70 protein-coding genes, 2 tRNA genes, 2 pseudogenes, 2 riboswitches and 1 other annotated feature are annotated in these 91,633 nt (G+C 32.7%); of the genes and pseudogenes, 24 read left to right on the top strand and 50 right to left on the bottom strand.

What is annotated here, in order from left to right; genetic code table 11:
* The 4 genes from HMPREF2586_RS06105 to HMPREF2586_RS06090 form a co-directional block, all read right to left on the bottom strand.
* The coding region (locus HMPREF2586_RS06105; protein ID WP_141756816.1) for a MucBP domain-containing protein at positions 1-3,125 on the bottom strand (3,125 nt) is incomplete at its 3' end.
* 612 nt (positions 3,126-3,737) lie between these two features.
* The gene (locus tag HMPREF2586_RS06100; RefSeq protein WP_070812687.1) at positions 3,738-4,376 is read right to left on the bottom strand and encodes an NAD(P)-dependent oxidoreductase; all 639 of its coding nucleotides are present in this window, start codon (positions 4,374-4,376) and stop codon (positions 3,738-3,740) included.
* Positions 4,377-4,791: 415 nt separating this feature from the next.
* Complete coding sequence (locus HMPREF2586_RS06095; RefSeq protein ID WP_046207206.1) at positions 4,792-5,220, bottom strand: Rrf2 family transcriptional regulator; 429 nt, start codon at positions 5,218-5,220, stop codon at positions 4,792-4,794.
* Between the two features lie 405 nt (positions 5,221-5,625).
* A complete protein-coding gene (locus HMPREF2586_RS06090; RefSeq protein ID WP_070657060.1) occupies positions 5,626-6,222 on the bottom strand; it encodes an immunodominant staphylococcal antigen IsaB family protein in 597 nt (198 codons plus the stop codon).
* 554 nt (positions 6,223-6,776) lie between these two features.
* Between HMPREF2586_RS06090 and HMPREF2586_RS06085 the strand changes: the two genes are divergently transcribed.
* Positions 6,777-7,709, top strand: a complete 933-nt coding sequence (locus tag HMPREF2586_RS06085; protein ID WP_070812686.1) for a ketopantoate reductase family protein — start codon at positions 6,777-6,779, stop codon at positions 7,707-7,709.
* A gap of 430 nt (positions 7,710-8,139) precedes the next feature.
* On the opposite strand, the gene HMPREF2586_RS06080 is transcribed toward HMPREF2586_RS06085, so the two are convergent.
* From HMPREF2586_RS06080 to HMPREF2586_RS06035, 10 genes and pseudogenes are all read right to left on the bottom strand, one after another.
* Positions 8,140-8,529 carry a tautomerase family protein gene (locus HMPREF2586_RS06080; RefSeq protein ID WP_070657063.1) on the bottom strand — a complete coding sequence of 130 codons (390 nt, stop codon included), beginning with the start codon at positions 8,527-8,529 and terminating at the stop codon, positions 8,140-8,142.
* 31 nt (positions 8,530-8,560) lie between these two features.
* Positions 8,561-9,400 carry a ketose-bisphosphate aldolase gene (locus HMPREF2586_RS06075; RefSeq protein ID WP_070657064.1) on the bottom strand — a complete coding sequence of 280 codons (840 nt, stop codon included), beginning with the start codon at positions 9,398-9,400 and terminating at the stop codon, positions 8,561-8,563.
* A 21-nt stretch (positions 9,401-9,421) separates the two neighbouring features.
* On the bottom strand, positions 9,422-10,420 hold the full coding sequence (gene iolG, locus HMPREF2586_RS06070) for an inositol 2-dehydrogenase (protein WP_176747374.1): 999 nt from the start codon (positions 10,418-10,420) through the stop codon (positions 9,422-9,424).
* A 7-nt stretch (positions 10,421-10,427) separates the two neighbouring features.
* Entirely contained in the window at positions 10,428-12,020 is a 1,593-nt protein-coding gene (locus tag HMPREF2586_RS06065) for a solute:sodium symporter family transporter (protein WP_070657068.1), read from the bottom strand.
* Between the two features lie 57 nt (positions 12,021-12,077).
* Entirely contained in the window at positions 12,078-12,962 is an 885-nt protein-coding gene (gene iolE, locus HMPREF2586_RS06060) for a myo-inosose-2 dehydratase (protein ID WP_070657070.1), read from the bottom strand.
* 10 nt (positions 12,963-12,972) lie between these two features.
* On the bottom strand, positions 12,973-13,992 hold the full coding sequence (locus HMPREF2586_RS06055; RefSeq protein WP_070812684.1) for a Gfo/Idh/MocA family protein: 1,020 nt from the start codon (positions 13,990-13,992) through the stop codon (positions 12,973-12,975).
* 16 nt (positions 13,993-14,008) lie between these two features.
* Positions 14,009-15,922: a 3D-(3,5/4)-trihydroxycyclohexane-1,2-dione acylhydrolase (decyclizing) gene (iolD, locus tag HMPREF2586_RS06050; RefSeq protein ID WP_070657077.1), complete on the bottom strand. Its 1,914-nt coding sequence runs from the start codon at positions 15,920-15,922 to the stop codon at positions 14,009-14,011.
* A gap of 13 nt (positions 15,923-15,935) precedes the next feature.
* Positions 15,936-16,895, bottom strand: coding sequence for a 5-dehydro-2-deoxygluconokinase (iolC, locus tag HMPREF2586_RS06045; protein WP_070657080.1), 960 nt, complete (start codon positions 16,893-16,895; stop codon positions 15,936-15,938).
* 15 nt (positions 16,896-16,910) lie between these two features.
* A complete protein-coding gene (gene iolB, locus HMPREF2586_RS06040; protein WP_070657083.1) occupies positions 16,911-17,729 on the bottom strand; it encodes a 5-deoxy-glucuronate isomerase in 819 nt (272 codons plus the stop codon).
* A 15-nt stretch (positions 17,730-17,744) separates the two neighbouring features.
* Positions 17,745-19,198 (bottom strand): annotated as a pseudogene (locus tag HMPREF2586_RS06035) (CoA-acylating methylmalonate-semialdehyde dehydrogenase).
* A gap of 191 nt (positions 19,199-19,389) precedes the next feature.
* Here HMPREF2586_RS06035 and HMPREF2586_RS06030 point away from each other — a divergent pair.
* The 7 genes from HMPREF2586_RS06030 (at position 19,390) to alsE (ending at position 24,867) form a co-directional block, all read left to right on the top strand.
* Entirely contained in the window at positions 19,390-20,145 is a 756-nt protein-coding gene (locus HMPREF2586_RS06030; RefSeq protein WP_070657086.1) for a DeoR/GlpR family DNA-binding transcription regulator, read from the top strand.
* 270 nt (positions 20,146-20,415) lie between these two features.
* Positions 20,416-21,888 carry a BglG family transcription antiterminator gene (locus HMPREF2586_RS06025; protein ID WP_070657089.1) on the top strand — a complete coding sequence of 491 codons (1,473 nt, stop codon included), beginning with the start codon at positions 20,416-20,418 and terminating at the stop codon, positions 21,886-21,888.
* Complete coding sequence (locus HMPREF2586_RS06020; RefSeq protein WP_070812683.1) at positions 21,881-22,270, top strand: PTS sugar transporter subunit IIA; 390 nt, start codon at positions 21,881-21,883, stop codon at positions 22,268-22,270. The genes HMPREF2586_RS06025 and HMPREF2586_RS06020 overlap by 8 nt, the downstream gene beginning before the upstream one ends.
* A gap of 5 nt (positions 22,271-22,275) precedes the next feature.
* The gene (locus HMPREF2586_RS06015; protein ID WP_070657095.1) at positions 22,276-22,593 is read left to right on the top strand and encodes a PTS fructose transporter subunit IIB; all 318 of its coding nucleotides are present in this window, start codon (positions 22,276-22,278) and stop codon (positions 22,591-22,593) included.
* Between the two features lie 14 nt (positions 22,594-22,607).
* Positions 22,608-23,054, top strand: a complete 447-nt coding sequence (locus HMPREF2586_RS06010) for a PTS sugar transporter subunit IIA (RefSeq protein ID WP_070657098.1) — start codon at positions 22,608-22,610, stop codon at positions 23,052-23,054.
* A 13-nt stretch (positions 23,055-23,067) separates the two neighbouring features.
* Positions 23,068-24,168: a PTS fructose transporter subunit IIC gene (locus HMPREF2586_RS06005; protein ID WP_070657101.1), complete on the top strand. Its 1,101-nt coding sequence runs from the start codon at positions 23,068-23,070 to the stop codon at positions 24,166-24,168.
* Positions 24,169-24,180: 12 nt separating this feature from the next.
* Positions 24,181-24,867, top strand: a complete 687-nt coding sequence (gene alsE / locus HMPREF2586_RS06000) for a D-allulose 6-phosphate 3-epimerase (protein ID WP_070657103.1) — start codon at positions 24,181-24,183, stop codon at positions 24,865-24,867.
* A gap of 444 nt (positions 24,868-25,311) precedes the next feature.
* Here alsE and HMPREF2586_RS05995 read toward each other — a convergent pair whose 3' ends face one another.
* The 9 genes from HMPREF2586_RS05995 to HMPREF2586_RS05955 form a co-directional block, all read right to left on the bottom strand.
* Positions 25,312-27,261, bottom strand: a complete 1,950-nt coding sequence (locus tag HMPREF2586_RS05995; RefSeq protein WP_070657106.1) for a purple acid phosphatase family protein — start codon at positions 27,259-27,261, stop codon at positions 25,312-25,314.
* Positions 27,262-27,516: 255 nt separating this feature from the next.
* Positions 27,517-27,732, bottom strand: a complete 216-nt coding sequence (locus HMPREF2586_RS05990; RefSeq protein WP_070657109.1) for a zinc ribbon domain-containing protein — start codon at positions 27,730-27,732, stop codon at positions 27,517-27,519.
* A 257-nt stretch (positions 27,733-27,989) separates the two neighbouring features.
* Positions 27,990-29,228 (bottom strand): DNA (cytosine-5-)-methyltransferase, encoded by a 1,239-nt coding sequence (gene dcm / locus HMPREF2586_RS05985; RefSeq protein ID WP_070657110.1) that lies wholly within the window; start codon positions 29,226-29,228, stop codon positions 27,990-27,992.
* 103 nt (positions 29,229-29,331) lie between these two features.
* On the bottom strand, positions 29,332-30,801 hold the full coding sequence (locus HMPREF2586_RS05980) for a Sau3AI family type II restriction endonuclease (RefSeq protein ID WP_070657334.1): 1,470 nt from the start codon (positions 30,799-30,801) through the stop codon (positions 29,332-29,334).
* A 78-nt stretch (positions 30,802-30,879) separates the two neighbouring features.
* Entirely contained in the window at positions 30,880-32,595 is a 1,716-nt protein-coding gene (locus HMPREF2586_RS05975; RefSeq protein WP_141756814.1) for a nuclease-related domain-containing DEAD/DEAH box helicase, read from the bottom strand.
* Entirely contained in the window at positions 32,596-34,575 is a 1,980-nt protein-coding gene (locus tag HMPREF2586_RS05970; RefSeq protein ID WP_070812682.1) for a Zn-binding domain-containing protein, read from the bottom strand.
* A gap of 2 nt (positions 34,576-34,577) precedes the next feature.
* The gene (locus HMPREF2586_RS05965; protein ID WP_070657119.1) at positions 34,578-38,051 is read right to left on the bottom strand and encodes a helicase-related protein; all 3,474 of its coding nucleotides are present in this window, start codon (positions 38,049-38,051) and stop codon (positions 34,578-34,580) included.
* An 11-nt stretch (positions 38,052-38,062) separates the two neighbouring features.
* Positions 38,063-39,598 (bottom strand): DISARM anti-phage system protein DrmE domain-containing protein, encoded by a 1,536-nt coding sequence (locus HMPREF2586_RS05960; RefSeq protein ID WP_070657122.1) that lies wholly within the window; start codon positions 39,596-39,598, stop codon positions 38,063-38,065.
* Positions 39,588-40,595: a hypothetical protein gene (locus HMPREF2586_RS05955; protein ID WP_070812681.1), complete on the bottom strand. Its 1,008-nt coding sequence runs from the start codon at positions 40,593-40,595 to the stop codon at positions 39,588-39,590. The genes HMPREF2586_RS05960 and HMPREF2586_RS05955 overlap by 11 nt, the downstream gene beginning before the upstream one ends.
* A 962-nt stretch (positions 40,596-41,557) precedes the next feature.
* Here HMPREF2586_RS05955 and HMPREF2586_RS05950 point away from each other — a divergent pair.
* The 3 genes from HMPREF2586_RS05950 to HMPREF2586_RS05940 all read left to right on the top strand — a co-directional run bounded on the left by HMPREF2586_RS05950 (position 41,558) and on the right by HMPREF2586_RS05940 (position 44,505).
* A complete protein-coding gene (locus HMPREF2586_RS05950) occupies positions 41,558-42,811 on the top strand; it encodes an ATP-grasp domain-containing protein (RefSeq protein ID WP_070657132.1) in 1,254 nt (417 codons plus the stop codon).
* Complete coding sequence (locus tag HMPREF2586_RS05945; protein WP_070657336.1) at positions 42,804-43,925, top strand: MFS transporter; 1,122 nt, start codon at positions 42,804-42,806, stop codon at positions 43,923-43,925. The genes HMPREF2586_RS05950 and HMPREF2586_RS05945 overlap by 8 nt, the downstream gene beginning before the upstream one ends.
* Before the next feature lie 226 nt (positions 43,926-44,151).
* Positions 44,152-44,255: riboswitch (SAM riboswitch) on the top strand.
* A gap of 67 nt (positions 44,256-44,322) precedes the next feature.
* A complete protein-coding gene (locus HMPREF2586_RS05940) occupies positions 44,323-44,505 on the top strand; it encodes a hypothetical protein (RefSeq protein ID WP_070657135.1) in 183 nt (60 codons plus the stop codon).
* 358 nt (positions 44,506-44,863) lie between these two features.
* Here HMPREF2586_RS05940 and HMPREF2586_RS13040 read toward each other — a convergent pair whose 3' ends face one another.
* The 10 genes from HMPREF2586_RS13040 to HMPREF2586_RS05885 form a co-directional block, all read right to left on the bottom strand.
* On the bottom strand, positions 44,864-45,133 hold the full coding sequence (locus HMPREF2586_RS13040; RefSeq protein WP_305954880.1) for a DUF488 domain-containing protein: 270 nt from the start codon (positions 45,131-45,133) through the stop codon (positions 44,864-44,866).
* Positions 45,121-45,276 carry a hypothetical protein gene (locus HMPREF2586_RS13035; protein ID WP_326498241.1) on the bottom strand — a complete coding sequence of 52 codons (156 nt, stop codon included), beginning with the start codon at positions 45,274-45,276 and terminating at the stop codon, positions 45,121-45,123. The genes HMPREF2586_RS13040 and HMPREF2586_RS13035 overlap by 13 nt, the downstream gene beginning before the upstream one ends.
* 510 nt (positions 45,277-45,786) lie before the next feature.
* Positions 45,787-46,266, bottom strand: a complete 480-nt coding sequence (gene rlmH / locus HMPREF2586_RS05920) for a 23S rRNA (pseudouridine(1915)-N(3))-methyltransferase RlmH (RefSeq protein ID WP_019468536.1) — start codon at positions 46,264-46,266, stop codon at positions 45,787-45,789.
* Between the two features lie 741 nt (positions 46,267-47,007).
* Complete coding sequence (locus HMPREF2586_RS05915; RefSeq protein ID WP_128088366.1) at positions 47,008-47,808, bottom strand: MBL fold metallo-hydrolase; 801 nt, start codon at positions 47,806-47,808, stop codon at positions 47,008-47,010.
* A gap of 439 nt (positions 47,809-48,247) precedes the next feature.
* Positions 48,248-49,030, bottom strand: coding sequence for a two-component system regulatory protein YycI (locus tag HMPREF2586_RS05910; protein ID WP_046207191.1), 783 nt, complete (start codon positions 49,028-49,030; stop codon positions 48,248-48,250).
* Positions 49,031-50,371, bottom strand: coding sequence for a YycH family regulatory protein (locus tag HMPREF2586_RS05905; RefSeq protein WP_070657169.1), 1,341 nt, complete (start codon positions 50,369-50,371; stop codon positions 49,031-49,033).
* Entirely contained in the window at positions 50,361-52,193 is a 1,833-nt protein-coding gene (walK, locus tag HMPREF2586_RS05900; protein ID WP_046207189.1) for a cell wall metabolism sensor histidine kinase WalK, read from the bottom strand. Before walK ends, HMPREF2586_RS05905 begins: the two co-directional genes overlap by 11 nt.
* Before the next feature lie 13 nt (positions 52,194-52,206).
* The gene (gene yycF, locus HMPREF2586_RS05895) at positions 52,207-52,908 is read right to left on the bottom strand and encodes a response regulator YycF (protein ID WP_019468531.1); all 702 of its coding nucleotides are present in this window, start codon (positions 52,906-52,908) and stop codon (positions 52,207-52,209) included.
* A gap of 561 nt (positions 52,909-53,469) precedes the next feature.
* Positions 53,470-53,542 (bottom strand) — tRNA-Asp (locus HMPREF2586_RS05890).
* Positions 53,543-53,548: 6 nt separating this feature from the next.
* A tRNA-Glu gene (locus HMPREF2586_RS05885) sits at positions 53,549-53,623 on the bottom strand.
* 300 nt (positions 53,624-53,923) lie between these two features.
* Between HMPREF2586_RS05885 and HMPREF2586_RS05880 the strand changes: the two genes are divergently transcribed.
* Complete coding sequence (locus tag HMPREF2586_RS05880; RefSeq protein ID WP_070657172.1) at positions 53,924-55,144, top strand: macrolide family glycosyltransferase; 1,221 nt, start codon at positions 53,924-53,926, stop codon at positions 55,142-55,144.
* A gap of 111 nt (positions 55,145-55,255) precedes the next feature.
* Here the strand turns inward: HMPREF2586_RS05880 and HMPREF2586_RS05875 are convergent, their stop codons facing one another.
* The 10 genes from HMPREF2586_RS05875 to hutH form a co-directional block, all read right to left on the bottom strand.
* Positions 55,256-56,539: an adenylosuccinate synthase gene (locus tag HMPREF2586_RS05875; RefSeq protein ID WP_046207187.1), complete on the bottom strand. Its 1,284-nt coding sequence runs from the start codon at positions 56,537-56,539 to the stop codon at positions 55,256-55,258.
* Between the two features lie 291 nt (positions 56,540-56,830).
* Complete coding sequence (dnaB, locus tag HMPREF2586_RS05870) at positions 56,831-58,234, bottom strand: replicative DNA helicase (protein WP_046207186.1); 1,404 nt, start codon at positions 58,232-58,234, stop codon at positions 56,831-56,833.
* 30 nt (positions 58,235-58,264) lie between these two features.
* The gene (gene rplI, locus HMPREF2586_RS05865; RefSeq protein ID WP_046207185.1) at positions 58,265-58,711 is read right to left on the bottom strand and encodes a 50S ribosomal protein L9; all 447 of its coding nucleotides are present in this window, start codon (positions 58,709-58,711) and stop codon (positions 58,265-58,267) included.
* Positions 58,708-60,675 carry a DHH family phosphoesterase gene (locus HMPREF2586_RS05860; protein ID WP_046207184.1) on the bottom strand — a complete coding sequence of 656 codons (1,968 nt, stop codon included), beginning with the start codon at positions 60,673-60,675 and terminating at the stop codon, positions 58,708-58,710. The genes rplI and HMPREF2586_RS05860 overlap by 4 nt, the downstream gene beginning before the upstream one ends.
* Positions 60,676-60,689: 14 nt before the next feature.
* A complete protein-coding gene (locus tag HMPREF2586_RS05855) occupies positions 60,690-61,616 on the bottom strand; it encodes a DUF2232 domain-containing protein (protein ID WP_176745305.1) in 927 nt (308 codons plus the stop codon).
* Between the two features lie 277 nt (positions 61,617-61,893).
* Positions 61,894-62,862: a homoserine O-acetyltransferase MetX gene (locus HMPREF2586_RS05850; RefSeq protein WP_046207182.1), complete on the bottom strand. Its 969-nt coding sequence runs from the start codon at positions 62,860-62,862 to the stop codon at positions 61,894-61,896.
* Positions 62,863-62,923: 61 nt separating this feature from the next.
* A riboswitch (SAM riboswitch) is annotated at positions 62,924-63,024 on the bottom strand.
* Between the two features lie 127 nt (positions 63,025-63,151).
* Positions 63,152-63,481 (bottom strand): AzlD domain-containing protein, encoded by a 330-nt coding sequence (locus HMPREF2586_RS05845; RefSeq protein ID WP_064209808.1) that lies wholly within the window; start codon positions 63,479-63,481, stop codon positions 63,152-63,154.
* Positions 63,478-64,173, bottom strand: a complete 696-nt coding sequence (locus tag HMPREF2586_RS05840; RefSeq protein WP_070657180.1) for an AzlC family ABC transporter permease — start codon at positions 64,171-64,173, stop codon at positions 63,478-63,480. The genes HMPREF2586_RS05845 and HMPREF2586_RS05840 overlap by 4 nt, the downstream gene beginning before the upstream one ends.
* Positions 64,174-64,623: 450 nt before the next feature.
* Complete coding sequence (gene serS, locus HMPREF2586_RS05835; protein ID WP_070657188.1) at positions 64,624-65,913, bottom strand: serine--tRNA ligase; 1,290 nt, start codon at positions 65,911-65,913, stop codon at positions 64,624-64,626.
* 66 nt (positions 65,914-65,979) lie between these two features.
* Positions 65,980-66,170: a binding site (T-box leader), on the bottom strand.
* Between the two features lie 96 nt (positions 66,171-66,266).
* A complete protein-coding gene (gene hutH, locus HMPREF2586_RS05830) occupies positions 66,267-67,769 on the bottom strand; it encodes a histidine ammonia-lyase (RefSeq protein WP_070657192.1) in 1,503 nt (500 codons plus the stop codon).
* Between the two features lie 374 nt (positions 67,770-68,143).
* On the opposite strand from hutH, the gene HMPREF2586_RS05825 reads away from it, so the two are divergent.
* On the top strand, positions 68,144-68,959 hold the full coding sequence (locus HMPREF2586_RS05825; RefSeq protein WP_371090911.1) for an NAD(P)H-hydrate dehydratase: 816 nt from the start codon (positions 68,144-68,146) through the stop codon (positions 68,957-68,959).
* A 119-nt stretch (positions 68,960-69,078) separates the two neighbouring features.
* Here the strand turns inward: HMPREF2586_RS05825 and HMPREF2586_RS12975 are convergent.
* From HMPREF2586_RS12975 to dnaA, 7 genes and pseudogenes are all read right to left on the bottom strand, one after another.
* Positions 69,079-69,242, bottom strand: a pseudogene (locus HMPREF2586_RS12975) (IS5/IS1182 family transposase); the annotation flags it as partial.
* 315 nt (positions 69,243-69,557) lie between these two features.
* Positions 69,558-72,245, bottom strand: a complete 2,688-nt coding sequence (gene gyrA / locus HMPREF2586_RS05820) for a DNA gyrase subunit A (RefSeq protein WP_070812680.1) — start codon at positions 72,243-72,245, stop codon at positions 69,558-69,560.
* Between the two features lie 35 nt (positions 72,246-72,280).
* Positions 72,281-74,221, bottom strand: a complete 1,941-nt coding sequence (gene gyrB, locus HMPREF2586_RS05815; RefSeq protein WP_176745302.1) for a DNA topoisomerase (ATP-hydrolyzing) subunit B — start codon at positions 74,219-74,221, stop codon at positions 72,281-72,283.
* 12 nt (positions 74,222-74,233) lie between these two features.
* Positions 74,234-75,349, bottom strand: a complete 1,116-nt coding sequence (recF, locus tag HMPREF2586_RS05810) for a DNA replication/repair protein RecF (RefSeq protein ID WP_046207175.1) — start codon at positions 75,347-75,349, stop codon at positions 74,234-74,236.
* Positions 75,346-75,579 carry a S4 domain-containing protein YaaA gene (yaaA, locus tag HMPREF2586_RS05805; protein ID WP_174894798.1) on the bottom strand — a complete coding sequence of 78 codons (234 nt, stop codon included), beginning with the start codon at positions 75,577-75,579 and terminating at the stop codon, positions 75,346-75,348. Before yaaA ends, recF begins: the two co-directional genes overlap by 4 nt.
* A 611-nt stretch (positions 75,580-76,190) precedes the next feature.
* On the bottom strand, positions 76,191-77,321 hold the full coding sequence (gene dnaN / locus HMPREF2586_RS05800; protein WP_046207173.1) for a DNA polymerase III subunit beta: 1,131 nt from the start codon (positions 77,319-77,321) through the stop codon (positions 76,191-76,193).
* A 240-nt stretch (positions 77,322-77,561) separates the two neighbouring features.
* On the bottom strand, positions 77,562-78,929 hold the full coding sequence (dnaA, locus tag HMPREF2586_RS05795; protein WP_070812679.1) for a chromosomal replication initiator protein DnaA: 1,368 nt from the start codon (positions 78,927-78,929) through the stop codon (positions 77,562-77,564).
* Between the two features lie 721 nt (positions 78,930-79,650).
* Between dnaA and rpmH the strand changes: the two genes are divergently transcribed.
* The 11 genes from rpmH to HMPREF2586_RS05740 all read left to right on the top strand — a co-directional run.
* Entirely contained in the window at positions 79,651-79,788 is a 138-nt protein-coding gene (gene rpmH, locus HMPREF2586_RS05790; protein ID WP_000240855.1) for a 50S ribosomal protein L34, read from the top strand.
* Positions 79,789-79,933: 145 nt separating this feature from the next.
* Positions 79,934-80,281 (top strand): ribonuclease P protein component, encoded by a 348-nt coding sequence (rnpA, locus tag HMPREF2586_RS05785; protein ID WP_046207171.1) that lies wholly within the window; start codon positions 79,934-79,936, stop codon positions 80,279-80,281.
* Positions 80,282-80,441: 160 nt separating this feature from the next.
* A complete protein-coding gene (gene mnmE, locus HMPREF2586_RS05780) occupies positions 80,442-81,821 on the top strand; it encodes a tRNA uridine-5-carboxymethylaminomethyl(34) synthesis GTPase MnmE (RefSeq protein ID WP_103161350.1) in 1,380 nt (459 codons plus the stop codon).
* 16 nt (positions 81,822-81,837) lie between these two features.
* Positions 81,838-83,715: a tRNA uridine-5-carboxymethylaminomethyl(34) synthesis enzyme MnmG gene (gene mnmG / locus HMPREF2586_RS05775; RefSeq protein ID WP_046207169.1), complete on the top strand. Its 1,878-nt coding sequence runs from the start codon at positions 81,838-81,840 to the stop codon at positions 83,713-83,715.
* A gap of 1 nt (position 83,716) precedes the next feature.
* On the top strand, positions 83,717-84,442 hold the full coding sequence (gene rsmG / locus HMPREF2586_RS05770; RefSeq protein ID WP_046207168.1) for a 16S rRNA (guanine(527)-N(7))-methyltransferase RsmG: 726 nt from the start codon (positions 83,717-83,719) through the stop codon (positions 84,440-84,442).
* A 35-nt stretch (positions 84,443-84,477) separates the two neighbouring features.
* Entirely contained in the window at positions 84,478-85,314 is an 837-nt protein-coding gene (locus HMPREF2586_RS05765) for a ParB/RepB/Spo0J family partition protein (RefSeq protein ID WP_046207167.1), read from the top strand.
* A 261-nt stretch (positions 85,315-85,575) separates the two neighbouring features.
* Complete coding sequence (locus HMPREF2586_RS05760) at positions 85,576-87,036, top strand: carbon starvation CstA family protein (protein ID WP_046207166.1); 1,461 nt, start codon at positions 85,576-85,578, stop codon at positions 87,034-87,036.
* 268 nt (positions 87,037-87,304) lie between these two features.
* Positions 87,305-87,871 (top strand): helix-turn-helix transcriptional regulator, encoded by a 567-nt coding sequence (locus tag HMPREF2586_RS05755; protein ID WP_070657195.1) that lies wholly within the window; start codon positions 87,305-87,307, stop codon positions 87,869-87,871.
* Between the two features lie 239 nt (positions 87,872-88,110).
* Positions 88,111-89,469 (top strand): glycerol-3-phosphate transporter, encoded by a 1,359-nt coding sequence (gene glpT / locus HMPREF2586_RS05750; protein WP_046207164.1) that lies wholly within the window; start codon positions 88,111-88,113, stop codon positions 89,467-89,469.
* A 410-nt stretch (positions 89,470-89,879) separates the two neighbouring features.
* Positions 89,880-90,311 (top strand): universal stress protein, encoded by a 432-nt coding sequence (locus tag HMPREF2586_RS05745; protein WP_064209818.1) that lies wholly within the window; start codon positions 89,880-89,882, stop codon positions 90,309-90,311.
* 334 nt (positions 90,312-90,645) lie between these two features.
* A partial coding sequence (locus tag HMPREF2586_RS05740; RefSeq protein WP_176747373.1) for a BCCT family transporter occupies positions 90,646-91,633 on the top strand: 988 nt, incomplete at its 3' end.

Here is a 91,633-nt window from a genome sequence, read left to right as displayed (position 1 = left end):
TCCGGTGTGCTTGGTGTACCCGGTGTACTTGGTGGTGTTGAGTCTTTCTCGTACGGCACTGGCGTATCCTTTGATGGGTCCTTTGGATCTGTTATAGATGGTGGAATGTATCCTTTTTCTGGATGGTCTGGATCTACTGGAATCAATGGATTACCACTCGGATCCTTCGGTGTATAACCTGGAATGTATGGTAATGGTGGATTATCTGTCGGTTCTTCTGGCGTCTCATCATACAATACTGGTGGCCTATTTGTACCTGGTTTACTTGGGTCATACGCATCTCCTGGATTTTCTGGAATAAACGGAATATATCTGCCTAATACTTTATAGATGTATGTCACTGACGTTGTTCCTTCTACAACTTTTCCTGTTTCATGGTCTCCTTCTTTTACTTTTGAGAATAAATATAATTTCCCATCTTTTCCAATGATTTTCGGTTTGTGATCCGTCGTATCATACGCCGTATCTACGTTTGATTCCGGTGTATCCTCTATAGATTTTTTAATCGGATTTCCTGTTTCATCGACATAATTTACCACGACATTACCTTGTTTCACTTCTGGTGTCGGATCTTTCTCATACGGCACCGGTGTATCCTTTGATGGGTCCTTTGGATCTGTTATAGATGGTGGAATGTATCCTTTTTCTGGATGGTCTGGATCTACTGGAATCAATGGATTACCACTCGGATCCTTCGGTGTATAACCTGGAATGTATGGTAATGGTGGATTATCTGACGGTTCTTCTGGCGTTTCATCATACATTACTGGTGGCCTATTTGTACCTGGTTTACTTGGATCATACGCATCTCCTGGATTTTCTGGTATAAACGGAATATATCTGCCTAATACTTTATAGATGTATGTCACTGACGTTGTTCCTTCTACAACTTTTCCTGTTTCATGGTCTCCTTCTTTTACTTTTGAGAATAAATATAATTTCCCATCTTTTCCAATGATTTTCGGTTTGTGATCCGTCGTATCATACGCCGTATCTACGTTTGATTCCGGTGTATCCTCTACAGATTTTTTAATCGGATTTCCTGCTTCATCAACATAATTTACCACGACATTACCTTGTTTCAGTTCTTCGTAAACATAAGTAACCGTCTTCTTCCCTACCGCTATTTTACCTATCGGTGCATCCGATGTAGTTAAATGACCCTGGTCATCAACTTTACCTATCGTATAATTACCTGCCGAAACGAGTTTATAAGTTTTTCCATCTTTTTCAATTGTCACTGGACGATGGTCTACTACAGTATCATAATCTGTGCCTGCAAACCCACCTTTCACATCTTCAACAAGGCCTTTTAATTCATTGCCTTCCGTATCAACATAACTAACAACTACATCCCCTTTTTGGCTAATATAATAGTACTCAACAGTATCTGGATACTCAAAGTTATTCGAAATATCAAATGTTCTTCCATTATCATATCGGGAATTAGTCACTTCACCTTTTTTTAGTCTCACAACTGAGCTAGACGTTGCATCGCCCCCATCATAATCTGAAACAGATATTGCTACATTTGAAGGTAATCCATTTTTATGGAAACGGAATTTTTGAAATATCACTTTCCCCTCCAAACCGAGTTGTTGATATTTCCCTTCAGATGCGCCATCTACAATTTTTTCTCTAAATTCATAACCATTAGTATTTTTTTCAAAATCATAATTTATATCTGGCAGATTATTCGATGCTATTCTTCCTCTATCTGCACTACTGCCATTCACTGGATCAAATGTATCCGGTGCTTTAGCATAAGTAAACCATACTTCACTTTCTACAGTGCTTTTATCGTCAAGAATTTTATCTTTACGATACATTGTGCCACGACTCGTTGTCGCTTTACTATATCGAACATTACCAATTATTTTAGAAGATTGTTTGTTAATTTTTCCATTTTGATTAAGTGGCGCTCTTGTACTATCAAATGCGTATCCAGCAATTTCTGGAGGTTCTGTTGTATAAGTACTCTTAGTCCATCCATATTGAGTGAATGGTGGTACAATTTCTCTACCTTGTTCATCATAGTAATATGTTGTCTGACCTTTCCAATGTGGTAACACAATTGAATAACTCACAACCTCACCCGTTACCAATTGTGCAGAATTTCCATAGATGGGAAGGAAATTTGATGGTTCATTTACATCGATTTTATTTAACCTGAATGAAAACCCATTCTTTTTTGCAACTATATTTAAAAAAGTCATTTCATCGAGCTGAATATCACTAGGTGTAATGGTCTTGATATCAATCTCTTTTACTAATGTATTTTTATCTTTATTAAATACCGTAACGAAAAATTTTGTGGGTGCCCCTACATGATCAACATCCTCTTTTCTAACAGAAAAGACATATTGTCTGTCTCCACTTTCACCTCTTCTAGCTACTTCGAATGTATATTGTTTCGGATCAGCCGCTTTATGAATTTTATATGTCACCTTATTATTAGTTGGGAGTTCAGAGTTAACACTATAACCATCCGCAGGGGGTTGAGTTAAACTTGCATTCGCTCTTCTAAGCATGCTGTTTGAATCATATGCATCTGGAATGTCACGTTTTTTTATAGATTTAGGTGTTTCACTTGCTGTTACGTTCTCTGATTTTGAAGTATTTATTTTGTTTTCTAGTGTTGCTGATACTTCTTTTGCAGCATCTGCTTGGTTTTCTGTAGCTTCTGATGTTTCTTTTACAGCTGTGTTCTCAAATTTCGATGTATCTGTTTGATTTTCTGGTGTTGCCGCTACTTCTTTCGAGCATACATTTTCTGTTTTAGAAGCGTCTGTTTGATTTTCTGTAGCTTCTGGTGTTTCTTTTACAACTGTACTCTCATATTTCGATGCATCTGCTTGATTCTCTGATGTCATCGCCACTTCTTTCGAGAGTACGTTTTCAGCTTTTGAAGCGTCTGTTGAGTTTTTTGATATTTCTGGTGCTACTTTTGAATCTATGGTTCCACTATCTACAGTCAAAGAAGGTTTTTCATCCAATTCAGCAGCAGACGCATCATTTGTTGTACCAACAAATAATATAGCGCCTATTAAAACACTAGCCGCACCAAAATGGTATTTTTTGATTGAAAAACGCTGTTTTTGTTCGTGTTGTTTGAAAATCTTCATTTTCTTTTCTCCTTCCTTATATAAAACTTACTTATATCTTAATATCACCTAACTAAATTGTCCACAATGAGTTTGTTTTATTTTTTAAAAAAATATAAAACTTATTATTTATTTAAAATAAAATTTATAAAACAGATTTTCATGGCGTGATATACCTAAATGAATTAATTTTAATGACTGCTCTACTTTCGAATAGTAATTAAATGTATAAAATCGCGGATTTAAAATTTCATGAATTCGTCAAAATTAGGAATGACTTTGATGATGGTTATCAATCCATTTATACTGGTAATTGTATATAAAAATCTCCCTTCAGAGTTTACATTTTTAAGTGTCTACTTTGAAGGGAGCATATCATTATGGATTCGTTCTTTTTAAAATACATATTTATTTTTCGCTTTAAATTCTAATAAGTGCAGTAGTTTACTGAAATGAAAATGTACACTACTTATACATACGTATCAATTCATCTGAATTTTTTCATTATTATCCTAGAGTAGGTACAAGATATTTTTCAATAAATCTAATGATTACCCATCCCTATTGTGTAAGTTTTCTAAGATACTAAGTTTCTACCTCTTCCCCAATAAAATTAAATTATCTACTATATACTTACGCTTCTTCTCCAACAACTGTAAAGCGTTCATTTATATGTTGTGGATTTTCAATTTCATCTAAAATGGCAATGGCAAAGTCAGCATAACTAATATAGCTATTACCATTTGAATTCACTAATAAATTATCTTTTCCTGATTGATAACTTCCTGTTCTGACACCTTCTGCATTAAAATCTGCGGATGGGCTAAGGAAGGTCCAAGTTATACCTTGTGTAGCTTCTAAATCTTGTAAATTTCTACCTTGACCTTTTGCAGTAGGTACAAATATTTCTGGGAATTCTGGCGTATCTATTAACTTAGTCGTTTGTGCTTTATCAACATATAAACTACCAGCACCGCCTACAATAATCGCTCTTGTATCTGTTCCTTTTAATGCTTCAATTAATGCGCGCCCAGCAGTTACATGTACTTCTTCCTCACCAAGTGGTGCACCAAAAGCATTCACAACTACATCTAAATCTTTTAAGTCTTCCGCTGTAATGTCGTATATTTCTTTTTCTAGTACATTTATATTACTATTAGATAATTTTGAAGCATTTCTAACGATGGCTGTGACGTCATGTCCTCTATCTATTGCCTCTTCTAATACCAAATTTCCAACTTTTCCAGTTGCTCCAATAATTCCAATTCTCATAATAAATTCCTCCAATTTTTAATCAATAAAATATGTTTAAAATGACTACTAATAAAAGGGTAAACTGCTTACATTGTTACAATGACAATTGTTGACAAAATGCTATTTTTGACAAGTCACTAACAGATCTAATTGTGCTAACGGTTACGGTTTTGGTCTTAACTCAAACGTTTGCCCTTCTATAGATACATCTGCGCCAGTTTCTTAAATTACTTTTTTATGATGATCTTTACCTATAAAACAAAATAGAAACACACAGAATAAATACTTATTTTCAGTGAACAACCAGCCCTCCTTTCAATTTAATAAGGTTTGTGATAATCGTTTAGGTTGCTTTAAAATAATTTATTAAATGCTTTTCAATTACGGTTGTAATTGTAATAGTTACAGTTACAAGTCGGTCATACGGATAGATTTATCCGTTATTTACGAGTATTTTATTGACGATACTGTCTAATGTGACACCTTTTAATACCGCTTCCATTGCGTCTTGCGCACTTTCCAAAATAACTTCCAACACACTTTGAATATTGGCACCAACTGTACAATTGATATTCGTATCTTCATGTATTTGGAATAAATGTCCTTTTTCAACCACTTCCACAGCTTTATAGACGTCAAATAATGTAATTTCATCCAAAGGTTTCAAAAGCTTAGCACCTGAATTGCCTCGAGATACATCAATAAAACCAGCTTCTTTAAGTCTTCCCATCAATCTTCGAATAACCACAGGGTTCGTATTCACACTATCTGCGATTTGAGTCGATGTTAAAGTATATTCTCTTTCAATCTTAATTAAAGCTAATATATGAACAGCTACCGTAAAACGACTGCTTATTTTCATAACAACCACCTCATGTAACCATTATAGTTACACCTATTGTTAATGTCAATGTAATCGTATTATTCAATCTTGGTAAGTGTTAGAAAGGTGGCATCTTTATATATTAAATTATATTTATGAAGAAACTGGATAAACAGTGCTACGTTTATTGAAATAGCCAAAAAACTTAAATATTATATTAGCAATGCTTAACACACATTTTCTAAAAAAATGTAAAAGCAGAAGAGAATCAGGTTTAAATCTGATTGTCTCCTGCTCTTGAGGGGTTGAAATATCAGGCTTCCATACGCTTTGTGTTAACTACACGCGCATGATACATAGCCAACTTCATATTTTCTGAATTTTTATCAATAATCAATGCGTTCTATAACTGACAACAATGATTTTGTAAAATACGACGTTGAATTATTGCCCAATAATTATTTTAGTTAAATAACCATCTTCATCAAAGAATCCCTTATATGAACCGCCATTATTTGTATAAAACGGAATCATTGTCTCATCTTTTAATTCTGAAGCATCATCGTCTTTATCCATGTTAGATTCATGTGCTTTTATAAATTCTGATTTAGTTACAGATTTGGGTTTCGTTTTAAAGCTCATTTGGATAACTTCGTCTTTATCGTTAAAATCTATCGTTGTATCATAAATTGTTTTACTATAAGCATGATCTTTATACGCTTTAGGATCTACTTTATATCCATTGATAGTTACATTGTCATATTTCATAGCTCTAACGAAATTATAATCTAACGTAAATGTTGGATCGTATGTCGTATAGCCTTCATACTTATACCATGGTGTTTGTGATTGTAATTTTGAAACGTTTTGACTATTCATACTTTCTCCACCACTTGAACCACCTTCACCACTACCCCATTTTTGAACTTGTTCCGCTGCTTGTACGTCATTCGTTATCGTCGAAAAATACGTTGCTGAGGATCCTACTACAAGTGTTGATACAACGGCCGTCGTTGATAATAATTTAGTTACTTTACGCATAATCAATCACTCCTTTAGTATTGAATACCGCTTGGCTTTAGTTATTTAAACTTCATTCAAGTGGAACAATCCCTAAATTAGTAACGATTTCTCAAATTCCCATCAAATGATTGTGATTGACAACCACGCTCATACTTCTATTTACGATGTTTGAACCAAATAATAATGAAAAGTCGCTATATCATGACAATCATTTAACAGTCGTTTGAAGTTATCACTCCTACGATTTGGCATACGTTAAATGCATGGTGTAATTATTCACTTTCATCATACATCATATTTTTTTAAATGCAAGTATATATAGGATTTTGATTGAAGATGCTTAACAATGAATAGCCACTGTTTGGGGGTTTTTATCTTCTCTTAATTTTCACGTAATCATTCATATATTTAAGTTTTAAAAATTATTAGCGATTCAATTACCTCTTTACACCCCTCACATAAATATTCAAAAATTATAAATTGCACAATATTGTTGTCGATATATGTAAATGATATAGTTAAATTGTATTTTAATATTTTTCAAACTGAAAATAACGAAGGAGCGTGTTTCGATGTATAGGATAGGCATAGCAGGAGCTGGCGCAATGGGTGGACGAATTGGTGTGTCCATAAAAGAAGCTGGCTATGATGTTACACTTATTGATAATTGGGAATTACACGTCAAACGTATTAATACAGATGGTATGGACATTAAAACAGAGACGGATAACTATTCAGTCAACATCCCAGCAGTTTTAACCAAAGATGTTTCAACTGAGTTTGACCTTATCATTATCTTGACTAAGGCTATGCACTCGGAAGCAATGTTACAGCAATTACAAGAAGCTGGTTGCATCCATCAAAATACAGCTATAATGAGTATGATGAATGGCTTAGGTCATGAAGAACGATTATCACAAATCGTCCCTTTATCTCAAATTTATCTAGCAGTAACGATGTGGACTGCAGGTCTACGTGGACCAGGACAACTATTATTAGAGGGTGAAGGATCTATATATTTACAAAGCGCAGATGGTGAGACCGATGACCATACGCATGCTATACTTCAAATTCTTAATGATGCAAATTTGAATGCTCAAATTAGTAATAATGTATTCGAAGCAATATGGTCTAAAGCTACATTAAATAGTGTTTTAAATCCTTTATGTACGATATTAAACAAAACGATTTATGAATTTGATAATCATCCGGATTCAGCTGAAATGGTTATGCCTATCATTGAAGAAATTGTCGCAGTTGCCAAAGCAAAAGGTATTCATTTAGATAGTCATGCACTATTAAAAAAAGTTGAAGCAGCTTATCCAAAAGAAGCTCAAGGCCTTCATTATCCATCAATGCATCAAGATTATACAAACGGACGTTTAACAGAAATAGATTACCTTAATGGGCAAATAGCTGCTTATGGAAAAACATTCAACATACCTACGCCTATTAATGCTATGCTCACCCATCTTGTACATCAATTAGAGTCAAAATTACAATAACTACAAAAGGTCAATGTAATTATTATGATATCGACGGAGTGTCTCTCAACACTTCGTCTTTATTTTGTGTTTGATACTCTATTTTCGAATCTAATATCTTTCTTTTAATATTTAATAGCACTCACATAAATGGCATTTTAAAAGTAATCTCATTTTAATAAGTAATAGTAGATACTGATATTTTAATATTTTATATTCCTATTGTTATAATTTTTACTCTAGTATTACCCCAACTCATTTTTAAAACTATTTTAACTCTAGTAAAGTAAATGTATAAAAAGTCGTTACTCTGAAAATTCCAGTAAAGTTTATAATCAATAAAAAAACTAGGCTACTGATTCCCTTAAAAGATTAAAGAAATTAGCACCCTAGAAAATAATTATTTCATCTAACCTATTTTAACTTTGAAGAATATTCAATACTTAATCTTTTATAGTTCACCATTTAAAAATTGGGCTTCTCCATTAAAAAAGCTCCAATCTTCATCCGTATTCTCAACTACACTAAACATGATGTCTTCTTTACGTATACCTATGTCATCATGAAGTTTATTTACCACTTCTCTATAAAATCGTTGCTTTTGTTGTTGGGTTCTTGGCCTTGTAATAATTGTAAACACGATTATATCCTTTGTCCGCTCTACACCTAAACCTGTATCCAAAATTTTCATTTCATAATCTTCATGTTGGTTAACAATTTGGTATCTGTCACCTTTAGGCGCATTAAAAGTTTCTAACATGACTTCATAAGAGATATCTAATATTTGCTTAATCTCTTCTTTTTCTCTTCCTTTTATCAAATCAATTTTTATTAATGGCATTATTTTACCCTCCTTATCTATATATGATTTTCTATACACGATTATGAGACGTACATTTATAAATAATAGATTGAATTGTTTCTACCATAGCTTCTTTACTAGGGTTTAAAATTTGTTGTGGATTAAACAATGACTTATCTTGATTAAGTGTTTGTCTTAATTGATTGCTCCAGGCAATATTAATTTCTGTATTGAAATTAATTTTTGCATGGCCCAAATGTATTGCCTTTAATAAGTCTTCATCTGAAATACCTGAAGCACCATGCAATACTAACGGAATATCAATAGCTTCTTGTATGGCTTTCATTTCTGTAAAGCCTAAATCGGGTTCTCCTTGATACTTTCCGTGAACTGACCCTAGTGCAGGCGCTAATGTATCTAGATGTGTTTCTTGAGCTAATCTTAAACAATCATCTAAATTAGCATACTTTACGTTACCAATTATACCGTCTTCATTACCTCCTATAGCACCTACTTCTCCTTCTACGATGACATTATTTTTATGAGCGTAATCTACGACTGCTTTAGTTTGTTTAATATTTTCTTCAATGGGTAATTTTGATCCATCAAACATTACAGAATCGTATCCAGCATCTACTGCTTGTTTACAATTTTCAACAGTTAAACCGTGATCCAAGTGAACAATAACTGGTATCGTTACATCCATCGCTTTAATTTTATTTTTGATCGTTGAACAAATAAATTGATAGCCACCAAGAAATTCAATTACTTTATCCGTTGTTCCTATGATAATGGGAGAACGTGTTACTTCAGCTGCTTTCAAAATACATTCTATCCAAATTAACCCATTGGCATTTATTTGAGGTATGGCGTAATGTTCTTCCTTAGCTTTTTGTATAATTCTATTCATCGATTCACATCACACCCTTCTTCATATTTTTTTTGGCTGATTTGATATCAGTGATTCTTTACATTTCAAAGCAATTTGTTGTGCTTTATATCCATCTTCAATAGAACAGATGACATCTGTATCATTTTGAATAGCTGCTATAAACGCATCCATTTCTACTTTATAAGCGTCACTATATCTTTCTAAGAAGAAATAAGGTGGATTATCCCTTCTGATACCATCTGTACGATAATAATTTAATGTTGAAGACTGTTCATTACCTACATCTATTGCGCCATAATCTCCTAAAATTTCTATACGCTGGTCATACCCATAAACACTTCTTCTACTATTTTCAATGATTGCCATAGAGCCATTTTTAAATTTCAACGTGATTAATGCAGTGTCGATGTCATCATAATCTGCTATTTCTGGGTTGATCAATGCTTCTCCTGTCGCATAAACTTCTACAATTTCAGATTGTATTAAATACCTTGCCATATCAAAGTCATGAATACTCATATCCATAAATAGACCACCAGACCGCTTTATATATTCAATTGGAGGTGGTTCAGGATCTCTTGAAGTAATTCGCAATGTTTGAACATTCCCTAACTCTTTTTTGTTTAAAATACCTTGAAGTTGCTTAAAATTTTTATCAAATCTTCTATTAAAGCCCATCTGAAGTTTTACATCAGATTTTTGTATCGATTCAACAGCTTCTTCCGCTTCTTCCAAAGAGAGGCTAATTGGCTTTTCACAAAATATATGTTTACCATTTGCTGCCGCTGCTTTGATAATATCAACGTGTGTGTCAGTTGGTGAACAAATAATAATTGCATCTACTTCAGGATCCCTAATAATATCCATATGATCTTTAGTTTTATTTTCAACACCAGCTTTTTCAATCCATTCTGACATTTTGTCACAATACAAATCTGAAACCCATTTAATTTTCACATTTTTATTATTTTGTAAATTATTGATGTGCAATTGACCAATTCGGCCAGCACCAATCACTCCAAATGTAAGTGTCATAATTACCCTCCTATTGAGCTAAACCAAGTGGTGAGAATAAGATATAAGTTGCGATTACAACAACAATAATAATACCGCCTACAATATATCTATATTTCCACGGTGTTATATCTACTTTTGCGTAATTTACACTAAAATCAAATTCGTCTGATGGTTTTAATTTGTTGAATAATAGTACTATAAATAAATCTATAAAAAATAATACGCTTAATACGTATAAATAGTGTATATCTGATAGCAAAACTTTTGAAAGCGCATACAAAATTATGTGTGAAATAAACATTATTTTAGCACCTTGATGCGACGTACGTTTAACAAAAAATCCTACAAGTATAAGTACTAATAACGGCATGTTATAAATACCGTTGAATTCCTGTACCACAGCATATAAACCTTGTGGAAATAGTGAAATCATTGGAGCGATAATTACTACAATAATACCTACAAGGACTGTCACTAATCTGCCCATTCTGGAAATTTGTTTATTTGTTGCTTCTTTATTAATTATTGATTTATAAAAGTCAAGTGAGAACAAGGTTGCCGTACTATTAAGTGACCCCACAAATGAACTTAGAATTGCTCCAAAAATAACTGCTCCAAACAAACCATACGCCCAACCTGGTAGAACCTCATTAATTAACATAGGGTACGCATTATCAGGTTTTGTAATTTTATCTCCTAACATATTGAAAGCAAGTACACCTGGAAAAACTAAGAATAATGCTCCAAATATTTTAAATATACCAACATACATTGCTCCTTTTTGTGCTTCTTTTAAGTTTTTACCTGCCAGTGCTTTTTGTACAATCATTTGATTGGTACACCAAAAGAATAAGTTATTAAAAAACATTCCAAAGAATAGTGTTGGCCAAGGTACAATATCTGAGTCGACTGCACCAATTGAATTTAATTTTTCAGGTGTGTTTTGTATAATTTTATCGAAACCTTTTAATAAACTACCATCACCAAACATGACCAATCCTAAAAAAGGTATAGCAAGTCCGCCTATTATGAGTCCAATACCATATATAGAGTCACTGTGAGCACTTAAAGAAAGGCCGCCGATAAATAAATATATAATTCCGAAAATACCTATAAATGTAGAAATTAATACAACAGCAGTCATATCGCTAACATTTAAAATTTCACCAATATTAAAAATTTTATTAAATACTAGAGCGCCTGAGTATAGTACAACTGGTAAAAATGACACAACATATGTAAATATGAATAGTAACGATACCAGTCTCTTAGTAAACGTATCAAATCTCATTTCAATAAAATCTGATATTGTGTCTACACCATATTTAAAATACCTTGGTAAAAACAAAAGTGCTAATATAACAATAGCTACTGCAGCAGTTACTTCCCACGCCATTACTTCCATACCTGCCATAAAACTTTGACCGTTTTGTCCTACTATTTGTTCAGTAGATAAGTTCGTCATGATAATTGTAGAAGCAATGGTAAAACCTGTTAGACTTCTACCACCCATGAAGTAGCCATCAGAATTTTTAGTATTGATTTTTCTACTTCTTAAAAACGCATATAAACCTATTAGTAGAACTACTGTAATAAATGAAATTATTGCAAACATACTCATGATAACTCTCTCCCCTTTGGAGCTTAAATTACTCCCACCCTTATATATTGTTTGATTTTATTGAAATTGAGACATATATTCTTTTGCTTTTTTAGCGTAGATAAATGGATTTGCTATAGCTGGATCCTGTTCAGCTTCAACAACAATCCAACCACTATAACTTGACTGATATATAAGATTTAGAATAGGTTCAAAATCAATCACACCGTCACCAGGTACAGTGAACATACCTTTTCTAACGCCGTCTAAAAAACATTGATTACCTGTATCTACTGCCTCTTTAACTTCTTGTCTCACGTCTTTAAAGTGGATATGTTTAATCCTATCTTCATATTTATTAAAAATCTCTATAGGATTTTCTCCGGAAACTACAAGATGACCGGTATCAAATAAGAGAGAGACGTTATCTTTATTTGTTTGTTCCATTAATTTGTCTATTTCTTCTGTAGTTTGTATACCTGTTCCCATATGATGGTGATATACAATTTCCATACCTTTTTCTTGAGCAAGTTTTCCTAACTTTTCCAAACCATCTATTAACAAACCCCATTCTTTATCGTTGAAAATAGGCTTATCTTTAAACAATGCTTTATCTAACCTTCCTTGAATACTATTGCCTTGCTCAGATACTACAATTACTTTAGCTCCCATTTCACAAAGAAAGTCTCTATGTTTTATAAATGCTGTTTCTGTCACTTCATATGGTTTAGAAGTTAAATATAAACTAATCCATGCGCTTGCTACCGATAAACCACGTGGCTCAAGATAAGACTTTAGAACTTTAGGATCTCTTGGATATTTATTACCTATTTCTGTACCTTCGTATCCAGCTAACGCCATTTCACTAATACATTGTTCGAATGAATTGCTACTGCCTAATTCGGGCATATCATCATTCGTCCATGCGATTGGAGCACATGCGTAACGAATATTTCTAGTCATTCTTTTCACCTCATAACGTAATAACCTTCTTAGATTCGAAGGATGATTGCATAGCAATGGCTACCTCTGTACTTTTCAAACCGTCCACACCTGTAACAGAAGCTTTTTCTTTATTTCTTATTGATTGTACAAATGTATTTAATTCATTAATAAAAGCAAATCTAAATCTTTCAGGAAAATGACCTGATGTAGGCCTTACAACACCATTTTTATCATATAAAGTTACTAAATTTTTTTCTGGTGCGTTACCAATTCTTATCATGCCCTCTGTTCCTATTATTTCTGTTTCGACATGATAACCATGCTTGGCGTTTCTTCCTGCTAAAAAATATGCGATAGTGCCATCTTCTAATTCTGATAAACATGCACCAGTTTCTAGTTCTTCACATTCAGATAATTCAGGTGCTGCAATATTATTTCCTAGGGAATAAACCGTTTTAAATTCTGAACCGGTGAACCACCTTACTAAATCAATATCATGTATTGACATGTCTAAGAAGATACCGCCACTTGCACTATTTTTAGCAAATTGTATAAAACTATCTAACCCTACACTAGGATCAATACCATAACAACGCATTGCTGTAATCTTTCCTAAGCTTCCATTTTCCACTGCTTCTTTTGCATATAAATAAGATTCATCAAATCTACGCATAAATCCTAATTGAAATACTATATCTGGATTGTCATCTATTTTATCTACGACTTGTCTAATATTCTCTAACTCTAATCCGATTGGCTTTTCAGAGAAAACATGCAAACCTTTTTCAAGAGCTTGAGTAATTTGCACTGCATGAAACCCACTTGGAGAAACAATAACAACGGCGTCAAGTTGGTCATTATTTATCATTTCACTATAGGATTTACAACAATGTTGAACGCCTAATTTTTCTTTCGCGTATACTAGCTCTTCATCTACTACACTTGCGACTGCATATAATTCGGCATCATTAACATGATTTACAATATTTGATGCATGAACTTGACCTAATCTACCGAGACCCACTTGTCCTATTTTAATTTTTGTCATAGCTTTTCCACCCGCTTTAGTAATGTTTTGCGTTTTTCATTATTTTTTCTTTATTTGAAAATGCTTCTTGTATGGATGCTTTGTCACTATGCTCTGAAACACCTACATTCCAAAATGATTCATATCCATCTGTCATTGTTTTGGGCAATGTTTTAATTTCTATTAACGTAGATTTAGTTTCTTCTTTAGCTTGCTCAATCACTTCTGTCAGTGCTTTCACATCATTGATTTTATAAGATTTCGCGCCATAACCCTCAGCTACTTTTTGATAATCTATGTTTAATGGTTTACCACTAAAATCTGTGAATTCTGTGCAGAAACTATCGCTACCATTATCCATTTGTAAATTGTTAATACATCCAAAGCCACTGTTATCAAATAAAATAATATTAATTTTATAGTTATACTGGAGTGCAGTGATTAATTCAGAGTGCAGCATAAGGAAACTACCATCCCCTATTAGCGCATAGACTTCTTTATCAGGTTCTGCAATCTTAGCACCAACTGCTGCACCAATTTCATAACCCATAGTTGAGTAACCATATTCCATGTGATACGTATTGAAATCATCTGTTTCCCACAATCTTTCTAAATCGCCTGGCAAAGAACCTGCTGCTGCAACAATGATTGCATTTTTAGCTATTGTCCGATTTACTGCAATTAATGCATTTGTTTGTGGTAACTCAGTCTGTAATGCTTCTACGTATTGCTTAATCTTTACATGATCAAAATGATTGGCAATTTCAGGTGTATAATCCTCTACATTAATATTAATTTCTGCCAATCTAGCACGTTCACTGTTCCACTGTTGTTTAATACTATTAACGGCCTCAGTGATATCAAATTGATGTTCTCCTAGTGCGCTCATGAGTTTTGCCACAGACACTTTGGCGTCACCCACTACTTGTGTTGCATCTAACTTATATGCATCTACTCTATTGATATTAATATTGATCAATTGGGCAGTTTCAAAGTTAATAGCTGTCTTCGAACTCGTTGTAAAATCAGAATATCTTGTCCCAATTCCTACAATGACATCAGCATCTTTAGCATAAACATTCGCTGCTAAATTGCCTGTAACACCTAAACCGCCTAAATTTAATGGGTGAGAAGCTTCTATCGTTGATTTACCAGCTTGTGTTTCGGCCATAGGTATTTTATGCGCTTCAATGAGTTGTTTGATTTCAATGTGTGCTTCTGAATACTTAGCGCCACCTCCAACAATAACTAAAGGCTTTTTAGCTGCTTTTAACACTTCGCAAGCACGTTCAATCGCCCGCTCAGATGGTTCTAATCTATCGACATAATGTACACGTTTTTCAAAGAAAGTCTCTGGGAAATCGAATACTTCTCCTTGTACATCCTGACTCAACGCTAGTGTAACTGGTCCAGCCGTTTGCGGATTTGTCATAACTTCTAATGCTCTAATAAGTGCCGACATTATTTGCTCTGGTCGTGTTATACGGTCAAAATATCTAGATATTGGTTTAAGTGCATCATTTGTTGTTATCCCAATACTTTGAGGATTTTCTATTTGTTGTAATACTGGATCTGGTTGGCGTGATGCAAATGTATCACCCGGAAGGAATAACACTGGAATATGGTTGGCAGCCGCTGTGCCTGCTGCAGTCACAAGATTAGCTGAACCAGGTCCAACAGAAGTCGTTACTGCAAAAATTTTCTTCCTTAGACTTTGTTTACTGAAACCAATTGCAGCGTGTGCCATACCTTGTTCGTTTTTACCTTGAATCACTTTCAATTCATCTTGATATTTTGACAATCCTTCACCTATACCAAGTACGTTCCCATGGCCAAAGATATTCATTACACCTTCAACAAATCGTGTTTCTTCGCCATCAACGTAAATGTATTGCTGTGTTAAAAACTTAACGATTGCTTCACCTGTTGTTAATCTCACTGTATTGACCATTTTTACCACCACCTTAAGCTTGTTCTTTGATTAACTGTTCTATTTTTTCTACAGTTGGCATGGCTTCTGACGAACTATGACTACTAACAACAATTGCTGCAGATGCCGCGCCATATTGAAGTGCTTCCGCTACAGATTTACCTGTAACAAGTGCATAGATAAAGGCAGCTGCGTATGAATCACCTGCACCGAATGTTTTTACAACATTCGCTTTAAATGCTTTTCCTTCATATACTTCACCTGCTTTATCAAAAGCAAATGAGCCTTGTACGCCATGTTTGATCACTACTAAATTAGGATTTCTTGTGAATAGCAAATTGCTAATCTCTTGATCTGACAGGGTTTGGTAACGCTCGATCATGTCAAATTCGTCTCTTGTACCAATTACTACATCTGCTTGTTCAGCAATTAATTCATAATAAATCGATGTTTCCTCTTTATTTCTCCAACTATATGGGCGGTAATCTAATTCAAAAATCACTTTAACATTATGTTTCTTAGCAAGCGCTAAAGCCTTTAAGACTGCCTCTCTTGAAGGTGATTGCGCTAAAGCCGTTCCAGAAATGAGCAAATATTCCGAATTTTCAATGTATGATTCATCTACATGTTCTGGAGCAAGATATAAATCAGCAACTGCTTCTCTATACATCAAAATACTAGATTCTGTAGGACTTTTGATTTCAGTAAAAGTTAAACCAATTTTACGTCCTTCTTCATCAATATGAATTTGAGAAGTATCTACACCTACTTCATTAAAATAGTTCGTAATAAATCTCCCATGTTGATCATCAGATACATTAGCAATCATACCAACATCTAATCCTAGCTTTGCAGCACCAATCATTATATTGGCTGGTGAACCACCCACATATTTGCTAAAGCTAGCCGTTTCTTCCATAGGTCTATTAATTTCTTTAGCATTTAAATCAACTGCAGCACGACCGATTGCCACGATATGTTTCTTGTTAGCCATATATGTGCACTCCTTTTATTTACGATCAATTATCCATTCATGATTTGGTTGATTATAAAACTTCCAAACTTTTTTAGGTCCAGCCATGATATTTAAATAATAACCATCATATCCATCTGGAACAGCTACTGGGTGATATCCTTTTGGAACCACTACGACATCGCTATTTTCAACTGCCATCGTTTCATCAAGTGACAAATCATCTGTATATACTCTTTGGAACACAAATCCTGTACGTGGATTCATTTCATGATAGTAAGTCTCTTCTAGTAATGACTCATTTGGTAAATTATCCCTGTCATGTTTGTGAGGAGGATAACTAGACCAATTTCCTTGATCCGTATATACTTCTACAACTAATAATTTTTCACTCGCTTTATGCGTATCTGGTAATATATTGTGTACATGACGCTTATTAGCATATTTACCTCTATCTTCAATTGAATTCTCACTTGCTGGTATAAACTGTGTCTCACGTATTTCATCAGCAGGTGCGTAACATAATATTACTCTTGCGTCTGTCACAGCCTCGATGGTTATATTATGTTGCTTTGAAATATACACGCTATCTGTTGGGATTTTTTCAAATACTGAATCCCTTGTACCGATATTATTAAATGTGTCATAACCATCTGACACTGAAACTTTTCCTGTTAGGGCCACTATACATAATTCAAAGTCTTTAGTTGTTTCTTCATAAATTCCACCCGTTCTAATATCGAGTACTTTTAACCCTATATAGTTTAAATTTATGTCGTTTGGTTTTAAATCGTGGATAACTTGCACATCATCGCTTAAAGGATGATGTACTGGTTTGTTTAGTAAATCAGCCATATCTATTTTCACTCCTTAAAATTGTGGATCTCCATGACGTGCTGTAACGACTTTTCTGTGAGTATAAAAATCAATACTGTCTTTACCATTAGCATGTAATGAACCATAGAATGAAGATTTCCAACCTGAGAATGGAAAAATTGCCATTGGTGCAGGTACACCTAAATTAATTCCTAACATGCCTGCATCAATATTTTCTCTAAAATATCTGATTGACGATGCACTATCTGTAAACAAGCAAGCACCATTTGCAAATTCAGATTGGTTAGCTAACGTGATACCTTCTTTTAAACTATTCACTTTGACAAGTGATAATACTGGCGCAAAAATTTCATCTTGCCATAATTTCATGTCCGTTGTGACATCTTCAAAAATAGTCGGTTTGACAAAATAGCCGTCTTCTTTATTGTCTGCTCTACCATCAAGTACTAATGTGGCACCTTCTTTCACACCTTCGTCTACGTATTGTAATGTTCTTGCTTTATTTTCTTCTCTAATAACTGGCCCTAAAAATACGTTATCTTCTATACCATTACCAATCACAATATTTTTAGATTCTTGTACTAATTTTTCTTTGAATTCGTCATATACATCAGCTTGCACTGCTATAACAGCTGCAGCCATACAGCGCTCACCTGCTGAACCAAATGCTGCACCTATGACATCTTTGACTGCTGTATCAATATCTGCATCATTTAATACGATTGTGTGGTTCTTCGCTCCAGTTAAACATTGAGCGCGTTTTAAATTCTCTGTTGCTTTTTTATACACATATGCGCCAACCGGTTTAGAACCCACAAATGAAACTGCTTTAATATGCTCATTTTCACAAATACCATTAACAACATCATGGGCACCATGTACCACATTGAACACACCTTTAGGGAAGCCGGCTGCTTCTACTAATTCTGCTAGTTTATTTACTAATAATGGGGTTTTTTCAGATGGCTTAATCACAAATGTATTACCTAGAGAAATTGCCATTGGGAACATCCAACATGGCACCATCATCGGGAAGTTAAACGGTGTAATCCCCCCACAACGCCCACTGGATATTTATAGCTTGTACCTTCAATGTTTGTTGCAATACTTGATAAAGAATCACCCATCATTAGTGAAGGTGTCCCTGCTGCAAATTCAACATTTTCAATTCCTCTTTGCACTTCACCCAAAGCTTCAGTAGTGTTTTTACCATTTTCTTTAGTGATAATTGATGCCAGTTCATCTTTATTATCGATGAGTAACTGTTGTAACTTGAACAACAAACGCGCACGTTTAGGTACTGCCACTTCTTTCCATTCTTGAAACGCATCATGTGCTAATTGTGCCGCTTCGTTTAATTCTTCACGTGTTGATACAGGTACCTTTGCAATTACTTCTTTAGTTGCAGGATTTAACACATCAAGTGTTTCTGTACTCTTCGATACTTTCCATTCGCCATTAACATAGTTCTTTAAGATTTCTGCCATTATAAAATCCTCCAATCATTTTTAAGTAACCGCTTACAAATTTTTAATCATATTTTGATTATGTGTTGGTTACTTGTTGAGATAACTTTATAATATTCTTAAAATTGTGTCAACTTTTGAGTAAGTTTTATAATTATTGATTGTTTATTTTTAAAATATTGGGTATATTGTAATAAATGGGGGAATCATATATGAAAGCTAAGCGTATTTATGAAATTGAATCTTTCATAAAAAAAAATAAGACAGCATCAATAGAAGAACTCTGTGAAACTTTTAATGTCTCAACAAATACTATTCGACGTGACATTAACCAACTTGTAGATATGAAAATCGTCAAGAAGGTTTATGGTGGAATAGAAGTCATTGAAGATTCACATAAAGCTGTGGATTACTATAAAAGAAATATAGAAAATTATCAATCTAAAAAATATATTGGAGAAATAGCCTCTAATGAAATAAAGACTAATGATATTATATATATTGATACAGGTACAACTACAATACATCTATTAGATTATGTTGATAAAAATATGACCTTCACTATAATAACGAATAGTTTAGATATTATGAATAGAGCATCACAATTTGAAAATGTAACACTATTCATTATTGGAGAAAAATATAAACCTATCACAAGGTCGTTTATAGGTATGGATTCTAATATGTTGCTAGAAAAATTCAATATTAATAAGGCTTTTATGTCCGCAACTGGTGTTAATATTCAAAATGGGTTATCTAATTCCGAAATGGAAGAAAATTTAATAAAACAATATATTACGAGCAAAGTTTCAGAAACATTTATCTTAGCCGATCACAGTAAAATGGGAAAATCCACTTTACTCACATACTGCAATTTGGGAAATATTAGTAAAATATTTACCGACAAAACACCACCAAAAGATATCAACGATTTTTGCCAAGAGCACAATATAGACATTCATTTTTAGTAATGTTATTAAAAGATTATGATGAGTCATCTAATAAACTATTTTTAACTTGTTTATTAGATGATTTTTTTATTTTGAACTATTAATGAAGTTTCCCTCAAATTAACAAAACATTATATTTTATGTTAAATAACATTTATAAACGTTTATCCTATTATATTATATAATGATTAATAAGATTATAAAAAATTGTCCATTGCATTGGACAATTTTAAATTAAGCGCTTACAAATTATTGCTATACACTTTATGTATGGAGGAGGGAATATTTATGAATAAGGAGGAAAAAAAGAATAAGATTATAAATTTTTTATTAAACAACTCTGGATATACCAAAGCAACTGAACTAGCTGATTTATTATCGATCTCTTCTAAAAGCATTTATCGTTTAATCAATGAAATTAATGGTTCTACTGATAATAAAAAAATTTATTCAGAAAAAGGTAAAGGTTTTTATATAGATCCTGACTTTAATAGTTTGGATATCGAATCAAATACAATATCCAAAAGTGTAAAGTTAGCTATGTCTCCTATTGAAAGAAGAAATGAAATTTTTAAGGACCTATTAATAAGCTCCCCAAAACCAACGACTGTGAATCAAATCATTAATAAATTCTATATTAGTGAAAGTATGTTATCCGTAGATGAAAAAATAATTATAGAAATGGCACAACCATTTAATTTAAAACTGATTCGTAAAGACCGTACCTTGGTAATTTCAGGAGAGGAATCTGATATTAGAAATGCATTAATGCAAAGTATGGATACTCTGTTCTTAGAGATTGAAAAATCAGATAGTATACCTAAAAGTATAGAAGAAAAAGATAAAATTTTTGTTTATAACCAAATAAATACGATTGAAAAAACGCTCAATGTTAGCATACCGTATCCATATAATATCAATATCTTTTCACACTTATATATTCTAATATTACGTTTTAGAAAACATGGAAAACATGAAGTTAAAAAACATAAAAATATAGAAGACACTGATTATACAATAGACCAAAGATATTACAGAATCAGTGATATCATTATCAAAAATTTTGAAACGTACTTATCTTCCCAGTTACCTAACATAGAAAAAGACTACTTATATAAATATCTAACATCATATCGCGTAGAACACGAGACACCTTCAAACCAGGATAGCGAATGTGACTTTTCGGATGACGTTATTACTTTTACAAGCAATTTAATAATACCTATGGAAAAGAGATTGAACAGTGATTTTTCTAATACTACATTTCGTATTGATTTAATGAAACATATAAAGCCAATGATTAATCGAATAGAGAACCATATTCTTATTAAAAACACTTTATTAGATCAAATAAAGTTTGAATATTCTGAAATATATTCTCAAACATCTGCTATTTCTAAAACGCTAATTCCAAATATTTCAGAAGATGAAATCGGATTTCTAACACTTTATTTTGCTCGAGAAATAGAACGTAATCCTAGAAAAATCAAAACACTTATCTCCTGTACTACCGGCATAGGCACTTCAGAGCTACTACGTGTCAAAATCGAGAAAAATATTCCTGAGATAGAAGTAATAGATGTCATATCATCAGACACTATCAACAGCGAAATTATTAAAGATATTGATTTAGTAATTTCTACTGTTTCAATAAAAAATTTCGATGTTATTCCTGTTGTTGTTGTAAGTGCAATGTTTAATAAAAATGATCAACAAAAATTAAAATCCCTTATTCCGAAATTAGGTGTTCATTATGGATGAAATTTTATTTGAAATAACGACACAATCAAATAATACGTACGAAATTTTAGATGATATAGAAAACTTACTTATTGAAGATAATGTTATTGATAAACAGAATACAATGATAAAGGACATTGCTTATAGAGAGGCCCAAGGCGACTTAGAAATCTATCCAAAAGTAGTATTACCTCATATTAAAGAATCTTACGTTTATCAAACACGTATTGTGTTAGTAAAAAATAATTCATCATCTATAAAGTGGCAGGACAAGTTCATTGATTTAATTATTTTAATACTAGTGCCTATGAAGGTTGAAGACAGTGACAAAGACTTAATAAGAATCTTTATGAGGAATTTAGCGCATGAAGATTATATAAAAAAATTGATTACAAAGGAGTAATTTATATGAATATCGTAAGCGTTTGCGCATGCACAGTAGGAATTGCACACACATATATTGCAGCAGAAAAATTAGAACAAGCAGCTAAAAAGAAAGGTCATTCCATTCAAATTGAAACACAAGGAACAATTGGTTCGGAAAATGAATTGACTGAAGAAGCAATAAGTAATGCAGATATTGTATTACTTGCAATAGACGTGAAAATAGCAAATAAAGAGCGTTTTGATGGAAAAAAAATAGTTGAAATACCTACAGATTTAGCAATTAAATCACCAAATAAATTAATAGAAAAAATAGAAGAAATTGCTGTGAGTAAAAGTTAAGGGAGATGAAAAATTTGGAACTTACAAATATCTTAGATAAAAATATAATTTTTCCTAAATCTAATTATACTAGCAAAGAAGAGATCTTAAGAAGTTTAGCAGCATCGTTCAAAAAAGAGCAATACATCGATAATATAGATGTTTTTTTAAATGATGTTTATAACAGAGAAAATGAAGGTGTGACCGGAATTGGTAATTTACTAGCAATCCCACATGGCAAAAGTAAAAGTGTTCAGAAGCCAGGCGTCGCAATTGCTACATTAAATAATAAAGTCGAGTGGGAATCATTAGACAATGACGGTGCTCAAATTGTGTTTTTAATTGCAATAGGAACCGAAAACTCAACAGATCACCTCAAATTATTATCACAAATAGCTAGAAAATTAGGAAATGATGAAATAAATTCTAAATTACTTAACGCCAAAAGAAAAGAAGAAATCATACAGGTACTTACATCTTAAAGGGGGCAGGATTATGAAATCATTTTTCAATAATTTAAATTTCAAAACACATTTATTAACAGCCATTTCATATCTTATCCCTGTAGTCTGTGGTGCTGGGTTTATGATTGCTATAGGAATGGCATTCGGTGGAGATAGCTCGACTGATTTAACTAAAGCAGGTTATTCATTTTGGGATGTCCTCGCTGTAATAGGAGGCATTGGATTAAAATTATTACCTGTGATAATCGCTACTGGTATTTCCTATTCTATTGCAGACAAACCAGGTATCGCACCTGGGGTAATAATAGGTTTAACCTCAACAGCAGTCGGTGCTGATTTTATAGGTGGTATCATTGGTGGATTTCTAACAGGCTATCTTGTATTAATCATCATTAAGTTTGTAAAATTACCAAATTGGGCTAAAGGCCTTATGCCAATGCTTGTTATTCCATTTATCGCTTCACTCATTGGTGGATTGATTATGGTCTATATCATTGGCGTTCCAATAGGTGCTTTTACACACTGGTTAACAGAATATTTACAATCGTTAGGTGGCACTTCTAAATTATTCTATGGCTTATTGATAGGCGTACTAGCTAGTATAGATTTCGGAGGACCTATTAACAAAACAGTATTCGCTTTCGTTTTGACTTTACAAGCTCAAGGCATTCATGAACCTATAACTGCATTGATTGTCGTTAATACTGCTACGCCGTTAGGATTTGCTTTAGCTTATTGGGTCGCTAAGTTATTCAAAAAAAATATTTACAAACAAGTCGAAATTGAAACCCTGAAAACTGCATTCCCAATGGGCCTCATAGAGATTGTTGAAGGTGTGCTACCTCTTGCATTGAATGATATTATCCGTAGTGTTATTGCTACTGGAATTGGTGGTGCTGTTGGTGGTGCGATTTCTATGGTGTTAGGCGGAGATGCACAAGTACCATTCGGAGGTTTTCTCGTGCTTCCTACCATGTCCCAACCTTTTACTTTTGTCCTAGCCGTCTTGGCTAACGTAATTGTTACTGCATTTGTACTCACTATTTTAAAAAAACCGATTGATGAATCCAATGATATACAAGAAGAAACAGAAGAAGACGATATAGATTTAAATGAACTAAAAATTTCTTGAGGAGTGACATTTATGGTTAAAGCACAATTTTCACCATCATTAATGACGATGGACTTAGATAAATTTAAAGAGCAAATCACTTTTTTAGATCAACATGTCGATTCGTATCATATAGATATTATGGACGGACACTATGTTCCAAACATCACGTTGTCACCATGGTTTATTGAACAAGTTAAAAAAATTTCTTCTGTACCAATTTCTACGCATTTAATGGTAACGCATCCAACACAATGGATAGAGCAATTAATAAAAATCAGAAGTGAATTTATATGTGTACACGCAGAAGTTATGAATGGCATTGCTTATCGTTTAATCAATCAAGTACACAACGCAGATTTAAAATTTGGAGTTGTTTTAAATCCAGAAACTAAAATTGATATCATAATGCCTTATATAGATTTAGTTGATAAAGTAACAATCATGACTGTTGATCCAGGTTTTGCAGGTGAAAAATTCATTGATAGTACATTGGAAAAAATACAAGAATTACGTGTTATTAGAGATGATAATAACTACAATTATCTTATTGAAATGGACGGATCATCAAATAAAAATACATTTGAAAAGATTCAAAAAGCTGGACCAGATATCTATATATTAGGACGGAGTGGACTTTTTGGATTAAATGAAAATATTGAAAAAGCATGGTATGAAATGTTACAAGATTTTAATAGCGCTAAACAACATATTTACTAGCTGTAAATTCAATGAAGACAACCCGAATAATAGGTAGTTTGCCGTTCGGTTATAAGCTTTTGTTACTGACTTGCCCTGATAAGCGTTCTGAGAAGATTAGCCATATGTACTACTTTCCCAACAACCCTTAAAAGGGTTGTTTATTTTTTTCTTCCTAGTTTCTTCGCCAGTAAAAGATTTATATATTCAACAAGTGTTACTTGTTCTGCAACTCTGACTATGCTTTATTCATGAAGGTGTTAAATATCGTATTTCTCTAAAATTGCGATGTAGGTAAAAATGAATACTTGCGATATATCACACTCACACTGTAAAACTCAACATTACAATTACAATACGCAACTCATATCAACGGTAGCGTATAGTGACGTCACACAACCCGATGACTTACCGCTCTATATTTTGATAAAATGATCACTTGTCATATCATAACTGAAAACATGTTTAATTATCATCTTTATTAATGCGGACACGATCAATCGGGTCACCAAGTTTTTCATTACCTTGTGGTACATGGTATGTTAATACTTCAATATAATCCTTCGTGATATTCACTTTCGTATAAGCAGGTTGGTTATCCTGTATTGATTTAACTGCATAATCTTTTTTTCCATCTAATTCATAGAATTTGCTACCACTAGCAGAGTTTAATGTTACATAAATTGTACCGTTTGGGTTCGAGTATGTTTGTGGTGCTGCGCCATTTTCATCCCATTTTACTTGAGCATCTTTACCATTCATAACATGTGAACGACTATAAGAATGGTCGTGTCCACCTAATACTAAATCAACATTGTACTTTTTCATCAACGGCGCAAATTTATCACGTCTTATTTTTGTTGCTAACTTATCAGAATGTTTACCTGCTGAATATGGATTTCTGTGAGTGAGTGCGACAATCCACTTGGGATTTTGATCTTTAGTATCTGCAATCGCACGCTTCATCGTCTCTTCGTGCCCTTTATAATCTAAACTTTCAGAGTTCAAGCTGACAAAAAGTGTATCATTGTGCGTAAAATAAAAATCAGAACTCGCAAGGTTTTTACCACCATTTTGCAAATTAGGAATATTAAAATGTTCAGAATAAGCTTTATTGGCACGATCATGATTACCTAAAGTAGGTACAACTGTGAAATTTTCCATCCCTTTGGCTTCTATAAAACCACTATATGCCTTTTCATCCCAAGGCAAATTGACTTGATCTCCCAAGCTCATTAAGAAATCTGGATTTTTATTTAACTGTGCCATTTGATTCACAGTATTTTGCCATCCTGCATTATCCTCCACTAAATCTCCCGAAGCACCTAGTTGTGGATCAGCGACTGCGATAAAATTCGTTTCTCCATTATTATTCGTATCAAAACGACGTATCGGTGATTTTTCTCCATTAACACCATTAAAAAAGCGATACATGTAAGTTGTATTTTCTTCTAAATGAGGCAGCGTTGCATGAGTATAATTCATTTTTGGTATATCTTTATTTAACAAACGTTTAGTGTTGCTACCCTTATGTGTTTCCCCTTCAAGACGTCTTGCATTAGAAAAATCACCCTGCTCGTTTGCTTTTGCAATTTCCACATAACCTTGCTCGTCTGATTCATGGTACCAAGTTAAATTCTTTTCTGTGTTATCTTTACCAATCGTCATGATCGCATAACGATGGTCATTTGATTGTGTTTGTTTTGCAGTTGTTTTTTTATTATTTGATTCCTGATTAGTAAGCTCATTGTTATTTTGTTGAGGTGGATGATTTTGCTGATTTGTATTTTTTGTTGTAGCTGTTTCATCTGATGTTAACGATTTGTTCGACTTATGATTATCTTCTGTTGTTCCTTTATCTAATTGTTCCTCTTTGTACTGTTGCTCTAAAGTAGCATCATCAGTTTTATCCGCTTCATTTTCCCACTGTTGATTATTTCCTGGGTTATACTGATTGGACGTCGATTGACTTGGTAACTTTGGTTGTTCTTTCGCTGCTGTATATGATTCTTTTTGTTGTTGATTATCAGATGGTTGTATTTGTTTATTACTTTCATCTTGTTGCTTATATGTAATTTGTGTATTTTGGTCTACTTCCTCATCGGCATTTTTAGATGAAGTTAAATTATCTTCACTTAAATTTTGATTATTATTTGCTTTTGACTGTGCCTTTGTATCATTTGCTGCATCTTCCTGATCATTACCCTCAATGTTAGCTACTTTATTAGCAAGTGATTCTGTTTCTAACGCTTTATCTGAAGTTTGTGTGATTGTATCATCGTTTTGATTCGTTTCATTGATTTCTTCTGTTTTTTTCTGTTGATCCTCTACTTCCGATGCACTAGCATCTTGTGTCCCTACAAAAATTCCTGCCGCAGACATCGTAAATATGATACTCGAGGTGCTTTTTTTCATAAAATAACGCCACTCCTATCTATTTTTTAAGTTACCAATTCATATTGATTACCACGAACGTAACAAAATAGTATTAAGTTCAAATTAAATAGAAGTAAATGTTAAATTAAAAAAGTGAACCAGAAATCTAATTAAAAAGATTTCATAGTCCACCTCATAATGTTGACTAGATATAAAATACGATAAAATTTCACCTGCATTTATACAGTTATCGTAAAACAGTATTATATGCACCGTCGTAATTATTTATAATTTCTATCCTCCAAAGAACAAATCGACAATATCTGTTGTTCTATTTTTATCCACTTTATAAAATTCTGTATAGCCACAATTTTTACAAGTTATTGTTGTAAAATTATTATGTTGCAAGTCAAATATTTTAGAAAAACCTGAACCTGTCGCTGAAAGTGTTCCTTCTTCAACTTCTGTATGTCCACACTTAACACAACCATTATGTGTTTCTGCTGCCATTATTTTCCACCCCTTTATCATAAGCGTTATTATGTACATATCACTGATATGGTCACTTTAAACTTTATGGGATGTTATAGGGATTGTGGCCTTTGGAGTTTTATGGTTTTGAATATTCATATCTGCAATAGTATCTTAAGCTTTACGAATAAATAAAATAGATATATCGCTAGCACCTTTAAGTAATTTTTATACAAAAAAAATTCAGTAACGTATCAATCGCTACTGAATAGTATTAAATGTATAATATTATTATTTTAAAACAGTTTCAACTGACTGAAAGAGTCCTTGGTCATATGTTCTATTTTCTCTATTTGATTACCTATTCTAGTTATAATAGGAACAACTAAGGCATTACCCATACAAAAAAATCTCATTCTGTCTGGCATTGTGTCTGTCCAATTATCAGGAAAACCGTTTAATCTTTCCGCTTCAATTGGTGTTAATGTACGATAATTGTTATTAACATTCAAAAAGTGTGTGCTTCTATTTACTGAAGCTTCACTTGTTAACATCGTTCTAGCGGGTAAATCGAGCGCATCAGTATCTGACATTCCGCCTTCTGAAAAATAGTATTCATGACCTTCTTTGGTAGTACGCTTAATCTTCTTAGGTCCACGTAAATACTTGAATTTATCAATTTGATCAGAATTTAATGAATAACTTTCATCAACATTATCTTCTATAATATCGTTTAGTGTTAATGATTTTTCATATTTCGGTATGGTATCAATAGTCAAAACTTTGCCATCTCTCATAATACCACTATTATAAAATTGAAATTTAAAATTATCCGAAACTTCAACAATATCACTTGAAAGTGTTGTTTCTGCTACTCTTTTTTTATTAGGCTCATTTTCAATTGGGAAAGCTTGTGCAAACATTCCACTTTTATAAATGATATTTTCAAGGGATTCTTTATTCATCTCATTGCTATAGTCTAAATCATGTTTATACCCAAAAATAAATACTCTTCTACGCCTTTGTGCATTACCATAATCAGCAGCATTTATCACTCTCCATTCAACAACATATCCTAATTCACTTAATGTTGATAACATGACTGCAAAATCTCTACCTCTCTGATTAGATGGTGATTTGAGTAATCTATCTACATTCTCTAACAATAAATATTTGGGATATGTATTTTGAACAAATCGTATAATTTGCCAAAATAATACACCTTTCTTTCCTTGAATTCCAAGTTCACCGTTTAAGGTTCGAGCAACAGAATAATCTTGACAAGGAAAACCACCAACTATCATATCAGCATTTGTATCAGCCATTTCTTTATCTGATATTTCTCCTATATCTCTATTCACATGTTTTCCAGTATCAAATCTTTTATTATAACAATCAAAAGCATGTTGTACTTTACGTGAGGGCTCCCATTGATTTGCCCAAGTGACATCAAAAATTCTATTTTTTGTTTGTTCTAAACCTAAACGAAAACCGCCAACACCAGCAAATAGCTCTACTACTTTAATATCATTCATTAGGCGACCTCCTAAAATTACTTATTAACCATTATACCATAAAAGCGAACGATCGTTCTACTTTATATCATAATTAAACATTTTAAATTATAACATACATTGGCTAAAGTAATTCTTCAACTTGCTTTTTAATATAATCATTATTAATCCAAAAACACTGCTTAGTCATCCATTCATTTGAATAATCATCACTTTCTGGTTTATTAATCCATTTAGCTGGATGCGGTAATTTGTCTGCACATAGCCCATTTTTACGGTAATCTCTCTTTTGTTCATGTGGTCTTACATGACATATTAATTTATCAGACTTACTTATAAAATTATTATTAATTCTCCAACCATCTTTTGTCCCTTTATCCGGAACAGCTTCTAGAGTAACACCTGTTTTAATTTTATCTACTGTATCTAACCACATTTTTTTAATAGGTCCTTCAATATCTTCTTCTGGCATACTAAAGAACTTAATGCCTTTAAAAACATCCATTTCATTTTCAGTCTTTACTACGAAAAATAAGAATCTGCTTTCTAATAAAAAATTATGCCACTGTGCACTAGGTAATCCATCTTCATCAATCCATTGTTCATTAGCTAATTCTTCAAATTTAAAAGCTCCAAATGACATACTTTCTTTGTTACGATTATTTTCATCAAATTTAACAGTTTTCACAACTATTGAAGACTTTTCAAACTCTTCCACCTCGGGAAAAGGATTGTTTTTAGTTATTTTCCCTTTCAAATTTAAAATGGCAGATGCTAGTCTATAGTTTAAATTATACGCACCTTTTTTAATATTAAAATGTTCACACAATTCATCAATAGTCCAACCAATGTAAGGTTGAAACTTTTCTATTACGATATCTTCTATTGATTTTGCTTTTATTTCAAATTTGTCTTTAATGATAGAATCTATTTGCTCATCACCTAATACATACTTTCTCAGTAATGAAGTCATATAACCTGATTTAAATGAAAATGCTCGTTGTTTTGCTTTTATATCAGAAAAAGGCTGTGTCCTTACAGATTTTGAAGACGCACCTTTTGTACATGGTGACAAATAATTTGTTAAACCTTCACTTAATTCATGCGCCTTTCCATTTTGTATGTATTCATGTATTATTTCCCAATCTTGCTTAATAACCTCATAATCCACAGGATTATGCTTCATTTCATATAAAATTGCTTCTTTTATAAGCCATTCATCCTGTTTAAGTTCTTTATCATGTTCATAAAAAGCTAGTTCAATCGTGCCATTTTTATTTAAAAAACTACTTTCTTCAAAATTTTCTTTTACAACTTTGTCATAATTTATGATATTTAATACTAATCTTTCCTTTGAACTATATTGTCCATTTTTTAATTTTTTTATAGGTGTTGCTTTTAATTCAACCCCAGCTTCTTCCATATCTGGTCTACTATCACTATCTTTTTGTTTACCAAACCATGTCTCAAAAGCATCCCCTGCAGAACTTTTCGTCCCAGAAATTGGTTTACCATCATTGAGTTCTATTAGTGTTTTTCCAACCGCTTCCTTAGCCCTATTATGAACCTGTTGCTTTGTTTTATATTCAGTCATAATACCTACACCACCATACAATTAATCTCTTTTATATAATTTTTAATATCATTTCTAAGATTGTATAACGTTAAATATTCATTTAACTAATTTAACACCTAAATCCGTTTGTAAACGAATCCTTCTAGTATCTTGTGAATCCGTAATATTCTTAATCATCTCTTCTTCTTCCTCATTTGTTAATAAACTAATAAGTTCTAATTGAGACTTTGCTCTTGAAGAAGCAACGTAAAAAACCATCCTATTACTATCATTAACAAATGTATCTTTATCGATATCTATGATAAAAATCACATCTGATTCTAAACCTTTAAATTTACGTGCAGTAGTGAACAAAATGTGTTTATTATTTGGTTGGTTAGTGATTGAATAACTTCCTATTTTAGCTAACCCATTAAGAATCGAAGATTCAATTGTCTTAGTGGTAAGTATTGTGATTTGACTTTTTTTCACACCTTCATCAGTGTAATACCTTATTCTTTGTTCTAACCAATTAAGAAGTTGGCTTTGGTTCTCAGCCTTATAATAATATGGAATGCTCCCATCAATATGAATTTTCATTTTCAACTTCTTTTCATTAATACCTATAGGTTTAGTAGACGTTTTAGCTATCTGTAGTGTATTTCTACAATTTCTACTTAATAATAACTTACAATCCATATCATTTAACCATTCAAGATTATCTTTCTGTTGAATAACTTGGTTTTTATCAAAAAACACATAAAAACAGCTTTCTTTTATTATGGCAATTTCTCTTAATAACTCAATTGAACTATCTGTAAAATCTTGTCCCTCATCAATAATAATATGCTTAAAATCCCAAACTTCTGAAAAATTTTCTATATTACTCAAGAAATAATTTATATCTTTTTCATCAATTTTATCTTTACGTAATGCCTTAGCAGCTAGGGCATTTAAATTAGTAAATGTAACATTTTCTAGTTCTCTACTATATTGATTTCTTAAAAATTCAACTAATAATCTATTAAAACATAAAAATACTACTTTATCCTCTTCTGAAAGTCTTCTTGCTTTTTCCACCGCTAACATTGTTTTTCCTGTTCCTGCTGCACCTTGAATAGCAGCTTCTTCTTGCTCTAAAAGATAATCTAATAGAGTATTTTGTTCATTAGTCATTCTATTAAAATAATAATTATTTTCTTCAATAACATTACTCATACTTGGAATTGCTTGAAACTCCGGGGCAACTTTATCTATTATTTTGTTCATTGAATCTTTTCCAATTCTATGCTTTTGAACTCCATAAAATTTATAACAATTTTCTAAAGCAAGTTCAACATCAAAAATATGTTCACTAAAAAAAGTGTTTTCATTTTTATAATACTTTAAAGGCAAGTTACCTTTTAAATTGTTCGAACTAACTCCTGTTAACCATACCATAGAGTATATAGGTATATAGGTGTCTTCTAGATTTAAACCATTAATAATTTTTCTGAATTTATATGTTGAATTGTCCGCTTGTCTCATAGGATTAATAGGTTTTTCTATATTAGTTTTTCTGTTAATTTGTAATAATTCTCCCTTTCTTCCCATAATACCACCATGTTTAACCTCAAGTGAAAGTATGCCATAATTCTTATTGAAAATTAAAAAGTCGGCTTCTCCGGCATTTATTTTATTTCCTTTTTTATCTGACCATTCAACAGAATGAAAAATTGTATATTCATCACCAAGTTCACTAAATTTTTCAAATAAAACTGCTTCACCTTTACTACCATTAAAATCTATATCTTGTAAATTATAGCTAGGAATTATATTAACCAATTCAGACACCTACTTATTTTTTAAAATTTCCCATCCATTTATTAGACCATAAAAATCAGATGGAATTTTTTTTCCTTGATACTTCTCATCAAGTAATACTATTCTTTTCTCTTTTATCCAAATATACGCAGCTTTATACTCATCATTATCAATTTGAACTATTCCTTCGAAATAATCAGGTTCTGTGTATTTTCTATTTAAAAAATAACTTGAAGTTGTAATTCCTAAATCTATTAAAGTATTCCAATTACCGTAAGTATTTTCTTCACCATTTTTTAAAATTTTCAATTTATGTTCTAGCTTTTTCCACTGATATTCATTATCTACAAACCAATCGAAATGATTTCTTATACAAACTTTAGAATCTAAAATGAATACAAATTCTCTATCCAAATAACAATTTCTATATGAACAACTTGTATTAGGTAAATATGTACAATTATGACACGCTGCACCATTTGAATAATATAAACCTTGACCATTATTATACCCTATTTCTCTACAAACTGGATCTGAACTACACCATTCCATTGATTTAAGTGCTTCATTAAATGATAGTTTAAATTTTTCTTCTTCTGCAAGACGAACAAGTCCACCAAATGTTCCATCTTTATCTGAATCAGTAACATAAATAAGTATGCCATATCTATTTTTGTAAAAATAGAGTTTTTCACTTATTGAAGTAATTGAATAACCTGATAATTTACTAAATTGTTTAATTAATCCATGAGATAATGTGTGAATTAAAATATTAATTGGGTTCGAAAATTTGTCTTTTAAATGATCATCATCTGTTATTTTATTTATCTTTCTCTTCATATATTCCTGTACCAAGTTGAAGTTTCCCCATTTATTTAACACATCTTCATTGAATTCTATAAATATACCTTCACCGTACAATTCTTTTGCTGGGTACCAATCGATTGAAACATCACTTGATGAAAACATTATCTTTTTGTTATTGGTATCATCAGTTGCTTTAATAAATGCTTCTTCTTCATCTGAAGGAATTAATCGGTGAAAACCAGTTTGAACTACTAGTTCTTGCAATCGTCTAACTGAATTGACTTTTTTTATAATAGAGTTTGGCTCACCATTAAAAGATAGCTTTACATTCAGTGAAGCATCATGAAGATTTTGTGTGTCATTACTTAATTTATCAAATTCTTCAACTAAAATACTTTCATAATCACATAATTGTTCTCTTTTATGGCCATTAGTTAATGATAAAACTGAAAATAATTCTGGTTGGTATACACCTAAAGCATTCTTTAATATAGCTACTGGTCTGCCATTACATTTTTTGTCATAAACATCTTTACCACCCCAAGGTCGCTTTCCTTTACATTTTTCATTTTTCAACTCTCTCTGAAAGGGTGTAGGTGTTTCATCACCCTCTTTTGATTTCCCAGTAACACCTTTAAGAGAATGATAAGCACCACAAGAACAAACTAAACTGCCATTCAAAATAGAGCTACCGTTCATTTTAAAAAATATATTATGTGTGACTTTCGAATTTTCTGTCGAAGAACTATGTGTATATTTAAAATAAGGAAAATCATATATATGACCGTGTTCACAAACTACTACTAATGGAAATTGGATATGTTCTTTTTTCTCTCCACAAATCTTACATTCTTTTATTTTGCTTGAACTACTCTCTGAAAATTCACTTATTACATGACATTTTGAACAATAATGAGCTAGCGGAAAGCGTGAAATTGGTATCGTTACATTTGAATTTTTAACTTCTCTATCATCATTATTTTTTTTATAAATTGGTACTTCGCGAAACCCTTTTACCTTCAATAAATTCTCAAGCCTATTATCATTAATAGTAAATTTAGTTAATTCTTTATTTAATCCACTTTCATACCATTTTTCTGCAGCACCTACAATATATGATACTCCATCAGTGTCAATATATAGACTCCCAGGACCATTCATACCAACTAACTTTCCTCTAGGTACTTCTATCTTTCTAGCCATTTTCATTCCTCCATATTAAAATTGAAATAATTATCCAAATCTGTTACTGATTGAACTCTAAACTTACTCACTGCATCAACATTTCTCATTGAAAATATTATAGATCTTTGTTCATCATCAATCTCTTGTGTGTTCAACCTATTTATATATCCATATCTATTATTTGTATTTTCCCATGCATCATATTCGAATTTATGTAATTCTTTTATTATTTCCTCAAATAGATACCTTATCTTTTCTTTTTCCGTGTCATCTACTATTTTCATTTTCTTCAAAATGTTACCATACACAAAGTCTTTAATTACTTCAAAATTGTCTTTTATTATTTCAATATTAGGTTCATATCCTAACGTTTTTTCATCAAAGAATTGTCTCATAAATCCTATTAATACAGCTGGGAAACCTCTTTCAATTGAAAAGTGTGAAAAAGGTGTAACACTAGTTTCCTCAACATTAGCATAAAGTTTCTGATGAAATTCATTAAAATGTTCATAGTGTGACTTATCATTACTATCTCCACGATTATAAATTGTAACGACTAACCCAGGACTTTCATCCGGTTTCCTACCTACTCTACCACTTACTTGAATATATTGAGCAGTGGTTTTAGGTTGTCCAATGATAGTCATCAGTGCTAGCCTGTCTATATCTACTCCTACTTCAATAATATTAGAAGCTAGCACTAAATCAATGGCCTGGTTATTCTTTGAGGAATAGTTAATTTTTAAATCAGTTAGTGATTTTGCAACTTCGTTATTTTTCATTCTCGACGTTAATTCTTTTACGTTTTCGTTATCTAGTATCCTTCTATCATTTATCCCCCTTTTATTATAATAACTTTCCATTTCATGAGGGATATCTAAATCTGCCAATGTATTTGCTTTACCAATATCATTAATCGTGTTGTAAAATGATAAAATAGTCCAAAACGGATTTTTAAATCCTTCAGGTAATTTGTTTGCACTAATAAGTAGACGTGAAAAAGTTTGAACTTGAGTTTGTAGTTTACCTTGAGTAGTAGTATAAACACCTACATATTTTCTACCAGGTACTGGTCTACCAAAACCGTCAGTTTTAACTTTAGAATAAAAATTATCATTTATACTAAATCCTGATGGAGGAAAAAGACTACTTTTTTCTCTGCCAAACAACGCTTTTATTTGTGACTCATATGCTTTAATTGTAGCAGTAGCACAAATGATTTTAGGCTTGGCTTGGCTGTTTTTGTCAGTGGTTAATTCTTCTATCAATGTTTCATACATACCTGTTAATGAACCTAATGGACCAGAAATCAAATGCAATTCATCTTGCACTATTAAATTTGGTGGTGAGTAAACTCGTTCACCTTTATTATTTAAACCAAATAAATACCTAGCTTTCGGCTGCCATGTTAATTGAACAAATTTATCAATAGTACCAATCAGAAAAGTTGGAGTTTTTTTATAAATTATTTCATCTATAAAATATATTGGTAAATGATTATGGAACTCACATTTTTTATCTGGACAATATATCTCTAATGTATCAGTATATTTATAACCGACATAAGTAAGGTTTTTTATTGGTTTCATCTCTGCTCCACACCAAGGACATTGAGAAACAACAAAACCATCACTCTTACCCATCTTGCTATCTTTCAAAATTTTTTTAGCTTGTTCTAATTTATTAGGAGTATTTGAACTTCCTACCCACAAACCTATGCTAAACTCTTCTTCACCTAATAATCCTTTAAATTTTCTACGTAAATAATCAATACTCACTAATAATCTAGATGCTCGTTGAAATTGATCGGTTGTAAGCAATCTCAACGTATAGCGCATTATTGTGTCAACACCTATATCATCTTTATTCAACATTCTTCTATAGATCATCGAAAAAGCTGATACTGCTAAATACGCTTCAGTTTTACCTCCACCTGTAGGGAACCAAATTAAATCTACTATATCTCTATCAAAAGATTTTTTATTGACTATAGAATCGATAGATTGAAGTAAAAAAGCTATTTGAAAGCCTCTCCATTTCTTTTCAGTAAATGCAGATTCATTACTTTTAATTTTCTTTTTTATAGACTTATTTAAATTTTCAATACTTTCATAATTTAGTTCTTCAAAACCATTTGTATTAATTTCTTTCGAAAAAGAAATTTGGTTATCATACTCGATTTTTCGAAGGTCTTTCCCATTATTCATTTGCATTAGCATAGCTAAATTCACGAGTTTAAAAGTATAAAATGCTTTTGGATTTTGTAGTACCTCCAAACCTTTCTTAATCCTATGTAGACTTTGTCTCATATAAAATAAATTCTCTTCTTTAATATCGTTGTAATAATCATCAACATATTTTTGTTCTTGTATTTCATACCACTTTTCATATCCTTCAATTAATGGTTTTAAAATTGTATTTAAATCATCTAAACATTTTACAGCTGCCAATTCAGAATGATATATACTCAGTTGTTGATTATTTATTATTATGTCAGGTGTCATAGTTTTCACTTCATACTCTGGCAAAAATGAAGATTTAATCTTATAAACCTCATTACTTTCATTTTTCTCCCATATAGTCGCACAATCATGACCAAATGAATAATTTTTTTCATCTAAATACAAAAACTCAAACTTCTTCTCTTCTTTACCTATATTTATGTCTAGTTCTGATGGTTTAGGATATGGTGAAAATACTCTTCCATCTTCAATTGTTACTTCTAAATCAGATTGAAACAATATTTGTTCATCGGGGCTATCGCTGTTTTTACTCGTCTTATTTTCAATAGTTAATGTGACAATTTTTAATCCTTTACTAATTTTCCTAATATTCGAATATAATATGACATCTAAATCCTCATTAACTATTTTGTTGTTATCTTCCAAAACTAATTCATAGTTTTCTATATTTTTTTCTTGATTAGTTTTGATATTGATTTCGCTTGTTAAGCTTTTTCTCATCCACCAATCTTTATTATAATCACCAGTGATTTGTAAATTTTTATTATAATTTGTTAATAATTTGTAACGTCCACATTCAAACTTAACTTTTAAAATATCAGCTTCCTCGGGAATAGCAAATGTAATTCCCATAGTAGATTGTTTGTACATTTCATTACCTGATATGCTTACTTCATTAGTTTCTTCTCCATTTTTCAAAATGTCACCATTATCTTGCATATTATTCAAATCTACTTTTAGTTCTTTCTCATTTTCATAATTATCATCCTCTTCAACTGCATTCAAAACATTCTTAGTTGGATACAAAAGGCCAGCTGCATATTTTTTACTAGGTAATCCTTGATTAAATATTTCCTCAACTTTTGAACCATAGCGATAACTTAAATGATTATTATTTATATTTATAGAAGTAGTGTTTTCATCTATTACTTGCGTATATTCCATATCTATATCTGGACCAATTATTTCTTTTCTTAAATTTTCAATAATCTCTTCTCTATTTTCAACATTTTTTTTTAATATATTAGACATCTTTTTCTCCTTTATAATAATCTATTCATATCTTTTTTTAAAAAATCTTTAGTCTTCTCTGAAATGAATTCTATCTCTTCAATAAAATATGTTCCTTTATCCTCAGTCTCTAAAATATACTCTCTATTTTCAGACATCTCATTTATAAATTCAGTGTAATTTATTTCTTTAATATTTTCAGATAATTTTTGTAATATTAATTTCCCCGCTAAAATATGAGTTTTATTTATCTCTTTAGCGGAATGAAAAATATTTTTTTTACCTATATCACTAAAATTCAAATAATTTAAAATTTCCATCAATGATTTAGGCTTCACAGTTTCAAGAGAAATCCAAGTTTTCAGTGTGTTTATATCTTTTAAATTTATTCCATGATTTTTTAATTCACTCTTAAATCCCTCCAAACTTTCGAAATTTTTTGATTTTTTCAATAATGATTTTTTATATAATTTAACATTCTCTAAATAATGATTATACTTGTGTTCACCAATGATTTTTTTGGCTTCATTTTTTATTAAATTTTCATCAGAATCTGACTTAATTAAAATCCAGTCCCCTATTTTTAAGCTATTTAAATTTAATTTTTCTACTGTGAGTTCATTTTTTAATTTATTTGAATTATTTAACCTTATTACTCTTATTTTTGCATTTTTAGCCATTATAAAATACTTATCATTTACAAAGCTTATTAAATTTCCTTGGCCAAATTTTTCTGGTATTTGGTTTTCACTTTCGGAAATTGTATGCGTTTTTAAAATTTTATCGATTTTATAGTTTATCTCCTCTTTCAAATCAATATAATAATCTACACTTTTTAATGTCGTAGGTTCCTCTTCATTTATAACTTCAACATTCTTATATAAATTTGAATTAGCTTCTTTATTATTATGTATAATTTTATTTTGAAAGTTACCGCTATTTAAAAAATCAAACATAATATAATAAATTTTATTTCCATAAAATATATTTCTGTATTTTGGAAATATATAAGGAGGCCCAATAAAAATAAGAGTTTCAAAAATTTTATTTTCTTTTAATAATTGGCTCGGGTTATAGAAAGTAATATTTTGGGTTAATTCATCATTGCTTTTTTCACTAAAAATAGTAAAATCGCGTACACAAACTATTGCAATATCCCCACTTCTATTTTGCTTAATAATCTCTACCAATCTATTAGCGATTTTATTCTCGACATCACCATTTTTAATTTTTTTCAATAAATTAAAAGCTTCTTTTAACCCCTCTTTATCATCGGAATATTGTGAATATTCTTTAAAAAAAGCAGTGATTTCTTCTAAATCATCAACCTCTAAATTAGTAAATACGTGTTTGTATTCATTTAAAGTTAAAATTAAATCATTGAAGAAGTACTTATAAAAGTTAAATTTATATGCTAGTTCTTCATCATCATAATCATTTATTTCCATTGAAAACTTCTTTATATATTTGTGATACTCTTTTAATATATCAGAGTGTATTCTTTCTATATGTATATTGTTTTTTGATATATCATAGTCATTAAGAAACTCTAACTTATTAATAGACAAATATTTCCACCCCTTTCGGTATTTTTACATCATTTTCATTTAAAAAATTATGTAATTCTTTAAAATTCATTTGACTATCTTCCAACATAAAATCACTTAAAATATTTTGTTTTACTAACTCAGCTAAAGTATCATTATTTTTTTTACGATTAGATAATATTATATTTTTTTTTGTTTTCAATTTAGATAATGTAATCGCACTACTATCCCCCACAAATATTGTTGGTATATTTCTTTCAACCTTGTATTTTGAATTTACAGATTTAATAAAATTGACATTACTAATACTATATTGAGAATCATTAGCAAAAATAAAATCATTACTTGTATACTCGATATTGTTTTCAGAGAATTCCAAAAAATCACTGTAAGATTCCCACTCTTTTTGGACTTTTAATCCGATAATGTTAACTTGCTTTTTATTTGTGCCTTGTATATAGTCTAAAACTTTCTTTGAATATTTTTCTTTGAAATATCCTTCTATCTCTTTATTCATTTTAACAACGCTACCTGCAGTGTTTTTATAATTTGATGAAATCCTTAACTTTTTAGACCATATTGTTTTAGGAATTTTATGATTAAATTCATTTCTTTTTTTTCTTTCAAATTTCAATTCTATGTATGGGTTCCATTCTTTCATCAGCGCATTTTCATCGTTAAAAATATTAATTACCTCTGCTTTTTTCCATATATTTTTTCCATCTTTATTTCCTACTAAATAAGTTACTTTGTCCCCTATTTTCAAATCATTATTTATATCATAATTGTTTAAATTATTATTCATTCTGGATAAATTAGAATCTATTAGTCCCTTTGCGATGAATAACGCAGGATAAAATTCATCTAAATATGAAATATAAAAATTTATCCTATCTTTTTGATCAACAAATTCTCCTATCAATAAAAAAAATTTCATCCACTCACTTACATTTTTCCATGAGGTCGTTTTACAAGTTCTATATTTTAAATTTTCCCAATATAAAATTTTTTCTTTCATTAAATTTTAACCCCCAATATTAAAATTGTTTCAAAAACAATTTAATAATCATTTCAATATAATTATGTCATAAATTTTCAAATTATTATTATCACTCATTTTTAAATATATTACACAACATTATTATAACAATAAAGTTGTCGAATATCATCTTTTTGATTTATTAAAATGTCATTTGATTTATTGTTATAAAATAAACAAATATTATTTGAATAACTCAAATGTTTATGTCAAACCTTATATAGTATTTGTCTTTTTAAGTCATGTATAATTTTGATTTTCTATTTTCAGATTCAACATTTAACTAATTTGTAATATATGATTAAGTTAAATTAAATCAATCCACTTATGATAAAATCTTAACAAAAGTATTACTACTATTCCTATAAACCTCGTACAATAAATAATCTTAAACCCCCTTCTATACTGCTAAATAAACCAATCACTTGTGATAGACTTCTACTTATCAGCAACTATGTAGTTTTATGTTTTTATGATTCATATTTAAGAATTTAGTGTTTTCTTTTTTTCAATTTTGAATAAGTCAAAAGTGTAGACGATAGTAAAATGTTGTCTACACTTTTATATAGATTTTCTTAATAAGATTTCATAGTTTTTACAATTTCATTTTCATCTTAATTGCAAGAATCTCAATTATTACATTATGCTCTTTAATAACTCCCATCATTCTACCTTGTCTTTTTATTCCCTGGTTACCATTTAAGATAGATAAATCATGTTGAACATTGTAACTTTTAAAAAATAATTTCAAAATAAAACCTGCACAGGTTAAGTAGATATTCTTAAGTCTTTTATATGTTCAAAACTAACATCTTCTAAGAAATATCTATAAAGATCTTCGACAAAAACAAAACGCACAATCCATTTTTATATCATTTTAAACTACAAAATTATATGGTATATTTTTATATAATAAATTTTTTATGAATGAGGAGGCTCATATGAAAGAATATCTATTATTATTAGGTTCAGATCAGTTTCTTAGAGAAAGATCTTATGCAGGTGGCAAAGCAATCGGAGATTTTCAAGTTTGGACAGCTATTAAGAATGCAAAATATCAATATAATGCTTATTGGGATTTTTGTATTAATGCCAATCCTTTAAACTATGAAGAAATAAAAAATGAAATAGCTTACTATAAAACGCAAGGCTACAAACCTAAATCTATTGTTCCTTTAAATGATTGGACACTAAAAGTCGCTAACAAACTAAATCAAGACTACGGTTTGCCTTACCTTGAAGAACAAGTCATAAACGCTTGTAGAAATAAAAGTATAATGAAGTCAATATTTGAAAAGTTTAATATCCCCACACCAAAGTCTATGTATTTTAATAGTTTATTACAATTAGAACAGCTAATGAATGAATTTAATTTTCCAGTAATTATAAAGCCGGTTGATTTCGGAGGTAGTGGCGGTGTTTATTTAGCCAATAATAAACAAGCATGTATGGATGCCTATACTAAATCGAAACAAACGATGGAGGTCTATGCAGATGATTTCCAAGTTTCTAAAAGTGGATTTCTGATCGAAGCATTTATTGATAGTGATGATGAAGTTTCAGTTGAAGTATTGTGTGGTCATAATTTCTATGAAGTCATTACTGTTACAGAAAAATATTTATCACCTAGACCGTGGTTTACTGAAATGGGTCATTTAGTTCCCAGTTTCAGATATAAAGATAAAAATATTAAAGACCTGGCAATACAAGCTTGTAAATCTTTAGGAATTTCACGTGGAGTTGCTCATGTTGAAATAAAAATTAAAGACAACAACCTCTATGTCATAGAAGCTGCAGCTAGACCTGGTGGCGATGCTATTATGGATTTAGTCGAATCTTCTTATAACATTAACCCCTACAGCCTTCATATATCTATGTATATTAACAATGACGTAAAACCTACATATCTATTTACTCCCAAAAAAACTTCTGCCATAGCATTTATGAAAGCTCAAAAAGGTAAAATCATGCATATTCATTATCCAGAAGTATCAAAAGATCCCGAAATCAAAAAAATAAATGTATTAAAAAAAGTTGGAGATATCGTAACTGACCCTGAAAATTGGAGTAATCGTGAAGGACTCATTCAATTGAACTGGCCTGAGTTACCAACTTCAAAAACATACAAACATATTCACAAAGCCAATGAATTAGCAAATGAAATTTTTGATTGTAGTGATGTTCATAATGACTAAATATTTAACCATTACTGCACTATATCGATTTATCTGTGGAGGTTTAATCCTCATTATAAATTGGGAACTCGCAAATCCTGAATCTACGAGTGATTTAGCGCTGGCTACAATCCTTTCATTTGTGCCAGCAATATTCACTCCATTTCTAATAGGGATATTCTTTAAAAATTATTCTGGTGCTGGCCTGACAAAATTATCTTTCTTAGTACTATTTTACATAGTCATTACCATAACAGTATGCTATCGAAACGCTTTGCAATTAATTATTCTAAATTTTGCTTTATGGATTGTATTTTTTCTTTTAGAAACAAGTTTAGAATTTTGGTTTTCACAGTTAGTTGAAAAGGAAAGTGAAGTATTTATTAACAAATATAGTTCCCTTTCAATGACTATCAATCAAGTTGCTTTAATGATAGGACCTTTGTTTGTTTCAGTGATTGTTAATTTTATTACACTTCGTTGGATATTTTTATTGTGTGCCTTAACCTATCTACTTCTTTATATTGTTACTAGGAAACAAAATGAGGATAATCAGCTTTCTTCTAAAGATGATGAAGTTCATACTAAAGAATCTGTAAAATTTACACATTACTTTATAAGTATGCTTATGTGGCCAATATTAGGAACTATCAATTTTATGTTACCTACTTTTACAGCTTTTAAGAGTGGTGAAGTCCATGAAGTCGCACTATTGGACTGTGCTTTAGGGGTAGGAATGGCTTTAATTGGAATAATACTCAGCAAATTACGTTCTAATAATTGGTTGAACTTATTTTTTATAATAAGTATTGCTATCACTGTAATATGGTATTTAGCTGAAGGGACGCTTGTAATGAAATTACTATTAATGCTATTGTTCGGTTTCACTTTTGGCAGCGCAAGAATTATTTTCAGAAAAGTTATTGTCACAGCATACGCTAGTCATACTGTAAAACATATTTATTCCCTGGGAAATGCTTTAGGACTCCCAGTCCTTGCACTCTGTATTTATCTTGGTATATTCAATTTAAACTTTGTTTGGTTACCATCATTTATTTTGTTAATTATATTAATGCTTTTATTGAAAATTGAACATCACGAAAGGAACACTACAAATGAAAAATCATTTAATTAAAAGGAAAGATAAAGCATTACCCAAGTCTTTATATCTTACAGTCAGTGACCTTATTGATATTCGTAAAGAATTAATATTAGAAAACATTTCTATAACACACTAAATTTAATAATAAAATTATTTTAAAATTTTTGTAATAAAGCAACCTAATTTCCAATCATTTTTTCGTAGATCTTCACTACCAATTTATTCCATTATGTGTTATAATACAGTTAATAAAATAGTTCTCTTATTAAGAGTGAGTGGAGGGACTTGGCCCTTAGAAGCTCCAGCAACAGCTAAATAGCGATGTGCTAATTCCAACAGTTTTAAATAACTGAAAGATGAGAAGATGTGTAACGCTCTTCTTAATTTGAAGAGCTATTTTATTGAATATAATTAAAGGTGGTTATATATCATGAAAGCATATCATGAACTATTTTCAGAATTAGAATATTGGGATAATTATCAACCCAAAAATTTTTCCAGTAGTATTTTAAAACAAGGTAAATTGAATAATACTAAGAATCAAATTCTTCAACAAATCGATCTTATAAGTAACAAAGAAGCCATATTAAAAATTCTAAATTCTTCTCATTAACAACAACTCCTACTATAATAAGTTCAAGGAAAAAGACTCGAATCTAATCGGGTCTTTTTTGTTAATTAATTATATAAATGTATGATTGGATGCTGTTAAATTATTTCAAATGACTATTGTATTATTAAATATCTATCAAATAGCATCACTTGTGACACACTACTGGGTCTTCTTTGATCATGTGATTTTTATTAATTACTTTTTTATTTATCATCGGAATTTATTTTGTCATAAAGGGATATACAACATGTCCATCATCTTCAATGATAGGCATAGCTCCCCATTCTCCTAATTTATGCGATTTTAATTCAATGCCATTATTATTTAAAATAACATGTGTTACATTTTCATTATGTGCCTATAGCCAATTACTAATAATCAAATGATGACATCTTGAAGGATGACGTTCAGCACATAACAATGCAACCACGTTATTATCTTTTTCTTCCATCAATATATTGATACCTTCTTTAAAATCGTCGGTCAAAGTATAATCTGCATAATTGTGAAATGATTGATTTTTCCAACCAGCATTCAAATTTTCTCCAACTACGCCAGAACGTTTTCTTCTTCCACCTAGTAATGAAATATGTTTATATTTTATATTGTGCTCTTTTAGCCAATCCATGAAGTCATGTTGGTTATATTGTGGATGTTTTTACTATTTGGAAATGAACGAACATCTATAATTTTTGTTATCTTGGCTTTTTCTAGCATTTCAAGAAATGTTTCTAGATTATAATTATAATGACCTATTGTAAATATTGTCACTTCTAACCAATCCCTCCGTCATTTTTAAAGTATAAGTGATGTTATTACAATACCTAATTATCATTATTATTTCGCTTATTAAAGATAAGATAAATTATTACTATTGCTATAGGAATGAATGCAGAAAAAATAGCCGAATAACTACCATTTTTAATTATAAACGGTAAGCAGAGTACCATAATTATTAAGCATATAGTTAATACTATAATGGCATAAACTTTACTTTTATTCATCCCGTAACTCTCCTTCAACTTATTATTTTCATAAATATAACAGATCTTCTTGTGTAAAAGGAGTTCTATACGCTCCTCTCACTTTCTTAGCTGAAATAAAACATTCTGTATAGATTGGATAAAGTATTTCTAAATTTAACTTTGTATTCGCAATTCTGATACCCACGTATAATCTAATCCATTCCTTAGAGCCATAAAAAATACTCCAGTTATCAAGGCTATCCATATATTATTTTCCATCAATTCACTTCATATCATGTTATACACAACCTATTTTTTATTTGTGATACGCTTCACCACGCATGATTTTAAACGCACGGTAGACTTGCTCGATTAAGACGACGCGCATCATTTGGTGTGGAAATGTCATTTTACTGAATGACAGGGCGTAGTCGCTTCTGTTTAAGACATCTTGATGCAAGCCATTGGAACCACCGATAATAAATGTGAAGTCGCTTTGGCCGCGTGTCATACGGCTTTCTAATTCTTTAGCAAGTCCTTCAGAAGTCAGCATATTGCCTTTTATTTCTAAAGTAACGACTGTGGATTGTGGTTTTACTTTTGCTAGTAAGCGTTGGCCTTCTTTTTCTTTCACTTGTTCAACTTCTTTGTCACTCATATTTTCGGGTGCTTTTTCATCTGGCACCTCGATAATTTCAATTTTAGAATACGCACCTAAACGTTTTTCGTATTCAGCAATTGCTTGTTTCCAGTATTTTTCTTTTAATTTGCCAACTGCAAGTATAGTAATTTTCATAATTTGCCTCCTGTAAAAGCTTAAAAATCAATAGTTATTAGACTTATCCACAAGTTATACACTTATTCACACAATTCCCTCTTATTATAACAGGAATGTATACGATAATTTAAAATAATTTACGTTTTTTTCACAAGTAGCGGTGGATAACCTGTTTATTTGTGGATAACCCTGTGTATAATGTGGGTATTTCTATGTTAATTGTGCACATCTCTGGATAACTTTGGATAAATACGTGGATAAGTTGCCGATTGTCTTACATACTTATTCACAAAATTTACGCTTATTTTACAAAATATCATGTTCGTTCAAGCTATTAGGTAAGTTATCCACTGTTTATAAATTATAAGGTAAATGCATATATGTAACTACTTTAATGGACTAATCATTTTATAAAAATCGCTTGTTAAACAAACCTCTAATTTAGTTAAAATGATTTCATTGTGTCATCACAGCAAGATGACTAGCGTTAAAGTGAGACTAAGCTAAGGCTCATGCATAAGTCTCCGATAACTCAATAATATGAAAACTGGTGCTTTAACTAGATTTACGTTTAGCCATCGTATTAAGAAGTACTCAATTTCATTTCATATGCCAACTACGCTTTGAATCATCTTCAGCTCACCCATTAAAATCATCTAACTATTCAAACATGCCATTTCAACAATAGCTTACAGTAGTCTTGGATTAATGCACAAAAAAGCCCTAACCGCTTCTTCAATGAAGGGCAAGGGCTTCTTACTATAGTGTGTATATTGGTGTGGCTTGAGCTTTGTCTGTGTCGCAGAGGAGCACTTCTTTCTCTGTATCGATGTCGTGTTCGTTTAGGACTTGGCCAACGCTCATGCGGGCAAGATCTTTCATGTTGTTGTCTTGTGATAAGTGGGATAGATAGATGCGTTTCGTGTTGCCTGTAATGACGTCTGTCATAGCAAGCCCTGCATCTTCATTAGATACGTGTCCCATATCACTGAGGATACGTTGTTTTGTCTTCCATGGATAGCCGCACATGCGAAGCATGTCAACGTCGTGATTACTTTCGAATACGAAAGCATCACTGCCTTGAATCATGCCTTTCATGCGATCTGAAACGTAACCTGTGTCTGTAAGTATCGTGAATTTTTTATAATTATTATGGAAGATATAAAACTGTGGATCTATGGCATCGTGAGACACGTTGAATGATTCAATATCAAAGCCTGCAATAGACTTAGTCTCGTATGGATTAAAAATGAATTTCTGATCCATTGGAATTTTACTATCTTTCTTTTCGATTGCCGACCATGTTTTTTCGTTTGCGTATATTGGCAATCCGTATTTACGTGCTAAGACACCAAGGCCTTTGATATGGTCGGAATGTTCATGTGTTACTAAAATGCCGTTTAAATTTTTAATTTGTTTGTCGATCTGGCCAAACAGTTCTTCCATTTTCTTACCTGTCAGGCCTGCATCGACGAGAATACTACCTTTATCACTTTCTACATAAGTGGCGTTACCTGTACTACCACTCGCTAAGACACTCATTCGTATCAAGCGATTCACCCTTTCTAATCGATAAACACTCGTTGCTTATAATTTGTATAGGCAGTCTACGGTTTATGTGACCTCAACATGCCCTCTGTCTAATTATTAAAGTTTTTTATATCTGCTGAAACTGTTTTTAAATGATGTACTTTTGAACTATCCTATGTGGTACATATTTATGTTTACATGCGTTCATCTTAAATCAACGCAGTTGGTTTATAACTTTGATTTAACAATAATCTATTTTAACATACTTTGAAGCTTAAATTGAATTTAATGTTTAATATGGTGTCTTGATTTTTTAAATACTGTATCTTAAAGCACATAATAAAAGAGCGGTATCAAAATCAATGTGAATACTTTTGATTTCGTATATCCGCTCTCTTATTTTTATGATAAATCTTTCAATACTCACTAAACGGTGTGCTTGCGTGAAGTCATAAATACTATGTTTGCACTATTCTTCAACTATCTTTGGACTGTCTGAAATGGCTTCGACGTAATATGTCTTGGATTCGTCTTTATGTTTTACTTTGATTTCCCAATTGGCTTCTAGTACTTGCACGTTAGGCTCTTTAACGACGGTATAATAGCCGAGTCGGACGTTGGTCACTTCATCGTTTCGTTTAAGATAACGATTATAATACAGCGCTTCTATCGAACTTCTCGCAGTATTTACTTGTTTCTTATCGTTGTTTGCACCTTCTGATGGCTCTATCGATTTCATAGCGGTTTGTCTATAACTCGATGCTTTACCATCGTCATTGATATTAAATTTAAGTTGAGCTTTACTATTGTTCATTATTGGAAAATCGTTGTAAGTCTGTTCAAAGGTGACGTGTTTATCGTCAATTTTACTCATTTCGTAATTTTGGCCTTTAAAGATTTTATCTTTAACATATGATTTTAAATCTGTGTATTGGTCATTACTCACATCAATCGGGTCATTGATTTCACCTTTGATTTTTTGACCGTCTGCTTCGCTTGAAATACTTGAACGTGCTTTTGCATAAGATGAAAAATCATTAGATCTTGCAGTGAGCAATTGCATTTCTATATTTTTAACGCTTGGCAAATTTTCAGGAATTTCTATTTTTTCTTGTTTAAAATTCACTGCATTTTCTTCAGCGCTATCGTTAATATGAGATTTATTGACTTTATCAATATAGATGATGATAAGGCTAATATTTACTAGAATAAATACAAAAATAAATAACGTTTTCGTGTGTTTCCAGTTCATTTATTCTAGCCCCCCATCTTTGTATGCACGCCACTTGTCATCGTACTCTACATACCAACATGGCTTAAATTCACTGTTGCGCTGGATTTCTATATCTCCGTTGTCCTGTTTATCTTCCATACGGTAACCAATCGTCATGTTGGTAACCTTTTCGAAATCTATTTCAGGATTATTGGCGAGTTCCGAACGCACAGTTTCAGCACCTGGCAGGTTGACTTCTTTTTCGCCACTATCAATCGTCACATTCGCTTTTAATAACGTACGCGCATAGCCGTAAATACCTTTATTGCCCCAAGAGACTTTCAATGTATTTAAATCGTCGTCGTTAAACGTTGGTCGTCCATTCAAGAACATTTGATAAGTCAGATCGCCACGTTTGTCGTCCGTATGGAACAATCTGAAATCATCTGTAAAACCACCGTGATTATTGATGTATGCATAGGTACTTGGAATGCTTTCTTGCATGTTTGTTGAACGGTTTTCATCTTCTAATAGATTTGTGTAGCGATATTTTTCGGTTTCATCGTTGTAATTGGCTACACCTGTATTATTGTTGTAAGTGACTGAGCCACTTCTTGAGCTACGCACTACAACAGAATCGTTAAATAGTATTGAATTCATGGTATCTACACTAATGTGATTATAGATTGTATGGTAAGATTTTTGTCCTTTTGGTGACTTCGGTGCAAAGATATGTGTCGCTTTATCTATCGTATCTTTATTGGTAATAATTTCTGTGTAAGGTTGCATATGTTTGTGTTGGTTTTCCAATGCTTCCGTGAATTTATCTGCCTTCACTGTTGTCGTCATACGTACAACATTGTGTCTATCTTTACTTATCGCATAAAGTTTAATTTTGCCATCTTGATTGTTATCTATTAACAGGCGATCAAATTTAAAGTTGTTGGGTACTTTGGCATTAATATTTAAAACTTGACCTAAATATGTAGCGAGTGGCATATCATAGGTGAAGTCCAATACTAAAAATTCATCGCTCAAATCTGGAATAATTAAATTATGATTGCTATGCATTTGTTCCGCGTGTAATACACGGTGATTTTTCAATGGTTTAATTGTTTCTTCGACATTGCTGCGTGTTGCTTCCATACCTTCTGTGCTTTCACCTTTTGAGTGAATGACTTGATATGGTGTAATTACTTGTGGCATGCCTTGTTTCAAAGGTTTACCGATTGTGTTTGATTTCGCTTCTTTTTTACTATTATCTTGTTTATCTACATTAGCCAAATCGGGTGAAAAGTTCCATGTCATATAAGTTAAAATCGCACTCATGAGTACTAAAAGAAATAGGATAATAGATTTAATTAGCTCTTTACTCTGCATCCCAATCACCATCTTCTAGTACTTCACATGGAAGCGTAATAAAGATTGACGTACCTTGTCCTTCTACACTATTTGCCCAGATGCGACCATTATGCGCTTCGACAATTTCTTTAGAAATGGCTAAACCTAATCCTGTACCACCCATTTTTCGTGTCCGTGCTTTATCTACACGATAAAAACGGTCAAAGATTTTATCTACTTTATTGATAGGGATACCAATGCCGTTATCTTTAACGCGAATAGTCATACGATTATACAGTGAGTTCTGTTTCACGTGAAACTCAACGCGTTTATCGCCGCGTGAATACTTCATAGCGTTGGTAATGACATTATCAAACACTTGTGTCATCTTATCTGGATCAATTTCTGTAAAGATGGTTTGTTTTGGAATTTCACGTACAAATGTCGTATCTTTCGCCGACATTTCATGGCGGTTAATAATTTTATTGATAAACATGTTAAAGTCGACAATTTCTTTGGTAATCTGATCTGATTCGTTATCCATTTTTGATAATTGTAATAAATCGTTAACGAGTCGAATCATACGTTCCGTCTCTTCACGTGTTACTGATAGGAATTGTGGTGCTAACGCATCATCTTTCCATGCACCGCTTTCTAATGCTTCGATATAACTATTCATGGACGTTAACGGCGTACGTAATTCATGTGAAACATTTGCGACGAATTCGCGACGTTCTTGTTCCACTTGTTGTTGTTCTGTTACGTCGTGAAGTACAGCAATATAGCCTGTAACGAAGCCAGTCTCTTGTACGATTGTACTGAAGTTTACACGAGCAATAATGCCTTCACTTTCATTGATATCTAATAAGAAACTATCATTATTTTCTTGAATTTCATCTAATGAAAAGTCTTCTTCTAATTTAAGCATATTTAACATGTAATGACCGATAATTTCTTCTTTCATCATGCCTAGCATCGTTAATGCCATATCGTTGACAATACGCACACGGCCACGACGATCAGTTGCGATAATACCATCACTCATATGTGTAATAACAGAGTCTAAGCGTCGTTTTTCACTTTCCGTATTTGCTTGTGCTTCTTGTACACGCTTGGATAAATTATTAAAGGCTAGTGCAAGTTCACCAATTTCATCATTACCGTAAATTTTAACACGTTGCGTATAGTTACCTTTAGACATCTCAACAGTTTGGTTACGCATATCAGTAATTGGCTTTGTGATTGTGCGCGCAATAAAGAAACCTAATATCACAGTAATTAATAGCGAGATGCCTGTCCCAACAATAAAGATTTGGTTGATGTTGCTCAATTGGTTGTAGACATCATTGATATCTGCTTCTATATAAACATCACCAATTGTCCCATCATCTGATGTCTTCACAGGTAAATTGTAGACCCACACACGTTGTTTACCATTACCATAGTCTTTCAATACCGTATGGCTATTAATTTCTCCTAGAGATAGCGCTTTTTGTATCGAGCTGTCATTAGCTTTTTGATTTATTAGACTACGCGTAGACTGCTTTGAGGTAGCCATGATAATTTGATCTTTATCAATAAAACGAATTTCTTCTATTTCTTGTCTATTGGCATACTCATTCAATAAATTTTGTACTTCTTTTTGCGCATTGACCGAGTTGTCTTCGTCATAGACTTTTTCTATATTAATTTCTATTTGTTTCGCGTATTGCGAGATATTATTTTTAAATGTTTGTGTTAATTCTTTTTCTAGACTATTGGTAAAGTATAAACCGATAATCTGCATACCGATTACGATTAACAATACATAGACAATAACAAGTTTCGTGTGTAGAGATTGAAAATGTTTAAGCCACTTCATTTAATATTGTCCCCTAATCATGTTGTTGGAGGAAGTATCCAACACCACGGCGTGTCACTATATATTCTGGGTGTGATGGATCGTCTTCAATTTTTTCACGTAAGCGACGAATCGTTACGTCTACTGTACGTACATCACCAAAATAGTCATAGCCCCAAACAGTTTGTAATAAATGTTCACGTGTCATAACTTGACCCATGTGTTTAGATAAATAATGGAACAGTTCGAATTCACGGTGTGTTAATTCAATATCTGTACCACGTTTTTTTATAGAATATGCATCTGGATAGATAACAATATCTTTTATTGTAATTTCATTAGATGCATCATTCACTTCTTGTGCTGGTTGTGAATAATGACGACGTAAGTTTGCTTTGACACGCGCAATTAATTCACGCGTGCTAAATGGCTTCGTCACATAGTCATCGGCACCAAGTTCAAGACCCAACACTTTATCGATTTCTGAGTCTTTTGCGGTTAGCATAATAATTGGCATTTCATATTTTTTGCGTACTTCACGGCACACTTCCATGCCATCGCGACCAGGTAACATAATGTCTAATAAGACAATGTCTGGTTCTTCATCATATATTAAATCTACTGCGTCATTGCCATCATATGCACAGAATACTTCATAACCTTCTTTTTTCAAGTTGAACTCTAAAATATCAGCAATTGGTTTTTCGTCATCTACTACCACAACTTTTCTAGCCATATTTATAAACCTCATTTCTAAATTGTAGTACGTTTACATATTTTTCTACGCATTTCTCTATAATATAATTTACCATTTATAGCGTGCTAATTCTATTTTTCTAAACAAAAAAATAAATTGGTATATTGTAAAATTATAACATTTTTTACTATTAATAGGTTAATAATAGATATATTAAGCCTACACAACATGATATCACTGTGCGACTATATTGCCCATAGTCTATAAAAAAGTGATACATATCTCAGCAAAGGACATGTTATTTTGGCTAAGCTATTTTGAGATAGCTTAGTCATTATTTGAACATGAGGTCGCTTATACTGGGAATGCATCACGTTTACAACGATACTTTTATGAACTGAGCTAATTTGCACTAACATGAATTATTTTAAAGTCTACATTTTAAATTGACCATTCACCTAGCATCAGTTCGTTATGCAAACGAAGGCGCTCACTTTAAAATTCATGCATCCATAACTACTACCTTCAATTGAATTGAGTTTGAAACATGTAGCTTAGAAAATTGCACAAAAAAATGCCCATCCTATTGGATGGGCAATACGGTCTCGACGGGAATCGAACCCGCGATCTCCTGCGTGACAGGCAGGCGTGTTAACCGCTACACTACGAGACCTAAAAATGGTGACTCCTACGGGACTCGAACCCGTGTTACCGCCGTGAAAGGGCGGTGTCTTAACCGCTTGACCAAGGAGCCTCTCTTAAGCACAAGATAAATTATATCAACTCTCATTATGGTTGACAAGCTATTTTTTAAATTTATTTAGTATAATTTTCTATCATTAATGTATAAAGTAAGAAAATAATGCTCAATGCTGACAAATCAGTATTTTATCTGCTTCATAACTTATTTTTGAGCATCAATACTCTGTGATTTGCTCTATAATTATCTACTTTTTCATTTTTATTTCAAAACCCAAATAATAAATACAAAATCTTTTTTGTTTTAAATTTATTTTGCTAAAATTATAATTAGTATAAATAAGGAGGCACAATATTGGCAAAAATATTATTTGTAAATCCAGGTTCTGCTGGACATGTAAACCCAACAATTGCAGTGGTTAAAGAACTAGTCAATCGTGGCGAAGAAGTTGTTTACTACGCGAGCGATATATATAAAGATAAATTGAAAGATACTGGTGCTGAAATTAGAACGTTACCTACAGAAGCGATTATGACAGCTTTCACTGATCATGAAAATCATCATTTATTTAATGTGATCAATGGTTTATTAAAAACTGTAGATATCATTGTGCCACAAATTTTAAGAGAAACTGAAAATGAGCATTTTGATTATATGATTCATGATTCTATGTTTAGTTGCGGTTATATATTAGCGCAAAAATTAAATTTACCATCGATTTCATCAGTATCTTCATTTGCCCATACAAAAACATCTTTTGAAACATTCATTAATCATTTAACTTCGACTGTGAGCAAACAAGAAATTCAACATGCTGATGAAACATTTAACACTTTGAAAGCCCATGTTGAATCAACATATGATGTAACCATTCCTTCCCGTTTTGAAGTCATGAATAACCCGGGAAATATTAATATCGCTTATGTAATGAAAGGATTCCAAGTCGGTTATGACGCCTTTGACCCTGAATATTACAAATTTGTTGGTCCTTCCATACTCGAACCTAAAGATTCTGGCTTTATGGATCACATTGATACCACACGACCAGTCGTTTATATTTCTCTTGGAACGGTATTCAATCAAAATATTGAATTTTTCAATCTTTGCTTTGAAGCATTTGCAGATATCGATGCTTCATTTGTTGTATCAATCGGTCATGATAATCAACTTGAAGATTTCAATGCGATACCATCTAATTTTACTGTTGCACATGTTGTGCCACAAACAGAATTATTGCAACATACGACACTATTTTTAACACATGCTGGTATGAATAGTACGAATGAAGCAATGTTGATGGAAGTACCTATGTTAGCTTTTCCACAAAGCGCGGATCAACCTGTTGTGGCTCGCCAAATCGAAAAACTACTTGTTGGTCGTCAGTTACAACTAGAAAATATAACGTCTCATGATTTAAAACAAATCGTCTTAAACATGCTAGATGAAATACCAAGCTATCAACGTAATATCAGAAAAGTTAAATCTATACAATCTAGTAATAAAACAGGTTATCAGCTAGCAGTCGATCACATTCTAAACTTTCGTAATCAATATGTAACACATTCAACGATATAAATAAAAACACCTTGTAACGATGTCCATCTCAGGCTACATCAACAAGGTGTTTCTTTCATATCAACATTTTATTATTTTACATTTATAAATCCGTTAACATAGGTTAACGACTTACCATAATGATTTTAATAAGTTTGTTTGATTACGGTCTGGTCCTACAGAGAAGATTGAAATTTGAACGTCACACAACTCAGAAATACGTTCTAAGTATCTACGTGCATTGTCTGGTAACTCATCTAATGAGCGACAACTTGTAACATCTTCAGTCCAACCTGGTAACGTTTCAAAAATCGGTTTACAACGCTGTAAGTCATTTAAGTTCGCTGGATATTCAGTAATTTCCTTACCGTCTAATTCATAAGCTGTACAAATCTTCACTTCTTTTAGACCTGTTAATACATCGATAGAGTTGATTGATAAATCGGTAATACCACTCGCACGACGAGAGTGACGTAATACAACTGAGTCGAACCAACCTACACGACGTGGACGGCCTGTAGTTGTACCGTATTCACGGCCAACTTCACGGATGTGGTGTCCATCATCATCAAATAGTTCTGTTGGGAATGGGCCATCACCGACACGTGATGTATAAGCTTTACATACGCCAATAACTTTAGATACGTACGTTGGACCAACGCCACCACCAACAGTTACGTTACCTGCAACTGGGTTACTTGACGTAACAAATGGATATGTTCCGTGGTCGATATCTAACATAACGCCTTGTGCACCTTCAAATAATACTTTTTCTTCAGCTACAAATGCATCATCCAATACTTTTGCAGTGTCCGTAACGAACGCTGCTAAACGTTGGCCTGCTGCGTAATAAGTTTCAAAGATTTCTTCAAATGAAGGACATGCTTTATCAAACATACCTTTAAAATATGCTGATTTGTATTCAATATTTTCTTTTAATAATTTTTCAAACGTTTCTTTGTCTAATAAATCTGCTACACGGATACCGATACGTTGTGCTTTATCTACATAAGCAGGACCGATACCTTTTTTCGTAGTACCAATTTTATTATCTCCACGGCGTTCTTCTTCATATTCATCTTGTTTTATGTGATAAGGTAAAATAACTTGAGCACGATTTGAAATACGTAAATTATCTGTAGAAATACCTCTTTCATTTAAACCGTCTAACTCTTTCAATAATGCGACTGGATCTATAACTACACCATTTCCAATAACTGCTAGTTTTTCTTTATAGAAAATACCAGATGGTACTAAGTGCAATTTATATGTTTCGCCACCAAATTTAATTGTATGACCTGCATTGTTACCACCTGAAAAACGTGCAATAACATCTGCTTGTTCTGCTAAAAAGTCTGTGATTTTACCTTTACCTTCGTCTCCCCATTGTGTCCCAACAACTACGATTGATGACATATGAGCACCTCCAAGTTTTTCTCAATTAACCATTAAGTATTCTACCAATACCACACTAATAATGCAAACAAAAATCGAACATTGATTTTTTACATTTTTTCAAATTTTGTTGAGTGTCCAAAAAAGCTATTGCACACTTTAAACATAGTGTCATCAAGGTTTTCAAACTGATATCCACTTTTTCACAACACATACTTCATCAAAAACGAAAGAACTAAAAACAAACAAAAACCGTACAATTAATAAAAGTATTTAAAAATCGTACGGAAAAATAAATTTTATTCTTTTTTCTTAACCCATGTCTGCATGTGCATAATCAATATCTGTAAATTTGTTATACTGCTTCATAAAATGTAATTTAACAGTCCCTGTTGGGCCATTACGTTGCTTCGCTATTATAATTTCAATCTCACCATTATCATCATTTGTTTGTGGTTCAAAGTTCGTATCTCCATCATCATCGTCTTCATCTTCGCCACGATTATAGTAATCATCACGATATAAGAATGCGACGATGTCAGCATCTTGTTCGATTGATCCTGATTCACGAATATCACTCATCATTGGCCGTTTATCTTGACGTTGCTCTACGCCACGTGATAACTGACTTAATGCTATAACCGGACATTCCATTTCTCTGGCAATCGCCTTTAATGTACGAGAAATCTCTGATACTTCTTGTTGTCGGTTATCTGAGAATCTCGAACCACTACCTGAGATTAATTGCAGATAGTCAATGACTACCATGTCTAAACCGTGTTCTTGTTTTAAACGACGGCATTTTGAACGAATATCTGTAATTCTAATACCTGGTGTATCATCAATAAATATCTTTGTTCTAGATAATTTACCTACTGCAATTGTAAAGCGATTCCAGTCTTCTTCTGTCATCATACCCGTTCTTAAACGGTTCGAATCTACGTTACCAGAACTACAAATCATACGTGTTGCTAATTGATCTGCACCCATTTCTAGCGAAAATATACCGACTGAGAAATGGTCTTCATGTGTAGCAACTTTTTGCGCAATATTAAGTGCGAAGGCAGTCTTACCTACTGACGGTCTGGCAGCCAGAATAATTAAATCGTTACGGTTAAAGCCCGCAGTCATCTGGTCTAAATCTCGATAACCAGTTGGAATACCAGGCGTTTGACCACTATTTTGATCAAGTAATTCTGCATTCTCATACACTTCTCCAAGCACATCTCTAATATCTTTGAATCCATCGCTTTCACGTGTAGATGACAATTCTAATATTCGACGTTCTGCATCGTTCAAGATTGTATCTAATTCTAATTCATCGTTATAACCATCGTTAGCAATGCTATCAGCAGTTTGTATCAACTTACGTTTTGTTGCATGCTTAAATACGATATCTGTATAATATTGAATATTTCGAGTTGTCGGTACATTACTAGATAATTCTGCTAGATATTGTGGGCCACCCGCTTCATTTAGTCGTCCTTCATGTGACAGTTGATCCATAATTGTAACCACGTCAATATCTTTATTATCTTCGTTGAGGTTCATCATGGCTCTAAAGATGTGTTGATGCGCGCCTCTATAAAAGGACTCAGGAAGTAAGACTTCCTGAGTTCTGTTTATCAATTCCGGATCTATGATAATGGCACCTAAGACAGATTGTTCAGCCTCATTACTGTGGGGCATTTGATTTTGTTCATACATTCCATCCATTATGATTACACCTCATATCTCAATCCGTTTTTATTGTTCAACTGTGTGTACACGAATTGTACCTTCTACTTCTTTATCTAATTTAACTGGTACATTTGTGTAACCCAAGGCATGTATACCGTTTGGTAAATCCATTTTACGCTTGTCAATTTTAATATCGTGTTGTTGTTGTAGTGCTTGAGCGATTTGTTTAGTACTTACTGAACCAAATAATTTTCCCGCATCGCCTGTTTTAGCAGATACTTCAACTTCAATTTGACTCAATGTTTCTTTTAATTTTTTAGCATCTTCAATTTCTTGTTGGCGTTCCGCTTCTGCAGCTTCATTTTTCTTTTCAAGTTGTTTTAAATTACCTGGTGTAGCTTCTACTGCATAATTTTTCTTCAATAAGAAGTTGTTGGCATAGCCTACTGGTACATCCTTAACTTCGCCTTTTTTACCTTTACCTTTAACGTCTTGTGTGAATATTACTTTCATGAATTTTCACTCCTACTCATTTGTTCTGTTATAGCTTGTTGTAATTGTTCGATTGCTTCATCAACAGTGACATCTTTTAATTGTGTAGCTGCATTTGTTAAATGGCCACCGCCACCAAGTGCTTCCATTGTCAGCTGAACATTAACTGCACCGAGTGAGCGGGCAGACATACCGACTAAATTATCTTCTCTTCTAGCAACTACATACGAAGCTTCTACACCATCTAAACTTAACAGTTCATCCGCTGCTTGTGCAACTGTTACAGGATGATAGATTTTTTCGTTCGAACCATGTGCAATTGCGACACCGTTGTCTTGTAGTTTCACTGTTTGGATTAATTCAGTACGATTAATGTACGTATCTAAGTCATCTTTCAAGAAGTGCTGCGTTAATATTGTATCTGCACCATGTGCACGTAAATAACTTGCCGCATCAAATGTTCTTGAACCTGTACGCAATGTGAAATTACGTGTATCTACAATAATACCCGCAAACATAATTGTCGACTCTAAACGTGTTAATCGTTGTTCTGTTGGTTGATATTCTAGCAATTCAGTCACTAGTTCTGCAGTTGAACTTGCATATGGTTCCATATAAACCAATAGTGGACTAGAGATAAAGCTTTCACCACGTCTATGATGATCAATCACAACTTTACGATTAGCTTTGTTTAATATGTTTTCGTCAATAACCATTTCTGGTTTATGTGTATCTACAACTACTAAAGTTGTCTTAGACGTCATGACGTCCCATGCTTCGTCAGATGTAATAAAACGCTCTTTTAGTTCAGGCTTTTCATCGACTGCATTCATCACACGACGTAACGTCGGATCTATATCTGAATCATTCAACACAATGTAAGCATCCAAATTGTTCATCATAGCGAATCGTGAGACACCAATCGCTGCACCAATAGCATCTAAGTCAGGACGCGTATGTCCCATAATGATGACTTTGTCGCCTTCCATTAATATATCTTTTAGTGCGTGAGAAATCACACGTGCTCTAACACGTGTACGTTTCTCCATAGGGTCAGTCTTACCACCATAAAAACGCACATTTCCGTTCATATGCTTAATCGCAACTTGGTCGCCACCACGACCTAATGCTAAATCAAGTCCAGATTGAGATAATTCACCTAAATCGATTAAATTCTCTGAGCCTTCACCTACACCAATACTTAATGTCAATTGCGCACGGTAACCCACACTTTTTTCACGTAATTGACTCAGTATACTAAAATTAGATGCTTCAATTTCATTTAAAATACGTTGGTTTAAATAGGCAACAAATTGGTCTGAACTATAACGCTTGAAATAAATGTTATATTCAGTTGCCCATCTACTGATTACACGCGTGACCATAGAGTTAATCTCTGAACGTTGCGTATCATTCATATTTTGCGTGATCTCATCATAGTTATCTAAAAATAGTGTTGCAATAATTGGTTTAGATGCTTCATATAATTCCTGTGTATGTATTTCTTCTGTTATATCGAAGAAATACAATACATGTTCTTTTTCTGAATATCTCACGCGATAGTGATATTCATTTTCTTGAATTTCCACTTCTTGTGTTTTTTCTAACTGTTTTAATATATTAGGATATACCTCATTGACTGGATCAGAAATTACATTTCGATCTAGACGATCCGACATAAATTGGTTCATCCACTCTATGTTTTCGTTTTCATCTAAGATAATCATCCCAATAGGTAATCTTTTAATAGCAGTATTACTGCTTGCTGAGATTTTTCCACTCAGATTATCTACATAGTTATCCAATTTTTGTAAAGCTTGTCTTACCATTAGTACTGTCCCTACGATTATGATGAGTAATACAACAGTAGCTATACCTGCAATCAATTGATTAAAAATAAACCAAACGACGACAAGCGCTATTGCTGTGAGCACCATAATAATAAATGGTAAAATCAACGCTTTTTTAGTGGATTGACGGTTCATTTTTCCACCTCAAATCATTTTTTAATGATACGTTTTAAATTGATACATAAATCTACAAATCCCAGGAGACTCACAATATGTGTTAATGGCATTAAAACTGTCCCTATTACCATTAATATCACTGTAAGTGCTGGCGGCATTGATTTCGCTTTTCCGAAAAAGTGAATCACACTTAACCCCTGAATGTACATACATAATGATAACACAATTTCAAAGTTTAAGACGATCGTTTGAAACGCACTTGGTTGCGTTGAAAACATAACACAAATTAATACAATAATATACATCCATAAGACAGAACGCTTCATTTGCCAAGCATATAATGGTTTGAATATGGGTGTAGCGATTTTGAATTTACGCAAGATTGGAAAAGTGATAATTAAATTGATTAATATAAGTAGAAATACGCCAATGATTATATAACTTGGTAGTTGTACTGCTGATTGGCGGAAAGCCTCTTCAAACATTTGTTTATAATCTGCGTTGACTGAAGCGCTGGAAATTATGTGATACATCTGTTCTTTAATCGGTTTGATTAATGAAGCAGCACTCGATATTTTTTTTGATGCTTGTAACACCATAAATGCAATTAATGCAATAATACTAATAAAAGTCGTTGTTATATATAGTATACGTTCTTTTGATGTTCGTTCTTTTAATAATTGACCCACTACAAAACTTACTACGAACAAGAGGATCATGATACTTAACACGAATATATTACCTAATAACGTAGTTAGCACAACTGTAATGACTGCCGTTAAGCCAAAAGATTCTACAGATTTATGCCATAAAATAATACCTGGAATTGTTGCAAATAAACTCAACACGAGTCCAAGTATCGGTAATATATGTAAAGCTAAAGCAACTATAATTAACGTAATTACACTAAGTATAGTGGCTTTAGTATGTATTTTAGAAAACAAATTCGCCACTCCTATACAATTTTTGTCTATGTTTATTATTTTAACCTCTTTAAAACTTTTATACAATTATTGACAATCCTTTTTGTCAGAAGTTCAATATCGGGGCCAATATCTGAAAACGAACGCCTTTTTAAATTGCATTTCCGTCGTTGATTCCAACTTCAAATTTCATATTTTGCTCGCTATAAAAAAGAAGACATCATAGGAAAACAGTTATTTTAACTTTCATAAAGGATAAAATAACTATCCCAGACGTCTTATCATACAAAATAAACTAAAATAAATCATATCGTTATTTTCTTTTGAACTTAGAAACTTTTAAAAAATGATATAAATTAGGTGCCCAATCATTAAAGTTCAATAAGAAACCATCATGTCCTACATTATCTGGCACAAAGCAATGCTTATGATATTTAAATCGCGCACCTGTGGCGTATACTAAATCGTCTGGATATAACAAATCATCCGTAAAGCCCATAGTCATAACCTTAGTATCCAGACGTCCAAACACTTCATCTACATCAGTACGATCTCTATCTATATCGTGGCTATCTAAGACGTCTAGCAGGCTTAAATAACTCAATGGATCAAAATGCTTTTTAAACTTGTTACCCTGATGTTTCTGGTAGTTTACAACTTGATCAGGTGTAAATCGTCTATCATAACTTTTGGAGGAGCGATACGTTAAGAAACCAAGTTGCCTTGCTATACTCATACCTTCACCATGATCTAATCGAATCGCCTGTCTCGCAATTTCATTAAATGCACGACTATATGAGGAAGTCTTATCAGTCGCAGCTAAAATTACTGCTTTATCTACTTCAAATTTATGATTATACAATAATTCCAGCGCTTGCATACCTCCTAAAGACCCACCGATTAAAATACTAATTCGATCAAACCCTAATGTTTGAATACCTAATTCGATTGCATTGACAATATCACGCAATGTTAAATGCTTAGGAAAATCAGCATCTGTAAATGGCGAACTGGAACCATACGGACTACCGATCACGTTAAATGTTAAAAATTGATAATCATGTATAGGCATGTATCCCCCATCTATAATCTCTCTCCACCAACCAGGATTGTCATCCGTACCATAGGTCAAATGATTACCAGTCAGTGCATGGCATACAAGCACAAGTGGCTGTCCTTCATATCCAACATGTTCATAACGTAATTTTAAATTTAAAATCGTTTCACCTGATTCAGTTGTAAATGGTCCCAATTCTAATGTATCAACCGTATAATTTGTCATCATTTACCTCCTACTTAGTAAAAAAACTTCTCACCTATTTATAATAAGTAAGAAGTTACAATACTTATTATTCGAGCGAATCGTTGGTATTAGCACCGTGCTTATTAAAGTCGGTTGCTGAAGCTTCATTGGGCCAAATCCCTCTGCTTCTCGAAATAAGATTTAATTTTAATTGTAAAAAGCTATGCATAAATCAAATATCCATTTTAACAAGTATTTCATTAAAATTATCAAAATTTTCTAATTATTGCTATTCTAACGGATAATGTGAGCCACTTCAATAATATCTTTAAAATATCCATCTTAAAATTGCCATTATTAAAATTCCACTGACAATCGTAATCGTTAAACTCCGTGTAATGATGGCAATGATTACGGTTGGAAGCATCGTCACTAAAAACGGCAAATTAACACTATAAACCATTGAGCCTTCATGTTGTTCTAGGACGCCGTCTACAATCAATGCAGTAAATAATGTAATGGGAATGAAAGAAAGCCACTTTACGACTGTCTCAGATAGTTTGATTTTTGTAATTAATATAAACGGTATAATACGTGTCAACCACGTTACCACACCGCATAAAACAATAATTAATAACATATGTAATGTCGTTGTCATTTATCGATCACCACCCCTAATCCCGCAGTAATTGTCGACGCTATGATGATTGCTACGTATGAAGGCATAAAGAAACTTAAAATAAGCATTAACAAAATTACACAAACAATTAATACTAAATATATTTTAACTTGTGACTGCTTAATAGCATCGAATTGCGAAACAGCTAGGAATATAAACATTGCAGTAATAGCAAAATCTAACCCAAATGCATCGGGATTCGTTATGTATTTACCAAAAATAGCACCAACAACACTTGCAAATGTCCAAAATAAATATGCAGTGATATTTAATCCATGTAGCCAACGATCATTGATTTTTTCACCTTTTAGATGTGGTGTAATAGCGACACCAAATGTTTCATCTGTAATCAGAGAAGACATGGCTATACGATTCCAAAACCCATATCCTTTATAACTTGGTGCTAAGGTCATACTTAATAAAAACATCCTAGAATTCACAATAAATGTCGTTAAGACAATTGCAGAAATTGGAGTTCCAGCAATGACTAATGCACAAATAATGAATTGTGCTGCGCCTGCATAAATAAGTAAACATAATAAAATAATTTCAATCAAATTGAAACCTGAAGCCACTGCAACAATACCAAAGGAAAGACCAACACCAGCATAACCTAACAAAGTCGGTACACATTCTTTTACACCTTGCTTAAAAGTTAGATGTGTTGTCATCATGCCACCTCCCAAACATTTTATAAAAATAATAGAACTAGTTTAATACAAAGCAAAAGACATATTCAATATCTTTAGACTGAGGTATGTATGACCTAAGACTTACAGATGTCTAAAAATCCTATTAATACAACATTTTAGATTTCGGAATATTGTGTTATTATTTTAGACTCACCCCTTATCATTTGAATAAAATAAGTCATTTTACAAATTTAAAAAACTGAAAACTGGGATATTTAACACCTCCCCTACCCTTTCTTTTCTTTAAAAATATTAAGCCATTTAATAGATCAAAAGCCTTATAATTCATTATTCATATAAAATGAGAGGTTGAGACATTCATTTATCTCAACCTCTACTTGCACTTCAGTATTAACTTGTAACCACTATTTTGAAAGTTTAATATTTAAACTATCTCAAATATCGCTGATGAATTCATTTAAACGAATTCTATTTTTCTTTAACTGGGTGTATCACTGTTTTACCACCCATATATGGTACTAATGCATCTGGAATAGTGACTGAACCATCTTCATTTTGATAGTTTTCTACGATTGCAGCAAATGTACGACCTACTGCTAAACCACTTCCATTCAATGTGTGCACTAATTCTGGTTTTGCTGTTTTCTCACGTTTAAAACGAATATTAGAACGACGTGCTTGGAAATCAGTAATATTTGAACAAGAGCTAATTTCTTTGTACTCATTATAGCTTGGTAACCATACTTCTAAGTCATACGTTTTGCTTGAGCCAAAGCCTATGTCACCTGTACATAAAATAACTCTACGATACGGTAAGCCTAACTCTTCTAAAATTGCTTCTGCATGTTCTGTCATTTCCTCTAACGCTTGCCAAGAATCTTCTGGTTTTTCAAAACGTACCATCTCTACTTTATCGAATTGATGTAATCGGATTAATCCTCTTGTATCTCTACCAGCTGAGCCTGCTTCACTACGATAACACGCTGATTGCGCAGTAAATTTAGCAGGTAAGACATCCGGACCAATAATTTCATTGCGATAATAATTTGTTAATGGTACTTCTGCTGTTGGAATTGTATATAATCCTTCTTTTTCAATTTTGAATAAATCTTCTTCAAATTTTGGTAATTGGCCAGTACCATACATTGAATCAGCATTTACTAATTGTGGTACCATCATTTCTGTGTAACCATGTTGCGTCGTATGTTTTGTAACCATATAATTCATTAATGCTCTTTCCAACTGTGCACCTTCGCCAGTTAAGAACACGAATCTTGCTCCTGCGACTTTTGCGCCTCGTTCAAAATTAGCCATTTGCAATGACTCTACTAGATCCCAATGTGCTTTTTCATCAAAATCAAATTTCCTTGGTGTGCCCCAACGCTTTAATTCGACATTATCTTCATCAGAATCGCCTTCAGGTACATCATCATGAATTGTATTTGGAATGCGAGATAATAAGTCTTCTAATTCTTTATCCACATCATTTAAATCATTGTCTAACAATTTGATGTCATCACCTAATTTTCTCATTTCTGCGATTACATCATCTGCATTTTCTTTATTGCGTTTTTTTTCAGCAATTTCACCGCTTACTTTGTTACGTTCAGCTTTCATTTCCTCAGCTTTACGAATTAATTCACGGCGTTTGTCATCAAGTGATAATACATCATCTACTACTTTTGTATCCATACCACGTTTTGCAACTTTGTCTTTTAAAAACTCTGGGTCATTACGAAATAGTTTAATATCTAACATGTCACTTTCCATCCTTTCAATTTCTATTTTTTTAAGAATAGAACACAAAAAAGACCACATCCCTGTACAAGGGACGTGGTCTTTACGCGTTGCCACCCTATTTAACAGTCAAAAGAGACTGCACTTTCACCAAAATAACGGTTAAACCCGATTGTTCTCATATAGTAGGTAGATTCACATTGACCCTGATTACTTGTTCTCACTAACCACAAGCTCTCTGAAACCAGAAGTGCAACACTACTTATCCTACGAACAATAGCTTTATTTACTTGATTTTAATATAGCAAATAACCTATTACTTTTCAAGGCCAAGATTATGCAATCGCTGAATGTTCATTAAAAATTCACTCAACTTAATTAGTATAAGCTTGATCTAATAAATACTGTGAAACAGCTTCTATATCTTTATGAAATTGGCGATCTTCAGTGATAGATGGTACAACTTTTCGTAAAGCTTGATATTTTTCATAAGTTTTAGGTGATAATTTTTCGACATCTTTATATTCTACCGCTTGAAGTGCGATAATTGCTTCTATTGCTAACACACGACGTGCATTTTCAATCATTTGGTAGCCATGGCGTGAAGCAATTGTCCCCATAGAAACATGGTCTTCTTGATTAGCTGATGATGGAATAGAATCCACACTAGCAGGGTGTGCGAGTGTTTTATTTTCCGAAACAAGACTTGCAGCTGCATATTGCATAATCATCGCGCCACTCTGTAAACCCGGTTGAGGGCTTAAAAATGCTGGCAAACCATTGTTTAATTGTGGATTTACTAATCTCTCTAGACGTCTTTCCGAAACATTAGCTAATTCACTTACCCCTAACTTTAAGAAATCTAATGCAAATGCAATCGGTTGGCCATGGAAATTCCCTCCAGAAATAACCAATGTTTCATCATCTTCATCAAATATTAATGGATTGTCGTTCGCCGCATTCATTTCAAATTCAAGTTTTTCTTTTACATAATTAAACACCTGGAAGCTTGCGCCATGTATTTGTGGAATACAGCGTAATGTATAAGCATCTTGAACGCGAATTTCTCCTTGTGTCGTTGTTAATTTAGAACCTTCGAGCCAGTCTAACATGCGTGAAGCAACATCTATCTGTTCTGGAAAATTTCGAGCGCGATGCACTTTTTCATGATATGCATCCGTAATGCCATTTAAAGCTTGATGTGTTATTGCAGCAATCCACTCTGCTTGGTAACCAATATCTTCCGCTTCTATATAATTAATTACACCTTGTGCAGTCATAGCTTGCGTACCATTAATTAAAGCTAGTCCTTCTTTAGCCTGTAAGCTCAAAGGTTCACGATTTAATAAATTTAAGACATACCGACTGTCTTCTTCTTCACCTTTATAATAGACATTACCTTCTCCAATCAACGCCAAAGCTAAATGTGAAAGTGGTGCTAAGTCACCCGATGCACCAAGAGACCCTTGTTGTGGAATAACTGGAATAATTCTGTTGTTAATAAAATATATGATTTGATCTACTAAATCGATTGTCACACCAGAATGACCTTTTAACAATGTGTTTAGACGTAAAACCATCATAACTAACGCGACATCTTGTGAAAAAGGTTTTCCGATACCACATGCATGTGAACGAATTAAATTGACTTGTAATTGATTGTATTCTCCCTCATCAATACGTACATCACTGAATAAGCCAAATCCAGTCGTTATACCATAAATTGTTTCTTTATCATCTATAATCTTTTCTACTGTTACACGGCTCTGTTTTACACGTTCATAAGCATCCTCTGTTACTTTTACATCATCACTTTGATATAAAAAATCTTTAATTGCATTTATTGTTAAATTTTCACCATTAAGCTGTAATGTCATTTCCCCATCTCCTTACTTCTAATGATTTTCAATTAATTAGAGTATACGCTTCCATATTTTTAAGAACAATAGGTTCATCCATATCCGTAACATGGTATTAAATTAGTATTTTACTAAGATAAAGATGGCAAATTTATTATTTCTAAAAATAAACAAATTCTTAATGCTTTTACCTATTGACTAAAATGCAAACCAGGTATAATATTTTCTATTGTATTTAAAAAATAAATTAAAAATAGCAACAGAGAAAAGCTTTCATAATGCTTATAAACACACAATTTTTCTCAGAAAGCACAAAATTACAAATCAACAATATAATGATCAAATATACAAATTAAAAGTTGAAATAACTAATAGAATTAAAGGGGGTTTCAATGTTGGAAACAATTTCATCAGTAAGCATTCCAAAACGTAAAGATGAAACGCATAAAGGTGATTATGGCAAAATTCTTTTAATTGGAGGAAATGCGAATCTAGGTGGGGCAATCATGCTTGCTGCACGCGCTTGTGTCTATAGTGGTAGTGGCTTAATTACAGTAGCTACACACCCAACAAATCATGCAGCGCTACACTCACGTTGTCCTGAAGCAATGGTGATTGATATCAATGATACTAAAATGCTCACTAAAATGATTGAAAATACAGATTGTATCTTAATTGGTCCTGGATTAGGATGTGATTTCAAAGGAAATAATGCTATCACGTTCTTATTACAAAACATTCAACCACATCAAACGCTTATAGTGGATGGAGATGCTATTACTATATTTAGTAAATTAAAACCAGATATTCCAACTTGCAATGTTATTTTCACACCACATCAAAAAGAGTGGGAACGCTTAAGTGGGATCGCAATAGAAGAACAAACATATGAACGTAATCGCGAAGCTGCTGATAGAATTGGGGCAACAATTGTATTAAAAATGCATGGCACTGAAATCTATTTCAAAGATGAGGATTACAAACTGCCAATCGGCACGCCTGCGATGGCAACAGGTGGCATGGGGGATACACTTGCTGGTATGATTACAAGTTTTGTAGGTCAATTCGACGACACGAAAGAAGCGGTTACGAGTGCCACTTATACACATAGTTATATCGGTGAAGAACTATCAAACAAAATGTATGTAGTCCCACCTTCCCATTTAATTAGTGAAATTCCATATGCTATGAAAGCATTGGAAAGTTAAATCAACATCGGTGATAAAAATTTTTAAAACCAAAATAAAATGTATCTGAGACATAAAATGCTTAGACAAATGAAAAGGCAATTTCTATTGAAATCATATAGAAATTGCCTTTTTCAATTGGGGTGATATGATGTTGCACTACGTGATGTTTAAATGCATCGAATACATTTTCAGGGATTGTTTCAACGATTTCATTCACATATCGTGACATATCATTTGTGGGATACTGATCTTAAGTTTCTATTGGTAGTATATGTTGAGTCAAGTTATCATCTTTATATATATGCCTCTCGTTAATTTAATAGTGCTGATTAAATTATACGTAAAGGCTTTTTGGAATAACAAAATATAAATTGTACCGATTTTGTAATGTGCTGACACCCGAGGGAATCTTATGAGTGAGAGACTATAGGCTCGCACCATGCCCTAGGCAAGCATGTACAGTCAATCGTCAGACTTTAAATATAAAGAGGGTCAATCCATATTAAGGATTGACCCTCTTATATTTTGAGAATGGGGATTTATGTCCCAAACTCACTTGTGTATTTAAATGTTTCAATTTTGAATACAGCTATTGGTTTACTGCTAAAAATTGAGATTATTCGTCGTCTTCGTTTTCAGTTTCTTCATTATCACTATTATCAATATCTTCATTGATACGGTCCATAAAGTCTTTTCTCACTTCTTGACGACCATCTTCATCTGAATCTTCTTCAACTTCGGTATGCACAATGCCTTCTGATAGTTCATCTGATACTACAGATTCTGATTGTTGATTGTCACTTGTAACGCCTTCAATTTGTTCATTATCTGCTTCTTGTAGTTCAATTTCTTCAGCTTCTTTTTCTTCTTCATCTACTTTAGCAACAGTAGAAACAAATTGATCATCGTTTAATTTAATCAATCTCACACCTTGAGCTGCACGTCCATTTTGTGAAATATCTTCAACGCCTATGCGGATAATTACACCGGCATTTGTAACAATCATCAAGTCTTCTTTACCTTCAACGGATGTGATACATACCACTTGACCGTTACGTTCTGTAATCGTAGCAGTCTTAATACCTTTACCACCACGGTTAGATAAACGATATTCGCTAACTGGCGTACGCTTACCATAACCATTTTCAGTCACAACTAGAATTTCATCATCTGTTTCTGCTTTAGTAACATCTAATCCGACGACTTTGTCGCCTTCTCTTAATGTAATACCTTTAACACCGGCAGCTGTACGACCTAAAGGACGTAATGCCGACTCATTAAAGCGGATTAAAGAACCGTGAGCTGTACCGATTAATATATCATCTTCACCATCTGTTAAACGCACAGCTATCAATTCGTCATCTTCTTTGAAACCAATCGCAATCTTACCATTTTTGTTAATATGTGAGAAGTTACGTAATGCTGAACGTTTAACGATACCATTTAACGTTGCAAATACTAAGTAATCTTCTTCGCTTTCTAAATCTTTGACGGCGATCATTGTACTAATTGTTTCATCATTATCTAGTTCAATCGCATTGACTACTGGTATACCTTTAGACTGACGGGAGAGTTCCGGCACTTCATATCCTTTAAGTTTATACACTCTACCTTTATTCGTGAAGAATAAGACATGATCATGCGTACTCAACGTAACAAGTTGACTTACAAAATCTTCTTCTAAGGTCTGCATACCTTGTACACCACGACCACCACGATGTTGCGCTCTATATGTTGAAACGGGTAGGCGTTTAATATAGTTATTGTGACTTAATGTAATGACGATTTGTTCTTCTGGTATTAGGTCTTCGTCTTCAATGTGGTCGAGACCGCCCATTTGAATTTCTGTTTTACGTTCGTCTCCATAGCGTTCACGAACATCAATTAACTCATCACGAACAAGTTGTAATAGTTTTTCTTCGTCTGCAAGAATCGCTTTTAATTCTTCTATATATGCAATTAATTCATTATATTCAGATTCAATTTTATCTCTTTCTAAACCTGTTAAACGTCTTAATCGCATATCAAGGATGGCTTGCGCTTGTCGTTCAGTAAGTTTAAATTGTTCTTGCAAGCTTGCCATTGCAACTTTATCTGTTTCAGATTCACGAATCACACGAATAATTTCATCAATGTGGTCTAGTGCGATTCTTAATCCTTCTAAAATATGTGCACGGTCTTGTGCCTTTTTCAAGTTGTATTCCGTTCTTCTTCTTACGACTATCTTTTGATGTTCAAGATATTCAACTAATGCTTCTTTGAGGTTGATCAATCTCGGTCTACCATCAACTAAAGCAATCATATTAACACCAAATGATGTTTGTAATGGTGTTTGTTTATATAAGTTATTTAATACAACACTAGCGTTGGCATCTTTACGTATATCAATCACAACACGTACACCAGTACGTAAACTTGTTTCGTCACGTAAATCTGTAATGCCGTCAATTTTTTTATCACGTGCCAATTCGGCAATTTTTTCAATCATGCGTGCTTTATTTACTTGGTACGGAACCTCAGTAACAACAATACGTTGACGACCGCCGCCACGTTCTTCAATTTCAGCTCTTGCTCTCATTTGAACTGAACCGCGTCCAGTTTCAAATGCACGGCGTATGCCACTTCTACCAAGAATAATCCCTGCTGTAGGGAAGTCTGGCCCTTGGACATCTTCCATTAATTCTGAAATCGTAATGTCTGGATTATGACTTAAACTTAATACACCATTAATCACTTCAGTCAAGTTATGTGGCGGTATATTAGTAGCCATACCTACTGCGATACCTGATGCACCATTTACGAGTAAATTTGGAAATCTTGATGGTAAGACTGCCGGCTCTCTTTCATTACCGTCATAGTTATCAACAAAATCAATCGTATCTTTGTTAATATCTCTCAACATTTCGAGTGTGATTTTAGACATACGCGCTTCTGTATAACGCATCGCCGCTGCTCCATCACCATCCATAGAACCAAAGTTACCTTGGCCATCAATTAAAGGATATCGATAGCTGAAGTCCTGCGCCATTCTAACCATAGCTTCGTAAATCGAGGAGTCACCGTGAGGGTGATATTTACCCATAACGTCCCCAACAATACGCGCAGATTTCTTATATGATTTATCAGGTGTCATGCCTTGTTCGTGTAAGCCGTATAATATACGTCGATGTACTGGTTTTAAACCATCTCTAACATCTGGTAGCGCACGTGAAACGATAACGCTCATCGCATAATCTAGGAACGATTCACGCATCTCATTCGTTATATTTCGTTCATTTATTCTTGATTCAGGTAATTCAGCCATCAAGATATCCTCCTTCAAAAATTCAGTTCATTGTCTTAGAAATCTAAGTTTGCATAGACTGCATTATCTTCAATAAACTGTCTACGGTTCTCAACAACATCGCCCATTAACATTTCAAAAACTTGGTCAGCTTCAATCGCATCCTCCAATGATACTTGTAACATAGCTCTGTTTTCAGGATTCATAGTAGTTTCCCATAATTGGTCAGCATTCATTTCACCAAGACCTTTGTAACGTGCAATAGACCATTTTGGACTTGGATCTAATTGAGCTTTAAGTTTTTCTAGTTCACGTTCGTTAAACACATAGTATTTCTGTTTACCTTGTGTCAACTTGAATAATGGTGGCTGTGCAATATAAACATAGCCCGCTTCAATTAACGGTCTCATAAAACGATAGAAGAATGTTAATAATAATGTTCTAATATGTGCACCATCAACATCGGCATCTGTCATAAGGATAATCTTGTGATAGCGTGCCTTACTTAAATCAAATTCTCCACCAATACCAGTACCAAAAGCAGTAATCATAGAACGTATTTCATTATTATTTAAAATTCTATCTAAACGTGCTTTTTCAACGTTCAATATCTTACCACGTAAAGGTAAGATGGCTTGCGTTTCTGAGTCACGTCCAGATTTTGTAGACCCCCCGGCAGAGTCACCTTCGACGATGAAAATTTCACTACGAGAAGGGTCTTTACTAGAACAATCAGCCAGTTTTCCTGGTAAACTAGAAACTTCTAATGCGGATTTACGACGTGTCACTTCACGCGCTTTTTTAGCTGCAAGACGTGCTTGTGAAGCCATAATTCCTTTTTCTACGATTGTTCGACCTACTTGTGGATTTTCATATAAAAAGCGTTCAAATAACTCAGAGAATATACGATCAACAACTTGACGTACTTCGGAATTACCTAATTTCGTTTTAGTTTGTCCTTCGAATTGTGGATCACCATGTTTGATTGAAACAATAGCTGTTAAACCTTCACGTGTATCTTCACCTGAAAGTCTTTCTTTATCTTCCTTCATAATTTTACTGTTAAGACCATAGCTATTTAACACACGTGAGAGCGCTCGTTTAAAGCCTTCTTCATGAGTCCCACCTTCATAAGTGTGTATATTATTTGCGTATGTTAAAAGATTCGTAGCATAACCTTTATTGTATTGAAGCGCTATTTCAACTTCAATATCATCTTTGGATTGATGTACATAAATCGGTTCTTCATGAATAGGTTCTTTATTTTCATTTAACATTTCAACGTAAGATTTTATACCACCTTCATAGTGATACGTATCTTCACGAACCTCTTCTTCTCTTTCATCTCTTAAAGTAATTGAAATACCTTTATTTAAAAATGCTAGTTCTCTGATACGTTGTTGCAATACTTCATAATTGTATGTTGTTGTTTCAGTGAATATCTCAGGATCAGCTTTAAAACGAATCGCAGTACCAGTAGAACCAGTACTCTCATTGGTTTTACCAATGATTTTCAAATCAAACTGAGGGATACCTTTTTTGTATGCTTGGTGATATATATTTTCATCTTTATATACATATACTTCCAAATCTTCCGATAAAGCATTTACAACAGAAGACCCCACACCATGGAGACCACCAGAGACTTTATAACCGCCTCCACCGAATTTACCACCGGCATGTAGTACAGTTAGAATAACCTCAACGGCAGGACGTCCCATTTTCTCTTGTATACCAACAGGGATACCACGGCCGTTATCTGTTACTTTTATCCAATTATCTTCTTCAATAATAACTTCGATTTGGTCAGCATAACCAGCAAGTGCTTCGTCAATACTGTTATCAACAATTTCCCAAACTAAGTGATGCAGCCCTCTTTCTGAAGTTGAGCCTATATACATACCTGGTCTTTTACGAACCGCTTCTAGACCTTCTAATACCTGAATCTGACCAGCACCATAATCTTCCGTGTTGTTCACATCTGACAATGCTTCCACCTTCACTTTCCGTTACTTTATAATTTCGCCATTATTAATGCGATAAAGTTTAGCGTTTTTCATAATTTCATGATCAATGCCATCAACTGATGTTGTCGTCACAAATGTTTGTACTTTATGTTGAATTGTGCTCAATAAATGAGACTGACGTGAATCATCTAATTCACTTAACACATCATCTAGCAATAAAATGGGGTACTCGCCTACTTCAATATTCATCAGTTCAATTTCTGCAAGTTTGATTGATAACGCAGTCGTTCTTTGCTGTCCTTGCGAACCGTAAGTTTGAGCATCCATACCATTTACGTTGAAACCTAAATCATCTCTGTGAGGGCCAAACAAACAGACACCTCTATCTTTTTCACGCTCTTTGTTATCATCTAGTAAAGTTAAGACTTCCTCTAAGCGTTCCGTCTCACTTTTTTCTTCAGCATCTAATTTGATACTAGGAAGGTACTTTAATGACAGTGTTTCATTCTCATCCGTAATACCAGAATGAATAGGTTTGGCTAATGATTCTAGTTCTTTAATAAAATGTTCACGTCTTAATGTAACTTTGAGTGCATATGCTGCAAATTGTTGGTTTAAGACGTCAAGCATAGTGCTATCAGTCTTTTGACCATATTGCAATTGCTTCAAATAATTATTCTTTTGTTTTAAAATTCTTTGATATTGAGACAAATCGTTTAAGTAAACAGCTGAAATTTGTCCAAGTTCCATATCTATAAATCTACGTCTTATTTGAGGTGCCCCTTTGACAATGTTTAAATCTTCAGGTGCAAACAAGACAACGTTTAAGTGGCCTATATACTGTGTTAGCCTACTTTGTTCTAAGTGATTGATTTTAACCTGTTTACCCTTTTTAGTTATAAACATCGTTAAAGGCATTTCTCCATATCTATAACTGAGTTCACCCTCTATTTTAGCATAGTCTCGATCAAAACGTATGAGTTCTTTATCATTTGATGTTCTGTGACTTTTGGCTAATGCTAATGTATAAATAGATTCTAATAAATTAGTCTTCCCTTGCGCATTTTCACCAATCAATATATTGACTTCAGGGTGACAATTTAGGGTAATTGACTCATAGTTACGATAATTGTCTAGCTGGAGTGTCTTTAGTTTCATTCTTCACCTTGATGTATAATCAAAAATGAACCGACTTCTGGTATAACGATGTTATCTTGATGGTTTAATTTTTTACCACGACGTATTTCGCGCTCACCATTGATCATTACTTCAAAATCTTGCAGGAACCATTTCGCTTGACCACCAGATTCAATAATACCTTCTGTCTTTAGAAATTGCCCTAAAGTAATGTCTCCATCAACAATTACTTCTTCAACCAAATCAATCACTCCATTCCTTTTAAACTCATCTATATATTATACCTTTTTTCGAGAAAAATTTCATGCAAAATGCAGATGGAAAGCGTTTTCTTATGTATGATTTTTACTATTTTTGAAAATTATTTATAAAGGTACTTTTAACAATGTAATACTCATATATTATAACAAACTTTTATTCGTATTATTCTATTTCTTTTAAAAATATTCTAACTAAATAATTATTTATTAATGTTTTTAACTACGCAATACTTCATAAAAGTATTTTTATATAAAGCGAATGGTAATATTGTGATTTTGAATTTTAAAGACTTTCTCAGCTTAATTATTAATTTTAGGTATCATAAGTCTAAAAAAGTTTAAGTTGCTTATATTTAAGCTCTAAGTAGCTTGTACGTATCTTTGAATGTTTATTATTAATATATCTTTATCAATATACACGTTTCATTTTATGAAATTACTTCTAAAAAAAGAGTGAGACAATGATTTAAATGTGACAGAGTTTAAGACAAGATAAAATTCTGACCTTTTCTACTTAAGTTGTCTCACTATGCTTTAAATATCCATATTATAAAAACCCGAGACATCAATTTGTCTCAGGTTCTATCTCTTTAAACAAAAGTTTAATATGTTCTGATTGGTAAAATTAATTGTGTAACTGAATCATCATCTTTTGGTTTTAAAATAAATGGTTTCATCGTACCAAAGAACTCAACTTCCACTTCATCGTTATCGATTGCTTTTAGTGCATCCATCATATACTTAGAGTTGAATGAAATTTTTAAATTGCCACCATCAACGTTATCCGCTTTTACTTCTTCTTTTACAGTACCGATTTCTGGTGATGTAGAGGATAATTCAACTAATTCATTACCTGTACTTAATTTAATAACATTGTTTCCACCTTCACGTGCTAATAGAGAGGCACGATCAATAGCATGATAGAAATCTCCGTTATCGATGCCTATTTTAATTTCATAGTTTTCTGGGAATAAACGTGAAGTATCTGGATAGTGACCTTCTAAGAGACGTGATATAAAGTTTATATTTCCGACTTTAAATAGCACTTGGTTTGAAGCAAAGAAAATATCGATATCTTCTTCACTATCTGACATAATTTTATTTAATTCTGCTAAAGCTTTACCTGGAATAATGACATTTTTATTTTCAGATTCATCTTCTAAAGCTACTTTTCGCACAGCTAAGCGGTGTGAGTCAGTCGCTGTGCATATTAATTCATTATCCTGTATAAGCCAGTTAACACCAGTGAGTACTGGGCGTGTTTCTGAGGTGGACACTGCAAAATTTGTTTGTGCTATCACGTTTTTAAGGACTTTTACAGATAATTGAATCGCATCATCACGTGAAACTTGTGGTAATAAAGGATATTGATCTGGATCTAAACCACTTAAATTAAATTCTGAATGTCCAGAAGTTATTAAAGTTTGGAATTGTTCATTTGTTGATAATTTAACTTCTTTTCCTGGTAGTTTTTTAATAATATCTACAAAGAAACGACCAGGGAGTACAACTGAACCAGTTTCTGCAACTTCAATAATATCTTCTCCATCTACTTGTTTAGGAATTGTAATTTCTATTGAGATTTCTGAATCTGAACCAGTAAGTATGACTTCATTGTTTTTAACTTCAATTTTTATACCCGTTAGTATCGGTAATGTAGTTCTTGGGGAGATTGCTTTTAATGTGTCATTTAATTGATTTATAAAATAATCTCTTCTAATTGTAAATTCCATTTTTAAACTCCTTCCAGTCGTTTATATAATAATTATATAGGTTTTAAACCCGTAGTAATAGTAGTAGGGCTTGTGGATTAGGGGATAACTCAAATTAATACAATCATGTCATTGTTTGACGACTGTGGATAACTTGTGCACAGTGTGTACTACTTTTGCACATTGTCCACAAAGTTAAAAAATAAGTTATTTTGTTATACCTCTAAATTGATTTATTAATCTGTTATAGTACAGATTGTTTTATTGGTTTCTAATTTCTTTTTCAAGATTTTCGACTTCTTGTTTAAATGTCGGATCATTATTGATATCCTTCACAATTTTTTCATGTGCATGAATAACAGTAGTATGATCACGTCCACCAAACTCTTCCCCGATTTTAGGTAGTGAGAAGTCGGTTAATTCACGTGATAAATACATTGCAATTTGACGTGGATATGCAATTGATTTTGTACGCTTTTTGGCACTAAAGTCTTCTATTCTCACACTATAGTATTCTCCAACAACTTTTTGGATATCTTGTATAGTAATTTTTTTAGATTTAGGTGCTTGGATGATATCTTTTAGCGCAGCTGCTGTTAATTCAGTTGTGATCGGTTGTCCTTGTAATTTTGAAAAGGCTAATACGCGATTAAGTGCACCTTCAAGTTCACGTATATTAGATTGTATTTGATTAGCGATATACGTCAGGGCTTCAGTAGGAATATTTATATTTTCTTCACCAATTTTTTTCTGTAAAATTGCCATTCTTGTTTCGTAATCCGGTGGAGTAATGTCTACTATTAATCCCCATTCAAAGCGAGAACGTAATCTGTCTTCTAATTTAGCAATTTCTTTAGGTGGTCTATCACTAGAAATAACAATTTGCTTATTCGCTTGATGTAAATCATTAAATGTGTGGAAAAATTCTTCTTGAGTTTGCTCTTTGTTTTGAATAAATTGTATATCATCTATTAAGAGCACATCGATATTACGATATTTTTCTCTAAAACGTTCAGTTTTATTGTCTCGGATAGATTTAATGAATTCATTAGTAAATTTTTCACTAGATGTATAGATTACTTTGGCATCTGGATTATTATCTAATACATAATGGCCAATAGCATGCATTAGATGGGTTTTACCTAATCCCACACCACCATATATAAATAATGGGTTATATGCTTGGGCTGGTGCTTCAGCTACAGCTAAACTTGCAGCATGTGGGAATCTGTTTCCGGGGCCGATGACGAATGTTTCAAATGTATTATTGATATTGAATTGTTCATCACCCATTTTTGCTACATCCACTGTATCAAGATCTATCTCTTTTTCATCAGTACTCTGATTAGCATCTTGCTTTTTTTCAGATTTTAAACTTTCTAATTCATCTTCAAAGTAAAATACTGGCGTAATTTCATGACCAATAGCTTCATATAATGCAGATTGTACGATTTCAACATAATGTGTCTTTAACCAATTAGCTACAAAGGGATCGTCAATGACTACAATAGCTTCATCATTTTGCAACGAATAAAGTTTTGTATCTTTCAAAAAAGTTTGATAGCTAGGATAGCTGACTTTTTCTTGAGCTAAAGTTAAAACGTTTTCCCAAATTTCTTGTTCTGACATAATAGCAAACTCCAACTTTCTATATTTTAAAAGTTATACACAGAAATAACATGTGTGAATAAACATAATCACAAGCTGTTAATAATTATCCACAAGTTACACACATTCAGTGGATAACTCACAGTGAATTATAAGTTATACACAACCATTTAGGATATATTTTTATAAATTAATCCCTTATTTATCAATATTTACATAACTTATCCACACAATTATACTTTTTAACAAACACCTCTGTCAAATGGATGTGAATATGTTGTTAAATCGTCAATAAACCTGTGTATAGATGGAATATTATCCACAAAACAAGCGTGTATATCTGTGAATAAGTGGATAACTTACAAGAATGAATAGTATATCAAAAAATAACCAATTTGTGGTTTTGGGAAATAATTTATAAAAGTGTATGAAATTTGTATAATTGAAAAATCGATAGATTTGAAGCGAAAAATATTTATATGCTAAGGTGAATCTACTATATTAATAGATGTATTTATCAATACAGTTTTAAAGTATCAAGTGCTGATTTGTATTATTAGCAAGATGAAAATATGCTTGAAATTGATGCTTGCTTTATAAAAAAGATTTTGTTATATTGTAGTAGTTGCTTGAATTATGACTAGAAATTAATAATATTAAATCAAGACTTGAAGCAAAAAGCTTATATTAATTTATCTATTATAATAATTAGATAACCGAATACAGATGGAGGTGTTTTTGCATGGTAAAACGTACTTATCAACCAAATAAACGTAAACATAGTAAAGTTCATGGTTTCAGAAAACGCATGAGCACAAAAAACGGTCGTAAAGTTTTAGCGCGTCGTCGTCGTAAAGGCCGTAAGGTATTATCAGCATAAGATCACTGACTCATCAGTGGTCTTTTTTTTGGTTTAAAATAACGTAAATTAATAGCAAAATTATTGTTATTATTAAAAATTCAATACATGTTATGGCTTGATATATAATAATGAATGTAATGAAAAGATAAGCGAGTGATGTTTCGTGGAGAAAGCATACCGAATTAAAAAGAACAGTGATTTTCAATTTATATACAAAAAAGGAAAATCAGTAGCAAATCGTCAATTTGTAGTCTATACGAAACCTAATAAAGAACTAGAACACTTTAGACTGGGTATTAGTGTTTCTAAAAAATTAGGTAATGCTGTTGTTAGAAATAAAATTAAGCGTGCTATTCGTGAAAGCTTCAAGGTGCATAAGCAAAATATATTACCAATGGAAATTATTGTCATAGCTAGGCAGCCAGCTAAAGATATGGATACTCTTCAAATCCAAGCAAGTTTAGAACATGTTTTAAAAATCGCTAAAGTTTTTAATAAACGAATTAAATAGGGTAGGGGAGATTGAACATTTAAGACTTACGTCAGTCTTACCTCAGACAACCCTTAGGCCAACTTCTTAGATTTTTTAAACAAGATGTTAGCTTTTTAATCCAAAACTATTTACAATATTATAATGATAAATTTTAGAATAAAAGGAGGCGAGATGGATGATGGATTTAGATACGATAACGAGTATATCCACACCTATGGGTGAAGGTGCTATCGGTATTGTACGTTTGTCAGGTGTTGACGCAGTAAATATTGCAGACAAATTATATAGAGGGAAGGAATCATTAGAACATGTACCTTCTCATACAATAAATTATGGACATATTGTTGACCCTGAGACAAATGAAGTGGTAGAAGAAGTAATGGTGTCTGTCTTACGTGCACCGAAAACATTTACTAGAGAAGATATCGTTGAAATTAATTGTCATGGTGGTATTTTAACCATCAACAGGGTATTAGAGTTGACGATGACACACGGTGCTAGAATGGCAGATCCTGGTGAATATACAAAACGTGCGTTTTTAAATGGGCGTATTGATTTATCTCAAGCCGAAGCGGTGATGGATTTTATTCGTTCTAAAACCGATCGTGCATCTAAAGTTGCAATGAATCAAATTGAAGGTCGTTTAAGTGATATGATTAAGCGACAGCGACAATCCATTCTCGAAATCCTTGCACAAGTAGAAGTTAATATAGATTATCCAGAATATGATGATGTGGAAGATGCCACAACAGAAGTATTATTAGAAAAATCGAATCAAATTAAGTCAGAAATTAATAAGTTATTAGATACAGGTACACAAGGGAAGATAATGAGAGAAGGTTTGGCAACGGTCATAGTTGGTAAGCCTAATGTTGGTAAGTCATCCATGCTAAATAACCTGATCCAAGACAACAAGGCGATTGTAACAGAGGTACCTGGTACGACTCGAGATACTTTAGAAGAGTATGTAAACGTCCGCGGTGTACCTTTAAGGTTAGTAGATACTGCTGGCATACGTGAAACAGAAGATATCGTTGAGCGTATTGGTGTAGAGCGTTCACGCAAAGCTTTAGGTGAAGCGGATTTAATCTTGTTTGTGTTAAATTATAACGAACCTTTAACAGAAGAAGATCGCAAGCTATATGAAGTTATTAAAAACGAAGATGCCATTGTCATAATTAACAAGATGGATTTAGACAAACGATTAGATATTTCAGAAGTTAAAGAAATGGTTGGAGATATGCCAATCATTCAAACATCAATGCTAAAACAAGAAGGTATTGATCAGTTAGAGATACAAATTAGAGATTTGTTCTTTGCAGGAGATGTCCAAAATCAGGATATGACATATGTATCGAATTCAAGACATATTTCATTGTTAAAACAGGCGAGAAATTCAATTCAAGACGCTATAGATGCTGCAGAAGCTGGTGTGCCAATGGATATGGTTCAAATAGACTTAACGAGAACTTGGGAAATTTTAGGTGAAATTATCGGAGAATCCGCAAGTGAAGAATTGATAAATCAGTTATTTAGTCAATTCTGTCTAGGGAAATAAAAGGGAGGAAAAAAATATGGCTCAAGAATATGATGTAATAGTAATTGGAGCCGGACATGCTGGTATAGAAGCTGGACTTGCTTCAGCAAGACGTGGTGCCAAAACGTTAATGTTAACAATAAATTTAGATAATATTGCATTTATGCCATGTAACCCATCAGTTGGTGGCCCGGCTAAAGGTATAGTAGTTCGTGAAATAGACGCATTAGGTGGCCAAATGGCAAAAACAATCGATAAAACACATATCCAAATGCGTATGTTAAATACTGGTAAAGGACCAGCAGTCAGAGCACTTCGCGCACAAGCAGATAAAGTACTTTATCAACAAGAAATGAAACAAGTCATTGAAGATGAAGAAAACCTTGATATTATGCAAGGCATGGTAGATGACTTAATCATTGAAGATGAAGTTATCAAAGGTGTACGTACGAACATTGGTACAGAATACTGGGCAGATGCAGTCATTATTACAACCGGTACATTTTTACGTGGCGAAATCATTTTAGGTAATATGAAATATTCAAGTGGTCCAAACCATCAATTACCATCTATTTCACTAGCTGATAATCTTAGAAATCTTGGATTTGAAGTAGTGAGATTCAAAACAGGTACACCACCACGTGTTAACGCCAAAACGATTGATTATTCTAAAACAGAAATACAACCAGGTGACGATGTTGGTAGAGCGTTTAGTTTTGAAACAACGGAATATATTTTAGATCAGCTACCTTGTTGGTTAACATATACGAATGGAGAAACACACCAAGTTATAGATGACAATCTACATTTATCTGCGATGTACTCCGGTATGATTAAAGGTACAGGACCTAGATATTGCCCATCAATTGAAGATAAATTTGTAAGATTCAATGATAAACCTAGACACCAACTTTTCTTAGAACCAGAAGGTAGAAATACTAATGAAGTATATGTACAAGGACTATCAACAAGCTTACCTGAACATGTTCAACGTCAGATGTTAGAAACAATCCCAGGCTTAGAAAAAGCGGATATGATGCGTGCAGGATATGCCATTGAATATGATGCGCTTGTACCAACACAATTATGGCCAACACTAGAAACTAAAAAAATTAAAAATCTATATACTGCAGGACAAATCAACGGAACTTCTGGCTATGAAGAAGCGGCAGGACAAGGCATCATGGCTGGAATTAACGCAGCATCAAGAGTATTAGGCGAAGAAGAAGTCATCTTAAGTCGTTCAGATGCTTATATTGGTGTCTTAATAGATGACCTTATAACAAAAGGTACAAATGAACCATACCGTTTATTAACATCTCGTGCAGAATATCGTTTATTATTAAGACATGACAATGCAGATTTACGATTAACAGATTTAGGTTATAAATTAGGTATGATTTCTGAAGAACGTTATGCACGTTTCAATGAAAAACGTCAAATGATAAAAGATGAGCAAGCACGCTTAAATGAAATTAGAATAAAACCTCACGAACGCGTACAAGAAATTATTGAAGCGCAAGGCGGTTCTCGTTTGAAAGATGGTATATTAGCTTTGGAATTATTGCGTAGACCTGAAATGACGTATAACTTAATTCTAGAAATTTTAGAAGAAGAAAACCAATTACCAAGTGATGTAGCAGAACAAGTTGAGATTCAGACAAAATATGAAGGCTATATCAATAAGTCGTTACAACAAGTTGAAAAAGTAAAACGTATGGAAGAAAAGAAAATTCCAGAAGACTTAGATTATAGTAAAGTCGATAGTTTAGCGACTGAAGCACGCGAGAAATTAGCGGAAGTTAAACCGTTAAATATTGCGCAAGCATCTCGGATTTCAGGTGTGAATCCAGCAGATATTTCGATCTTATTAGTGTTCCTAGAACAAGGTAAAATACAAAGGGTGGAAAGTTAAGATGAGTGTAAAATGGTTAACTGAGCAACTCAGCACACAAGGTATCGAACTTACAGAGAATCAACAACATCAATTTCAAACGTATTTTCAAATGCTCGTTGAATGGAATGAAAAAATGAATTTAACAAGCATTACTGAAGAACATGAGGTGTATTTGAAACATTTTTATGATTCGATTGCACTCAGTTTTTATACGGATTTGACACAAGCGCAAACAATTTGTGATATTGGTGCTGGTGCTGGTTTTCCAAGTATTCCATTAAAAATTATTTATCCTAATTTAAAAGTTACAATTGTAGATTCATTAAATAAACGCATCCATTTTTTAAATCAGTTAGCAGAAGCATTAGATTTAGAAAATGTGAGTTTTGTACATGATCGCGCAGAAATATACGGGAAGGGAGACTACAGGGCGTCTTATGATATTGTAACTGCACGTGCAGTTGCTAGACTTTCCGTATTAAGCGAATTGTGTTTACCGTTAGTTAAAAAGGGTGGACAATTCATTGCTTTAAAATCAGCTAAAGGCGAAGAAGAATTGGAAGAAGCGCGTTTTGGTATAGGAGTCCTCGGTGGTAAACTTCAGGATGTCATTTCATATGAATTACCAGAAGATGCTGGTGAAAGGCAAATAATCAAGATAGATAAGAGAAGCGAGACACCAAAGAAATATCCTAGAAAACCAGGAATGCCCAATAAGTCTCCATTACTTGAAAAAGAAAAGTGATTTAATACAACTAATTTAGAGGGAGCGCATAAAATATGAAGAAACCTTTTTCTAAATTATTTGGTTTGAAAAATAAAGATGACATTGTTGGTTATATTGAAGAGGATCATAATAGTGTTGAATCTATTCATACTGAACGTATTGTGCCAAATCGTTATCAACCAAGACAAGTATTTGAGCCAAATAAGATTAAAGAACTCGCAGAATCAATAGATGAGCATGGATTGTTACAACCGATTGTAGTGCGTCCTATAGAAGAGGATATGTTTGAAATTATTGCTGGAGAGCGTAGATTTAGAGCCTTACAATCGTTGAATAAGACATACGCAGATGTCATTATCAGAGATTTAGGCGATGAAGAAACTGCAGTGGTAGCTTTAATAGAAAATATTCAACGTGAAAATTTATCTGTTGTTGAAGAGGCAGAAGCTTATAAGAAACTTTTAGAACTAGGCGATACGACACAAAGTGAATTAGCTAAAAGTGTAGGTAAAAGTCAAAGTTTTATAGCAAATAAATTGAGATTACTAAAATTAGCGCCTAAAGTGATAGAACGTTTGCGTGAAGGCAAAGTTACAGAACGTCACGCACGTGCGATGCTAAGTTTATCAGATGAAGATCAAGAAACATTAGTGGAAACGATTATAAGCCAAAAGTTAAATGTGAAACAAACTGAAGCAAGAGTAAAACAAAAAGTTGGCCCTGAAAAAGTGAAAGCGCAAAGTTTTGCATTTGAAAAAGACTTAACGGATGCACGTGAAGCGGTAGGCAAAAGTTTAGAGGAACTTGAAAAAAGTGGTATCAAGTTTGAACATCAAGCGAAAGACCATGATGATTATTATGAAATCAAAATTAAACTTTATAAAAAATAACATTTGAGGTTAATTAAACATATGACCTCCGCAAAAAGTACAACTTCGTTTTCATTTAAATGAGGTTGTACTTTTTTTATTTATTATAAATATTTATGAATTAGTTATCATTTAAATACAAAGATTATTTTAAAAGTATTATTTATTTTATATTCTCTAAAAATTAAAAATAAATAAATAAAAAAACGTTTGTAGGATTGTAGAATAATAAAATATGTGATTAAATTAAGAAAACGCTTACATATTAAAGGGGGATTTAAAATGGTAACGTTTATTGTATCTATTATATTATTAGTTATAGGTTATTTCACTTATGGGAAGTATATTGATAAAATGTTCGGAACGAAACAAGATAGGCCAACGCCGGCATATAATCAACGTGACAATGTCGATTATTTACCTATGAAGACGTCATCAAATTCACTCATTCAGCTATTGAACATTGCAGGTGTAGGTCCGATTTTTGGACCGATTATGGGCGCATTATATGGACCAGTAGCATTTATATGGATTGTTGTGGGATGTATTTTTGCAGGTGCAGTGCATGATTATTTGACTGGAATGATTTCAATTAGAAACAAAGGGGCACACTTACCGGAGCTTGCTGGTAAATTTTTAGGTCAGGTCATGAAGCACTTTGTAAATATCTTCTCAATTTTATTATTATTGCTTACTGGTACAGTTTTTGTGACAAGTCCAGCGTTGTTACTACATAATTTATTAGATGGTCGCATTGCATTAGGTATCATTATATTTGTGATTTTTGTTTATTATATTTTGTCTACAATTTTACCTATAGACAAAATCATTGGACGCATTTATCCAATTTTCGGTGCATTATTACTCATTAGCGCAGTAGGTATAGGTTTCCGTCTTATTCAAACAGGTGCACCGATACCTGAAATTAATTTGAAAAATATGCATCCAGACGGTGCTCCCATATTTCCACTACTATTTTTTACAATTACTTGTGGTGCTTTATCTGGTTTTCATGCTACACAAACGCCTATTATTTCGAGAACGACAAACAAAGAGAAAAATGGTCGCTTTATATTCTACGGCATGATGATTGCTGAAGGTATTATAGCTATGATTTGGGCTGCTGCAGGCATGAGTTTATTTAATGGATATAGTGGATTAAATGATGTTTTAGCACGTGGTGAAGCCGCACTTGTTGTAAGTGAAGCATCACATCTATTATTAGGTTCTGTGTTTGGAACGATTGCAGTACTGGGTGTTATCATCTTACCAATTACCAGCGGTGATACTTCTTTCCGTAGTGCACGTATGATTATAGCTGATTATTTAAATTATGGTCAGCGTAGTATGTTAAAACGAGTGATTGTAGCCGCACCATTATTTATCGTAAGCTTTGGTTTGACTCAGGTAGATTTTACTATTTTATGGCGCTATTTCTCTTGGGCAAATCAAACTACAGCTGTCGTCGCCTTATGGGTAGGTGCAATGTACTTACTTATTGCGAAAAAGAATTTTTGGGTGGCAGCAATTCCGGCAGTCTTTATGACTTGGAATATTTTCACTTATATTTTAAGTCAGAAGATAGGTTTAGGTTTGGATCTTAATTTAAGTTATATTCTCGCCTTTGTATTCACAATTTTATGGATTGGTTACTTTACTTATCAATATAAAAAAATTACTGCAGGTGCTTCATTTGAATTAGATCATCCTATACCGTATCAACAACAACAAACTGTGACGTAAGTATAAAACGATGATGGATGCTGATTTTTAAAATCAGTGATAAAAACGAGTTAAAGATGAATGACAATAATGAGAGTAAGATACGTAATTAAAACATAATTTAGTTGCGGTCTTACTCTTGTTTTATGTAAGACTAAGGGATGTCTAATAAATGCTGTAATAGCAGCATGACAAAGAGTTTTTACATAATTAAATGTGCGTATGTCAATATAATTTGGTAGTCTAAATTAGAAACACACTATAGTCTCAAGTTAAAGGAGCTTGGCAAATGAACATAGGTAATCAAATTAAATTTTTTAGACAGCGCGATCATTTATCACAAGAAGATTTAGCCGCAAAATTGTATGTTTCACGACAAACAATTTCAAATTGGGAAAATGATAAAAGTTATCCAGATATACATAATTTGTTAATGCTTAGTTCTTTGTTTCAAGTTTCTTTAGATAACTTAGTTAAAGGAGACATAGAGATTATGGAACAAAAGTTAAAACAGAGCAAATTTAATTTATGGAGTCATTTAATGATTTGGCCTATGTTATTATCCGCAATCTTAGCAGGTCCAACCCTCTACTATTGGACGCCATTATGGATTATAGCTGAAACTATACTTTTAGCGACAATGATTATTTCATCATTTAAAGTAGAATCATTAAAAAAATCGTATAGAATACAAACGTATGATAGGATAATTGCTTTTATGCATGGAAAAGACCCTAATGATATCTATAGTAGTAAATTACGTAATACCGTAACTTTTATGTATAGTTTTATACTTTGTGTTGGGTTATTTATAATACTTGTGCTATTAAGTATGTATTTTTTTGATGTATTGTAATAGTTATTTTTCGTAACGCCTTGTAGTTAAAGATTTATTATAACTACGAGGTGTTTTATTTATTAAATATATGATTTTTTCAATCGTATACACTACGCATGAACAAATATTATTTCTTATAGAATAATATTCAAATTTTAATAATAGTATTGCTTTACCACCCGGGAAATATTAATATTAAGTAAATAATTTGTAAATAAAATATTAAGAAAAATGATTGCTAATTTAGGGGTGATTGTATGTTTCGTTTTTTAAAACCGGCAAAGCATGTGGATCCTTTACCATCTGACAAGGTAGATGATACATATAAAAAATTACGATTACAGGTTTTTTTAGGTATTTTTATCGGTTATGCAGGTTACTATTTGTTGAGAAAAAACTTTTCATTAGCGATGCCTTCTTTAATTGAAGATGGTTTCAGTAAAGGGGAACTTGGTATCGCACTTTCAGCGATTTCAATCGCTTATGGTTTTAGTAAATTTGTAATGGGCACCGTAAGTGATCGCAGTAATGCACGTGTATTTTTAACATTAGGTTTGTTACTGACAGCAACTGTTAATTTATTGTTAGGATTCGTACCATTCTTTACTTCTAGTATTACAATCATGTTTATTATGTTATTTCTAAATGGATGGTTTCAAGGTATGGGATGGCCGCCATCAGGTCGTGTACTCGTACATTGGTTTAGTGTAAGTGAGCGTGGTAGTAAAACGTCTATTTGGAACGTAGCGCATAATGTTGGAGGAGGTCTAATGGCACCGATTGCAACATGGGGCATTTCTATGACTGCGCTTTATAATTTTGGTTATTTAAGAGGGTTTGAAGGCGTTTTTATTTATCCAGGGTTATTGGCGATTGTTATTGCAATTATTGCATATTTTTTGATCAGAGATACTCCTCAATCACAAGGCTTACCACCTATTGAACGTTTTAACAAAGATTATTCAACGACGACGCATGAAACACTTGAAACAGAGTTAACAACAAAAGAGATATTGTTTAAATATGTATTAAATAACAAGTGGGTGTGGGCGATCGCCTTTGCTAATATTTTTGTCTATTTTGTGCGTTATGGTGTACTAGATTGGGCACCTACTTATTTAAGTGAAGAAAAACAATTTAATTTAAACGAATCAGGGTGGGCTTATTTCCTTTATGAATGGGCTGGCATTCCAGGAACACTATTGTGTGGCTATATTTCCGATAAAGTATTTAAAGGGCGTCGTGGTCCAGCAGGTTTCTTCTTTATGCTAGGCGTTACAATCTTTGTATTGATTTATTGGTTGAATCCACCAGGTCATGCATGGTTAGATAATTTATCATTAATTGCAATAGGATTTTTAATCTATGGACCAGTGATGTTAATTGGTTTACAAGCTTTAGATTATGTACCTAAAAAGGCAGCAGGAACAGCTGCCGGTCTAACAGGCTTATTTGGTTACTTATTTGGAGCTGTGATGGCAAACATTGTTTTAGGTTTTGTCGTACAACATTTTGGATGGGATTTTGGTTTTGTTTTATTAACCATTATTAGTATTTTAGCGATGTTAAGTTTTATTTTAACTTGGAATAAACGAGGACAAGAACAAGTACATTAAAAATAAGCAATATATGGCGCGAGTGTGAGGTCAACTGAGTGATATTGACTTCATAGTCGCGCCTATTTTTATAAACGAAAATCATTTTAGAAATTATTCGTGTAACGGTTAGTTGTTCATGTAAGCAATAAACCATAGGTATTATTAAAAGAAGAATATTAATAATTGAAAAATTATGTTAATAATGGTTATTTAATGAATAATTTATATAAAAATGTGGTAATTAAATAATAAGTGAGTACACTAAAAATTTTTATGGTATCGATACTTCATTGTTTCAATATAAAATGCGGCTCAATACGTTAGTTATTTCATTAGTAAAATACGCATTAAGGCACCAAAAATATATTTAAACGAGCAAAATTGCATGTGCTGTTTTGTATCAGTTTAATTAAGAAAGGTGATTGATTATGTATAAAAATATTTTACTACCATACTCTTTTGATAATGATTTCGATAACATTCCTGAAAACTTAGCAAAATTAGTCGGCGAAGATTCCACTGTAGTTGTTCATAATGTCATGACTGAAAATGATCTATTAGCGAGTGTACGTTATGAAAATAAACATAAAGAAGATATCATTAAAGAAAAAGAAGAAGAGCTTTCTCCATTTCTTGAAAAATTAAAAGCACAAGGTATTAATTATAAAGTCGCTATCGAATTTGGACCTGTAAAAGATACCATACTTGAGAGAATTAGTTTTGGGGATATGGATGTAGGTGATTTTGATTTAGTAGTAATGAGTAACCATCGCGTGAGTATCGATATCAAACATGTACTTGGAGATGTTACGCATAAAGTTGCTAAAAGAAGTCCTGTACCAGTACTGATAGTGAAATAACATCAAAATTATGTATTGAAATGCTTTTAATGTAGTAACACGCGTTATAATTTCTCAAAAACATCATATTTTTAAGACTAGATTGTAATGTTAAAATTATTTTCTAGTCTTTTGTTTTGAAATTAAAATATGCACAAGTTTATTTTAAAGTAAATGATTTTATCTTTCATAAATATATTTTTAGAAATATTGAACTTTTAGTTTTAGTTTTGTAACCCTTTGATGACGGCTTTAACCGCATTTTATTATATTAAAACAAGCTTTGCTGCTGTTGTTTTAATATATAAAGTCTGTTATTCTGCCTAATGTTCAATTATAAGGGAGGTTACTAATTTTGGAAAATAAACAACATAATGCTAATGGGAAGAAACTGTCTTCTGTTTTTACCTATAGTATTATTATTACCGCAATAGTTGTATTATTGGGTGCAATCTTTCCAAATCAGTTTAATGAAATAGGGACAAATATTACTGGTTGGATTACCGAATACTTTGGTTGGTATTATATGGTTATTGTAGCACTCATGATATTCTTCTGTGTTTTCTTAATATTTAGCCCAATCGGAAAATTGAAATTGGGAAAACCTGAAGATAAACCTGAATTTAACACAATTTCATGGTTTGCGATGCTATTTAGTGCTGGTATGGGAATTGGTTTAGTATTCTGGGGAGCAGCTGAACCAATCAGTCACTTTGTATCACCACCATCTGGAGAGCCACAGTCAGCACATGCTTATAAAGAAGCTTTAAGAGGCGCATTTATGCAATGGGGCTTCCATGCATGGGCAGTATATGGTGTTGTAGCGTTAGCGTTAGCTTACTTCCAATTTAGAAAAAATGAACCTGCATTAATTTCAAAAACATTACGTCCAATTTTCGGAAATAAAGTTGATGGCCCCTTAGGGACAATCATTGATGTTGTTTCTGTCTTTGCCACAATTGGCGGGGTAGCAGTATCATTAGGTTTAGGCGCTATGCAAATCGCAGGTGGTCTAAACTACCTATTTGATGTTCCAAATACTATCATGACTCAAGGTATAATTATACTTATTGTTACCATATTATTTTTAACAAGTGCATGGTCAGGTTTAAGCCGTGGTATCCAATATTTGAGTAACGCTAATATTGGTTTAGCCGGCATAATCTTATTGTTTGTTTTTATTGTAGGACCAACTGTTCTTATTTTAAATATGTTAACAAGTTCAACAGGTGAGTATTTAAACACGCTCTTATTTAACATGTTTGATACAGCACCATTAGATCCACAAAAAAATGAATGGATGAAATCATGGACGTTCTTCCAATTAGCTTGGTGGATTAGTT

The sequence above is a fragment of the Staphylococcus sp. HMSC034G07 genome, from assembly GCF_001835975.1.
GTDB classification, from domain to species: domain Bacteria; phylum Bacillota; class Bacilli; order Staphylococcales; family Staphylococcaceae; genus Staphylococcus; species Staphylococcus ureilyticus.
Note: the sequence above shows the minus strand (reverse complement) of the source record. Positions and strands in the feature narration are given on the sequence as shown.

Excerpts from the sequence above, each read along its gene's own strand:
- HMPREF2586_RS05875 (WP_046207187.1), bottom strand. The coding sequence starts at position 56,539 with ATGTCATCAATCGTAGTTGTTGGGACACAATGGGGAGACGAAGGTAAA.
- rlmH (WP_019468536.1), bottom strand. The coding sequence starts at position 46,266 with ATGAAAATTACTATACTTGCAGTTGGCAAATTAAAAGAAAAATACTGG.
- HMPREF2586_RS06005 (WP_070657101.1), top strand. The coding sequence starts at position 23,068 with ATGAAATCATTTTTCAATAATTTAAATTTCAAAACACATTTATTAACA.
- rpmH (WP_000240855.1), top strand. The coding sequence starts at position 79,651 with ATGGTAAAACGTACTTATCAACCAAATAAACGTAAACATAGTAAAGTT.
- HMPREF2586_RS05970 (WP_070812682.1), bottom strand. The coding sequence starts at position 34,575 with ATGGCTAGAAAGATAGAAGTACCTAGAGGAAAGTTAGTTGGTATGAAT.
- iolB (WP_070657083.1), bottom strand. The coding sequence starts at position 17,729 with ATGGCTGATTTACTAAACAAACCAGTACATCATCCTTTAAGCGATGAT.
- HMPREF2586_RS05955 (WP_070812681.1), bottom strand. The coding sequence starts at position 40,595 with ATGAAAGAAAAAATTTTATATTGGGAAAATTTAAAATATAGAACTTGT.
- rplI (WP_046207185.1), bottom strand. The coding sequence starts at position 58,711 with ATGAAAGTAATATTCACACAAGACGTTAAAGGTAAAGGTAAAAAAGGC.
- HMPREF2586_RS05905 (WP_070657169.1), bottom strand. The coding sequence starts at position 50,371 with ATGCAGAGTAAAGAGCTAATTAAATCTATTATCCTATTTCTTTTAGTA.
- HMPREF2586_RS06085 (WP_070812686.1), top strand. The coding sequence starts at position 6,777 with ATGTATAGGATAGGCATAGCAGGAGCTGGCGCAATGGGTGGACGAATT.
- recF (WP_046207175.1), bottom strand. The coding sequence starts at position 75,349 with ATGAAACTAAAGACACTCCAGCTAGACAATTATCGTAACTATGAGTCA.
- HMPREF2586_RS05845 (WP_064209808.1), bottom strand. The coding sequence starts at position 63,481 with ATGACAACGACATTACATATGTTATTAATTATTGTTTTATGCGGTGTG.
- dnaB (WP_046207186.1), bottom strand. The coding sequence starts at position 58,234 with ATGGATGGAATGTATGAACAAAATCAAATGCCCCACAGTAATGAGGCT.
- HMPREF2586_RS05840 (WP_070657180.1), bottom strand. The coding sequence starts at position 64,173 with ATGACAACACATCTAACTTTTAAGCAAGGTGTAAAAGAATGTGTACCG.
- HMPREF2586_RS06075 (WP_070657064.1), bottom strand. The coding sequence starts at position 9,400 with ATGAATAGAATTATACAAAAAGCTAAGGAAGAACATTACGCCATACCT.
- HMPREF2586_RS06030 (WP_070657086.1), top strand. The coding sequence starts at position 19,390 with ATGAAAGCTAAGCGTATTTATGAAATTGAATCTTTCATAAAAAAAAAT.
- yycF (WP_019468531.1), bottom strand. The coding sequence starts at position 52,908 with ATGGCTAGAAAAGTTGTGGTAGTAGATGACGAAAAACCAATTGCTGAT.
- HMPREF2586_RS05825 (WP_371090911.1), top strand. The coding sequence starts at position 68,144 with ATGTTGGAAACAATTTCATCAGTAAGCATTCCAAAACGTAAAGATGAA.
- HMPREF2586_RS05850 (WP_046207182.1), bottom strand. The coding sequence starts at position 62,862 with ATGACAAATTATACGGTTGATACATTAGAATTGGGACCATTTACAACT.
- iolE (WP_070657070.1), bottom strand. The coding sequence starts at position 12,962 with ATGACTAGAAATATTCGTTACGCATGTGCTCCAATCGCATGGACGAAT.
- HMPREF2586_RS05860 (WP_046207184.1), bottom strand. The coding sequence starts at position 60,675 with ATGAACCGTCAATCCACTAAAAAAGCGTTGATTTTACCATTTATTATT.
- HMPREF2586_RS05940 (WP_070657135.1), top strand. The coding sequence starts at position 44,323 with ATGAAAGCATATCATGAACTATTTTCAGAATTAGAATATTGGGATAAT.
- HMPREF2586_RS06095 (WP_046207206.1), bottom strand. The coding sequence starts at position 5,220 with ATGAAAATAAGCAGTCGTTTTACGGTAGCTGTTCATATATTAGCTTTA.
- HMPREF2586_RS06055 (WP_070812684.1), bottom strand. The coding sequence starts at position 13,992 with ATGACAAAAATTAAAATAGGACAAGTGGGTCTCGGTAGATTAGGTCAA.
- mnmE (WP_103161350.1), top strand. The coding sequence starts at position 80,442 with ATGGATTTAGATACGATAACGAGTATATCCACACCTATGGGTGAAGGT.
- HMPREF2586_RS06100 (WP_070812687.1), bottom strand. The coding sequence starts at position 4,376 with ATGAGAATTGGAATTATTGGAGCAACTGGAAAAGTTGGAAATTTGGTA.
- HMPREF2586_RS05765 (WP_046207167.1), top strand. The coding sequence starts at position 84,478 with ATGAAGAAACCTTTTTCTAAATTATTTGGTTTGAAAAATAAAGATGAC.
- HMPREF2586_RS06015 (WP_070657095.1), top strand. The coding sequence starts at position 22,276 with ATGAATATCGTAAGCGTTTGCGCATGCACAGTAGGAATTGCACACACA.
- dcm (WP_070657110.1), bottom strand. The coding sequence starts at position 29,228 with ATGAATGATATTAAAGTAGTAGAGCTATTTGCTGGTGTTGGCGGTTTT.
- HMPREF2586_RS05745 (WP_064209818.1), top strand. The coding sequence starts at position 89,880 with ATGTATAAAAATATTTTACTACCATACTCTTTTGATAATGATTTCGAT.
- iolD (WP_070657077.1), bottom strand. The coding sequence starts at position 15,922 with ATGGTCAATACAGTGAGATTAACAACAGGTGAAGCAATCGTTAAGTTT.
- walK (WP_046207189.1), bottom strand. The coding sequence starts at position 52,193 with ATGAAGTGGCTTAAACATTTTCAATCTCTACACACGAAACTTGTTATT.
- HMPREF2586_RS06020 (WP_070812683.1), top strand. The coding sequence starts at position 21,881 with ATGGATGAAATTTTATTTGAAATAACGACACAATCAAATAATACGTAC.
- HMPREF2586_RS05755 (WP_070657195.1), top strand. The coding sequence starts at position 87,305 with ATGAACATAGGTAATCAAATTAAATTTTTTAGACAGCGCGATCATTTA.
- iolC (WP_070657080.1), bottom strand. The coding sequence starts at position 16,895 with ATGGCTAACAAGAAACATATCGTGGCAATCGGTCGTGCTGCAGTTGAT.
- HMPREF2586_RS05965 (WP_070657119.1), bottom strand. The coding sequence starts at position 38,051 with ATGTCTAATATATTAAAAAAAAATGTTGAAAATAGAGAAGAGATTATT.
- HMPREF2586_RS06080 (WP_070657063.1), bottom strand. The coding sequence starts at position 8,529 with ATGCCATTAATAAAAATTGATTTGATAAAAGGAAGAGAAAAAGAAGAG.
- dnaA (WP_070812679.1), bottom strand. The coding sequence starts at position 78,929 with ATGTCAGAACAAGAAATTTGGGAAAACGTTTTAACTTTAGCTCAAGAA.
- glpT (WP_046207164.1), top strand. The coding sequence starts at position 88,111 with ATGTTTCGTTTTTTAAAACCGGCAAAGCATGTGGATCCTTTACCATCT.
- HMPREF2586_RS05760 (WP_046207166.1), top strand. The coding sequence starts at position 85,576 with ATGGTAACGTTTATTGTATCTATTATATTATTAGTTATAGGTTATTTC.
- HMPREF2586_RS13040 (WP_305954880.1), bottom strand. The coding sequence starts at position 45,133 with ATGGATTGGCTAAAAGAGCACAATATAAAATATAAACATATTTCATTA.
- HMPREF2586_RS05995 (WP_070657106.1), bottom strand. The coding sequence starts at position 27,261 with ATGAAAAAAAGCACCTCGAGTATCATATTTACGATGTCTGCGGCAGGA.
- mnmG (WP_046207169.1), top strand. The coding sequence starts at position 81,838 with ATGGCTCAAGAATATGATGTAATAGTAATTGGAGCCGGACATGCTGGT.
- hutH (WP_070657192.1), bottom strand. The coding sequence starts at position 67,769 with ATGACATTACAGCTTAATGGTGAAAATTTAACAATAAATGCAATTAAA.
- rsmG (WP_046207168.1), top strand. The coding sequence starts at position 83,717 with ATGAGTGTAAAATGGTTAACTGAGCAACTCAGCACACAAGGTATCGAA.
- alsE (WP_070657103.1), top strand. The coding sequence starts at position 24,181 with ATGGTTAAAGCACAATTTTCACCATCATTAATGACGATGGACTTAGAT.
- HMPREF2586_RS06025 (WP_070657089.1), top strand. The coding sequence starts at position 20,416 with ATGAATAAGGAGGAAAAAAAGAATAAGATTATAAATTTTTTATTAAAC.
- dnaN (WP_046207173.1), bottom strand. The coding sequence starts at position 77,321 with ATGGAATTTACAATTAGAAGAGATTATTTTATAAATCAATTAAATGAC.
- HMPREF2586_RS05910 (WP_046207191.1), bottom strand. The coding sequence starts at position 49,030 with ATGAACTGGAAACACACGAAAACGTTATTTATTTTTGTATTTATTCTA.
- gyrA (WP_070812680.1), bottom strand. The coding sequence starts at position 72,245 with ATGGCTGAATTACCTGAATCAAGAATAAATGAACGAAATATAACGAAT.
- HMPREF2586_RS05980 (WP_070657334.1), bottom strand. The coding sequence starts at position 30,801 with ATGACTGAATATAAAACAAAGCAACAGGTTCATAATAGGGCTAAGGAA.
- HMPREF2586_RS05945 (WP_070657336.1), top strand. The coding sequence starts at position 42,804 with ATGACTAAATATTTAACCATTACTGCACTATATCGATTTATCTGTGGA.
- HMPREF2586_RS06065 (WP_070657068.1), bottom strand. The coding sequence starts at position 12,020 with ATGAGTATGTTTGCAATAATTTCATTTATTACAGTAGTTCTACTAATA.
- HMPREF2586_RS05950 (WP_070657132.1), top strand. The coding sequence starts at position 41,558 with ATGAAAGAATATCTATTATTATTAGGTTCAGATCAGTTTCTTAGAGAA.
- HMPREF2586_RS05990 (WP_070657109.1), bottom strand. The coding sequence starts at position 27,732 with ATGGCAGCAGAAACACATAATGGTTGTGTTAAGTGTGGACATACAGAA.
- serS (WP_070657188.1), bottom strand. The coding sequence starts at position 65,913 with ATGTTAGATATTAAACTATTTCGTAATGACCCAGAGTTTTTAAAAGAC.
- HMPREF2586_RS06090 (WP_070657060.1), bottom strand. The coding sequence starts at position 6,222 with ATGCGTAAAGTAACTAAATTATTATCAACGACGGCCGTTGTATCAACA.